The organism is Novosphingobium sp. SG751A, from assembly GCF_013149295.1.
Taxonomy (GTDB): Bacteria; Pseudomonadota; Alphaproteobacteria; order Sphingomonadales; family Sphingomonadaceae; genus Novosphingobium.
Genome location: NZ_JABGCB010000002.1, coordinates 345,150 through 440,350, shown reverse-complemented (window position 1 = coordinate 440,350; position 95,201 = coordinate 345,150). Strand labels below are relative to the sequence as shown.

Annotated in this window: 90 protein-coding genes and 1 tRNA gene (1 of these 91 only partly in view); 39 read left to right on the top strand and 52 right to left on the bottom strand. The window is 63.5% G+C overall.

Translation table 11 applies throughout. The annotated features are described in order from the left end of the window. Window positions 1–127: 127 nt before the first annotated feature. Window positions 128–1,147, bottom strand: a complete 1,020-nt coding sequence (locus FHW96_RS04395; protein ID WP_172339320.1) for a VOC family protein — start codon at window positions 1,145–1,147, stop codon at window positions 128–130. A 236-nt stretch (window positions 1,148–1,383) separates the two neighbouring features. On the opposite strand from FHW96_RS04395, the gene FHW96_RS04390 reads away from it, so the two are divergent. Then, window positions 1,384–2,640, top strand: coding sequence for an MFS transporter (locus FHW96_RS04390; protein WP_172339319.1), 1,257 nt, complete (start codon window positions 1,384–1,386; stop codon window positions 2,638–2,640). A gap of 40 nt (window positions 2,641–2,680) precedes the next feature. Here the strand turns inward: FHW96_RS04390 and FHW96_RS04385 are convergent, their stop codons facing one another. The 7 genes from FHW96_RS04385 to FHW96_RS04355 form a co-directional block, all read right to left on the bottom strand. Further along, the gene (locus tag FHW96_RS04385) at window positions 2,681–3,298 is read right to left on the bottom strand and encodes a nuclear transport factor 2 family protein (protein ID WP_172339318.1); all 618 of its coding nucleotides are present in this window, start codon (window positions 3,296–3,298) and stop codon (window positions 2,681–2,683) included. Beyond that, entirely contained in the window at window positions 3,295–4,302 is a 1,008-nt protein-coding gene (locus tag FHW96_RS04380) for an amidohydrolase family protein (protein ID WP_216650758.1), read from the bottom strand. The genes FHW96_RS04385 and FHW96_RS04380 overlap by 4 nt, the downstream gene beginning before the upstream one ends. Before the next feature lie 85 nt (window positions 4,303–4,387). Continuing rightward, the gene (locus tag FHW96_RS04375; protein WP_172339316.1) at window positions 4,388–5,227 is read right to left on the bottom strand and encodes an acetoacetate decarboxylase family protein; all 840 of its coding nucleotides are present in this window, start codon (window positions 5,225–5,227) and stop codon (window positions 4,388–4,390) included. 20 nt (window positions 5,228–5,247) lie between these two features. Beyond that, a complete protein-coding gene (locus FHW96_RS04370) occupies window positions 5,248–5,802 on the bottom strand; it encodes a cupin domain-containing protein (RefSeq protein WP_172339315.1) in 555 nt (184 codons plus the stop codon). 12 nt (window positions 5,803–5,814) lie between these two features. Beyond that, window positions 5,815–6,666 carry an amidohydrolase gene (locus tag FHW96_RS04365; protein ID WP_172339314.1) on the bottom strand — a complete coding sequence of 284 codons (852 nt, stop codon included), beginning with the start codon at window positions 6,664–6,666 and terminating at the stop codon, window positions 5,815–5,817. After that, complete coding sequence (locus FHW96_RS04360) at window positions 6,666–7,439, bottom strand: SDR family NAD(P)-dependent oxidoreductase (protein ID WP_172339313.1); 774 nt, start codon at window positions 7,437–7,439, stop codon at window positions 6,666–6,668. The genes FHW96_RS04365 and FHW96_RS04360 overlap by 1 nt, the downstream gene beginning before the upstream one ends. 13 nt (window positions 7,440–7,452) lie before the next feature. Further along, window positions 7,453–8,901 carry an NAD-dependent succinate-semialdehyde dehydrogenase gene (locus FHW96_RS04355; protein ID WP_172339312.1) on the bottom strand — a complete coding sequence of 483 codons (1,449 nt, stop codon included), beginning with the start codon at window positions 8,899–8,901 and terminating at the stop codon, window positions 7,453–7,455. A gap of 191 nt (window positions 8,902–9,092) precedes the next feature. Here FHW96_RS04355 and FHW96_RS04350 point away from each other — a divergent pair, with 191 nt between their 5' ends. Both FHW96_RS04350 and FHW96_RS04345 read left to right on the top strand, forming a co-directional pair. After that, entirely contained in the window at window positions 9,093–10,064 is a 972-nt protein-coding gene (locus FHW96_RS04350; protein ID WP_172339311.1) for a fumarylacetoacetate hydrolase family protein, read from the top strand. After that, the gene (locus tag FHW96_RS04345) at window positions 10,061–10,603 is read left to right on the top strand and encodes a DUF4286 family protein (RefSeq protein ID WP_172339310.1); all 543 of its coding nucleotides are present in this window, start codon (window positions 10,061–10,063) and stop codon (window positions 10,601–10,603) included. The genes FHW96_RS04350 and FHW96_RS04345 overlap by 4 nt, the downstream gene beginning before the upstream one ends. Here FHW96_RS04345 and FHW96_RS04340 read toward each other — a convergent pair. Next, complete coding sequence (locus FHW96_RS04340) at window positions 10,600–11,280, bottom strand: hypothetical protein (RefSeq protein ID WP_172339309.1); 681 nt, start codon at window positions 11,278–11,280, stop codon at window positions 10,600–10,602. The two genes, FHW96_RS04345 and FHW96_RS04340, sit on opposite strands and share 4 nt — an antisense overlap. A gap of 82 nt (window positions 11,281–11,362) precedes the next feature. On the opposite strand from FHW96_RS04340, the gene FHW96_RS04335 reads away from it, so the two are divergent. Beyond that, the gene (locus tag FHW96_RS04335; protein WP_216650757.1) at window positions 11,363–11,950 is read left to right on the top strand and encodes a carboxymuconolactone decarboxylase family protein; all 588 of its coding nucleotides are present in this window, start codon (window positions 11,363–11,365) and stop codon (window positions 11,948–11,950) included. A 31-nt stretch (window positions 11,951–11,981) separates the two neighbouring features. Here the strand turns inward: FHW96_RS04335 and FHW96_RS04330 are convergent, their stop codons facing one another. The 3 genes from FHW96_RS04330 to FHW96_RS04320 form a co-directional block, all read right to left on the bottom strand. Beyond that, window positions 11,982–12,419 carry a VOC family protein gene (locus FHW96_RS04330; RefSeq protein ID WP_172339308.1) on the bottom strand — a complete coding sequence of 146 codons (438 nt, stop codon included), beginning with the start codon at window positions 12,417–12,419 and terminating at the stop codon, window positions 11,982–11,984. Beyond that, the gene (locus tag FHW96_RS04325) at window positions 12,419–13,540 is read right to left on the bottom strand and encodes an FAD-dependent monooxygenase (RefSeq protein ID WP_172339307.1); all 1,122 of its coding nucleotides are present in this window, start codon (window positions 13,538–13,540) and stop codon (window positions 12,419–12,421) included. Before FHW96_RS04325 ends, FHW96_RS04330 begins: the two co-directional genes overlap by 1 nt. A 167-nt stretch (window positions 13,541–13,707) precedes the next feature. Beyond that, window positions 13,708–14,646 carry a LysR family transcriptional regulator gene (locus FHW96_RS04320; protein ID WP_172339306.1) on the bottom strand — a complete coding sequence of 313 codons (939 nt, stop codon included), beginning with the start codon at window positions 14,644–14,646 and terminating at the stop codon, window positions 13,708–13,710. 217 nt (window positions 14,647–14,863) lie between these two features. Here FHW96_RS04320 and FHW96_RS04315 point away from each other — a divergent pair, with 217 nt between their 5' ends. The 6 genes from FHW96_RS04315 (at window position 14,864) to FHW96_RS04290 (ending at window position 19,228) form a co-directional block, all read left to right on the top strand. Continuing rightward, complete coding sequence (locus FHW96_RS04315) at window positions 14,864–15,478, top strand: cytochrome b (RefSeq protein WP_172339305.1); 615 nt, start codon at window positions 14,864–14,866, stop codon at window positions 15,476–15,478. 24 nt (window positions 15,479–15,502) lie between these two features. Continuing rightward, on the top strand, window positions 15,503–16,348 hold the full coding sequence (locus tag FHW96_RS04310) for an intradiol ring-cleavage dioxygenase (protein ID WP_172339304.1): 846 nt from the start codon (window positions 15,503–15,505) through the stop codon (window positions 16,346–16,348). An 8-nt stretch (window positions 16,349–16,356) separates the two neighbouring features. Further along, window positions 16,357–17,256, top strand: a complete 900-nt coding sequence (locus FHW96_RS04305) for an MBL fold metallo-hydrolase (protein WP_172339303.1) — start codon at window positions 16,357–16,359, stop codon at window positions 17,254–17,256. Window positions 17,257–17,360: 104 nt separating this feature from the next. After that, window positions 17,361–17,849 (top strand): hypothetical protein, encoded by a 489-nt coding sequence (locus FHW96_RS04300; RefSeq protein ID WP_172339302.1) that lies wholly within the window; start codon window positions 17,361–17,363, stop codon window positions 17,847–17,849. A gap of 9 nt (window positions 17,850–17,858) precedes the next feature. After that, window positions 17,859–18,347, top strand: a complete 489-nt coding sequence (locus FHW96_RS04295; protein WP_172339301.1) for a DUF6644 family protein — start codon at window positions 17,859–17,861, stop codon at window positions 18,345–18,347. Next, window positions 18,344–19,228, top strand: a complete 885-nt coding sequence (locus FHW96_RS04290) for an alpha/beta fold hydrolase (RefSeq protein ID WP_172339300.1) — start codon at window positions 18,344–18,346, stop codon at window positions 19,226–19,228. The genes FHW96_RS04295 and FHW96_RS04290 overlap by 4 nt, the downstream gene beginning before the upstream one ends. A gap of 48 nt (window positions 19,229–19,276) precedes the next feature. Here FHW96_RS04290 and FHW96_RS04285 read toward each other — a convergent pair whose 3' ends face one another. The 4 genes from FHW96_RS04285 to FHW96_RS04270 form a co-directional block, all read right to left on the bottom strand. After that, entirely contained in the window at window positions 19,277–19,969 is a 693-nt protein-coding gene (locus tag FHW96_RS04285; protein ID WP_172339299.1) for a hypothetical protein, read from the bottom strand. Continuing rightward, the gene (locus tag FHW96_RS04280; RefSeq protein ID WP_172339298.1) at window positions 19,966–20,805 is read right to left on the bottom strand and encodes a hypothetical protein; all 840 of its coding nucleotides are present in this window, start codon (window positions 20,803–20,805) and stop codon (window positions 19,966–19,968) included. The genes FHW96_RS04285 and FHW96_RS04280 overlap by 4 nt, the downstream gene beginning before the upstream one ends. A 36-nt stretch (window positions 20,806–20,841) precedes the next feature. Continuing rightward, a complete protein-coding gene (locus tag FHW96_RS04275; RefSeq protein ID WP_172339297.1) occupies window positions 20,842–21,225 on the bottom strand; it encodes a DUF6152 family protein in 384 nt (127 codons plus the stop codon). 93 nt (window positions 21,226–21,318) lie between these two features. Then, entirely contained in the window at window positions 21,319–22,101 is a 783-nt protein-coding gene (locus FHW96_RS04270; protein WP_172339296.1) for a nuclear transport factor 2 family protein, read from the bottom strand. A 262-nt stretch (window positions 22,102–22,363) separates the two neighbouring features. Between FHW96_RS04270 and FHW96_RS04265 the strand changes: the two genes are divergently transcribed. Both FHW96_RS04265 and FHW96_RS04260 read left to right on the top strand, forming a co-directional pair. After that, the gene (locus FHW96_RS04265; RefSeq protein ID WP_172339295.1) at window positions 22,364–23,146 is read left to right on the top strand and encodes a phosphatase PAP2 family protein; all 783 of its coding nucleotides are present in this window, start codon (window positions 22,364–22,366) and stop codon (window positions 23,144–23,146) included. 141 nt (window positions 23,147–23,287) lie between these two features. Beyond that, window positions 23,288–26,158 carry a TonB-dependent siderophore receptor gene (locus FHW96_RS04260; protein ID WP_172339294.1) on the top strand — a complete coding sequence of 957 codons (2,871 nt, stop codon included), beginning with the start codon at window positions 23,288–23,290 and terminating at the stop codon, window positions 26,156–26,158. A gap of 67 nt (window positions 26,159–26,225) precedes the next feature. Here FHW96_RS04260 and FHW96_RS04255 read toward each other — a convergent pair whose 3' ends face one another. Continuing rightward, window positions 26,226–26,585, bottom strand: coding sequence for a c-type cytochrome (locus tag FHW96_RS04255; protein ID WP_172339293.1), 360 nt, complete (start codon window positions 26,583–26,585; stop codon window positions 26,226–26,228). Window positions 26,586–26,727: 142 nt separating this feature from the next. On the opposite strand from FHW96_RS04255, the gene FHW96_RS04250 reads away from it, so the two are divergent. After that, entirely contained in the window at window positions 26,728–28,227 is a 1,500-nt protein-coding gene (locus FHW96_RS04250) for an FAD-binding oxidoreductase (RefSeq protein WP_172339292.1), read from the top strand. A gap of 19 nt (window positions 28,228–28,246) precedes the next feature. On the opposite strand, the gene FHW96_RS04245 is transcribed toward FHW96_RS04250, so the two are convergent. Beyond that, on the bottom strand, window positions 28,247–29,437 hold the full coding sequence (locus FHW96_RS04245) for a multidrug effflux MFS transporter (protein WP_172339291.1): 1,191 nt from the start codon (window positions 29,435–29,437) through the stop codon (window positions 28,247–28,249). Window positions 29,438–29,531: 94 nt separating this feature from the next. Next, on the bottom strand, window positions 29,532–31,928 hold the full coding sequence (locus FHW96_RS04240) for a TonB-dependent receptor (protein ID WP_172339290.1): 2,397 nt from the start codon (window positions 31,926–31,928) through the stop codon (window positions 29,532–29,534). A gap of 295 nt (window positions 31,929–32,223) precedes the next feature. Between FHW96_RS04240 and FHW96_RS04235 the strand changes: the two genes are divergently transcribed. Next, on the top strand, window positions 32,224–34,818 hold the full coding sequence (locus FHW96_RS04235) for a TonB-dependent receptor (protein WP_172339289.1): 2,595 nt from the start codon (window positions 32,224–32,226) through the stop codon (window positions 34,816–34,818). On the opposite strand, the gene FHW96_RS04230 is transcribed toward FHW96_RS04235, so the two are convergent. Further along, entirely contained in the window at window positions 34,819–35,697 is an 879-nt protein-coding gene (locus FHW96_RS04230) for a LysR substrate-binding domain-containing protein (protein WP_172339288.1), read from the bottom strand. It abuts the gene before it with no gap. Window positions 35,698–35,772: 75 nt separating this feature from the next. On the opposite strand from FHW96_RS04230, the gene FHW96_RS04225 reads away from it, so the two are divergent. From FHW96_RS04225 to FHW96_RS04200, 6 genes are all read left to right on the top strand, one after another. Beyond that, the gene (locus FHW96_RS04225; RefSeq protein ID WP_172339287.1) at window positions 35,773–36,753 is read left to right on the top strand and encodes a YeiH family protein; all 981 of its coding nucleotides are present in this window, start codon (window positions 35,773–35,775) and stop codon (window positions 36,751–36,753) included. 48 nt (window positions 36,754–36,801) lie between these two features. Then, entirely contained in the window at window positions 36,802–37,479 is a 678-nt protein-coding gene (locus FHW96_RS04220; RefSeq protein WP_172339286.1) for a response regulator transcription factor, read from the top strand. Window positions 37,480–37,481: 2 nt separating this feature from the next. After that, window positions 37,482–38,858: a HAMP domain-containing sensor histidine kinase gene (locus tag FHW96_RS04215; RefSeq protein WP_172339285.1), complete on the top strand. Its 1,377-nt coding sequence runs from the start codon at window positions 37,482–37,484 to the stop codon at window positions 38,856–38,858. A 102-nt stretch (window positions 38,859–38,960) separates the two neighbouring features. Next, window positions 38,961–42,152, top strand: coding sequence for an efflux RND transporter permease subunit (locus tag FHW96_RS04210; protein WP_172339284.1), 3,192 nt, complete (start codon window positions 38,961–38,963; stop codon window positions 42,150–42,152). Further along, window positions 42,145–43,302 (top strand): efflux RND transporter periplasmic adaptor subunit, encoded by a 1,158-nt coding sequence (locus FHW96_RS04205; protein WP_172339283.1) that lies wholly within the window; start codon window positions 42,145–42,147, stop codon window positions 43,300–43,302. The genes FHW96_RS04210 and FHW96_RS04205 overlap by 8 nt, the downstream gene beginning before the upstream one ends. Continuing rightward, window positions 43,286–44,689: an efflux transporter outer membrane subunit gene (locus FHW96_RS04200; RefSeq protein WP_172339282.1), complete on the top strand. Its 1,404-nt coding sequence runs from the start codon at window positions 43,286–43,288 to the stop codon at window positions 44,687–44,689. The genes FHW96_RS04205 and FHW96_RS04200 overlap by 17 nt, the downstream gene beginning before the upstream one ends. Here the strand turns inward: FHW96_RS04200 and FHW96_RS04195 are convergent. The 14 genes from FHW96_RS04195 to FHW96_RS04130 all read right to left on the bottom strand — a co-directional run bounded on the left by FHW96_RS04195 (window position 44,686) and on the right by FHW96_RS04130 (window position 60,567). After that, the gene (locus FHW96_RS04195; protein ID WP_172339281.1) at window positions 44,686–46,458 is read right to left on the bottom strand and encodes a methyl-accepting chemotaxis protein; all 1,773 of its coding nucleotides are present in this window, start codon (window positions 46,456–46,458) and stop codon (window positions 44,686–44,688) included. The genes FHW96_RS04200 and FHW96_RS04195 overlap by 4 nt on opposite strands. 10 nt (window positions 46,459–46,468) lie before the next feature. Next, window positions 46,469–47,539 carry a chemotaxis response regulator protein-glutamate methylesterase gene (locus FHW96_RS04190; RefSeq protein WP_172339280.1) on the bottom strand — a complete coding sequence of 357 codons (1,071 nt, stop codon included), beginning with the start codon at window positions 47,537–47,539 and terminating at the stop codon, window positions 46,469–46,471. Window positions 47,540–47,542: 3 nt separating this feature from the next. Next, window positions 47,543–48,421, bottom strand: coding sequence for a protein-glutamate O-methyltransferase CheR (locus tag FHW96_RS04185; RefSeq protein WP_256432795.1), 879 nt, complete (start codon window positions 48,419–48,421; stop codon window positions 47,543–47,545). Further along, window positions 48,418–48,903 (bottom strand): chemotaxis protein CheW, encoded by a 486-nt coding sequence (locus FHW96_RS04180; RefSeq protein ID WP_172339279.1) that lies wholly within the window; start codon window positions 48,901–48,903, stop codon window positions 48,418–48,420. The genes FHW96_RS04185 and FHW96_RS04180 overlap by 4 nt, the downstream gene beginning before the upstream one ends. Beyond that, window positions 48,900–49,373 (bottom strand): chemotaxis protein CheW, encoded by a 474-nt coding sequence (locus FHW96_RS04175; RefSeq protein ID WP_172339278.1) that lies wholly within the window; start codon window positions 49,371–49,373, stop codon window positions 48,900–48,902. The genes FHW96_RS04180 and FHW96_RS04175 overlap by 4 nt, the downstream gene beginning before the upstream one ends. After that, window positions 49,370–51,346: a chemotaxis protein CheW gene (locus FHW96_RS04170; RefSeq protein ID WP_172339277.1), complete on the bottom strand. Its 1,977-nt coding sequence runs from the start codon at window positions 51,344–51,346 to the stop codon at window positions 49,370–49,372. The genes FHW96_RS04175 and FHW96_RS04170 overlap by 4 nt, the downstream gene beginning before the upstream one ends. Further along, the gene (locus FHW96_RS04165) at window positions 51,343–51,711 is read right to left on the bottom strand and encodes a response regulator (RefSeq protein ID WP_168602471.1); all 369 of its coding nucleotides are present in this window, start codon (window positions 51,709–51,711) and stop codon (window positions 51,343–51,345) included. Before FHW96_RS04165 ends, FHW96_RS04170 begins: the two co-directional genes overlap by 4 nt. Beyond that, the gene (locus tag FHW96_RS04160) at window positions 51,708–52,016 is read right to left on the bottom strand and encodes an STAS domain-containing protein (protein WP_172339276.1); all 309 of its coding nucleotides are present in this window, start codon (window positions 52,014–52,016) and stop codon (window positions 51,708–51,710) included. Before FHW96_RS04160 ends, FHW96_RS04165 begins: the two co-directional genes overlap by 4 nt. A gap of 143 nt (window positions 52,017–52,159) precedes the next feature. After that, window positions 52,160–54,376 (bottom strand): EAL domain-containing protein, encoded by a 2,217-nt coding sequence (locus tag FHW96_RS04155; RefSeq protein ID WP_253950718.1) that lies wholly within the window; start codon window positions 54,374–54,376, stop codon window positions 52,160–52,162. Further along, the gene (locus tag FHW96_RS04150) at window positions 54,373–56,283 is read right to left on the bottom strand and encodes an ATP-binding protein (protein WP_172339275.1); all 1,911 of its coding nucleotides are present in this window, start codon (window positions 56,281–56,283) and stop codon (window positions 54,373–54,375) included. The genes FHW96_RS04155 and FHW96_RS04150 overlap by 4 nt, the downstream gene beginning before the upstream one ends. 167 nt (window positions 56,284–56,450) lie before the next feature. Then, complete coding sequence (locus FHW96_RS04145; protein ID WP_172339274.1) at window positions 56,451–57,155, bottom strand: phosphatase PAP2 family protein; 705 nt, start codon at window positions 57,153–57,155, stop codon at window positions 56,451–56,453. 14 nt (window positions 57,156–57,169) lie between these two features. Further along, the gene (locus tag FHW96_RS04140; RefSeq protein ID WP_172339273.1) at window positions 57,170–58,195 is read right to left on the bottom strand and encodes a YncE family protein; all 1,026 of its coding nucleotides are present in this window, start codon (window positions 58,193–58,195) and stop codon (window positions 57,170–57,172) included. A gap of 135 nt (window positions 58,196–58,330) precedes the next feature. After that, a complete protein-coding gene (locus FHW96_RS04135; RefSeq protein WP_172339272.1) occupies window positions 58,331–58,972 on the bottom strand; it encodes a response regulator transcription factor in 642 nt (213 codons plus the stop codon). After that, window positions 58,969–60,567, bottom strand: coding sequence for a sensor histidine kinase (locus FHW96_RS04130; RefSeq protein WP_253950717.1), 1,599 nt, complete (start codon window positions 60,565–60,567; stop codon window positions 58,969–58,971). Before FHW96_RS04130 ends, FHW96_RS04135 begins: the two co-directional genes overlap by 4 nt. Window positions 60,568–60,869: 302 nt before the next feature. Between FHW96_RS04130 and FHW96_RS04125 the strand changes: the two genes are divergently transcribed. Both FHW96_RS04125 and FHW96_RS04120 read left to right on the top strand, forming a co-directional pair. After that, window positions 60,870–63,215 carry a TonB-dependent receptor gene (locus tag FHW96_RS04125; RefSeq protein WP_172339351.1) on the top strand — a complete coding sequence of 782 codons (2,346 nt, stop codon included), beginning with the start codon at window positions 60,870–60,872 and terminating at the stop codon, window positions 63,213–63,215. Between the two features lie 214 nt (window positions 63,216–63,429). Further along, window positions 63,430–63,699: a hypothetical protein gene (locus tag FHW96_RS04120; protein WP_172339271.1), complete on the top strand. Its 270-nt coding sequence runs from the start codon at window positions 63,430–63,432 to the stop codon at window positions 63,697–63,699. 15 nt (window positions 63,700–63,714) lie between these two features. On the opposite strand, the gene FHW96_RS04115 is transcribed toward FHW96_RS04120, so the two are convergent. Beyond that, window positions 63,715–65,736, bottom strand: coding sequence for a hypothetical protein (locus FHW96_RS04115; RefSeq protein WP_172339270.1), 2,022 nt, complete (start codon window positions 65,734–65,736; stop codon window positions 63,715–63,717). 48 nt (window positions 65,737–65,784) lie between these two features. Here FHW96_RS04115 and FHW96_RS04110 point away from each other — a divergent pair, with 48 nt between their 5' ends. Then, window positions 65,785–66,189, top strand: a complete 405-nt coding sequence (locus tag FHW96_RS04110; protein ID WP_172339269.1) for a thioredoxin family protein — start codon at window positions 65,785–65,787, stop codon at window positions 66,187–66,189. A gap of 74 nt (window positions 66,190–66,263) precedes the next feature. Here the strand turns inward: FHW96_RS04110 and FHW96_RS04105 are convergent. Then, window positions 66,264–66,353, bottom strand: a tRNA-Ser gene (locus tag FHW96_RS04105). 154 nt (window positions 66,354–66,507) lie between these two features. Here FHW96_RS04105 and hspQ point away from each other — a divergent pair. Then, window positions 66,508–66,888, top strand: coding sequence for a heat shock protein HspQ (gene hspQ / locus FHW96_RS04100; RefSeq protein WP_172339268.1), 381 nt, complete (start codon window positions 66,508–66,510; stop codon window positions 66,886–66,888). A 61-nt stretch (window positions 66,889–66,949) separates the two neighbouring features. Here the strand turns inward: hspQ and FHW96_RS04095 are convergent, their stop codons facing one another. Next, complete coding sequence (locus tag FHW96_RS04095; protein WP_172339267.1) at window positions 66,950–67,843, bottom strand: ABC transporter permease; 894 nt, start codon at window positions 67,841–67,843, stop codon at window positions 66,950–66,952. Between the two features lie 110 nt (window positions 67,844–67,953). Here FHW96_RS04095 and FHW96_RS04090 point away from each other — a divergent pair, with 110 nt between their 5' ends. The 3 genes from FHW96_RS04090 to FHW96_RS04080 all read left to right on the top strand — a co-directional run bounded on the left by FHW96_RS04090 (window position 67,954) and on the right by FHW96_RS04080 (window position 71,773). Next, window positions 67,954–68,655, top strand: coding sequence for a GcrA family cell cycle regulator (locus FHW96_RS04090; RefSeq protein ID WP_168602445.1), 702 nt, complete (start codon window positions 67,954–67,956; stop codon window positions 68,653–68,655). A gap of 128 nt (window positions 68,656–68,783) precedes the next feature. Continuing rightward, a complete protein-coding gene (locus FHW96_RS04085; RefSeq protein ID WP_172339266.1) occupies window positions 68,784–70,514 on the top strand; it encodes a hypothetical protein in 1,731 nt (576 codons plus the stop codon). A gap of 71 nt (window positions 70,515–70,585) precedes the next feature. Further along, window positions 70,586–71,773, top strand: a complete 1,188-nt coding sequence (locus tag FHW96_RS04080; protein WP_172339265.1) for a GGDEF domain-containing protein — start codon at window positions 70,586–70,588, stop codon at window positions 71,771–71,773. A 108-nt stretch (window positions 71,774–71,881) separates the two neighbouring features. On the opposite strand, the gene pnp is transcribed toward FHW96_RS04080, so the two are convergent. The 6 genes from pnp to rbfA all read right to left on the bottom strand — a co-directional run bounded on the left by pnp (window position 71,882) and on the right by rbfA (window position 77,363). After that, window positions 71,882–74,188, bottom strand: a complete 2,307-nt coding sequence (gene pnp / locus FHW96_RS04075) for a polyribonucleotide nucleotidyltransferase (protein ID WP_172339264.1) — start codon at window positions 74,186–74,188, stop codon at window positions 71,882–71,884. 281 nt (window positions 74,189–74,469) lie between these two features. Next, complete coding sequence (gene rpsO, locus FHW96_RS04070; protein ID WP_168602441.1) at window positions 74,470–74,739, bottom strand: 30S ribosomal protein S15; 270 nt, start codon at window positions 74,737–74,739, stop codon at window positions 74,470–74,472. 5 nt (window positions 74,740–74,744) lie between these two features. After that, the gene (truB, locus tag FHW96_RS04065; protein ID WP_172339263.1) at window positions 74,745–75,662 is read right to left on the bottom strand and encodes a tRNA pseudouridine(55) synthase TruB; all 918 of its coding nucleotides are present in this window, start codon (window positions 75,660–75,662) and stop codon (window positions 74,745–74,747) included. A 4-nt stretch (window positions 75,663–75,666) separates the two neighbouring features. Then, the gene (locus tag FHW96_RS04060; RefSeq protein ID WP_172339350.1) at window positions 75,667–76,341 is read right to left on the bottom strand and encodes a site-2 protease family protein; all 675 of its coding nucleotides are present in this window, start codon (window positions 76,339–76,341) and stop codon (window positions 75,667–75,669) included. A 5-nt stretch (window positions 76,342–76,346) separates the two neighbouring features. Next, window positions 76,347–76,928 (bottom strand): thymidine kinase, encoded by a 582-nt coding sequence (locus FHW96_RS04055; RefSeq protein WP_172339262.1) that lies wholly within the window; start codon window positions 76,926–76,928, stop codon window positions 76,347–76,349. Window positions 76,929–76,937: 9 nt separating this feature from the next. After that, complete coding sequence (gene rbfA, locus FHW96_RS04050; RefSeq protein WP_172339261.1) at window positions 76,938–77,363, bottom strand: 30S ribosome-binding factor RbfA; 426 nt, start codon at window positions 77,361–77,363, stop codon at window positions 76,938–76,940. A 152-nt stretch (window positions 77,364–77,515) separates the two neighbouring features. On the opposite strand from rbfA, the gene FHW96_RS04045 reads away from it, so the two are divergent. Together FHW96_RS04045 and FHW96_RS04040 are read left to right on the top strand one after the other, a co-directional pair. After that, a complete protein-coding gene (locus FHW96_RS04045; RefSeq protein WP_172339260.1) occupies window positions 77,516–77,884 on the top strand; it encodes an RcnB family protein in 369 nt (122 codons plus the stop codon). 190 nt (window positions 77,885–78,074) lie between these two features. After that, entirely contained in the window at window positions 78,075–78,515 is a 441-nt protein-coding gene (locus FHW96_RS04040) for an RcnB family protein (protein ID WP_172339259.1), read from the top strand. A gap of 178 nt (window positions 78,516–78,693) precedes the next feature. On the opposite strand, the gene infB is transcribed toward FHW96_RS04040, so the two are convergent. From infB to pspF, 6 genes are all read right to left on the bottom strand, one after another. Continuing rightward, entirely contained in the window at window positions 78,694–81,300 is a 2,607-nt protein-coding gene (gene infB / locus FHW96_RS04035) for a translation initiation factor IF-2 (protein ID WP_172339258.1), read from the bottom strand. 22 nt (window positions 81,301–81,322) lie between these two features. Continuing rightward, entirely contained in the window at window positions 81,323–82,075 is a 753-nt protein-coding gene (locus tag FHW96_RS04030; RefSeq protein ID WP_172339257.1) for a DUF448 domain-containing protein, read from the bottom strand. Continuing rightward, on the bottom strand, window positions 82,056–83,714 hold the full coding sequence (nusA, locus tag FHW96_RS04025; protein ID WP_172339256.1) for a transcription termination factor NusA: 1,659 nt from the start codon (window positions 83,712–83,714) through the stop codon (window positions 82,056–82,058). Before nusA ends, FHW96_RS04030 begins: the two co-directional genes overlap by 20 nt. Before the next feature lie 2 nt (window positions 83,715–83,716). After that, window positions 83,717–84,289 carry a ribosome maturation protein RimP gene (gene rimP / locus FHW96_RS04020; RefSeq protein WP_172339255.1) on the bottom strand — a complete coding sequence of 191 codons (573 nt, stop codon included), beginning with the start codon at window positions 84,287–84,289 and terminating at the stop codon, window positions 83,717–83,719. 155 nt (window positions 84,290–84,444) lie between these two features. Beyond that, on the bottom strand, window positions 84,445–85,215 hold the full coding sequence (locus FHW96_RS04015) for a ParA family protein (protein ID WP_172339254.1): 771 nt from the start codon (window positions 85,213–85,215) through the stop codon (window positions 84,445–84,447). A gap of 51 nt (window positions 85,216–85,266) precedes the next feature. Next, a complete protein-coding gene (pspF, locus tag FHW96_RS04010; RefSeq protein WP_172339253.1) occupies window positions 85,267–86,292 on the bottom strand; it encodes a phage shock protein operon transcriptional activator in 1,026 nt (341 codons plus the stop codon). Between the two features lie 209 nt (window positions 86,293–86,501). Here pspF and pspA point away from each other — a divergent pair, with 209 nt between their 5' ends. The 9 genes from pspA to FHW96_RS03965 are packed head-to-tail and all read left to right on the top strand — an operon-like array spanning window position 86,502 to window position 90,061. Continuing rightward, on the top strand, window positions 86,502–87,380 hold the full coding sequence (gene pspA, locus FHW96_RS04005) for a phage shock protein PspA (protein ID WP_371815627.1): 879 nt from the start codon (window positions 86,502–86,504) through the stop codon (window positions 87,378–87,380). A gap of 4 nt (window positions 87,381–87,384) precedes the next feature. Then, window positions 87,385–87,690, top strand: a complete 306-nt coding sequence (gene pspB, locus FHW96_RS04000; protein ID WP_172339252.1) for an envelope stress response membrane protein PspB — start codon at window positions 87,385–87,387, stop codon at window positions 87,688–87,690. Further along, window positions 87,687–88,064 (top strand): envelope stress response membrane protein PspC, encoded by a 378-nt coding sequence (gene pspC / locus FHW96_RS03995; protein ID WP_168602428.1) that lies wholly within the window; start codon window positions 87,687–87,689, stop codon window positions 88,062–88,064. Before pspB ends, pspC begins: the two co-directional genes overlap by 4 nt. Window positions 88,065–88,089: 25 nt before the next feature. Further along, window positions 88,090–88,392: a hypothetical protein gene (locus tag FHW96_RS03990; protein WP_172339251.1), complete on the top strand. Its 303-nt coding sequence runs from the start codon at window positions 88,090–88,092 to the stop codon at window positions 88,390–88,392. 21 nt (window positions 88,393–88,413) lie between these two features. Then, on the top strand, window positions 88,414–88,704 hold the full coding sequence (locus tag FHW96_RS03985) for a hypothetical protein (RefSeq protein WP_172339250.1): 291 nt from the start codon (window positions 88,414–88,416) through the stop codon (window positions 88,702–88,704). A 27-nt stretch (window positions 88,705–88,731) separates the two neighbouring features. Then, window positions 88,732–88,992 (top strand): hypothetical protein, encoded by a 261-nt coding sequence (locus tag FHW96_RS03980; protein WP_172339249.1) that lies wholly within the window; start codon window positions 88,732–88,734, stop codon window positions 88,990–88,992. Window positions 88,993–89,037: 45 nt separating this feature from the next. Next, window positions 89,038–89,271, top strand: coding sequence for a hypothetical protein (locus tag FHW96_RS03975; protein WP_168602425.1), 234 nt, complete (start codon window positions 89,038–89,040; stop codon window positions 89,269–89,271). 25 nt (window positions 89,272–89,296) lie between these two features. Further along, window positions 89,297–89,704: a SufE family protein gene (locus tag FHW96_RS03970; protein ID WP_172339248.1), complete on the top strand. Its 408-nt coding sequence runs from the start codon at window positions 89,297–89,299 to the stop codon at window positions 89,702–89,704. Between the two features lie 6 nt (window positions 89,705–89,710). Further along, window positions 89,711–90,061, top strand: a complete 351-nt coding sequence (locus FHW96_RS03965; protein WP_172339247.1) for a YbaN family protein — start codon at window positions 89,711–89,713, stop codon at window positions 90,059–90,061. 232 nt (window positions 90,062–90,293) lie between these two features. Here the strand turns inward: FHW96_RS03965 and FHW96_RS03960 are convergent, their stop codons facing one another. The 3 genes from FHW96_RS03960 to tpiA form a co-directional block, all read right to left on the bottom strand. Beyond that, the gene (locus tag FHW96_RS03960) at window positions 90,294–91,925 is read right to left on the bottom strand and encodes a CTP synthase (RefSeq protein ID WP_172339246.1); all 1,632 of its coding nucleotides are present in this window, start codon (window positions 91,923–91,925) and stop codon (window positions 90,294–90,296) included. A gap of 178 nt (window positions 91,926–92,103) precedes the next feature. Then, window positions 92,104–92,445, bottom strand: coding sequence for a preprotein translocase subunit SecG (gene secG, locus FHW96_RS03955; protein ID WP_172339245.1), 342 nt, complete (start codon window positions 92,443–92,445; stop codon window positions 92,104–92,106). Between the two features lie 132 nt (window positions 92,446–92,577). Beyond that, window positions 92,578–93,330: a triose-phosphate isomerase gene (gene tpiA, locus FHW96_RS03950; RefSeq protein WP_172339244.1), complete on the bottom strand. Its 753-nt coding sequence runs from the start codon at window positions 93,328–93,330 to the stop codon at window positions 92,578–92,580. 289 nt (window positions 93,331–93,619) lie between these two features. Here tpiA and FHW96_RS03945 point away from each other — a divergent pair, with 289 nt between their 5' ends. Then, a protein-coding gene (locus FHW96_RS03945) for a peptidyl-prolyl cis-trans isomerase (protein ID WP_172339243.1) crosses the window boundary here: on the top strand, window positions 93,620–95,201 show its 5' portion. The gene runs 344 nt beyond the window's last position; only the first 1,582 of its 1,926 coding nucleotides appear in the window; it begins with the start codon at window positions 93,620–93,622; its stop codon lies beyond the right edge, outside the window.

Genomic DNA, 95,201 nt, shown 5'->3' with positions numbered 1-95,201 from the left:
TATCGCCCAGCGCCGCCTCGACAATATCACGAACCTTGCGATCCGACGCCGCCTTCTCTTCCGCAGCCGCGCCGCGCTTCAGCCATATGGCCATGATCTTTCCCCTAATAATTATTTTATGGACGAATTACTTGCGATCCGCTTTTCCGAAATCGCGCCATGCCTCCAACGAGGCCTCTTCCGGGTCGAGCGCGACATCCCATGTGATGCCCCGGTCCCCGAAAAATCCCGGCGAATCCGTTTGCCAGACCGCCGCGCCAAACATCATTTCCCACACGCGCGGGATCCAGCCATCGTCGAGATAATCGGTGTCGGCATGATATTCCGCGTCCCCGCCCGCCGGGCATGGGAAATAGTAATACATGGCCGAGGAAATCCGGTGACGGTTGAGCGCGGGGGCAAAGGGCCGTTCATGCGCCCAGCCATGGTCCGTCATGTAATTGGCGCCCACCATCACCTCGTCAATATCCTCAAGGCCAAAGGCGATGTGGGCATAGCCGCGCTTGCCCCGCGTGCCGGGATGCTGGGTGGTAAGCCAGAAGATCGTGTGATGTTCATAGGTGCCATCGGCGCGGGCAAAGATGCCATTGGCCTTGGAATGGTCGGTCATGCGGAAACCGAGACGGTCGCGATAAAATTCGTAGGATGATACATAATCATCTGAAAAATATACAATATGATTGATCGTGCGCGGCATGGCACGCGCACGCCACTTGCGATGCTGGTTCAGCCGCAGGATGTTGTCGGGCGCGTTGACGGGATCGGGGCGGCACATCACCGGCCGCTTGTTCCACACGCGCAGGCCCATCGGATTGCCATCGGGATCGAGGAAATGCGCCGTGCCATCACCATCGCGGCGCACCTCGCGATCCACCGCCACCTTGGCCACCAGACGCTCCAGCGCCTCGGCCGTATCGACACCAAGGAAGCATTCGCGCACCCCCGAACCGGGGAAATAGGTCGGGGGCAGCGAGGGATCGTCGATGCCCCGCATAATCATCCGCGAGCCCGAAGGCAGCGTCCATTCGCTGGGCCCGTCATCGGCGCCGTCATCGCTGCGGATCAGGCCATAATCGGCCCAGAAGCGGTTGCACAGCGCCAGATCCTCCACGCCATACACCACACTTTCGATGCCAAGGATCGGCATGTGCTTCATTCTCCCACTTGTCCATCGGCGGCATCGCTGACACGCCGATTTCGTTGGCCATGTCATTGCGGCGGGCGGGCGGCTGCCTCAAGGATTAATTAGCGCTATTAAGAATTAATCAGCTATACGATTTTCGGTGCTTGGCCCGGTGCCCAACCCGTGGCAGCACAGGCAAAGCTGGCGCCGGTTGATAAGCAAAGCCCTGCGCGCAAAACACAATGACTGGGGAAAAGAGAATGTCATCGGCCGATCCGGGCAAATCCGGCGAATTCACAAAGGCGGCAATACTGGCGGCGATGGGGGCATGGTTCGGCTTTCTGACCGGACCCAATGTGATGGTGGCCGCCACCAACAGCAATTTCCTGCGCATTCTGCCCGAGGAACTGCACACAACCCGCACCAATATCTCGCTGGCGCTGGCCATTTCGCTCTGGCTCAACGCGATGCTGGTGCCGATTGGCGGGCGCATGGTGGACCGCTTCGGCCTGCGCAAAGTAGTGCTGCCCGGCATCCTGGTCTTTGCCGCCACCTTTATGGCGATGAGCCGGATGCAGGTCGGCTGGCATTTTCTGGCGTTTCAGATCGTAATGGCGGTGCCGGTTTCGATGCATGCCTCGCCCGCCTATGCCAAGCTTGTCTCGCTGTGGTTTGACCGCAATCGCGGGCTGGTGCTGGGGCTGTGCGTAGCGCTGGGCGCGGGGTTGGGGCAGACGATCATGCCCAAGCTGACGCAATGGATGATCGCCACCTATGGCTGGCGTGGGGCCTATATTGGGGTTGGCACAATCATTTTGGTGATCGGTTTTCCGATGGTGACGCTGCTGGCCCATACGCCCAAAAGTCTGGCGGAAAAGAATAAAAACACCGCCGCGAACCCCTTGGGCCAACAAGGCGTGACGCGGGCCGAGGCCTTGCGCAATCCGGTGTTCTATCTGGTGTTCTTTGCCATCGCCTTTGGCTCGATGTCGCTGCTGGCCACGATGCAGCATGCCGTGCCGCTGCTGACCGAGCGCGGCTTGCCGATCAACACGGCCACCACGGTGATGAGCTGCGCCTTTGCGGGCGTGATCGCCGGACAGCTCAGTTCGGGCGTGATGGCCGACCGGTTCAATTCGCCGCGCGTGGTGCTGCCCTATTTCGTCTGCGCGCTGTTTGGCGTGCTGGTGGTCCATTCACAGAATGATCCGCGCATCCTGATCCCCGGCGCGCTGCTGATGGGTCTGGGGCTTGGCGGAGAGATCAGCCAGAACGCCTATCTCGTCTCGCGCTATTTCGGGCTGAAGGCTTTTGGCGCGATCTATGGCCTGACCTTTGCGGCCAGCGCGCTGGGCAATGGCACGGGGGTGATCCTGCTGGGCCATATTCGCGACCATTTCGGCACCTATGCGCCGGGCATCTGGCTGGTGGGCGGGGCGATGTCGGCCTCAGTGCTGTGCGTCGCGCTGATGCCGCGCTTTGTGTATGAAAGCCCGAATGCGGCCAAGAAGGGCTGATGGGAAAGGGGCACCCCAACCAAACGGGACGCCCCTTTTCTCACACCTTGGGCTTGGGCGTCGTATAGGCGTCCATGCCGATAAACAGGCGGGAAAAGCGCCACATCCCGCCCGCCTTACGCAGATCGGCGGTGTAGATCACCGCCGCGCCCAGAATTAGCCCGCCATGCGCCGCCACCGAAACCAGCGCATAGGCCAGCACCCGCGCCTTATTCGCGCTGGCTTCCTCGACGATGATGTTGGTAAAGCAATGGCGGCGCTGGTCGCCCTGCTGGCGAAAGCTGTTGGCGAAATTGGCCACCACCGCCTCGCGCCCGCGCACCACCTGAAACGGCGCGCCATGGCCATCGGCCACCTCGACCACGACATCCTCGGTAAACAAGGTGGCCAGCACGTCCCCCAGCCCTTCGTCATGGCCCATGCCGTATCGGGCAAAGCATTGCTGGATCATCAGCATATCCAGCGCATCGCAGACCGGCGGCGCATTGGGACCGATGTTGACGGCCTTGTCCTTGCTGGCCCATGCCTGCCTCGGCCCGGCATCGCCTTCCGATGCAGAAACGGGGCCGGCAACCGCCAGCCCCGCCATCCCTGCCCCCATCAGGCCCGCCACCGCGCCCAGAACAGCGCGGCGGCTTTCACTTTCGATCTCTTTCATACAATCTCCTTCATCCCCATCAACCGCATCAGATTGCCCCCCAGCAGCGCCGCGCGATCCGCATCGGACAGGCCCGGAATGGCCGCGATCAGCCCGTGAATATCGTAATGCCCCATATCGAACGGGTAATCGGTGCCGATCACCACATTCCCGACCCCCACCCGCTCGATCAGCAGCGCCACATCGCGCGGGTCGAACACCAGCGAGTCAAAATGCAGCCGCCCCAAATAGCTCGACGGACGGTGGCAACAGGTGCAGGCGTCCGGTCGCTGCGCCCATGCATGATCGGCCCGGCCCAGATGCGCAGGCAGATAGCCCCCGCCATGCGCCGCCACGACTTTCAGGCCGCTATGCCGGTCCAACACCCCGCCAAAGATCAGATGGCTGAGCGCGACCGCATGTTCGACCGGCTGCCCCACGCTGTTCGACAGATAGGCAGGCGCGAGGCGCTCATCGAGCGAGCAGCCCATCGGATGAATGAACACCACCGCGCCCAATGCCTCCGCCGCCGCCCAGACCGGATCGAAGCGCCGGTCCGAGAGTTCGGCCCCGTCGATGGTCGAACTGATCTCCACCCCCTTGAAGCCCAGATCGCGCACGCAATGGCGCATCTGCTCCACCGCCAGCGCGGGATGCTGCATGGCGATGGTGCCAAGGCCGACCAGCCGGTCGGGCGCCTGCGCCACCAATTCAGCCAGCGCCTCATTCTGGATGCCCACGATCTCCTGCGCCAGATCTTCGGGTGCCCAATAGTGATACTGGTTGGGCGAAGGGCTGACGACCTGCATGTCGACGCCCATCACATCCATGTCATGCAGCCGTTGCTCGATCCGGGTCAGGCCCGGCATCGCGGCCGGGATCATCACATCGCGATTATAGGCGATGGTCTGCGCGCCCATCGTGCGGATGCGAAATTCCGCCTCTCCCGCGCGTTCCGGGCGGCCTACGGTCAGGCGTTCCACTTCTGGAAACATCGCATGGGCGTGGATGTCGATGGTGGTCAAGGGTCTCCCATCCCCACCGATCAGGCGAGGATGGGGCGCGGTTTTGGGCACATTGCCGGGACTTGGGCCGGGGCCGGGCATGGGCTCAATCCAGCCGATAGGTGTCGTCGCCCGAAGCGCCGCCCACCATGTCGAACAGATAGGCCCCGCGATTTTCCACGATGGGGAACGAGGCAAAGCCGTTCACGATCGTATATTGCGTAGGCAATTGTTCAAACGTGGGCCGCGCCCATTCCACGCCGCCGCGCCCGGCCAGATAGCGCGTGGTCTTGACCCCGCTCCATGCCGGAGGGGTCAGCGTGGCGTAATTGGCATCGGCCTCCTCGCCCCATTTCTTGCCGGGGCGCGGCGTGGCCGGGATATATTTCCACGACAGCAACCCGCGATTGGCCGGATTACCCGCGGGCGCAGGCTGCTCCACCAGATCCTCTGCCCACAGCTTGGCAAAGGGAAAGCCGCGCCAACTCATGCTGGTGTGATGGCGCCCGTTGAAATCGCTGACCTCGGGAATGTCGCAGAACAGCTTGTTATGGCCCAGTTCCTCGCGCCCCGTGGTGATCGGGTCGGACAGGCTTTCCCAGCGCGCCATCAGCAATGTGCCATGCACATCGCCCTCGGTCTGGCTGGCGTAAATGATCGGCACTTTCACATCGAACATGTTGTAGCCCCCGCCTGCCAGCCAGGAAAAGCCGGTCATGTAGATCGCCTCGACGGTGATGACCGGCTCGCCCCACAGGCGGAAACCTTCAGGCAAAACCGCCTCCAGCGCGTTGGCGTCAGTCAGATAGCGCGCGCCCAGCGTCGAGCGCACCGGCTCGCGGGCGAAGTCTTGCACCACGCCTTCGGGCGTCCAGCGGGGACAGGGATTGGGGCCGAAAAACACCGGCATGCGATAGAATTTGCCGGGCTCGCGATGGAAAGACATGTGGGTAAACCTTTCGTGGATCAGTTGGTGACGGCGCCGGTGCGGATTTCGAGATGCTGGGGCAGCGTCTCACGCAATTCGGGCGCGAAGGTGCCGGAGATGAGGATGAAGGCCATGCGGCAAACCTTGTCGGAACGGTTTTCCCACGCATGGTCGGTGCCGCGCTGGATCACCACGGTGCCCGGCGTCAGCAGAACCTCGCTGTCATCGAGGATCATCCAGATTTCGCCTTCCAGCACGATGCCGTAGTCGATGCTCTTCGTGCGGTGCATCATCTTGTGCCGCCCGTCGGCGCGCGGCGGCAGCCGGTCGATATGGCCGGGAAAGAAGTCGTTGAAGCGGATCTTGGTGCCCCCCGCGGGCGGCGGCGTGATCAGCTCGCCATCGGTGGGTTCAGGCTCAGTCGCGGTGATGATCGCGGGCACGGCAGCCGTGTTCCAGATCTCGATGAAATCCACCAGCGTGCCCTTGTCGCGGATATTGGGCGGGGTGCCATCGGACAGGACGATGGATTTGCCTTGGGCGTCATGGCCCGTCACGACCCGGCGGGCGGGGCGTCTTTGCGTTTCAGACATGCTCTTGCCTCTTCAGGAAAAGGAGTAAAGGCGGGCCGGATTGTCCACGAGGATGGCATGGCGCGCCGTCGCATCGGGCACGGCCAGCGCCAGAAGATCGATCAGATCGCCATCATCGGGCATCCAGCCAATATTGGGATGGGGCCAGTCGGTGCCCCACAGGGTTCGTTCGGGCGCGGCATCGGCCAGCGCCGCCATGAAGGGCAGCGCGCGGGACAGATCGCCATCGGCGCAAATGCGGTCGGCAGCTGAAATCTTGACCCACACATGCGGCAGGCACGCCAGTCCCAGCAGCACCGCAAAAGCATCGCTTCCCGCATCCAGCCGCGCCATGTGATCGATCACCACAGGCACCCCCAGCCCCGCGATCCAATCCGCCTCGGCCCGCAAGGCGGCCTCGTCGAGATGGAACACCAAATGCCAGCCCAGCAAGGCCACCCGCGCGGCGGTGCGCTCGATCATCGCGCGATCCGGGCGGGCGCCCAGATGGCCCACGAAATTGAACCGCGCGCCGCGCAAGCCGCCGATATGCAACGCCGTCAGCGTCGCATCGCCCAGCGTATCATCGAGGATGCCCACACCCGCATAGGCCCCATGGCCCCGCGCAATAGCATCCAGCATCACCGAATGATCCGAACCATAGATCGCGGGCTGAACAAAGACCGCGCGCGCCAGCCCCAGCCGGTCCGCCATCGCGCGATAGTGTTCCAGCGGGGTTTCGGCGGGCCGATAGCTGGCGCCCTCGGGCGTGGGGAAACGGGCAAACGGGCCGAAGATATGGCAATGGGCATCGCATGCCCCCGCCGGCGCCACAAGCCGCCGGGGCGGATGCGGATCGGGGTGCGGAGGGGGCAACTGCGCCATCAGGCCGCCGTCACGCCGCCATCGACCGGGAAATTGGCCCCCGTCACCCATGTCGATTCATCGCTGGCCAGAAACACCGCCGCCCAGGCGATATCGTCGGGCACGCCAAGGCGCTTGATGACCAGACGCTGCAGGATGCGCTCGGCCACCGCGCCGCTGCTGGTGCCCGCCGCCGCCGTGGCGGCGGTCTGCACCATGCCGGGCGCGATCGTGTTGCAGCGGATGCCGTGGGGGCCGCCCTCGATGGCGATCTGGCGGCTCATGGCCATAACGGCGGCCTTGCCCGCACAATGGGCGATCATGCCCGTGTTGGTCGATCCGCGCATGGCGTTGACGCTGGCGAAATTAATGATCGACCCGCCGCCCACTTTGACCATATGCGGCCATGCGGCCTTGACCGCCAGAAACACCAGATCGACCTCGCCCACCATGGTGGGCATCCATTCGCGCTCATAATCCATGGTGGCCACCGGGGCCATATGGGGCGCGATGGCGGCGGCATTCACCAGAATGTCGATATGGCCATATGTCGCGCCCGCATGGTCGATAAAGCGCCCAACGTCATCCGGCCTGGTCAGATCTACCGGATGCACGCTGTCGATGGCCAAGCCCTCATCGGCGGCCTGCTTGACCGTCGCCTCGGCCCATTGGGCCGAGATGTCGCAGCCCACCACAATAGCCCCTTCGCGGGCAAAGCGCAGGGCGATACCTTGCCCGATGCCTGCGCCGATCCCGGTGACAAGGGCGATCTTGCCCTGCAAACGTCCTGCCATGTCGATATCTCCCTTACAGGTCCATCCTGGTGATGAAACGGGTCTGGAGATAGGGCTCAATCGCTTCGCTGCCGCCTTCAAAGCCATAGCCGCTGTCCTTCATGCCGCCAAAGGGCGCTTCGGGATGGCCAAGTCCGAAGTGGTTGAAGGAAATCATCGCGCTTTCCACCCGCTCGGTCACTTCGCGCGCGGTGGCGCTGCTGGTGGTAAAGGCATAGGCGGAAAGGCCATAGGGCAGCCGGTTCGCCTCGGCATAAAGCGCGTCGCGGTCGGACCAGCGGTTGATCATGGCGATGGGGCCAAAGGGTTCCTCGTTCATCAGCGCGGCATCGGTGGGCACATCGGTGAAAACCGTGGGGGCGAAGAAAAAGCCCTGATGGCCCACGCGCGCGCCGCCGCAATGCAGCTTGGCCCCCCTGGCAAGGGCGTCGGCGGTCAGGCGCTCCATGGCCGAAACGCGGCGGATATTAGCCAGCGGCCCGGTGGTGGTGGCCGGGTCAAGCCCGGCGCCGGGCTTCAACGCACTGGCCGCCTCGACAAAGGCCTCGGTGAAGGCGTCGAAAATGCTGTCCTCGACCAGAAAGCGCGTGGGATTGACGCAACTTTGCCCGGCATTGCGGAATTTGTTGCCCACCAAGGCCCGCGCCGTTGCCACCGGATCGGCATCGGCAAAGACCAGCACCGGGGCGTGACCGCCCAGTTCCATCGTGGTCAGCTTCATATGCCGCCCGGCAAGGCCCGCCAGATGCTTGCCCACCGCCGTCGATCCGGTGAAGCTGATCTTGCGCACCAAAGGATGCGGCACGAGATATTCGGAAATTTCCGCAGGCGTACCGTAAACCAGATTGACCACGCCGGCCGGCGCCCCCGCATCGACAAAGGCGCGCACCAGTTCGGCGCAGGAACCGGGCGCTTCCTCCGGCCCTTTGACCACCAGCGCGCAGCCCGCCGCCAGCGCGCCCGCCACCTTGCGCACGATCTGGTTCACCGGGAAATTCCAAGGGGTAAACGCCGCGACAATCCCCACCGGCTCGCGCAGGACATGGTTGGTGATGCCCGGCGCGCGGCCCTCGATGATGCGGCCTGCAATGCGCATCGTCTCGCCCGCCATCCAGTCGCAGGCCTCGGCGGCGCGTTCAACCTCGCCCCGCGCCTCGCCGATCATCTTGCCCTGTTCCAGCACCATTTGCGTGGCAATATCTTCATTGCGTTCGCGCAGCAGGCGGGCCGCCCCGGTCAGCACCCGCGCCCGCGCCATGGCGGGCGTTTTGCGCCACACGGCCAATCCGCGCTCGGCAGCGGCCAGAGCGCGGTCGAGATCCGCGATCCCGGCATGGGCCACCGTGCCGATCTGCTCTTCATTGGCCGGATTGATGACAGGCAAGGTGCGTCCATCGGCCGCAGGCGACCATGCGCCGTCGATAAAAAGCTGGACACTGCGATAAGTTGGCGCATCGGCCATCGTAATTCTCCCGCGTCATTATCAGGGGCATCTGAGGCCCTGTTCGCTTGGCCCTTGGGATATTAGCGCCTTTGCGAATTGTCAAACGCCTCCCCTACCCCTATTTCGGTAATTCTCTTATGCATTCTGCATGAGAAGCGCTGGGGCATCAGGGGGCTTATGGCGGGTGGCAAATCCAAGGGAGAACACCCGTGAAGCTCGTGCTTTTCACCCAGAACAATGGGCCTGCTCATGCGGGCATTCTGACGCCGGCGGGCGTGATCGACGCCAGCCCCGTTGCGCCCGACGGCCATGATCCGCAGGCGACGATGGCCAATCTGATCGCGCGCTATGATGAAATCCGCCCCGCGCTGGAGGCTTTGGCGGCCAATGCGCCTGCCCTGCCCCTGGCCTCGGTGCGCCTGCTCGCGCCGCTGCCGCGTCCAGGCAAGATCGTCAATTGCATCGCCAATTACTGGGAAAACGCCCAGCGCGAGGCGCGGCCGCTCAATATGTTCATCAAGAATGCCGATGCCGTGATCGGGCCGGGCGACACAGTGGTCCTGCCCGAGTTTACCGAACCCTATGCCTTCATGCATGAGGCCGAACTGGCGCTGGTGTTTAAGGGCCCGTCCAAGATGGTGCGCCGCGAGGACTGGCGCAGCGCGATCTTCGGCTATACCTGTCTGATCGACGTGACGGCGCGCGAAAGCGGGCGGCGCACGTGGCGCAACAACAGCTGGATGGGCAAGAGTTTCGACACTTTCGCCCCCATCGGCCCCTGCATCGTCACCGCTGACGAGATCGCGGACCCGAACGATCTGTGGGTGCAATTCTGGAACGATGACCAGTTGCGCCATAATTACAGCACCGACGACATGGAGCATAGCGTGCCCGAAATCGTCGAATTCATCACCACGATCATGACCATGAACAACGGCGATGTCGTGGCCTGCGGCACCAATCACGAAGGGCTGGGCTTCATTCAGGATGGCGAGACGCTGCGGATGAAGATCCACGGCATCGGCGAATTTTCGGTCGGCGTGCGCGATCCGCTGGGGCGCTCGTGGGAGCGCGGGGTCTATATGGGCGAGGGTTCGACCAACCATGAGGCGGTGCGCCGCAACCGCCCCGACGCTGTGCTGCGCGAGGCCACGGCGCCCGGCGTGGAGACGCAAGCGTGAGTCTGGCCAGCTTCATCCGCTGGCCCCTGATCGCCGGAGCCAGCGACGAGGCCGCGCGCGCGCTGATCGGCGCGCACGATGGCTGGGCCTTGCGCTCGATGATCGATGCGGAGGAAGCCTGCCTCTATTGCCCGCCCGAAACCGGCGCGCCGGCGCGGGGCCCGACGGGCGCAGCCCATTACGAGCTTGATCTGGCCAGCGACACCGGCCCGGTGAACAGGCCATGGGGCGTCATCATGCTGGTAGCCTTTGACGTGCCCGACGCGATGACCGCGCAGGTCGAACGGTGGTATGACGACGAGCATATCGAACTGCTGATGCGCGCGCCGGGCTGGCTGCGCGCGCGGCGCTATCGGGTGCGCAGCCATACGGGCGGGCCGCGCTGGACCAGCATGGCCTTTCACGAACTGGCCGATATTTCGGTGATGGATTCGCCCGAGCGCGCCTTTGCCCGGTCCACCCCCTGGCGGGCGGAGCTGGAAAAAGGCGCGTGGTTTCAAGGGGCCGGACGCGGGGTGTTCCGTCCGCTGGGGTGTTAATCGGTCTTTCTAGCCCGCACGCCGTTCAGCACCAGATCGCAGACGAACGCCTTGTAAGCCTCGCGCAGCTCCGCTTCATCGAGGCTTACCCCGGCGGCGACCTCCAATTGACGGCGCGCCGAAACGAAGAACTCGCTCATGCCCACAACGGCAACATAGAGCAGGCTGGGGTCCATGCCCCGAAACGCGCCCTCGCCCAGCCCTGCGCGCAGGATCGAGCCATAGGCCGCCGTGCCGCGATTGGTGAACTGGGTGATCATCGCGCGGGCGGCGGGGTCTTCGCTGTTCGCGATTTCGGTGGCGAACAATTGGTGGAAGAAGGGATAGGTCGCGTTCAGGTCGATCAGAGTCGAGATACGCGCGCAAAGGCGCTCCTCGGCGGTGCCCTCGCTCTGGGCCGATGCCTCGAATTGCGCGGCGAAACGCTGCGCCAGCTTTTCCGCCACCGCCACCAGCAAGGTCGCGCGATTATGGAAATAATAGCGGATCAGCGAGGGATGCACCCCCGTACTGCGCGCCACCACCACCGGGGTGATAGCCGAAGGCGGCATGGTTTTGAGCAGGTCGATGGTCGCATCGATCAACGCATCCTTCCCCACGGATGTATCGATATCCTCGGCGCCGACGCGCGGACGGCCACGGCTCCGCTTGGGTTCCTGATTCACCTGCTCGTTCATCCTATCCACCATATTATCGCCATGTACGCGGGATTGCTCCTGCGCAAGATTAATTCACACGCCAACGAATTGGAAACGCACTTTGGCCAAGCCTGAATTTCCCCCCATCCTCTGGCCGGTCGGGCCGGACCGCCTGCCCAAACAGGATCCGGCCGATTACACCCCGGCACAGGCCGAGGCCGCCGCCGCCCTCATCGCCTCGCCGCGCGGAGAGGTTCGCGGGCCCTTCGTCCCCCTGATGCGCAGCCCCGAGCTGATGGACCTGTCGCAGCAACTGGGCGCGTTTCTGCGCTATCGCTGCAGCATCCCGGTGTCCTTGCGCGAATGGGCGATCTGCATCATCGCCCGCCTCTGGCGCCAGCCTTACGAATGGCACGCCCATGCAAGGCTTGCCCATGAGGCCGGCATTGCGCGCGAGGCGCTGGCCGCGCTGCGCAATGGAGAAAGGCCCCATATGACCGAAGATGAGACGGTGATCTGGGACTTCATCACCCAGCTGCACCACGACCAATTCGTTTCGGACGCAACATGGGCGCGCGCCACCGCGCTGCTGGGAGAAAGCGGGGCGGTCGAACTGACCGGGCTTAGCGGCTATTACACGTTGCTGGCCATGGTGCTGAACACCGCGCGCACCCCGGTGCCGGGCCAGGCTTTCGCCTTTCCCGAATGAAGCCGGGCCGGGCGTTCCCCGGCCCCCTTCCTCAGGCAATTTGCGCGCGCGGATCGGCCACTTTGGGCCATTGCACGAATTCGATCAGATTGCCTTCATTGTCGCGAATGAAGCTGGCCGCGCGGCCATCGGGAAATTCCTTGAGCCACACCACATCGGCCCCGCGCGCGGCAATCGTGGCGATAAACCCACGCACATCCTCCACGCTGAAGGCGACATGCTTGGTGCCATGAGTTTTGAGATCATCGTCGGGGATGCGCCTTTCGGCATCAGCCGCCCGCGCATCGGGGCGACAAAGCAATTCGACATGCAGCGCCCCATTGCCCAACACAGCCACTTCGGCGGGAATGCTTTCAATCACATAGCGCCGCAATTGCACAAAACCCAAACAATCGCGCCACCATGCTATCGATGCGTCCATATCGGCCACGGAAATCCCGACATGGTGAAACCACAATTCCTGCCCCATCAGATCGGCTCCCGAATGGCCGCGCCAAGACTGGCGCTGAGCGCGCGCTGATCGGCAAAGGGCGCGTCATCCATCTCCATCTGACCGATGGCCACCGAACCTTCAAGGATCGTGCGGCAACGCTCAAAGCGCCTCTGCGTGAAATCGGTAAACAAGGCGCCCGTGTCCTCATAGCGCCCGACCATCCGGCCCAGCACCACCGCATCCTCGATGGCCATGCCCGCGCCATAGCCGATATGGGGCGTGGTGGCATGGGCCGCATCGCCCACCATCAGCACGCGCCCCTTGTGCCATGGCCGGGGCATCAGGATCGATTCCAGAGGGCGGTAATTGATCAATGATTCTTCGCTCAATTCCTCGACAATCGCGGGGAAATGGCCGCCAAAACGCGACAGCCGCGCTTTGAGCAAAGGCAGCCAGTCGGCCGCATCGATCCACGGATTGCCCGGCGCCGATTCCAGCAGGTAGAGATACATCAGATCCTGCGAGATCGGGTTGAAGCCCGCCTTGGCATATTGCGCGGAATAGACCCATGTGGCCGTCACATCGGCCGGGCGCGAGACCACCGCGCGCCAGCATCCCTGGCCGGTAAAGGCCGGACCGGGAAGGTCGGGAAAGAGCGCGGACCGCGTGCGCGAAAACAGCCCGTCGGCGGCCACGACGAACCGATGCTCGGCGCTGACCCCATCGCTGGTGGTTACGCGGATATGGTCATCGGCCTCCTCAAAGCTCTGGGCGGAAAGGCCGGTGCGGACCTTGATCCCGGCCTGCTCAATGGCTTGGCGCATCACACCATGCAGACGCGGGCGCAGGATACCGCCCATATTGGGAATGCCTTCGCCAAACATCGGTGTGCTGGCCCCTTGCGAGAGGACATTGCCATCGGCATCGCACGCCCGCACCGGCCCCAGCGAGGCGAAACCGGCCTCCAGCACCGGCCCCAGCATCCCCAGATCAGCAAAGGCCCGCAAGGCCCCGCCATTGAGCGTCAAGCCCGCCCCCAGCGCGTTCCATGTGGAATCGCTCTCGATCAATTCCACGTCCTGACCGGCACGGTGCAGGGCCAGCGCGGCAGCCATGCCGCCGATGCCCCCACCCACCACAAGGATGGACCTCCCCATACATTCTCTTCCCGTCTGCTATGGGGTACGCCATTGGGCGACGCACCCGAACCCGATAAACTCAGGCAAATTCTAGCGGATGGGATGGAGAGGGCCAGTTGCGTTGGGCGTATATCAGCTTTCCACCGGGCCGCCTGAGAGGGACAGGGCGGCCCGGCGCGCGCCCTTTATTGCACCGTCAGCGGGACAAAGGAGGGCGATTCATCATCGCGGTAAACCTCCGGCAAACGGCGCACTTCCTCCGCCAGAAGGCGGGCGATCTTGCGGATGGCAAGGGTTGCGGGGCGCTGGTTTGAACGCACCAGAACCAGCATCAGATCCATGCGCGGGTCGATGATGTCGGCTGCCGAAAGCAGCCCTGCCGCCACATCCTCGCGCACGGCCATGCGGGTGGTGATGGTGTAGCCCATGCCCTTGGCGATCACCTGTTTCTGCGTGGCCAGAGCGTCGATCTGCGGGCCATAGGTAAGGTTGGCCCCGGCGCGGCGGGCGGCCTGTTCGATATGCATGCGCAAAACGTTGGGCGGCTTGGCCTGGATCAGCGGCAGGCCCTGCACCTGTGCCAGGGCGATCTCGCGCTGGCTGGTGATCGGATCGCCCGGAGGGCCCACCACGCAAAGCGGCAGCGTCACCAGCGCCTCATCGCTCGGGCTAAGCGCGCCCGGCTCGCGCAGCACCAGCGCCAGATCGATCCGCCCCGTCGCCACCTGTTCGGCCAGTTGCCCGCCCGCCGCCTCGGTCAGATGCAGCGTGACCTGCGGGAATTTCTCCAAGGCCGCGCCCAGAAATTCCGAGGCGATCCGCACTGAAGGCAAAAGGCCGACAGAAACCGCGCCCACCGGCACACCCGCCTGCCCCTTGATATCCATCATGATCTGTTCGGATTCGCGCACCATCGTCTGCACGCGCGGCAGGATCGCCTCGCCCACCTCGGTCAATGCCACGCCGCGCCCGGTGCGGTAAAACAGCGTGCATCCGCATTCGATCTCCAGCGCGTTGATATGGCGGCTGACCACGGGTTGCCGCCGTTTCATCACCACCGCGACTTTGGACAGGCTGCCCATTTCGGCCACCTTGAGGAACAGTTTCCACCGCTCGAAATCCATGTTCTTTCTCCCATTCCCCGCCCCCGGAATGACCGGGAAGCAGCGGATGCCTGTTTTGAGGCTCCGTTTATTCTTTATGACGCTAATATAATGCACCTGCCGAACCATGGCAAGCTGATATGCGCATAATGATGGGTGCAGCCGGGACCGCCTTTGGCTATCATCGTGCAAGTCATTATCGGCCCGACGCAAGAGAAGGCCTGATGAGAGGACCAAAATGGCGGCATCCTTCAACAAAGCATCAGACCAATGGGCTTATCCGGGCCTCTATTCTTATGGCGCGATTGGCCTGCATTGGTTGATGGCCGTGATCCTGTTGGCTAATATCATCATCGGATGGACCTTTCCCGAGGCCATGCCGGGCCAGAAATATTCGCCAAAGCCGCTACTGCCGCTGCATATCTCGCTGGGGCTGTCGGCGCTGATATTGATCGTTCCGCGCATTATGTGGCGGATCACCCATCGCCCGCCTCCGCACAATCCCGCCATGGCCACGTGGGAGCGAATCGCCGCCTCCCTGGGCCATATGGGGCTTTATGCGCTGATGCTGGCAGTGCCCTTTTCAGGCTGGCTCGTGCTGTCCGCACATAAGGTTCAGAAGAGCAAGCTAATGTTTTTTGGTCTTTTTGAATTCCCCCACTTCCCGGTGTTCCCCTCGCTGCCCCCTGCCGATGTGTTGTGGTGGCATGATACGATGGTGACGGTGCATGGCGTTCTGGCGAGCTGGGTCTTGCCCGTGCTGATCACGCTGCATGTGGGGGCGGTGGTCAAGCATCATCTGGTCGACCGCGATCCGGTGTTGCGCCGCATGTGGCCGGAGCGAAACACCTAACCCTTTCTTTTCAGGAGTTCATTCATGTCGACATCTCTGTCACGCCGGGGCGTAATCGCCACCGGCATCCTTGGCGCGGGCGCCGCATCCATGGCGCGCGCCGCACCGAGGCCCAAAAATACCGCACCCGAGAATATCTGCCTGATCCATCCCGACACGGTCGATGGGCCCTATTACGAAAACAAGCCGATCATCCGCCGCGACATCACCGAGGGCAAAAAGGGCATCCCGCTGGAAGTCCGCGTGCGGGTGGTCGATGCGCAATGCCGCCCGGTGTCGGGCGCGCGGGTCGATACATGGCAGGCCGATGCGCAAGGCATCTATTCCGATTTTCCCAATCAGGGCGACGATCTGGACATTGCCACGCCGGGGCAGACATTCCTGCGCGGAACGCAGATGAGTGATGCGGCCGGATGGGTCACGTTCAACACGATCTATCCAGGATGGTATCGCGGACGCACCGCCCATATCCACTTCAAGATCTATATCGGCGGCCGCACCCGCCTGACCAGCCAGATCTTCTTTCCCGATGCGCTCAACGAATGGATCTATCTGAATGTGCCGGATTATAAGCGCCCCTTGCTGCGCGACACGATCAATGTCACCGACTGGATCATGGCCGAGGCAACGCGCAATGCCGTGGCGCAGGTGAAGGAGGAGGCCGACCGCTATGTGGCGACCATGACCTTCGGCGTGAACCCTCTGGCCACGCCCGCGCCGGGCGAAAAGATGCCCTGTCCGACCGATGGCAGCAAATGCGTGCCCGCCCCCGGCGTGCCACCCAAGGGGGACGATCGGATTGCCGCGCTGGTGCCCTCGGCGGAAAACGGGCGCCGCCCGCGCGCGCAAAAACCCCCGCTTCCGCGTTGAAAGGATGGATGATGAAAGCGATCTACCTGCTGGCAGGCCTTGTGCTCGCCTCACCCGACGCCGCGCAGAACCCCTTTATGGCGCCGATCAAAACCACCCCCATCACCGCTGATCTGGTGATGTTGAGCGCAGGATCGAACGCGGTTCTGGCCGTGGGCGACAAGAGCGCCATTCTGGTCGACGCGCTGTTTTTCAACCCCGACAAGCTGGCCGAAGCGGTCCGCGCCGTGACGCCCAAGCCGGTGGCCTTCGTGGTCAACACCCATGCGCATCGCGACCATACCGGAGCCAATGCGCTGTTTGCCGGAATGGGGGCCAAGGTCGTCTCCACCTCCGCCGCCGCGCGTCGGATTGCCGAGCCATCGACCAACCCACGCGGCGAGACGCAGCCGCCCATCGACAAGGCCGGCTGGCCCACGATCACCTATGACAAGGCGAGCAAGGTTTCGGTTCCGGGAGAAAGTCTGAATTTTCTGCCGGTTGAGCCTTCGCATATGGATGGCGACGCGCTGATCTTCTTTCCGCGCCAGAATGTGCTGGTGATGGGCGATCTGCATCACAGCCACGAATATCCGGTCTATGACGGCGTGAGCGGGTGCAAATGCGGCAGCTATGAGGGCAATCTGCGGGTCTATCGCCGCGCCATCGGCATGATCGACGATGCCACCAAGGTCGTTCCCGGCCATGGTGGATTGACCAACCGGGCCGAGCTGATCGCCTATGTCGCCATGCTGGAAAAGATACGCGATGCGGTGAAGCGCGAAGTGGCCGCGGGCAAGAGCAGGCAGGAGGTGGTGGCGATGCACCTGCTGGCCGATGATCGGTCGGTGCAGCCGGGCGGGCCGGACAATGCCGATGCCTTTGTCGGCGCACTTTATGAGGCAATAAAGACCGGAGTTGGTATCTGAGACGTATTTCTCTTAAACGCTAATTGCGTCTTGTTCTCTCTCCTCTTTCCGGCGATCCCTTGCAACCAAGGCGTGTCAAACGCCGCCATAAAGAGGAGAGGTTCATGGACGCCATGCGCGCCCTTGTCGACATTATCGCCGCCTCGCCAATCAGCATCACGATCCAGAGCATTTCCTGGCTGATCCCGATTGTGCAGAGCATCCACATCATCGCCATCGCCGCCGTCATGGCCAGCGCGGTGCTGCTCAACACGCGCATCGCGGGGCTGGCGGGCAGCAGCGAGGGGTTTGACATCCTGCTCGGGCGCTATCTGCCATGGGTGTGGCGGGCGCTGCCGGTGCTGGCGATCAGCGGGATCATCCTGATCATCGGCGAACCGGAACGCGAATTGATGAGCTATGTATTCTGGATCAAGATGGCGCTGCTGATCGTGGTCCTCTCGCTTTGCGCGATGATTGCGCGGGCCGGTTCGCCCCAGCCTCTGGCCGATTTGTCGCCCGAAACGCGCGGGCGCCTGCGGATGCTGGCGCTGCTCTGTCTGGCGGCTCTGGTGGGCATCATCGCCTGCGGCCGCCTGATCGCCTACGCATAAGAGGACTCTATGGCTTTCCAAGAAATATTCGAGGCCATCGAGGCCCTGCCCTTTGCCACCGCAATTGCCGAATCCACATGGATGTTTCCCGCCATTGAGGTGGTGCATGTGCTGGCGCTGGTGATGGTGCTGGGCACGATTGCGATGGTCGATCTGCGCCTGCTGGGCCTTGCCCGGCGCGACATGGGGGTTTTGCGGCTGACGCGCGAAACGCTGACATGGACATGGGCCTGTTTTGTGCTGGCCGCGATCACGGGCGCTCTGATGTTCGCCTCGGCGGCGGTGCGCTATTCGGGCCTGTTTCCGTTTCAGGCCAAGATGGTGCTGCTGGCGCTGGCGGGGCTGAACATGGCGTGGTTCCATTCGACCGCCTATCGCGGCGTTGACCAATGGGACCGCCAATTGCCCCCGCCCGCCCCGGCGCGGATCGCGGGCGCGCTGTCGCTTACGCTCTGGACCTCGATCATCATCGCCGGTCGCTGGATCGGTTTCCTGTGAGCGCGCTTCATCACGCCAGCCGCCGCTCGGCCCTCATCGGGCTGGGCGGCGCGCTGCTGGCCGCCGCCGCCACCCTCACCGCTCCCGCCATTGCAGCTCCGGCCATCACCGAACACATGACCGAACACATGGTCGATGCCCCCGGCGCACGGCTCTATGTCACCGACACCGGCGGCAAAGGCCCGGTCATCCTGCTGGCCCATCCGGCCACGGGCAGCGCGCTGATCTGGGAGCATCAGCAATCCGCCTTTGCCGCCGCAGGCTATCGCGTGGTGGCATGGTCGCGCCGCGAACATGCGCGCAGCGAAATCACCGGCGCAGACCCCGGCACCAATGAGGACATCCTGACCATTACCAAGGCGCTGAACATCGGACGGTTTCATTTCGTCGGCTCGGCCGCAGGGGGCGGCATCGCCATCCAGTTTGCCGCCGCCCATCCCGAAAGGCTGATCTCGCTGACCATGGCCAACAGCATTTCGGGCATTGCCGAACCGGCGTTCAAGGCTTGGGCCGAAGGGCTGCGCCCGCCTTCCTTCAACGCCATGCCCGCCGAAGTGCGTGAGCTTTCGCCCACCTATCGCGCCGCCAATCCGCAAGGGGCGGCGCGCTGGGTCGATCTGGAGCAGCATTCGCGCATTGCCCCGCTGGGCGCGCCGCCGCGCGCGGGGGTGACGTGGGATGATGTCGCGCGCCTGCCCATGCCGATCCTTTGGCTGACGGGGGATGCGGATCTCTATGTGCCCCCGCCCCTGCAACGCGAGGCCGGACGCCATGCGCGGCGCAGCCGCTATGCCGTGATCCCCGGCACCGGCCATTCGGCCTATTGGGAAGCGCCAGATCTGTTCAACCAGGCGGTTCTGGCCTTTCTAAAACGGCCATAAGAAAGGGGGCGGTGAGAGTTGATCTCACCGCCCCCTTTCCATTGCGCCTTATTGCTTGAGCTTGCCCGCCAGATTTTCGCGGTCGAGGCAGATGTCCTCCTTGACCGTCAAGCCCGGCTGACGATCAAACACCACCTTGGCGGTCCAGGGAGCGCTATAGGTTTCCGGGTCATTGATGGTGATCACGGCCTCCATCTGCTTAGGCCCAAGGCTGCGGAAACGCTCGGTCAACCGCGCCTTTTCGCCATGGGGCAATCCGGTCCGATCCAGCCCGGTGTTGGGGTGCAACGCCTGCACGTCCACCACCAGCGTTTCGTCTTCCCAATGGCCCGCGTTCTGGCCGAAATAGACCGGGCCGATCACCTCGCGCGGCTCCTCCATCTCGATCATGCGGACCAGCCGGTTCCACTGATAGGCAAACATCACGCGCGGCTTGGTGACGATCACCGCAAAGGGCGTTTTGGGGTCGCTCATCAAACGCGGTTCACCCGGAGGCTTGCATCGGCGCGAAAAATCCACCTTGGGATCGCCCGCCATGAACGCCGGTTTTTGCGCATTCCACGCCTTGGCCGCCTCGGGCCGAAACGGGATCGGTTTGCCGTCGGCGGGCTTCAACATGCCGTCGCCGCGCGCCTGCCACACGCCCTCGATCCAGTCCTGCGCCCCCTGAGCCTGAACCAATACGGGCGCACCGCCCCCCAGCAGGGCCAGCGCCATCAACAATTTGCCCTTTGCCATCATTGATATCCAATCCCGAATGCTTCGCCAAAGTCCTCGCAAATGTCCTCGACATAATGGAGGTCGGGCCGCCAGCGCAGCGTGACCTTCTCCACCGGGGTCAGTTGCCCATCGGTGTCGCGGAAACGTTCGATGGCGACATTGCCATCGGCCTGTTTGGTCACGCGCTCGACATAATGATCGGTGCCGGGCTTGCCGCGCGTGGCCACCTGCGTGGTGTCGATCACCAGTGTGTCGCCATCCCAGCGCGCGATGGAATCGCCGGTAAAAGACGGTTTGGCCGCCGGATCATGCTTGTCGGCAAAGGTGGCCCAGCGCAGCAGGTGGTTTTCCTCCATCAGGAACAGCACTTGGCGCGCATTGATGAGGATGGTGGTCGAATAGGAGGTCAGCCCCGCGAAAGTGTTGATGACGCAGGCCCCCGCGCCAACATTGCTGACGCGCGGCGAGGCCAGCCCGCCCGGCGCTGCCCTCGGAGGAGGCCCACCCGGCACGGCGCGGCCCGCCGCATATCCGCCAGAAGGAGCGCCACCCCCCGGAGGCGCTCCCCCCGGCGCGCGCGGTGCGCCCCCGGGCGCGCGCAGGAAATTATACATGCCGTTGAGATCGCGCGGGTCCTTCGAAGGCGGCGCACCCTGAATATTCTGGCGCGTCAGTTCCAATGCCTGCGGCTTGATCTTGCCGCCCGACAGCGCCTCTTTGAACTGGGGCGGCGCATCGACAATATCGTCAAGCGTTGCCGCCCCCACCTGCGCCATCGCGGGCATCGCCCACAATCCCACCGCCACGACGCAGGCGCAAAGCCCCGCCCGGCGATGGCTTCTCCATCGAGCCGACATCCCTGTCTCCTTTATTGTTTTATGCCTTGCGGCGGATCAGACGATGCCGAATTTCAGCACGGTGCCATCGGCCTTCTTCACGGTCAGAAATTCGCCGCCCTTGCTGCCATCGCGATTGGGCGCGACCAGCAGGCGGATCTGCTCGCCCGGCTTGACCGAATCCTTCTTCCACCCGTTGCGGGCCAGGATCGACACCGAAGGCCCTTCAAGGCGCCATTCCTCGCTGCCGCCCTTGCCGTCGGGCACGGTCACGGTCATCCACGTATGCGGATTGGCCCATTCGAACACCTTGAGCGTGCCCGCCACCACCAGCGGCTTGGACCGGTCAAAGGACGCGGCCGAATGATGCGCCATCGCCTCCCCCGGCACGCCCAGCGCCAGAGCCGCAGCAAGGACGCCAACCATGGAACTTTTCATCATCAATCTCCTGTACGCGCACATATCCCGATGCATCCGGCCCCGCCCGCCTACGCGCTAGAGGCCGGATGTGTATTTCAGGTATGCGCTAAATGCTTATTTGGCCGGGGCGGCGATCGTATAGGCCGTGGCCGCGTCGAAATGGCAGTAGGCCACCGGGATGAACGGTCCCTGCGGCGTGGATTTGCCGTCATAGCGCCACAGCTTGGCGGGCATCGCATAGCCGGGGCGGGCCTGCATCGGATTGGCCCCGGCGCGCGCCGAATCGCGGCCAGAAACACCGGCCACTTCGGCTGCGGGCTGGCGGGCGGCCATGTCGCGGGCGGTCTGCGTGATGGGGGTGGAAAACTTGGTGTTGAACACCGGGAAAACCTGAAGATGCCAGATCTTCCACTTGCCCTGTTCCTTGACGAAATCGACCGCATATTTGACCCACAGCCATGCGCCGATATCATCCGGACCGTTGATGCTGGGGCCGAAACTGTCCCACACGCCCTTGGCGGTCTGGCCATCACCCGCCACTTCGATCACCGGCGAGAACATCGAATGCATGTGCAGAATGCCGGGGCGGCGGTCCTCGTCGGGATCGGCAAAGCGGGCGCGCATGGCCTCCAGCCCCACCGGACCGCCCGGCGTCAGCCAACTGACACCCTCGGTGTTGAGCGCGAAGAGATCGGCCAGCGTGCCTTCGCCGCGCAGCGTGCCCTGATGGTCATAGCGGCCCATCAGGTTCTGGATCTCGTTCAGCGCCACCACCTTGTCGGCGGCGGGCATCACGCCGCAGGGGGCGGACACTTTGCCAGCCGCCATTACAGGCGCGCCCGTCAATGCCAAAGCGACCGCCCCCATTGCCGCCATCCGGCCAAACCATGTTTTCATTCACTCTCTCCCTTGATGGGCCGCGGATCGCTGTCCGCGCCCGGCAAAATGTTGAGCCAAAGCATAGCCATAGTTTTGCGCGGTGAAATGGGTGGGGATGCGGGGAGACAGGGGCATATTTCACGTAATCCCTTGTTTTCAATAATGGATTACAATGCCTGTCGATCCCAGGCATAGCTGAAAACCCAATTCAGGATGAAGCGCGCATGGCCTGCTCCTGCCTAAGCATCAGCAAGGAAAATGATCCGCAAAGGGGAGAAACATGCGCCGCCCGATCCACTATGCCGCCCTTCTGGCGTTGCCCGCTCTTGCATGGGGCGGGGTCACGCTGGCCCAACCCGGCCCCGCTCAACCCGGCCCAGCCCTGCCGCCCGAATATCGCGCCTATCTGACGCCTCTGGGGATCAGCCGCGATGCCATCGCCCCGGCCCCCACGCATGGATCGCCACGCGAAGCCTATGACCGCGCCGTCTTTGCCAAAACCCGCGCGCTGGAAGGATCTCCCCGCTGGACGCTGGCCCAAGCGGACGCCGGGCGCGGGGTGATGAAGGCTTTCAGTTGCGCGGCGGGTCTGTCACTGACCGACCGGGTGCCCGCACTGACCAAACTGCTCTCGCGCTATCGCACGGATCTGATCAACGCCACGCGCGCCGCCAGTCCGCGCCCCTATCAGCTGGAAAAAGGCGCAACCTGTCTGAGCGACAAGCCTTTGCAGACCGCCGGCGGCACGCCGATGATTCAGGCAGCATGGGGCTGGACGGTCGCCACCATTCTGGCCGAAGCGCTGCCCGAACGCACCGATGCGCTGATGACGCGCGCCCGAGCCTTTGGCGAAAGCGCGGCGATCTGCGGCTTTGCCGGGGCCAGCGAGGTGCATGGCGGGCGCGATCTTGGCTCGGCCATGCTGGCGCGCGCGCGTGCCCTGCCCGAATTTGCCGCCGATCTGGCGCAGGCGCAGGCCGAACTGCGCGCTCTGGCCAAGGCCGGAACCCCCGCGCCCGAAGGCTGCGCCGCCGAGGGTGCCCTTACCGCCCCCGCCTTTTGACAGCGCGCCGGGGGAGTTCATCGCTTCCCCGGCTAGCTGCTATTCTTCGACGCGCTAATATTTTCACTCTATTGCCAATGCCGAAGTCGCAGCCGGAACGCACCGGCGCCAAGCGACACAATTCAAGGGGAGAGTTCCAAGATGCCCAAGCATCAAAACGCGCTGCTGGTCACCACCGCTCTGGCCGGGATCGGCCTGATGGCCGCGCCCGCCATGGCCCAGCAGGCGTCCGAAAACACCATCAAGCCCGCCGAGATCATCGTCACCGGATCGCGCCTCGCCAATCCCAATTTTTCCTCGCCCACGCCCGTCCAAACCCTGAACGCCGAAGCCATCGCCCAGCGCGCGCCGGTGCAGATTTCCGATGTGGTCAACGAAATCCCAGCCGTGCGCACCAGCCGCTCGGCATCGGGCAGCGGCCGGGTGGCCGATCAGCAGCAGGGCGTGCAATCGCTGACCGACCTGCGCGGCCTTGGCGATGTGCGCACGCTCACGCTGGTCAATGGGCACCGGCATGTCGGCACGGTGGCCTCGGGCTCGTTTGACACCAACATGATTCCCGTCGGCCTGATCGACCGCGTGGATGTGGTCACGGGCGGCGCCTCGGCGGCCTATGGCTCGGACGCGGTGGCGGGCGTGGTCAACTTCGTGCTGAAAAACCAGATGCAAGGCATCACCGCCAGCGCGCAGGGCGGCGTCACCTCACGCGGGGATGGCCGCCAATATGCGATCAATCTGGCGGGCGGCACCAGCTTTGCCGACGGGCGCGGCCATATTATCGCCGGGCTGGACTGGGGCACGACGCTGGGCGCTGGCAATATCTATTCGCGCTACTCCGATGAACAGGGCCTGCTCTCCGTCTCAGCGGCCCAGCGCAGCTCGCTCGGCCTTGCCGCGCAGGTGTTTACCACCGGGGTCGAACTGGCCAATGTCACGCCCTATGGCCTCATCACCACCAAGACCACCGGGGGCCTGCTCAACACCTTCGATGCCTCGGGCAATGCCTCGGTCTTCACGCAGGGCACCGTGTTCGGCTCGGGCACCAGCGCGGTGATGACCGGCACCAATTCCAATTACGGCAACAGCCCCTATCGCTTCTTTCAGCTTCAGAACAAGAACTCGCGCCTTGTCGCCTATGGCCGCGCCGAGTTTGACATCACCGATGCGTGGAAAGTCTATGCCGAGCTGAACTATGCCCATACCAGCATGCCCGCCCAGCTGACCTCCTCCTATCTGGTCAGTTTTCAGGTTCCCGTCTCCAGCCTGCCCACCTCGGTCCAGTCGCAATATACCGGCACCAATGTCTCGGTGGGCCGCATCATGACCGAGAATGGCGGGGGCAATCTGACCTGGCAGAACCTCGACATGCATGACATCGTGGTGGGCACCAAGGCCAGCTTCGGCCAATGGAAGGCCGAGGCCTATTACCAGCATGGTTGGACCCATCAGGATTTCAACACCACCGGGCTTGTGCTCTCGGCGCTGTACAAGGCGGTCTACGGCTGCAACGGCACCGCCAGCAATCCGAACATGACCAGCAACCTGCTGACTCAGCTCAGCCTGTACGAAAGCGTCACGGGCAAATCCTGCGTGGCGATCAATCCGTTTGGCGCGATCACCAATTCCTCCGCGCTCAACTACATTTACAACACCCAGCATCAGAACACCGTGATCCAGAAGGACGTGGTTTCGGCCAGCATTTCGGGCACGCCTTTTGCCTTGTGGGCGGGCGATGTCTCGGTGGCGGCGGGTGCGGAATGGCGTCAGGACAAGCTCTTGGTCACCAGCGATGCGCTGGGCAATGGCAATGTCTATTCGGTGGGCAATTTCACCACCTATGGCGGCAAGAACACGGTGAAGGAGGGCTTCCTCGAAGTCGGCCTGCCCTTGCTCAAGGATCTGCCTTTCGCGCGCTCGCTGGACGTGAACGGCGCGGTGCGGCGCACCGATTACGCCATTTCGGGCGCGGTGACGACGTGGAAGGGCGGCGCCGTGTGGCAGCCGCTCGACGGATTGCGCCTGCGCGCCACATGGTCGCGCGACATTCGCGCGCCCAATCTGAGCGACCTGTTCTTCATCGGCGGCGCCCTGCCCACCAGCACGACCAACAACATCCCCGGCACCTATGGCTATAACGTGACCGGTACCACCAACATCTATGCCAGCGGCAACACCAGCCTGAAGCCGGAAAAGGCCGATACGTTCACCGGCGGCTTCACCTGGGCCGCCAAGGACGGGCCGCTGCGCGGCCTGCGCGTGGCGGTGGATTATTACAACATCCGCATCAATGGCGCGATCACCCGCCCCACCTCGGCGCAAACGCAAAGCATCTGCGCCGGGCTGCTGGCCAGCGGGGCAACGTCATGCCCCGGCATCGTGTTCAGCAACACCGGCAACGGCCTGGTTTCGGCGGGCAATCTCTCGCTCAATCTCAACCAGTTGAAGGCCGAAGGGATCGACATCGAGGTGGGCTATCGCGTGCCGGAACTGGCCCATATTCCCGGCCGGTTCGAACTGCGCGCCATGGCCAATCGGGCGCTGCATCTGCAACAGTTCCTCTCGCTGATCCGCCCCGAGCCGTTTGAAACGGCCGGATCCGCGCAGGGCGTTCCCGAATGGAGCGGCACGCTGACGCTCAGCTATATCCTCGGCAAATCGGGCGTCGATCTGCAACTGCGCGGCTTTACCGGCGTGAAATATGACACGCTCAGCGCCTATACGCTGACCGGCGGGGCCACCAATGGCGCGCAGGTGGTCGATCCCAGTGATGCCGGCTATCTCAACACCAACGCCAACAGCATCAACACCAACCGGCTGCCGGGCATGGTTTACACCAATCTGTCGGCCCATGTGGAGCTGATCAAGGGCGTCCAGCTCTTTGCGGTCATCAACAATCTGTTCGATCGCCAGCCCCCGCAATATGCCGCCATCGCCGTCACGGCGGGCAGCCGCAATCTGAATTACGATCTGCTGGGCCGGTCGTATAAGCTGGGCGTGCGCGCGAACTTCTGATCGCGGCGCAGGCGCAAAAAAAGGGCCGGTGGGAGGATGCTCCCACCGGCCCTTTTGCTTGGCCCGATCAGGATTTTGGCGCCAGCGCGAGGATGGCGGCAATCAGCGCATCGGCTTTTTTCGGCGTCACCTGATGCTGGGCGGGCATCATGGCGGGGCCCCATTTGCCCTTGCTGCCTTTGGCGATGCTTTCTTTTATCGCGGCGGCTCCCTGCGCCCCCTGTCCTGCATAGACCATGGCCACATCCTTCATGGCGGGGCCAACGCGGGCATAATCGGCGCCATGGCAAAAATGGCAGCCATTGCCCACCAATTGCCGGTTCATCGCCAGATAGGGATCGCGGTCCTGACCCTTGGTGCCCTGCGCGGATGCCGCCCCGGCGCCTGCCAATAATATCAGCGCCGCCAGTTTGCGAATATCAGTCATGCCATCTCCCCTATGTCGCAGAAATATGCGAGAATTATGGATCTGACATAGGCGATTTGCCTCTTTTCGTCCACGAAATTATCGCTACAGAGAATATATCGGAAGCGCCGGATCAACCGCGCCCGGATGGGAGATTTGTCGCATGAACACGCCTGTTACAGGCCCCAATGGCATTGGCCGACGCGGCGCGATCAAGGCGCTGGCCGGGGTCCTTTCCACCGGCATGCTGGCCGCCTGCAACGGCATGGGCCGCCCGTTGAGCGATGCGGAAAAGCTGACGCTGAACCAGAGCGTTGAAGGCAAGGTCTATTGGCTGGGCGACGAAGCCTATGAGGTGGCGCGCGGATCGACATGTTATCGGGCCAACAAGCCCAAGCGCTATCCGCAGGTCATCGTCCAGCCTTTGTCCGACAAGGACGTGGTGGCCGCGGTCAAATTCGCCAAGGCGCATGGACTCAAAGTCACCACGCGCTCTGGCGGGCATAGCTGGTCGGCCTCGCATATCCGCGACCATTGCGTGCTGATCGACATGGCGCGCATGCAGGAGATCAGCATTGACCCCGAAGCCCAGACGCTCTGGGTCAATCCCGGCATGATCGGCTCAGTCATCAACCGGCATCTGGAGCCTCACGGGCTGGTCATTCCCACTGCGCATCACCCCTCGCCCGGCATTGGAGGGTTTTGCCTCAATGGCGGGTTCGGCTGGAATTCGCGGCTGTGGGGCAATGGCGCGCATCATGTGCTGGCGGTCGATGTGGTCAATGCCGACGGCGAACTGCTCCGCGCCGATGCCACGCAGAACAGCGATTTCTGGTGGGCGGCGCGCGGCGGCGGGGCGGGCTTTTTCGGCGTGATCGTGCGGATGCATTTGCAGGCCCGCCCGCGCCCCAAATATTGGAAGGCCACGGTCTACAGCTTTGACGATGCCGCCGCCGTATTCGACGATGTGATGACATGGGCCTGCAACATCGTGCCGCATGTGCCGCCCTATCTCGAACTGGTAATGTCCACCACCGCCAACACGCGCGAGACCGGGGCGCCTTGTCCTGCGCGCATTTCCATCGCGGCGCTCGCCATCACCGATGACGAGGCGCAGGCCGATGCGGCGCTGGCGCTGCTCGACAGCGTGCCGCACCGGGAAAAGGCCAATTTCAAGGTCGAGAAGGTCCCCACCACGCTGGAGGAACGCTATCAGAGCGGTTTCAAGGCGGACCCGGCAGGGATGCGTTTTGCCGCCGACAACATGTACACCGACGCGCCCGCCGACGTGCTGGTGCCGCGCCTGCGCAAGGTCTTCCTGGAACTGCCCACGCCCCATACGCATACGTTCTGGTTCGCATGGGGGCCGTGCAAGCCCTTCCCCAAGGATATGGCGCTGTCCATGCAGGGTCCGATCTTCCTTGGCACCTATACGCTGTGGGAGGATGAGGCGCAGGACACGTTGATGGCCGCATGGCCGCCGATGCAGATGAAGGAATTGTCCGACCTGTCGCTTGGCGGGCAGTTGAACGATGAGAATATGCTGCACCACCCCCAGCGCTATTACACCGACGAGGCATGGGCCAAATATGAGGCCCTGCGGCAAAAACACGATCCGCAGGGGCGCTTCGAGGGCTTCCTTGGCAAACCGATGCCGCTGTAATACCGAAAGGCCCGCCCCCTCAGGCGGGCCTTTCTTCATGGGGCAGCGCCGCCCAGCACAGCCGCCCCATCACCGCGCATCCCGCCACGCCCAACGCCATGGGCAAGGCGGTGCCGTTCTGAAACCACGCCACCCCGCTCGACGCAACAAACCCCACTCCGAACTGGATCACCCCCAGCAGCGATGACCCGCTGCCCGCATCGCGGCGCAGGCTGCCGATGGCCAGCGTCGCGCTGTTGGGCAGGATCAGCCCCAGCATCAGCACCGCCGCCCCCAGCGCCAGCGCCACGCTCCACCCCGGTCCCATCATCGCCGCGCCCACCAGCGCCAGCCCCGACACGACATTGGCGCTCAGCGCGAAACGGAGCAGTTCGGGCGAGGAGAAATGCCGCACCAGCCGCCGGTTGGCCTCGCCGCCCGCCATCATCGCCACGGTGATCGCGGTAAACACCAGCGTATATTGCGGCTTGGTATAGGCAAATCCGGTCATGAAGGCCTCGGCCGAACCGGTGATGAAGGAAAACAGCGTGCCCGCCGCCGACCCGGACACCATGGCCAGCAGCGTGAAGCGCAGACGCCTAACGATCCGCGCGAAATTGCCGATCACGCTGCCTATCGTGATCTCGGCATGGCGGCGCTCTGGCGGCAAGGTTTCGGGCAGGCCAAAGGCGATAGCGGCCATGGTGATGATGCCCATGCCCGTCATCACCGCAAAGATCGCTCGCCAACCGCCCAGCATGATGATCCCCACCCCCAGCGTTGGTGCGACCAAGGGCGCGATCATCCCGATCAGCGTGAGCGCGGCGAAGGCACGCGCCAGTTCATCGGCATCATACAAATCGCGCACCACCGCCCGCGCCAGCGTCAGCCCGCAGGCGCCCCCCAGCGATTGCACCAGCCGCAGCGCGACGAACGCCTCGATCCCCCGTGCGAAACAGGCCGCGAAAGCCGCCAGCGTGAACACCGCCGTGCCGATCATCAGCGGGATCTTGCGACCATATCGGTCGCTGATCGGGCCATAGATCAATTGCCCCGCGGCCATGCCGAAAAAGAACACCGACAGGCCGGCCGCCACGCCTGAGGCCGACCCGCCCAGATCAGCGCGCATATCGGGCAGAGCGGGCAGATAGCTGTCGGTGGCCAGCGGGCCAAAGGCGGTGAGCAGCGCCAGAATGGCAATCAGGCGTCGAGGTGGGATAACAGGCGGCATCAGGCTCTCCATCACAAGAGCGCCACCTTTAGGCAAAGGCGCGGGCTGCGATAGCAACCCGCGCCGCATTTCACTTATGCATCAACGTATAAGATCAAAACTTGCCCGTCAGACGCAGGCCAAAGGTGCGCGGCGGGTCCAGCGTGGCCGAACGCGCGCCCGCCACATTACTCGACGGGCGGAAGAAGGTGCCAAGCGCCGTCTGGCCGCCCGAACCCACACCCACCACGGCCTTATCGGTCAGGTTCTGGACATAGAGCTGCACCGTGAAGCGATCCTTGGCGTCATGCCATGTCAGATCCATGTCCAGCTTGGCATAGGCATTGCGGATATCGCCGGGGGTCAGCAGCGCCGGGTCGATGATGCGCAGCACCGCGCTGCTTTCATAATGGACGCGCCCGCCCGCCACCAGCCGCGAACCATTGGCCAGATGAAACGTGTGCTCATAATTGCCCACGATCGTCCATTCGGGCAGATTGTTACGGCCCAGATTATATTGCGACACCAGCGCCGAGGTGTTGAGCGTGGCCACCGGCGGGGTGCTGTCATACTTGCCCTTGGTCCACAGGGCGTCGATGCCGATACGGTCATTGGGCGTGACAAAGGCCTGAAGATCGACCTCTGCGCCATAAAGATTGCCGTTGAAGTTCGAGGGATAGGAGGTTTGCCCGATGGCGATGCCGTTCAGGTAATAGAGCTGAAGCTGGCTGACCTGCTGATCCTTGTACTTCCAGTAAAAAGCCGAGGCATTGAGTTGCAGCTTGCCCCCCATGAAGCGGTTTTTCGAGCCGATTTCATAAGCGGTCAGATGCTCGGGCTTGTAATTGTTCTGCGTTCCCACAGTAAAGCCGCCCGCCCGAAAACCGGTGCGCGCCGTGGCATAGAGCAGCGAACCGGGGCGCGGATCGAATTCCACGCCGACCTTCCAACTGGTGTTGCCATCGCGGTACTGCCCGCCATTGGGCACGACGCAGAAGTTGGTGGGGAAATAGAACTGGCCGTCGAAGAGGGTCGGGGCCGATGGCGTGCCCCCGCTGGTGCAGGTGCCGCCCGCCGCGGCAATCGTGGTCACATCGCTGCTCGAAAGACCGCTGGCAACGGTATAGCCGTTCTGGCTCTTGCCGTCGCGCGTATAGCGAATGCCTGCGTTGAACCGCAGATTGGGCGTCAAAGCATATGTCGTATCGCCAAACACGGCCACGTTATGATTGTTCAGCTTGGGCGTGCGCAGGATGGCATAACCGGTGCTTTGCAGATTGTTGAGCGTGGCGTCCTGATCCTCGTTGAACAGGAACGCGCCCAGCGTCCAGCGCAGCGGGCCATTGCCGGTCGAGGACAGGCGCGCCTCCAGCGAGAGCTGGTCGGCATAGGTCAGGTTCCAGAATTTCAGACCGTTGGAATAGGTCATGAAATCGATCTTGGTATGCACATAGGAAGGCTGAACCGTCAGCGTGGCCCATGGCATGGCATAGGTGATTTCGGTGGACAGGATCAATTGATCGGCATTGTTGCGCCCATCCTGACCATAGACCGAGGTGCTGCCATAGCCGGTCGGGCCGGTGTTGGTAAAACCTTGCGGATTGGAAACCGCATTGACGCCGCCCACGCTGGTCGAGGCGAAGGAGGGGCAGAGCAACTGGTTTGAACAAGTGCCCGCCGCGCCAAGGCCGAACCACGGGTTGGACGGATCGATCCATTCCTGCGATCCGTTCATGTAATAGCGCCACGTGCTGTAGGGCCCGCGCGAACGGTTGAAATAGGCGTCGGCAAACAGCAGCACCGAAAGCTTCTCGCTCGGCTTCCACAGCAGGCTGCCGCGCAAGCCGTAATTGTTCGCATCATCAAGGCCGTTGGTGAAATAGCCATCATGGCGCGTGGTCTGAAACGCCACGCGGCCCGCCAGATTTTCGGTGATCGGCGTGTTGATGTAACCGCTGGTGTTGAGCGTGTTGTAATTGCCCAGCGTGATCGAACCGCCGCCGGCCAGTTCATCCTTCGGTCGCGCGGGGATCAGGTTGATCGCGCCGACCGTTGCATTGCGGCCATAGAGCGTGCCCTGCGGGCCTTTGAGGATTTCGACGCGCTCAAGGTCGTAATAGGCGCTGTTGGCCGAGATCTGACGCGCCAGCGGCACGCCGCCATAGTTGAAGGCCATGATCGTATCGGCATATTGCGTGCCCGCGCCGCTGGCCAGACCGTAAAGGCCGATATAGGCGTTGGGGTTGGCCACGCTCAGCTTCAGCCCCGGCACGCTGTCGAGCATCGTGCGGCTGTCGCGCACGCCGCTTGATGCCAGTTGTTCGGCCCCCAGCGCGGTAATGTTGAGCGCGGTTTTCTGCGTGCTGCTGACGCGGCGTTCGGCGGTGACGACGATGTCCTGAATGGCCGAAACTTCCGGCGCGCTTGCCGGCGGCGCCCCTGCGGCCGTGGCAGGCGTGCCGATCAGGGCAAGCATAGTGGATCCCAGCAGGGCAAAGCGCTGCATACTCATTTTTCTCTCCCCAGTCCTTCACCCCGATACCGGCTGTTTTATTCGCCCTAAGGCATCGGGGCCTCGGCCATGCTTATGGCAGGCGGGTTTGCGCTCCACTACTACCGCCGGGTGAATATCAGGCCTCCGGTAAAACCGAAGCTTCGGGCAATCCCGTTCTGCATGTAACGGCATAGCTGGTATTGAACGCCCGCGCCTATTGTCAAACCCGTCTTGCGCCTAGGTTTCATTCGCCAAGATCAAATGTATCCGCACGTCAGAAATCAGCGGAGCATGATTGGGAGGAGACATAATAATGAAGTCAGCATATCTGGGCTGCGCGATGAGCGCGGTGGCGGCAGCATTGTGCGTGGCGTCCACAGTTCAGGCGCAAACGCAGAACCCGCCTTCCGAAGACAGCGCCCAGAGCGAGGATAATGGTCGTGTCAGCCTGCATGACATCATCGTCACCGCGCAAAAGGCCCGCACCTCGCTGCAGCATACGGTGGGTTCGATCATTGCCGTGGATGGCGACCGCGCGGCCAAGGAAGGCAAGACTACCCTTTCCCAAGTGTTGCGCGACAGCGCGGGCGTACAATTGATGGGCACGGGCGCCTCGGGTCAGGGCTTTTTCGTCTCGATCCGCGGCGTAGGCTTTGCCCCCGTCTTTGGTCAGGATTCCCCCGTCACGGTCAGCCTCAACGGCGTGTTTCAGCAACGCGCCCAATCCACCCGCGCGCTGTTTTACGACATTGCCCGCGTCGAGGTGGTCAAGGGGCCGGATTCCACGCTTAACGGCCGCAACGCGCTGGGCGGGTCGGTGACGATCATCGCCAATGATCCCTCGCACCGGCTGGAGGCATCGGGCACAGCCGAAATCGGCAATTACGGGCTGCTGGCGGGCCAGGCGATGGTCAACATCCCCATCGGCGACAAGCTGGCCCTGCGCGGGGCGATTTCCAGCGAGGGGCGCAACGGATATCTTTCCAATGGCGGCAGCGACAGCCATGTGACCGGCATGCGCCTGCGCGGATTGTGGGAGCCGAACAGCAAGTTCAAGATCATCCTGACCGCCGACCATGCGGTGCAGAACGGTCTGGGCCAGCAGCAGTCCTCAACCGGGCTGATCGACCTGACCCAGCCGATCAAATTTCCCACCGGATACTGGACCTCGAACAACCCTTCCTCGGGCTATCGCCGCTTCATCAATGACAATTACTATGCCGACATCACCGCCGACCTCGGCTTTGCCCAATTGTTCGTCCAGCCGACCTATAACCGCTCGCGCTATCAACTGGAATCGAACACTTTCAGCCTGCTGACCTATCAGACCCGCCTGTCGCAGGCGCTGGCCTCATCCCACCCCGACCCCACGGGCATCGCCGGCGCGCTGGCCGGCACCAATGGCAAGGAAATCTCTCGGCAGGATCAGAAAACGCTGGAGGTGCGCCTGTCGTCCCAGCCGGGCGCGCGGATCAAATGGCTGCTGGGCGGCTATTACCTCAACAACACCGAGGACACCGGCGTCAACCAGCAGGGCGGCACCGGCTATACCACCGCCGCGCGCACGACCACGCTGGCCACCACATCGGTTCCGGCCACCGCCGTGGTCGATCCCGGCATCGCCCCGCCCGCGTTCTACAGCAGCTACAGCCCCCATCGCGAGGTGCGTAATCTGGCGGCTTTTGGCCAGATTACCTATCCCGTCACCGACCGCTTCCGGGTGACGGCGGGCCTGCGTTACACCGCCGAGCGCAAATTGCGCAACGAACAGGTGGGCAATCTGTGCGTGGCCAATTCGATCCAGACCAGCACCTGCGCCACATCGGGCAGCAGCAGTTTGAACGGCACACCGATCAACACCACGCTTTTCTATCTGCTCGACAATGGCGCGGCGGGCACGACCACCAACAATGGGGCGTGGAGCGCATCCAACCCCACCGGCAACCGCGTGTTCTTCTCGGTCCCGGCCGGGCGGCTCGATTCAAACCGGCTGGATTACAAGGTGTCGGCGCAATATGATCTCTCGCCCACCTCGAATGTCTATGCGTTGGTCTCCACCGGTTTCAAGAGCGGCGGCTTCATCAACATCCCCCCGCCCAGCAGCGGCCTGCTCAACCCCGGCTTTACCAGCACTTTCGATCCCGAAACCATGACATCCTATGAAATCGGCACCAAGAACGATCTGCTCAACCACCGCTGGCGCCTGAATTTCAGCGCCTTTATCTATGACTATCGCAATTATCAGTTCAGCTATGCCGCGCAGGTCTTCAGCCCGACCGCCAACCTTGGCTATACCACGCGCACCATCGACCCGGATTACACCACCACCATCACCGCCAATGCCGCCCGCGCGCGCACCTTCGGAATGGAGCTGGAAAGCACGGTGATCCTTTCGCCCCATGATCGCTTCACGCTCAACATCTCCTATCTCGATGCCAAGTTCCGCACCGTCAATCTGGCGGGCGGCACGGCGGCCACGGTGGCTTTCGGCCAATCGCTCAGCGGCTTTGCCCTGCCGCGTTCGCCCAAATTCGCCATTTCGCCGGGCTATTCGCATGTGTTCGACGTGGGCCATGCCGGAACGTTGGTCGCCTCGATGGACGGGCGGTTTGAAACCGAAAGCAATCTGGCCATCCCATCCAACGCGGCAGCCCTTGCGGCGGGCTGGTTCCGCCAGCCTTCCTTCATGAAGCTCAACGCCACGCTGGCCTTCAACCCAGCGCGAGGCAATTGGGGCGTCACCGCCTATATCCGCAACATCGGCAATGTAGGCACGCTGCAGAGCATCAGCCTGCCCACATCCTATACCAATACGGTGCCGGTGTTCGGCGCGCTCAATCAAACCGCGATCGGCTTTGAGGCTGCCGATCCGCGCACCTATGGCGTGACCATCACGGCAAAGTTCTGATCACCGATCGGCCAGCGAGGCGACAAAGGCCTCGCTGGCCGCGCTCAAACGCCGCGCGCGATGGGTCAGCAACGCAAAACGGCGCGGCGCAAAGGGCCAGTCGAGCCGCACCACCCGCCCCGCCGCCACGCGCGAGGCCGCCGCATATTCCGACACCGCCGTGATCAGATCGCCCGCCTCCAAGGCTTCGAGCACCGCGCCATTGGCCGGCAGTTCGAGCCTTATGTCCAGATCGCCCCAATCCAGCCCCGCCTGCGCCAAGGCCAGGCCCAGATGCGCGCGCGTGCCCGAACCCTTCTCGCGCAGAACCCAGACCGCATCGCGCAAGGCCTCGCGCTCCAGCGCCCGCCCTGCCAACGGATGATCGGCCTGCGCATAGAGGCCCAGCCGGTCCTCGCCCACGGTCTGAACCCTCAGCAGATCCTCGCCCGCCTCGCCCTCGACAAAGGCCAAATCGGCATCGCCCGCCAGCACGGCCTCGGCGCTTTCCTGTGTGTTGCCAAGGGCAAGGTCGAGCGCAATGCCCGGATGTCGCGCGGCAAACCGGGCCATGCGCGCGGGCAGCCAATAGGTCGCCACGGTCTGGCTGGCCGCGATGCGCAAGGCTCCCCGGCGCAATCCGGCCAGATCATCGAGCGCCTGCGCCGCCTCGCGCGCCCGCGCCAACACCCCGCGCGCCTCGGGCAGAAAGGCGCGCCCCGCCTCGGACAGTTCAATCGAGCGCCCCACCCGGTCGAACAGCCGCAGCCCATGGCGCCCCTCCAGCGCGGCCATCGCGGCGCTGACCGAGGGCTGGGTGAGGTTCAGTTCCTGCGCGGCGCGGGTCATGTTCAGGCTTTGCGCGACGGCGACAAAGATGCGGAGTTGTTCGAGGGTCATTTAATAGATCTACTCTATCATAAATACAGATTCAATTGATTGGATCATTGGATGGCGCAGGAGCACAAGCCCCCCATGCAAATGCGCTCCCTCCTCCCCGGCCTCACCCTTGCCGCCGCCATCGCCCTTGGCGCCTTTGCTCTGGAGCAGGTCCAGCTCGCGCTGATGGGCAAGGTCTGGCTCGATGCGCTGGTGCTGGCAATCCTGCTCGGCGCCCTTGCGCGCAGCCTCCGCCCCGCCCCGCAAGCCTGCGCGCGCGGCATTGCCTTTGCCGCCAAGCCGGTGATGGAGGCCGCCGTTGCGCTGATGGGCGCCACGGTCGGCCTTGGCGCGCTGGCGGGCATGGGCGTCGGGCTGGTGGGGGCAATTGTCGCGCTGATCGCGCTGACCATCGCGGTCGGCTATGCCCTTGGCCGCTGGCTGGGGCTGAGCGGGCGGATGGCGCTGCTGGTGGCTTGCGGCAATGCAATTTGCGGCAATTCGGCCATCGCCGCCGTCGCCCCGGCCATTGATGCCGATGGCGATGATGTGGCTGCCTCCATCGGCTTTACCGCGGTGCTGGGCATTGCGGTGGTGCTGATCGTGCCGGTGCTGGCGGGGGCCTTGCATCTCGATGCGGTGCGCGGGGGGATGCTGGCGGGGCTGACGGTCTATGCCGTGCCGCAGGTGCTGGCCGCCGCCCATCCGCTGGGGCCGGTTGCGGTGCAGGTGGGCGCGCTGGTGAAACTGGTGCGCGTGCTGATGCTGGGGCCGGTGGTCACGGTGCTTTCACTGGCCCATGGCGGCGGCACGGCCAAGGGGCGCTTCTTTCCGCTTTTCATCCTCGCCTTTCTGGCGCTGGCCATCGCGCATACGGCGGGCCTGATCCCGCCCGCCCTGTCCGATGCCGCCCATCGCGCCAGCCTGCTGCTGACCGTGCTGGCCATGGCAGGGCTTGGCCTCAGCGTCGATCTGGCGCTGGTGGCCCGCGCAGGGCTGCGGGTCAGCGCCAGCGCGGTGCTGTGCCTGATGGTGCTGTTTGGCGTGGCGGTGCTGATCGTGCGCGTGCTGGGCTAAATTGCATTTCACTTGCCCGCCCCCGCGCCAAGGCATTAGGGGACAGGCATGGCCCAGATAATGGTGGTGGAAGACGATGCCGAAGTGGCGCAGGTGATCACTGATCGCCTGCGGGCGCAGGGCTATGATGTCCTCCACACCACCACCGGGCGCGAGGCTCTGGCCCATACGCACACCACCCGCTTTGACGCGATCACGCTGGACCGGATGCTGCCCGACATGGACGGGCTGGCGCTGGTGGCGCGGCTGCGCGCCGAACAGGTGATGACGCCGGTGCTGATGATCTCCTCGCTGGGCGACGTTGATCAGCGCATTGCGGGCCTGCGCGCGGGCGGCGATGATTACATGGTCAAACCCTTTGCCCCCGACGAGGTGGCGATGCGGGTCGAGGTCCTGCTGCGGCGCGGGCGCGATTATCCGGCCGAGGGGCTGATCACGGTCGGCGCGCTGGAAATGGACCTTATCAAGCGCAAGGTCTGGCTGCATGGCGACCCGGTGGCATTGCTGCAAAAGGAGTTCCGCCTGCTCGAACTCCTCGCCCGCCATCCGGGACAGATCCTGAGCCGCCAGATGATCTTTGAACAGGTCTGGGGCTATTTCTTCGATCCGGCGGACAATCTCATCAATGTCCATATCGGCAAATTGCGGCGCAAGCTGGAACAGCCCGGTCATAAGCCCATCATCGAAACGGTGAAGGGCGAGGGCTATCGGCTGGTGGCGCCCTGATCTTGCGCATCCCGCGCCCCTTTGCCTCCCGGCCGCGCACCTCGCTGCGCTGGGCCGAATTGCGGCGCACGTCCACCTTTAGGCTGATGCTGGCGCTGGGCGCGGTGTTTCTGGTGGCGGTGGCCTTGCTGCTGGGCATTACCTATCGGCTGACCCAGCGCGAGCTGATCAACCGTTCGGACCTCATCCTTGCCTCGGAAACCGCACGGCTGGGCAGCGGGACCGCCGATGAGCGCGCGGGCCGCGTCACCGCCGCGATTGCCGCCAGCACCTCGGGCCTCAACTATTTCGTGCTGATCGATGCGCAGGGGCGCGAGATCGCGGGCAATCTGCATTGGCATGGCCCCCCGCCCGCCGAGGTGATGAAGGAATGGCGCGCGGGCACGCTGGCCCCCGGCCCGCTGCTGACCATGACCAGCCGCCTGCCCGATGGGCAAAGCCTGATCGTGGCGCGCGACATCACCCCGGCGGTCGAATTTCGCGCGCGTATCCTTGCGCTTTCGTTGACAACGGGCGCGGTGGTGGTGCTCTCGGCGGTGGTGGCGGCCGTAGCGCTGGGGCTTGGCCCGCTGCGCCGCATCGGGCAATTGCGAGCGGATGCGAAACGGATCTCGGCGGGCGAATTTTCGCACCGCATGCCCGTATCGCCCCGGCGTGACGAACTCGATCTGGTGGCCAACACGATGAACGGCATGGTCGAGGAGATCGAGCGGCTGATGGTGCAGGTCAAAGGCGCGACCGACGCCATCGCCCATGATCTGCGCAGCCCGCTGGCCCGACTGCGAATGCGTCTGGCGATGATCGAGCCGAAGCCGGAAGGAGTCGATCAGGCGGTTGAGGATATTGACGCGCTGCTGGCTCGTTTCGACGCGCTGCTGCGCATTGCCGAGCTTGAGGCAGCCAATCGCCGCGCCGGTTTCGGCCCGCTCGACCCGATGATGCTGATGACCAGCGCCGCCGAACTCTACGAGCCGCTGGCCGAGGAGCGCGAGATCGAAATCGCGCTGAGCGGCAGCTATGGCCATCAGATCATCGGCGACGAGGCGCTCTTGGTCGAAGCGGTGGGCAATCTGCTGGATAATGCCATCAAATTCGCGCCCCATGGCGGCAAGATCCGCCTGTGCCTGATCCGTCGGGGCGAGGAAATGGCGATAGAGCTGGCCGACAATGGCCCCGGCATCGCGCGATCCGAACGCGACGCGGTGCTGCGCCGTTTCTATCGCGGCGCGGCCAGCCGACAGACCCCCGGCTCCGGGCTGGGCCTCAATCTGGTGGCCGCGATTGTCCATCTCCACGGCTTCGGGCTGGAACTGGACGATGCCGCGCCCGGCCTGATCGTGCGGATCCGCGCGCCGGAATTTCGCGTCGGTCCGGCATAAACGCAACCTAAAATCCAATTCATTTGAAACCAGCCCCGCGTGAGACGAAACGCATACTCGCAACCGGCGCATCCCCCACCGCGTCGTCAAGATCGGGTATTCATGCTCCAACTCGTCAAAATCGCCCTAGGCAAGCCATACACTTTCGTGGTCATGGCCATCCTTATCGTGCTGGGCGGCTCCATCGCCTGGCTGCGTTCGCCCACCGATATTTTCCCCGATATCAAGATGCCGGTGATTGCGGCGGTGTGGACCTACAAGGGTCTGCCCCCCGAAGACATGGCCGGGCGCGTGGTCTATTATTACGAACGCCAGCTTTCCACCACCGTCAACGATATCGACCATGTGGAAAGCCAGTCCTATGCGGGCATGGGCGTGGTCAAGATCTTCTTTCACCCCGGCGTCGACATCCGCACCGCCACCGCGCAGGTGACCGCGATTTCGCAGACCGTGCTGAAACAGATGCCGCCGGGCATGACCCCGCCGTTGGTGATGAATTACAACGCCTCGACCGTGCCGATCCTGCAACTGGCGCTGTCCTCGCCCACGCTGGGCGAACAGAAGGTGTTCGACTATGGCATCAACGCCATCCGGCCGGGCCTTGCGCAGGTGGAAGGCGCCGCTGTCCCCACACCCTATGGCGGGCGCGAGCGTCAGATCCAGATCGACATCGACCCCGCCGCGCTTCAGGCGCACCACCTCTCGGCCACCGATGTGGGCACCGCGCTTGCCGCGCAGAACCAGATCGTGCCGCCCGGCAGCGCGCGCATCGGCACCTATGAATATAACGTCCATCTGAACAACAGCCCCAGCGCCATCGACGATCTCAACAAGCTGCCGATCCGCACTGTGGGTGGCACGACGATCACGATTGGCGACGTGGCCCATGTGCATGACGGCTCGCCCCCGCAACAGAATGTCGTGCGCGTTGATGGCACCCGCGCGGTGCTGATGACGATCCTGAAGGCCGGTTCGGCATCGACCGTGGCGATTGTCGACGGGGTCAAGAACATCGTGCCGCAACTGGCCGTGACGCTGCCTTCCGATCTCAAGATCTCCTACCTTTCCGACCAGTCGATCTTTGTAAAAGGTGCGGTGTCGGGCGTGATCCGCGAAGGCGTGATTGCCGCCGTGCTGACCAGCCTGATGATCCTGCTGTTCCTCGGCTCATGGCGCTCGACGGTCATCATTGCCGCCTCAATCCCCTTGGCCGTGCTGGCCGCTGTCATGGGCCTTGCCGTCACGGGCGAAACGCTCAACATCATGACGCTGGGCGGATTGTCGCTGGCCGTGGGCATTCTGGTGGACGACGCCACCGTCACCATCGAAAACATCAACTGGCACCTTGAACAGGGCAAGGGCGTACAGGAGGCCATCCTCGACGGGGCGCAACAGATCGTCCAGCCCGCGCTGGTCAGCCTGCTTTGCATCTGCATCGCCTTTGTGCCGATGTTCTTTCTGCCGGGCGTGGCGGGCTTCCTCTTTGCGCCCATGGCCAAGGCGGTGGTCTTCGCCATGATCGCTTCCTTCATCCTCAGCCGCACGCTGGTGCCCACCATGGGCAATTACCTGCTGCGCGCCCATGCCCCCGAACATATCGGCGAGCAGATGCGCGAGCATGACGCCACCGTGGGCCATGCCAACACGCATAACCCTCTGCGCCGTTTCCAGCATGGTTTCGAGGTCCGCTTCGAAAAGGCGCGAAGCTGGTATGTCGGCGTGCTCTCGCTGGCACTCAATCGGCGCAAGCAGGTAGTGGTCGGCTTTGCCGTGATCGTCGCGCTTTCGTTGGTGCTGGTGCCTTTCCTTGGGCGCAATTTCTTCCCCTCGGTCGACACCGGCCAGATCGGCATCCACGTGCGCGCGCCGGTCGGCACCCGCATCGAGGAAACCGCCGCCCAGTTCGACCGCATCGAGGCCCGTGTGCGCGCCACCCTGCCCAAGGGCGAGATCGCCAGCGTGACCGACAACATCGGTCCGCCGGTTTCGGGCATCAACCGCGCCTATTCGAACACCGGCGGCATCGGCCCTCAGGATGGCGACATCCTGATCTCGCTGAAAGAAGATCACGCCCCCACCGACGAGCACTTACGCAAATTGCGCGCCGATCTGCCCCGCGCGTTTCCGGGCACGGTCTTTTCGTTCCTGCCGGTCGATATCGTCAGCCAGATCCTGAACTTTGGCGCCCCGGCCCCCATCGACGTGATGATCACCGGCCCCGATGCCGTCGCCAATGAGGCCTATGCCCATAATATTGCCGCCAGGATAGAGCGGCTGGGCGGGGTGGTGGACGTGCGCCTGCAACAGGCATCCAACTATCCCCAGATCGGCGTCAACATCGACCGTGCGCAGGCCGACCGTCTGGGCATTACTGAGAACGATGTGACGCGCTCGCTTTCCGTCGGCCTGTCCGGGTCCAGTCAGGTCGCACCCACCTTCTGGCTCAACCCCAAGAACGGCGTGTCCTACCCTATCGTGGTTCAGGCCCCCCTGTGGCACACGGACAGCATCGCCGCGCTGCAAAACACCCCCGTCAGCGGCAGCACCGGTGCGTTCCAGACGCTTTCAGCGCTGGGCACCTTGAAGCGCGGCCCCAGCCCGGCGGTCATCACCCATTATGCGGTGCAGCCCGCCTTTGACATCTATGCCGCCACGCAAGGGCGCGATCTGGGCGCGGTTTCGGCCGATATCCAGAAGATCCTCGACGCCACCAAGGGCGATCTGCCCAAGGGCGCGAAGGTCAATCTGCGCGGCCAGACCCAGACGATGAACACCGCCTTTGTCGGCCTGCTGGCAGGGCTCGCGGGCGCCATCGTGCTGATCTACCTGCTGATCGTGGTCAATTTCCAGAGCTGGGCCGATCCGGCCGCCATCGTCTCGGCGCTGCCCGCGGCGCTGGCGGGGATTGCCTGGATCCTGTTTGCCACGGGCACCACGCTGTCGGTGCCCGCGCTTACGGGTGCGATCCTGTGCATGGGCGTGGCCACGGCCAACTCGGTGCTGGTGGTCAGCTTTGCCCGCGAAAGGCTGGCAGCCTGCGGCGATGCGCTTCAGGCCGCGCTGGAGGCCGGGTCCACTCGTTTCCGCCCCGTGCTGATGACGGCTCTGGCGATGATCATCGGCATGGGTCCGATGGCGCTGGGCATGGGCGAAGGGGGCGAACAGAACGCTCCGCTTGGCCGCGCCGTCATCGGCGGTCTTATCTTTGCCACCATGGCCACGCTGGTTTTCGTGCCTGTGGTGTTCAGCCTGATCCATCGCGGCGATCAGAAGGAGCTTTCCCACAATGACTGATTTTTCCTCAACGCAGGCCACCCCTCCCCCCCCCCGGGGCCTGCGGTCGGCGGGCATCACGGCTGGCATCGTCGCGATCGCCGTGGTGCTCGCCGGCACCTATTGGCGGATGCACGAAAGTGCCGAGGCGCATGAATGGGCCGAAACGCAAAGCACGCCCACGGTCCGCCTGATCACCCCCAAGCCCAGCGGGGCCAGCGACGAGCTGGTCCAGCCCGGCACGATCGAGGCATGGACATCCGCGCGCCTGTTTGCCCGCGTGCCCGGCTATGTGCGCGCATGGTATGCCGACATCGGCGCGCATGTGGCGGCGGGTGCTCCTTTGGGCGCCATCGACACGCCCGAACTGGACCAGCAGATCATTCAGGCCCGCGCCACCCTTGTCCGCGTCAAGGCCGAGGCCACGCTGGCCCGCACCACGGCGGCGCGCTGGACCGATCTGCTGAAATCCCATTCGGTTTCGCAGCAGGAAACCGATGAAAAGAACGCCAATGCCGCCACCCATGTCGCCGCCGTGGCCGAGGCGCAGGCCAATCTGGGGCGTTTGCTGGCGATGAAGGCCTATGCCACGATCCGCGCGCCCTTTACGGGCACGGTCACGCTGCGTAATGCCGACATCGGCGATCTGGTCGGGCCGGGTTCCACCAACCCGAACCCGATGTTCGCCATGGCCGATGGCCACCGGCTGCGCGTTTACGTAAGCGTGCCCCAGCAATATGCGCCGCTGATGCATGCGGGCCTTTCGGCGCGACTGACCGCGCCTGCATGGCCGGGGCGCAATTTTGAGGCAAAGCTGGTCGATCAATCGGGCGCGATCAATCCGCAGACCGGCGCGCTTCAGGTACAATTGGTGATGGACAACAGCGACGGCGCGCTGCGCCCCGGCGGATTTGCGCAGGTCCATTTCGACGTACCGGTCCCGGCCGGTCGCCTCAATGTGCCGTCGAGCGCGCTGATCCTGCGCGGCGGCGGGGTCAAAGTGGCCACCGTGGACGCCTCGGGCAAGGTCCATTTCGCCAATGTCACCATTGCGCAGGATCAGGGCAATTCGGTCGAGATCAGCTCGGGCCTGAAGCCCGGCGAGAAGGTGATCGACAGCCCGCCCGATTCGCTGCTGGAAGGGGAAACGGTGCATGTTGCGCATGGATAAACGCTGGGTCGGACTTCTGCCCCTGCTGGCGGCGGCATGCAGTCAGGCCCCGGCCTATCGCCCGCCCGCGGCCCCCCTGCCCGCCAAATTTGCCGATGCCGACAAGGTCTGGGGCGAGGCCCAGCCCGCTGCGCCCGCCGCAGACAAGGCATGGTGGCGCGCGCTGAACGATCCGGCGCTCGATGCGATGGAGGACCGGCTGGAGAAGGACAATCCCAGCCTTGCCGCCATCCTTGCCAAGCACCGTCTGGCCATGGCTGCGCTGCGCCAGAGCAAGGCGGCAACGATGCCCGATGTGGAATCGGGCGGCACCTTGACGCGTAACCGGCAATCGGACGACCGCCCCTTGCGCGGCGGAACCCAGCCCACTTACTACGAGGCCGATACCGTAAGCGCCACGGTCAGCTATGAGCTGGACCTGTGGGGCCGGGTGCGCGACAGCGTGAAGGCTGCGCGTGCCAATGCGCAGGCCAGCGCCGACGATGCCGCCGCTTTGAAATTGGCGCTGCAGGCCGATCTGGCCAGCACATGGGCGGCGATGCGCGGGGCGGATCTGGAAATCGCGATCCTGTCGGACGCGGTCGGCGCCTATCAGCGCGCCGATGATGTGACCCACCATCGCTATGACGGCGGCATTGCCACCGGCATTGATGTGGGCCGCGCCGATGCGCAATTGGCCGATGCTCAGGCGCAATTGGCGCAGGTGCGCGCCCAGCGCGCCGTGTTGGCCCATGCGGTGGCCACGCTGGCCGGCATTCCGGCGGGCGAGGCCAAGATCGACACGCTCGACCATCCGCTCTCGGTGATCGGCGCGCCTGCCGCTTTGCCCTCGGCTTTGCTGCAACGCAGGCCCGATATTGCCGCAGCCGAAAGGCGGATGTATGCCGCCAACCGCGCCATTGGCGTGGCCCGCGCGGCGCGTTTTCCGCAGATCTCGTTGGGCGGCACGGGCGGTTTTCAGAGCATGGCGGTGTCCAGCCTGATTTCCGCGCCCAATGCTTTCTGGGCGCTGGGGCCGCAATTCTCGCTGTCGATCTTTGATGGCGGGCGGATCAAGGCGCGCATCGAATCCGCGCGCGCCGATTGGGACGCAGCGGCCGCCAATTATCGCGGCGGCGTGCTTCAGGCCATGCGCGAGGTCGAGGATGGGCTGACATCCATGGACCAGTTGCAGCAGGAAGGCGCGGCCCAAACCCGCGCAGCCGCCGCCGCCGGGCAGGCCGCAAAACTGTCCTATGAACTCTACATCAAGGGCGCGAACACGCTGCTTGATGTGGTGACGGCAGAGACCGCCGAACTGGCCGCCCGCCGCCGCGCCGCGCAAGTGGCCACCCAGCGGGTACAGACCAGCATCGCCCTTGTCCGCGCACTGGGGGGAGCGGCTTAAAACAGCGCATCATCGAACAGGGCGTCATCATCATCCGGCGGCGGATTGTTGGCGCCCGAAACCCCGGCATGGCCCGTTGATATGCCCATCAACGGCGTCATGCCGGGCAACAGATGACGGTCATGCACGCGGCGCTCGCTGCTCATCGTATAGCGGCGGGCCAGATCCTCCATCAGCGCGGCGGCCGGATGCGGAACGGCGGCATTCGTGTCGGCCCGGTCGCCACTGGCCAGCACAGCGAAACTGTCGGTCATTGCGCGCAGGCTTTCGGACAAGGTGCCGCAGATGGACAATTCATCGCAGGCCACATCGATCATGCCCGCGATGCCCTGCGCGCGCTGGTTCACCTCGCCCATGGCCTCCTCGCTCTGGCCTGCGCCCTGCTGGATGATCGCCAGAGCATTGGTCAGCATCGTATCCACACCCGCCTGCGCGCCCGCCTCATGGCCGATTTCAAAGGCTTCGCTCTGAATGCCCAGATCATCGGCCACTTTGGCAATGCCCAGGATCAGTTCGGCCAGTTGCTGAGAGCAAATGCGGATTTCATCGGCGATCACCGCGACGGGCCGCCCGATCTGGGCATCACGGCGGGCGCGGATGTTCACATTGATCGCCATATAATCAACGTCAAAGCGCAGGCTTTCGATGGTCTGCACGCGCTGGCGCAGGGCATGAACCACCTGCACCACGACATCGGCAATCTCGACGGCCTTTTCATTGGCGCGCTGCAACTGGCTGGTCATACCATTGGCGCCCGCGATGCAGTCGCCCAGATCGCGCAGGAAATGGCCGCTTTGCTGCATCATATCGTCGCGGTGGCCATGGCTGAGCAATGCCGTGCAATCAGGCCCCAGCGCCCCAAGCGCATCAAGCAGATCGCCGGTCTGGGCGATGAAATCCCCGGTCAGATCGCCCAGTTGGTCGCCAAAAAGGCGCAGCATATGGCCGCGCGTTCCGGCCTTGTCCGCGCCCTCCGGCTGGGCCAGCGCGCTTTCGAGCATCCGGCAACCGTCCAGCACATGCTCCAGCCTTTGGCGGGTGATATCGCCGATCTGCATCGCCCCCAGCGCATGACCCACCCGGCCTTGCAGCCGCAGGATGATGTCGCGCGAATGGGCCGCCACCTGCGCCAACCACATCTGACGCGAGCGCAATTGATCGACCTCCTGCACCAGCCGGTCCGGCACCTGCGGGATCACGCGGGCGCATTCGCGCGCCAGCACATCATCCACCCGCCGCATATCGGTCAGGCTGGATTGCATCAGCTTGATCTGATTGTTGAAGGCCTCGACCTCACGGCTGCCTGATTTCAGCTTCACGCTCATATCATTGGCGAATTCGACGAATTCATCGGCGCCCGCCGCCGCGATCTTTAAATTGACCGTATAGAATTCCAGCACCGTCAATATGCGCGCGATCTCGGCCGAATGGGTGCCCAATTGCTGCATCACCTTGGCCAGAGCCGTCACCTGCCGCGACCTTTCGGCCTGCCGCGCGGGGGCCTCGCGCAATTGGCGAGCGGCCGAAAGCAACGCTTCGGCCGCCTCGCTGTCCTCGCCCGAATCCTCGCCCAGCACTCGGCTCATGGCATCGAGCCCCGAAAGCACCGCCCCCATCGCATCGACCAGCCGGGCCAGCGTCTCGCCCGCCGGGATGAAGCGGGAATCGAGGCTGGCGACAATATCGGCCATGCCCGCCTGCGCATCGGCGGTCTGGCCGGAGCCGGCGGGCGTGCTGTTCTCAACCAGCGTAAAGCGGGCATGTTTCATCGAAATACCTTCACTTGGCCGCCGCATGCAGCAATTCACGCGCAACATTGCCCAACGGCACGATGCGATCGACCGCGCCGCGCGCGATGGCTTCCTTGGGCATGCCAAAGACCACGCTTGTCGCCTCGTCCTGCGCAATGGTGCGCGCACCGGCCTGCTTCATTTCCAGCATGCCCTGCGCCCCATCGTCGCCCATTCCGGTCAGGATCACCCCCACCGCATTGCTGCCCGCCGATTGCGCGGCCGAACGGAACAGCACATCGACCGATGGCCGATGGCGTGAAACCAGCGGGCCGTCGCGCACGCTGACCGTATAACGCGCGCCCTGCCGCGTCAGCAGCGTGTGGCGCCCGCCCGGCGCGATCAGCACATGGCCGCGCATCACCGTGTCGCCATCCTCGGCCTCTTTAACATCAACTTCGCAAAGCGCGTTGAGCCGCTGGGCAAAGGAGCGGGTGAAATGTTCGGGCATATGCTGGACGATGACGATGCCGGGCGCATTGGCGGGCAAGGCCTCCAGCACCTCGCGCAGCGCTTCTGTGCCCCCGGTCGAAGCGCCGATGCAGACGATCTGCTCGGTGGTCCGGCTCATCGCGCGCGATCCGGGCGGGGGCAGCACGGCGTCGGCCGTCAGCTTTTGCTGAGGCACGACCGGCTTGCGTTCGGTGCGGGCGCGCACGCGGGCGCGGGCCGCGCCTTTGACCACGTCGCAGATCCGCTGATGCTGCTCGGCCAGAAAATCGGCCACGCCCGCCTGAGGCTTAAGGATCACATCCACCGCGCCCGCCTCCAGCGCCTGAAGCAGCGTATCGGACCCGCTCTCGGTCAGCGAGGAACACATGACCACCGGCAAAGGGCACTGGCTCATCAGCTTGCGCAGGAAGGTGATGCCGTCCATGCGCGGCATTTCCACATCCAGCGTCACCACATCGGGCAACTCATCCTTGATATAGCGCGCCGCCGCAAAGGGGTCGCTGGCCGCGGCAATCACCTCGATCTGGGGATCGGCCGACAGGATGCGCGTCATCATCTGGCGCACGCTGGCCGAATCGTCCACGATCAGCACACGGATCTTGGTCATCGCCTATCCCTTCTTTCTGAACACCGTGTTGGCCACGGTGATGAGCGGCAGATCGAGCCCATGAGTCGATTCCGAATGGCCAAGGATCAGATGGCCTCCGGGGCGCAGATTGTCGCAAAGCCGCGCGATCACCTTGGCCTGAATGTCGCGCTCGAAATAGATGAGGACGTTGCGGCAAAAGATCACATCCATCGGCTCGCCAACCGGATAATGACCATCCATCAGGTTCAGCCGGGCAAAGCCGACCTTGCGGCGCAATTCCGGAATGATGCGCCCCTCCTTGCGCTGGGGGTCGCGGGCATTGACGACATAGCGCGCGCGCATGGCCGCCGGCACGGGGGCCAGCGCGACTTGCGGATAAATCCCGCGCCGCGCCTCGGCCAGAACGCTGGTGTCAATGTCGGTGGCCAGAATGAAATAATCCATATCGCGTTGTTCGGCCACGAAATCATCCAGCATCATGGCCAGCGTATAGGCCTCCATGCCGCTCGATGCCGCCGCGCTCCAGCAACGGATGCGGCGGCAGCGCTGGGCGCGCAATTCGGGCAGGATCGTCTGGACCAGATAGTCGAAATGGCCCGGTTCGCGGAAGAAATCGGTCTTGTTGGTGGTGATGGCATTGATGAAATCATCGACCGCCTCGTCGCTGGCATAGCCTGAGAGGATATGCTCGCAATAGGCGTCCATGCTCTCGAATCCGCCCTCGCGCACACGCTTGACCAGACGACCTTCGATCATCTGGGCCTTGGTAGAGGGCATCTTGATGCCGGTTTCGGCCTGAATATAGGCGGCCACGCGCCGAAACTGGCGGTCGCCGATGGCCGTCTTGGCCGGTTCGACGCCAAAGCCTTTGCCCGCCGTCCTGTCGGACTGGCCGCTCAAGGCACCCGTTCCCACGGTTCATTCGAGGACAGGCCGATCATCGCGGCATCCTGACTGGTCAACACGCGGGCAATATCAATCAGCACGACAAAGCCACCATCCTGCCGGATCACCCCGGTGATATAGTCCGAGCGCCAGCGGATGCCGATATCGGGTGCCTTTTCAATGCTTTCCCGCGCAAAGGCGCTGACCACCAGCGCGCGGTCGATCACCAGACCCAGCAGGATCACCTCGCCATCACGCGGCACCTCAAGGATGAGAATGCGCGTCAGCGGCGTCGGCTCGGCGCGTGGCAGGCCAAGGCGCAGCCGCAGGTCGATGGTCGGCACGCCAACCCCGCGCACATCGATCAACCCCAGAAAATGATCCGGCGCGCCCGGCAGGCGAAAGGTCTCCTGATAATCGAGGATCTCGCGCACCTGCTCGACCGGCACGGCAAAGACCTCGGCGCCAATGTTGAAGGTTACAGCCTGAACGGTCATGCCGCGCGCTCCTGACGGGTGGCCATGCCCAGACTTTCGGCAAAGATCAGTTCCAGATCGGGCAGGATCACGAATTGCCCCTGAGGCCGGGCGATCGCGCGGATGAAATCGGCCCGCCAGCGCATGCCGACCGGCGGCGCTTCCTCCACGGGCACGCCTTCCATCGCGGCCACATCCAGCACCTTGTCGGCCACAAGGCCGATGGTTGTGGGCTCGCCTTCCACCTCGGCCTCAATGACGATGACGCGCGTGTCCTCGCCATGATCGGCATGCACCATGCCAAAGGCCACGGCCAGATCGGTCAAAGGCACAATCGCGCCGCGCACATTGATCAGCCCGCTGGCGAAATCGGGCGCGCCGGGCACGCGGGTGATGGCCGGAACCTCAAGGATTTCGCGCACCGCCTGCGCGTCGATGGCAAAGATTTCGCCATCCAACGCAAATGTCAAAACGCGTTCGGGAACGATCATGCCACTTCCCCCGCTCTTTCGCCCAGCAGGCGCTGGTTCTTTTGCGCCGCCACGATCAGATTGCCCACGTCAAGGATCAGCGCGACATTGCCGTCGCCAAGGATCGTCGCGCCCGAAAAGCTGCCTTGCCCTGCGTGGAAGCGGGACAGGGATTTGATGACGGTCTGGGTGTTGCCGATGATCTGATCGACCACCAGGCCGACCCGGCCCCGGCCCTGCCCCACGATCACTACCTTTTGGAACAGATCCGCCGGATAATCGGTGCCGAATGTGTCGCGCAGGCGCAGATAAGGCACCAATTCGCCGCGCACATCGAGGAAATTGCGCCGCGCGGTCGAGGTCACCTCGGCGGCGGGCAATTCGATGCATTCCTCCACCACGGACAGGGGAATCGCGTAACGCCCCTCGCCCACGCGGACCAACATGCATTCGATGATCGCCAGCGTGAGCGGCAGATGCAGCGTCATGGTAGTGCCGACGCCCTGCGTGCTGGTGATGTCGATGGTGCCGCGCAAGGATTCGATGCTGCGCTTGACCACATCCATGCCCACGCCCCGACCCGACAGGCTGGTGATCGCCGCCGCCGTCGAAAATCCCGGGTGAAAGATCATCTGAAACAATTCGCCATCGCCCAGCACAGCGCCCGGCTGGATCAGCCCCTGCGCCTCGGCCTTGGCGCGCACGCGTTCGCGGTCGATGCCCCGGCCATCGTCGGTGATGGCAATCAGCACCTCGCCGCCTGCCTGCCGCGCCGAAAGGGTCAGACTGCCCGAAACCGGTTTGCCCGCCGCAATACGGTCATCGGCGGTTTCCAGCCCATGGTCGCAGGAATTGCGGATCAGGTGGATCATCGGATCGGCCAGCCGCTCGATCACGGTCTTGTCCACCTCGGTCGCCTCGCCATGGGTGACCAGTTCGATGGTCTTGCCCGTTTCGCGCGCCAGATCATGGACAAGACGACGGAAGCGGCCAAACAGATTGCCCACCGGCATCATCCGCATCGCCATCGTGGTGTCGCGCAATTCGGCCGACAGGCGCTCGATATCCTCCGACACCGCGCGCAGCGTCAGTTCATTGACCGGACCGCTGCTGGTCGCCAATTGCGCCAGACGGCTCTGGGCGATCACCAACTCGCCCACACGGTTCATCAATTCATCCAGACGCTCGGCGGCCACGCGCACGCTTTCCTGCGCGGGCGGCGCGGCTTTGGCCACCGGCTGGGGCGCGGCCAGCACCGTGGCGACGGGCAGCACCTCGACCGGCTCGTCGCTTTCGGGTTCTTCGATCAGGGGGGTGATCGCCAGATCCATATCGTCGATGACAAAGATGAAGACATCCTCGATGTCCTCACACGTCACATCGCCCTCAATCACGATGTCCCAGTAGATATAGCATTCGGTAGGCACCAGAGAGGCCAGAGGCGGCACTTCATCGAGGCGGGGCGTGATCCGGCAATCGCCAAGCCCGCGCAATTCATCGAGCAAGGGCAAGGGATTGGTGCCGTTGGCCATCGAGCCGGGGGGCAGCTTGAACGAAATATGCCAGCCCTTGCGCTCGGTCTGAATGGCTCGGGGGACCGCCATCCCCTCGCTGTTGGCCACCGCCTTTTCCAGCGAGGAGAGGATCGCCTCGCCCGCCATCTCCAGCATCGGGTCGCCCTGCGTGCCCACATCGATCAGCGCCTGCATGTGATCGCGCGCCGAAAGGACAACGCCGATCAGGGCCTGCGAGGCCTCGGCCTGTCCCTTGCGCACGCGGTCAAAGGCGGTTTCGCAATGATGGGTGAAACGTGCCAGCGCCTCGAACCCGAACATCGCGCCCGAGCCTTTGAGCGTGTGCAGCCCGCGAAAGACCTCATCCACCAGCCCGGTGTTGGTTGAATCCCCGGCCAGATCGAGCAGCGCCGCCTCGATCGAATCGAGCAGCTCGCCCGCCTCCACCCGAAAGGCGGCGACCGGATCGTCCTCGCTCACCGCCCCAGAACCTTGCGCGCGATCTTGACCAGTTGGTCGGCGTTAAACGGTTTGACCAGCCAGCCGGTCGCGCCCGCAGCCTTGGCCTGGCCCTTGACGCCATCGTCGCTCTCCGTGGTCAGAAAGATGATGGGCACGCCGGTCTGCTTGCCGCTCTTGCGGATTTCGCGGATCATGGTCAGCCCGTCCATGCGCGGCATGTTCAAGTCGGTGATGATCATGTCAAAGCGCTGGGCTCCCGCCTTGGTCAGCCCTTCCATGCCATCGCCCGCCTCGGTGACGGTATAGCCCGCCCCGGTCAGCGCAATGCGCACCGCCATGCGCAGGCTGGAGGAATCATCGACGGTAAGAATGGACGCGCTCATGCAGGGATAACTCCGTGGAACCAGAAATCGATATCGGCATGGGTCTGGGGATAGAGGCCCGCGCGGGCGAGCAGCGAGATCAGCACCGGATTGGCAGGCGCGGTCAGGCGTAACTGGTGATGGTGGGCCTCGGCCTCGGCCCGCGCGGCCAGAATAAGCTGCACCACGCCCAGATCGCCTTCCTCCAGCCGGTCGACGTCCAGATCGACATCCTGCCCGGCCAGAAAGGCCTCGCACAGCGCCTCATGGGCCGCGCAAACCGTTTGCAATGTGACCTGCGGTGCCAGTCGTACCAATATCGCCATCGTCAAGCCCAGCCCTGCCAAGGGTCAACCAGAATGCCCTTGCGTCAGGCGGGTTTAGCAAAAGCGTGTAGATGGTTGCTTTGGGGGGGACTGCGTAAAGTCACGCAGTCGGGGGGAAATCATAAGGCGCGCCAAAGGCAAACTCAGTCCTGACCGGGCCAGCCTTCCTCAATGAAGCGCGGCCCCATCGCATGGGTCAGCACCTGCGCGACATCATCGGGCGCCAGCGGGCGGCTGAAGAGGAAACCCTGCATCTCCGAACAGATCTGACGCTTGAGATAATCGAGTTGCTCGCGACTCTCGACCCCTTCAGCCACACAGCCAAGGCCCAGATTTTGCGCCAGCGAGAGGATACCCTGCACCACGGCGGCGGCATTGGGCTCGGTGGCCACCTCGCTCATAAAGGTGCGGTCGATCTTGATCCGATCCAGCGGAAATCGGCGCAGATAAGACAGCGAGGACCAGCCCGTGCCGAAATCATCGAGCGAGAGCGTGACGCCCAGCGCCTTGAGATCGTTCATGATCTGGATCGTCACCTCGGTATCGTCCAGCGTCAGGCTCTCGGTCAACTCCAGTTCGAGCCATTGCGGGTCCATGCCCGAAACCTCCAGCGCGCGCTTGACGCTTTTGACGATATCGCCGCGATAAAATTGCTGGGCCGACAGGTTGACCGCCATGCGGATCGGCGGATGCCCCGCCTGCTGCCACGCCGCATTCTGCCGGCACGCCTGCACCAGGGCCCATTCGCCCACCTCGACAATCAACCCCAGTTCTTCGAGCAGCGGCACGAAAACATTGGGCAATACCAGCCCCTGAACCGGGTGGTTCCAGCGCAGCAAAGCCTCGACCCCGGTGATATGATAGCCGTCCAGCGCGATCTGGGGCTGATAATAGAGCGTGAACTCTTCGTTGACGCAGGCCTGATGAATATCATTGGCCAGTTCCTGCCACCGCATCGTGGCTTCGTTCATCGCGGGGGTGAAATGGCGGTGGATGCCCCGCCCGTTGCCCTTGGCGTCATACATGGCCGTGTCGGCCGCGCGCAGCAGCTTGCCCGGATCCTCGCCATCCTGCGGAAAGGTGCTGACGCCGATGCTGCCGCCGATGTGCAACTGATGCTGCTCGATCAGGAAGGCGCTCTTGAGCGCGTGCAGCACCTTGGCCGCGACCACATCGACATCACTCGAATTATCCACATCGCCCAGCAGGATGACGAATTCATCGCCCCCCAGCCGCGCCGCCGTATCGCATTCGCGCAGGCATGCCCGCAACCGGTCGGCCACGGTCTGTAACAGCATGTCGCCCACATGATGGCCCAGCGAATCGTTGATATGCTTGAAATGGTCCAGATCGAGCATCATCACCGCCACCTTCTGGCCGCAGCGGCGGGCCTGCGCCACGGCATGGCCCAGCCGGTCAGTCAACAGCGTCCGGTTTGGCAGCCCCGTCAGCGCATCGTGCAGCGCCATATAGCGGATGCGGGCTTCGGCCTCCTTGCGGTCGCTGGTGTCGCGGATATTGTACTGGATCACCGTCTGATGCTCGTTGCGGTAACGCCGCCCGATCACCTCGACATGGATCGGGGCGCCCGCGGCGCTTTTCAATTCCCAATCGTCATATTTGACCGTTTCGCACCGGGCAATGTCCTCCACCGCCGCGCGGCAGGCCGGGATATGTTCAAAGCACGGCAATTCCCAGAAGAGCCGCCCCAGAATGGCGGGCCGATCATGGCCCAGCATCGCCGCCAGCGCCGGATTGGCATCGATCACCCGCCCGCTGGCCGCATCCAGCAGCAGCAAGCCGTCATGGGCGGTTTCGAACAGGCGACGATAGCTCTGCTCGGATTGCTGGCGGCTGATTTCGGCCTCATGGCGGGCGCGAATTTCGCTTTGCAACAGCGCGTTCTTGCGCGCCATCTGCCGTTGCGCCTCGCGCAGGGCCAGATGGGTGCGCACACGGGCCAGCAGTTCCTCGGTCTGAAACGGCTTGCTGATATAGTCGACCCCGCCCGCCTGAAAGGCCGACATCTTGTCGCTCACATCAGTGAGCGCGGTCATGAAGATGACGGGAATGTCGCAGGTGGCCGGATTGGCCTTCAGCCGGCGACAGGTCTCAAACCCGTCAATGCCCGGCATCATCACGTCCAGCAGGATCAGATCGGGCTGGCCCAGTTCGGCGCGCTTGAGGCCCTCCATCCCGTCCTGCGCCACGGTGACGTTATAATTGTTATCCTCCAGATGCTCGCCCACCACGCCCAGATTGACCGGATTGTCATCGACCACCAAAATGGTCTGAACCATCGCATCGGCATCGGCGGCGGTATTGGCATCGGCGACAAAGGCGCCCGACATATCGCTCATGCCTGCTCCTCCATGCTGGTTTCGATCAGGGCCAACAGGGCCTGCGACTGAAACGCGCGCGCCATGCGGGTGATCGTTTCGGCAAAGGCGCGATAGGCGGTATCGAGAGCGGCAATCCTCTCGGCCTCGCCGCGCACCGCGCGCATATTGCCCGCCGCCGCCGCCGCGTGCAGCGCGCCCAGCACATCGGCAGGGGGTATGGTCATCGCCTCCTCCTTCGCCTCGGCCTGTTCGATGGTCCATTCCACCCCGATCGCCTCGCCCACCAGCCGGATCATCTCGGCCCGGTCCAGCGGTTTGGGCAGGAAGGAGCGGGCGCCTGCGGCCAGCGCGGCGCTCTGATGCTGGGGCGAAATGCCCGAGGAAACCGCAATGACCGGCACATGGCGCAAGCCCTTATGCTCGCCCAGCGCCTGAATGGCCTCAAGCCCGTCCATGCCAGGCATGCGAATGTCCATCATGATGAGATCGGGCAACGATGCGATGGCCTGCGCGATCCCCTCCTGTGCATTGGGCGACTGTTCGACCGCAAAGCCCAGATCGACCAGCAGCGCGGCCAGCACTTCGCGGTTGGCGGTGATATCATCGACGATCAGAATCCGGCGCCGATCCCCGCGATAGCCGGTGCATTCGGCCGGGTTGACATCGCCCCCCGATTGCCGGTGCGAGATGGCAAGATCGAGGTCGAACCAGAACAGGCTGCCCTCGCCCACCACGCTTTCCACCTTGAGCGCGCTGTCCATCAATTCGATCAACTGGCGGCTGATCGACAGGCCAAGGCCCGTGCCGCCCGAGCGCTTGTCATTGGCGCCCACCTGTTCAAAAGGCTTGAAGATGGCGGGCAATTCCTCCTGCGCAATGCCCACCCCGGTGTCGCGCACCGAGAAGCTGAGCCGCACGCTCTGGCCGCTGATCATCAGCACGCTGGCGCCCAGCGTCACCCGGCCGCGGTCTGTGAATTTGACCGCATTGCCCAGCAGGTTGAGCAGAACCTGTCGCAGCCGTTTTTCATCGGCCAGAACGAAATCGGGCAGATCGGGGGCCAGATCGCAGACAAAATCCAGCGCCTTTTCCTCGGTCCGCACGCGCATGATCGCCGCGATACCTTTCAAAAAACCGCGCAGGTCGGTGCTGGTGGGATAAAGCTCCAGCTTGCCCGCCTCGATCTTGGACAGGTCGAGAATGTCATTGATCAGCGTAAGCAGGTGCTGGCCGCTGTCATGGATGGTGCGGGCGGCGTGCTGGTGGCGCTCCTCGATGCCCTTTTCGCGCATCATCAATTGGGCATAGCCCATCACGGCATTGAGCGGCGTGCGCAATTCATGGCTCATATTGGCCAGAAAGTTCGACTTGGCCTGACTGGCGCTTTCGGCCACGGACCGGGCAATGTCCAGTTCGCGGCTGCGCTCGGCCAACTGGGCCTGAATGCTTTTGCGCTCGGCTATTTCGGCCTGCAATTGCTCGATGGCCGCATCGCGCTCCAGCACGCGCGTGGCCAAGGCCTCATTGGCCAACCGCAATTGCGTGGGCGATGGAATGGCCAGCAGCTTGGGCATCAGCGGCCAGAACGCGGCCGCCGTCGCCACCGAGACCACCGCAGTCAGCGCCTTGACCAGCGCCTGAATGCCGTAAATCGGATACCACAGCGTGATGATCGAAATGATATGCGTTGCCCCGCAGGCCAGAATGAACACCGCAAAACAGATGAACACCCAGCTGAAGGCAATGTCGCCGCGCCTGCGCACCAGCATGACCAGCGCGATCGGTATGGTGAAATAGGCCAGCGCGGTGATCGCATCCGCCGTCACATGGGTCCAGATCAGTTCCGGTTGCCAAAGCAGGCAAAAGCCATGCGGGGCATAACCCTGACTATTCAGAATATTATGAAGATACCGCAGCAAGGCCATGCCTTTCATCCACCCAAACATGGACGATTTAACACAGCACCTTTTGATATATTGCAGATCGGCAATCGAACAAAATAGAGAAAACCACCTATGCTTTCGTATTAGGCAGATTTACACATACCGAGCCTGCCGCTCACCTTTGGCAAACAGCAGGCCCGAATGCCTCCTCAGATCTTGCTCAATTCGACCCGCGCCGCCGCCACCTTGTCGGCCAGACGCGGATCGTTCAGCAACAGCGTGGCTGCCAGCGTGCCGATCACCTCGCTGGCCTGAATGTCGCTGGCATAATGCGCGCCGCAATATTCGCGGCTCATCGCATAATCCTGCGCGCGGTCCATGATCTTGCCCGCCCGGGCCGGCACCAGCCGCGCCAGCGCCACGCCCACCGAATAGCCCAGCGTCGAATGGCCCGAGGGATAGGAACGATAGGCAGGCTTGGCCGGATCGGCCTTGCCCTCGCAGAAGGGCAGCGTGGCATCGGCGCTGTAGGGGCGCATGCGATGAAAATGCTCCTTGGCAAGGCTGGCCACGATGGCGGATTCATGATCGACGATTTCCAGCAATTCCCACGTCGCGGGCAGCTTTTTCAGATCGACCCCCAGCGTTTCATTAAAGATCGCCGGGTCTTCGTGGATCGCATCCTCATAGGCCTGCTTCAACCGCTGCGGGCTGGCGCTGGCGATCAACTGGTGCAAAGCGGCCAGTTCGCGCGCGTTGGCGGACATATCGCGGGCCACCGGCGCGGGCAGGATCAGGACCGGCTGAAACAGCGCGCCGTCCAGATATTGCAGCGTCTTGGGCGCGGTTTGCGCCATACCCGCATCAGGAATGGCCAGCATCAGCAAGGCAGCGCTCAGGGTGGTTTTCATCATCGCAAATTCCCTCTTCAGGCTTTGGGCGAAACGACCAGAATGACAAAGCTGCCCGGCACCGGCTTGCCGCGCTTGGCTCCGGCCTCGGGCGCGGCCAGCGTGGCGGCGGGCAGATAGACCCGGCCATCGCGCGGGTCCACAGCGCCGGTCTTGGCGCCGATCTGGGTGGGGATGACCTGCGCCACGGTGACATGATCAGGGCGGCGAATGTCGAGCGCGACCAGCGTGCCGCTTCCGCCGCAGGGGACGAAGGCCAGCCCGCGCGCCTCGTCGGCGATCACCGCATCGGCGTCCTTGCCGATGGGCAGCTTGGCCACCGCCTTGCCGCTGGCCACATCGGCCACCACCGCCACGCCATTGGCGCAGGCCGAGATCAGGCGCTTGCCCCCGGCCACCATCGCCAGGCCCGTGGGGCCAACGCAACCGGGCATGGCGATCTTGCGCAGCAAGCGGCCGGCTTTCAGATCGACTTCGGCAATCTTGTTCTCATCCTCAAGATTGACAAAGGCCCCGCCGCGCCCGTTGCTGACCGCAAATTCCAGCCCGCCCGCCAGCTTCATCGTGCCGGTCACCGCATGGGTCTTGGCGTCGATGCTGGTGATCGTGTCGTTGCCGGGGCTGAACACCGCGATCTGGCCGGTTGCGGCATCATAGAAAGCCGCATCGGGCTTCTTGCCGCTGGGCACCTGCGCGATCACTTTGCCGGTCGCCACTTCGACAAAGCGGGTCAGGCCGCTCTTGCCGTCGGTTTCCACAAGGGTCGCGCCATCGTCAATCAGGATCACCTGATGCCCACCCTCGGCACTGGCCACCGCATCGGTCACCTTGCGCGTGGCCAGATCGACCGCCATCACCGCATTGCTTCGCGCGACATAAAGCACCCCGCGCGGAGCATCGACCCGCGCATAATCCCAGCCGCCGTCGGCACCGGCGATCTTGTCAGTCACGCTGTAATGCGCGCGGGTTTGGGCCAGGCCGGAGGTTGCCGCCATCGCTGCGATCAGCGCCATGCCCGCGCCCGCCCATTTCGTCATGGTCATAATGTGATGTCCTGTCTGGCGGTCAGTACGATCCTGCCGCTCGTGATAGTCGGCGGGTAGGAAGCGCGCATGACAGTTGGATGACGGTCCCCGGCGACGCCCCCTCAAACCGCCGCAAATGACAAATTTAGAATGTCAGGATGCAGCCCCATGCTGCCCCTGTCCCGCGCGTACCAGCAGCGCCAGTTCGGTGCGGTTGCCCACATTCAGCCGGTCGAAGATGCGATGGAGATAGACCTTTACCGACCCTTCGGAAATGGCCAGATTCTCGGCAATTTCACGGTTGCGCAGTCCTGCGGCCACGCCTTCGACGATCCTCCGGTCCCGCTCGGACAAAGCATCGAGCGGGCTTGTTTCAGACGGCTTTGAGGCCAGCATGAAGGCCCGCTCCATCATCGGCATGGAGATCGCCCGCGCGCCTGACATCACCGTGTCGATGGCCTGTTTCAACGCCGCAGCATCGCTGTCCTTCATCAGGATGCCATTGACCCCCAGCCGGATCGCGGCCACCAGACTGGCATCGTCGATCTCGGCCGCCAGCATCAGCACCGGCCGCGCATCGCCCCGCGCGCGCAAAGCCTCGATCACCGCCACGCCATTGCGCCCCGGCATCCGCAGATCAACGATCAGCAGATCAGGATCAACATCGCCCACCGCCGCCAGCGCCGCATCGCCATCGCCCACCGAGCCGACAATCGTAAAACCCAGACTGCCCAGAACCTGCTCCAGCCCGGCGCGCAAAAAGGCGTGATCATCGGCAATGACGATCCGGGTCATCCGGCAGGCTCCATCGGCAGGTTTACAAGCACGCGCGTTTGACCGTGGATGGTCCCCACGGTCAAGCCCCCTCCCAGGCGTGCCACGCGCGCGGCGATGGATTGCGGCGGAATGCCCTGCGCATCGGGAGCAAAACCGCTGCCGTCATCGAGAATGGCCATGGTCAACCGCCCCTCGGCGATGCCCAGTTCGACGCGGACATGGCCCGCGCCGCCATGGCGAGCGGCATTGGCGGTAGCCTCGCGCAGGATCTGCTGGATCTCGAAATTGAGCGCGGTGGGCACGATGACCGGACTATCCCCCACCACTGATACGGGCACCAGCCATTGCGCGCAAAGCTGATCGGCCAGCGGAGGCAATTCCTGCATCAGGTCGCGCCGGCCCGGCTGGATCTGGCCCTGATGCAGGCGCTCGATGATGGCGCGCACATGGCTCTGTTCGTCCGCCAGCCCGGCGCAGAGCAGGTCGATGTCATCAGGCGCGGCCAAGCCCTTCGCCAGTTTATAGCGCAAGGCCTCCAGCCGGAATTTGGCCCCGGCCAGCGTTTGCACCACACTATCATGCAGATCAGCGGCAATCTGGGTGCGCAGACGCGACATGGCCAGTTCGCGCGCCATAGCCTCGGTTTCCTCTTCATCCATCGCGGCGGCAATCTCGCGCACCACGCTTTTTGCGGCGAACAGATCGTCACAATTAAGGCCCGCTATGCCCGTCAGCACCAATTGCCCGCGCCCGGTGCGCCCGACAATCGGCAATGACAGGCCCTGCGCCCCGGCAAAACCCGCGATCAGCCCGTCCACCGGCGCGGGCGCCATAGCCACCATGCGATCCTGTTCATTCAGCCCCAGCGCCCGGCGGCGCGGATAGTCGAACACCATGCCCCCTGCCGGCAAAGGCGCATCCAGAGCGGCCAGTTCAAACCCATCCGCCACCGTCCCGGCCATGCGGATCACAGGCCGCGTTTCGCCCTGCGCCGCCCATGCGATAGCGCCCCCGGCCGCACCATAGGCCCCCATCGCATAATCCAGCACCCCAGCCAGCGGCTCCTGCGCCAGATCGGGCTTTATATAACGGGCAACCGGCACACTCTGCCGGTTAAACGCAAACCAGCCCAGCATCAGCGAGAGCAGCGCCAGCGTGCTGAAGCGGCGGATGAATTTGGTCGTGTCGAAATGAAACTCGCCCCATTCGACCAGCAGCCCCGCCAGCAGAAAACACGCCGCCAGCCCCGCCGCGATCAGCAGGATGGAGCGCCTGCTCCACCGCGTGGCCGAATTAAGCATCAGAAAGGCGAAGAATGCCATGAAGGAGCTGAAGAAATCCAGCGTCACCGCCTCGGTCAGATAGAGGCCGACAAGGAAGGTGGCGACATCGACCGCAAAGGCCGCCCGCGCCAGCCGGAAATCATACCACCAGCTTTGCGCCGCCACCGCCAGCATCGCCAGCGCAAAGACCAGATAGGCGCCAAACAGCCAGACCGTTTCCAGCCCGCCCTGCGCATGATGATGCGGCGCCATCCAGAGCCAGACCGCAAACAGGGCCGCCATCAGACTGCGCATCACGGCCAGAACCAGACCGGAACGCGAACGGGTCAAACCCGGCTCCTTTCAGATGTTGCGGGACAGGCCCTCTTCCTTGGCACGAATTTCGGTCCAGTCAATCCAGGGCGTCAATCCGGGGCCCCCAGATGCAACACCGGGAACGCGCCCGCGAAGAATGCATCCGAATCGTCACAAAAGTGCAAACATCGATGGATAGAGGGCGCTGTAACTTATTAATTAACTAAAGTTACTACCAACAGCGGCCACCCTCTCCAACCTGGCCGCACCCCTCGGAGGAATATCAGGTGAAACATTCCAAGGCCCTTCTCGCCCTGCCGCTTTGCGCGCTTGTGCTGATGAATGCGGGCGTTGCTCATGCCGCAGACGCCGCACCCGCCGACGGCAACAGCACCGGCCTGACCGACATTGTCGTGACCGCCACCAAGCGCGAGACGAACCTGCAAAAGACCCCGGTGGCCATCTCGGTGGTCAGCGAGCAGGTCATCAAGGACCGCCATGTTCAGAGCCTGATCGACCTTGCCGATGGCGGCGTGCCCTCGCTGCGCGTGGCCACGTTTGAGGCGCGCCAGTCGGCCCTCACGGTCGGCATCCGCGGCATCGTGCCCTTTGACCAGAACCAGACCGCCCGCGACACCGGCGTCGGCGTTTATATCGACGGCGTCTATCTCGCCCGCTCGCAGGGCCTGAACGCCGCGCTGTTCGACGTTTCGCGCATCGAAGTGCTCAAGGGTCCGCAGGGCACCCTGTTTGGCCGCAACACCGAAGGCGGCGCCGTCAGCATCGTGACGCGCGACCCCAGCGGCCAGTTCGGCGGCCGCTTCTCGGCAGGCGTGGGCAATTACGGCAGCCACACCGCCGAGGGCCATCTCGACCTGCCCGAATTCAACAATATCGCGGTCAAGATCGACGCGGTGGAGCAGCATCAGGACGCCACCGTCAAGAACCCGCTGGCGGGCCAAGCCGGGTGGAACCAGTATGAGCGCGTGGGCGGGCGCATCAGCGCCAAGTGGACCCCGGTTCAGGGCTTCTCGGCCTTGCTGTCCTATGACAAGGGGCGCGACGAAAACACGCCCAATTTCAGCCAGCTGATCAACTATAACCCGCAGGGGCGCACGGTTGGCCAGTATGTTCTGAACAGCACCACCAACAAATACTACCTGGCCTCGCCGGGCACCGCCACGGCCTGCTCGTCCTGCATCGCGCCGCTCTCCTCGCTGGTCACGCCCACGGGCGGCAGCCGCCTTTCGGTCGCCCCGATCAGCCTGCCGCAACAGCCCAGCGTGGACCGCACCGAGGGCACCTCGCTGCATCTCAACTATAAGCTGATGCCCAGCATGGAACTGCGCTCGATCACGGCATGGCGTCGCGTTTCGACCGAGCAGTGGGACAATTCGGGCGGCGCCGCACGCACGATCTTTGCCCCCAACACCGCTTTCAGCCGCTACAGCCTGTCCTATCTCAATCAGCGCCAGTTCAGCCAGGAACTGCAACTGGTGGGCAGCATCCCGCAGGTCGAATATGTGCTGGGCGCCTATTACTTCAACGAACGCGCACAGGAACAGGCCTCGACCCCTTCGTCGAACACCTGGAACGTCGATGGCACCGGCTATACGATCAACAGCGAAACGGTGTCGGGCGCGGTCACCTCGGCCAATCAGGGCTGGGCCATCGGTCAGCAGTTCCTGCAGCGCGCCAGCCAGGCCTATGCCAAGAGCTATGCCGCATTTGGCCAGATGACCTATACGCCCGAATGGCTGGACGGCAAATTCCACCTGACGCTGGGCGGGCGCTATACCAACGAAAAGCGCAACGGCACGCTCTATATGGTGCAGGGCGTATCGACCAACTTCCTGTTCAACGAAAGCGTCAGCCGCTTCGACCCGCTGGCCGTGGCCGCCTATGAGCTGACGCGCAACGTCAACCTCTATGCCAAGTATTCGACCGGCTATCGCGCGGGCGGCGCCAATGACCGTTCGCAGACGTTCAACTCGTTTGGCCCCGAGGTCGTGCGCTCGTATGAAATCGGCACCAAGATGGACCTGATGGACCATCATGTGCGCCTGAATCTGGCCGGTTACATGATGGACCGCACCGGCACCCAGACCGACTTTGACAATGTCGACACCAACCCCAACAGCCCGACCTTCAACCTGCACACCGAGGAAACCCGCAACGCACCGGGCACCTCCAAGATCCGCGGGATCGAGGCCGATCTGACGGTCAAGCCGGTCGAGGGCGTCACGCTGGGCGCGTCTTATGCCTATACCTACACCTTCGTTCCGCCCACGGCCAATCCGTTCCTGAACAATGCGCTGTATCAGGTCTATGTGGTCTATACGCCGCGCAACGCCGCCTCGGCCTATGCCGATTACGTCATGCCGGTGAACGCCAACGGCAGCGAAGTGCGCGTGCATCTGGACGCCAATTACGCCCAGTCGCAATACAGCTTCCAGAACGAGGCGGTGAAAACCGACGCCAGCTTTGTGGTCAATGGCCGCATCGCCCTGGCCTCGGTGCCGATGAGCGGCGCGACCAAGGCGACCTTCTCGGCGTGGAGCCGCAACTTGTTCAACACCACCTACATCTATCGCCGCTCGGGCGCGAATGATGCGGTGCTGGGCGATTATGGCAATTTCAACCCGCCCCGCACCTTCGGCGGCGAGGTGCAGATCACCTTCTAAAAGGCATTACCCCACACGAGGTGCAGACTCCCTCGTGCTATAAAGAGAACAGACCCCCATCCTGGACGGGCGGCCCGCAAGGTCGCCCGTCTTTTTGCGCATCGGCCACACAGGCGGCTTTTACGCAAACTTCACGCGATCGCCCCCAGCTTCGCGTGGAGGCTTAACGCGCATGGGGCGTAGGACGGGATCGTGCTCAAGGCAGGAACGTTCCATGTCGCCCATCTATCGTCTCTTGAAACCCGCCCCCGGCCCGCGCGCCGATCGCGCCCTGCGGTTGACCGGGCTTGCCTTGCTGGCCTTGGCGGCAGGGTTGGTGCGACTGCTCTTTATCGGGCGCCATGCCTTGCCTACCCATCCCGGCTCTCCCTGGGAAATGGTCGTTACGATGGGGGCCGTGCTGCTGTTCTGGTGCGGCAATGTGCTGGCGATGGCGGGCGACGCCCTGCTGCGCCCGATGGCGCGCCCCCCTCGCCCGCTTTAGACTGCTAACCGATGCTCAACTCTTAGGTTTGATCAGCTTGACCGTGTTCGTATTGCCCGGAATGACAAAGCGCACAGCATCGCTGCTGGCGCTGCATGCCGCGCCGCGTTCGGGGCGATAGCTTGACTGATAGCGCACCCCGGTAAACATCTCGCGCGCCGCTTCGGTAAAGATGAAGGGCGGATAGGCGATCACGGTGCGGACCTGTGCGGTATTGCCATCGGCAAGAATGTCGAATTCGGTGCGCGCCCAGCCCTCGAAACCATAGCGCAGCGCGTCTTGCGGGAAACGGGACGGCCAACTGTTGGTGTTGGTCACGGCGGGACGCGGACCTATCATCGCGCATTGCTCCTGCGTCAGGCCGGTGGCGGAAAACCACTGCGCCGCCTTGTCCAGATCCCCGCTGCGGGCCGCTTCATTGGCCAGCCGCAACTGAGCGAACTGGCGCAGGGGGTGATGTTCGGCCAGTCGCTGATCCTCGGCCACGCGCAGCAGCGCGGCGTGGCCTCGCCCGCCCTGACCGACACGGGGACGGCGGGGCGCGCCCAGCAGCAGCGCGGTATCCTGCGCCAGTGCATCCTGAGCCAGCGCTGGGTCCTCGGCCAGCTTCAGCATACGATCCACGGCCGCCTGCTCATCATCCATCCCTCTGAGGCTCTTGTTGGGCCGCGAGGATTCCAGCAGAACCATAGCGGCGCGGCCAGCCTCAGCCGGGATGCCCGGAAAGCCTCCCCGCGCCAGCACCAGCCCCCGCTCGATAGAGGCATCCCGGTCCTGCGCCCCGCGCAGATCGACCAAAGCCAGCCCCACGCGGGCGGCCAGTTCAGTATCGGCCTTACCTGCCTTCTGTGCCGCCTCGGCCCCCGCCAGCCATTGCGGCCATGACCCAAGGTTGCTTTCAACCGCCTGCGCCCATTGGGCAAACCGGGCCATCAGCGGGTTGCGCGGCGAAACCCCGCCCATACCTTCAGCGCGGGTGCAGACGATCTCGACTCGCGTGGCGGCACGAAAGAAATCGGGGATGAGCGCGGCCTCTTCGCGCGGCCATGCCCATTGCCGAACCGCGCGGGCAAAAGCCGCTGCCTTGGCATAGGAACCATTGGCATAGACGGTGCGAGCACTGTCCACCTGCCCGGAATCGTCAATGCTGAATTCAACCACGGCGCGGTCCTCCGGCTCCAGCCCGGTGTCGGGGCCGCACATCGGGGGCTCCATCTGCGCTGCCTTGGCAAAGGGGGATTTTGCCAGCCGCCCCGCGCCGGATTCGGCCATATAGCGATAGGCCGACTCACGGTCCCGCGTCAGCATGGCCGCCTGCGCGAGATCGGCGCGCAGCAGGGTTTCCTCGACCGACAGGCGATCATGGCGGGTCTCGGTCAGCTTGAGCGCCAATTCGAGCGCCGCGCGCCCGTCCTTTGCCCGGCCGCGATTGAGCAGAATGCGGCCCTTCATCATCTGCCACATCGCCTGCGCATGTTTGTCCGGCTTGGCCCCGGCCGAGGCCAGCCCATAGCCTTCCTCCACCGCATCGAGCGCCTGATTGTCGCCGTCAAAGCTGGTCAGTTGCGCCAGCCACATCAACGTCTGCGAGCGATCCTCGCCTTTCAGCAGCGCCAGCGCGGCGCGGTAATGACCCAGCGCCGTATCATGATCCCATCGCGCCGCGGCCAGATTGCCCAACCGTTGTTCGACGCGCACCACTTCATTGGCAAAATCATCACCTGCCTTGGTCAGTTGGGGCAAGCCCTGCTGCACTAAGACCTCGCCCTGCGCGGTTTCGCCCGTGGCAATCAGGCAATCACCGCGCCGCACGGCAATCGCCGCATAGGGCAAGCTGCCGGGTTTGATCTGCGGATTATCGGCCAGTTGCGCAAAGATCGGCAGAGCCTTGACGCAATCATTGGCCACCCATGCATCGGTGGCGGCATTGAACAGCGATTGAAGGTCGGGCTTTGCATCGGGCGCGGTTTGCGCGCAAAGCGGCGCGGCCATTTGCACAGCCAACACCGCAACCAGAGTAATGCGCGAGATCTGCAAGACACTCTCCCGATTTACATAGTTTGTTCATGGTCATAGTAAGTAGCGATGCGCGCACTGTCTATCGCCCTTTGCGGAGCTTTTCTGGCCGCATCCCCGTTGCATGCCCAGCCGCCGGCCGGTGGGGGGCAGGTCATCCTGCTGGGCGCGCGGTGGTGTGCTCCCTGCATGGCCGAGTGGCGCGACCTGCCCGCTCTGGTGGCGGCGGCAAAGCCCGATCAGGTGGTGCTGGCATGGGTAGACCGACCCATTCCGCCGCCGCCCGCACTGGCCGGACAGGTGGCCGTCATGCCATCGGATCAGGCGCGGGAACTGGCGTTGCGATTGGGCGGCGAAGGCTTTGGCCTGCCCATGGCCACCTATGCCCCGGCGGGGCGGCGAGCCTGCGCCCCATGGCGCCGGCCCTTGCGCCCAAAGGATCTGGAACCCTTGCGCCAATTGTGCGGCCAGTAATATTCGGCGGATAATTTTAGGACGAATAATCAAAAAGCCTCGCAAGTCGAAGACCTGCGAGGCTTTTGAAATCCTGGCGGAGAGGCAGGGATTCGAACCCTGGATACCCTCACGAGTATGCCGCATTTCGAGTGCGGTGCATTCGACCACTCTGCCACCTCTCCGCAGAGGTTTTGGATGAAACCGCAAGGGCTTCGTCCCGGTCGGGAGCCGCCCTCTAGCCAACGAATCATACCTTGCCAAGCCCTAATTTCACATGATTGTGGATTTTCTGAAGCGTGCCTTGTTTTGCGCTGCAACAAGCCTATATTTCCCATCATGGACAGAACGAGCTTCTTCTCTCCCCAGGCCGGACGTCGGATCGACGTACCTCGCGCCGCACGAGCCCGCTTTGCCATTGGCGATGTTGTACGCCACCGCGACCATGATTTTCGCGGTGTGGTGTTCGATGTCGATCCTGTGTTCGCCAACAGCGAAGAATGGTACGAATCCATTCCGCAAGAAGCCCGTCCCGACCGCGATCAGCCCTATTACCACCTCTTTGCCGAAAGCGAGGAGGACAGCTATATCGCCTATGTCAGCCAGCAGAACCTGATCCGCGACACCGAGGGCGACCCGGTCGAACACCCTGCCCTGCCGCAGGTGTTCGAACCCTTCGATGGCGGACGGTACAGGTTGCGGGCCGGATTGAGCCACTGAAACAAAAACCCGCCGAGGGTCGCCCCGGCGGGTTTTTTGATGTCCTGCTTAACGGGATGGATCAGCCCTTCAGCTTCCATCCCGATTTCAGCACCTGATAGGTCACCAAGCCAATCACCGCATTCAGCGCAGCCAGCCCCAGCGCACCATGCAGCACCGCCTGATTGGTCGCGCCAATGTCGCTTTGCCCCAGAAAACCGAAGCGGAAACCGGAAATCACATAGAAGAACGGGTTGACCCGGCTGACCGACTGAAACGCCGGGGCCAGATTGTCGATGACATAAAACGTGCCCGAAAGCAGCGCCAGAGGCTGGACCACGAAATTGGTGACGGCAGCATTATGATCGAACTTTTCCGCCCAGACCGAAGAGAGCAGCCCGATCAGCGAGAGCAGCATCGTGCCCATCAGCCCGAACCACACCACCGCCCAAGGGTGCGCCACCGAAAGCGTCACCCCCGGCCACAGCAGCATCGCGCCTGCCAGCGCCAGCCCGACCAGAATGCCGCGCGTCATCGCCCCGGCAATCATCCCGGCCATCAATTCGGCCGCCGTCAAAGGCGGGGTCAGGAAATCGACAATCGTGCCCTGAATCTTGCCGGCAAGGAAGCTGAACGAGGCATTCTGGAACGCATTGTTCATCATGCCCATCATGATCAGCCCCGGCGCCACGAATGTCGCAAAGTTCACCCCCAGCACAATTCGCCCGCCGCGCCCCATAGCAACCGTGAATATCACCAGAAACAGCAGAGTCGTCACCGCCGGCGCCCAGATCGTCTGGGTCTGCACCTTGATGAAACGGCGAACCTCTTTCATATAGAGAGTCCACAAGCCCAGGCGGTTGATGCCATGGATCAGCGGCTCTCCCTGCACAGGAAATTGCCTTAAACGGGGGCGAACCGGCGAATCATGGGTGATAGCGGCGGTCTGGGCGGCATTGCGGGGTTGATCGGCCATGCTTGCCCGACTATCGGGTAGCGCGCGGGCTGGCAAGACTTGCACCGCGCTTTCAATCACCCCACATAGGGCGAGCGGAAGATTTCAAGACAAAAGGCAGCAAGGCACGCATGAGCTGGACCGAAGAACGCATCGACAAACTGACCCGCATGTGGGAAGGCGGCGCCACCGCCAGCCAGATCGCTGAGGAATTGGGCGGCGTGTCGCGCAATGCCGTGATCGGCAAGGCGCATCGCCTCGGGCTCAAGGCCCGACCCAGCCCGGTCAAGTCGAATGATCGCCACGAGGAAGCCGCGCCTGCCCCGGTTCAGGCCGCGCCGCCCCCACCGCGCCCCGCCCCGGTCGAAGCGCCCGCGCCCCGCGCCGCCGCGCCCGCGCCGCGCCCGGCGCCTGCCGCGCCCGTGGCTCCGCCGCCTGCGCCTGTTGCCGCTGCGCCCGCCGCGCCTTCGGGCGATGCGCCTGCGGCCCCGCCTGCCCCGCGCATCGTTTCGGTCGGCCCCGGCGGCTTTCTGCGTCAGGGTCCCGGCGAACAGCAGGCCCCGATTCCCCCCGCGCCGCCGCGCCGCCTTGTGCCGGCCAAGCCCAGCGCCGATATTGCCGACAAGACCAGCCTGCTGGATCTGAACGACCGTATCTGCCGCTGGCCGATGGGCCATCCGGGCGAACCGGACTTCCATTTCTGCGGCGAGAAGGTGAACCCCGGTTTCCCTTATTGTGTCGAACATTGCGGCCGCGCCTATCAGGCGCAATTGCCGCGTGGCCATCGCCGCCCCCCGCCGCCGCTGCCCTTCGGCAATCCGCGCGTGCGATAAACTTTTGCTAAGCAGCCAGGGCGCGCAAGTGGCATGACCGGCCACTTGCGCGCCCTGTTGCATATGGCCACATCAAATCCGCTATTTTCGGGGCAAGCGCTGAATTCATGACCCTTGATCACACCAGAATGTTTCCCAATCTGCGCCGCGCGGTGGTGGCCGGATTGCTGATCGCGCTGGTCGCGGGGATGCTGCTGCCGGTCTATTCCGATGAAATTGGCTGGCGGCTTCAGGAACGGGCGTGGCTCGATGGGCTGGACAAGCTCTATTCGGAAAATTGCGGGCCTAATACGCTGGCCGTACCGCCCTTTTTCATGTGGCCGGTGCGGTGGTATTCGGCCTTTTTCAACACACGCTTTCCCGATCCGCTGTTCGTGCGCGTTTCGGGCGTGGGCTATGCAATTGTGTTCATCGTCATGGTGCTGCGTCTGGTCAAACAGATCGGGCGGACACTGGATGAGCGTCAGATACTGGCCATCATCGCCTCCGCGCTGATGGGCCTTGGCGTGATGCCGCTGCTCTTGGTGTGGAGCCGCCCGGAACAGCCTATCTATCTCGCCGCTACGGCCGCCGTGCTGATTGCCAGCGCGGGCTGGCGATCACCGGGCAATATGTTCGCGCCGTTCAACGGCATCGCCTATACCAATGCCACGGCCAGCCCCGGCACCGCATGGCGCCGCTCGCTGACCATTCTGGCGCTGGCGCTCATCGCCATGTCCTATCATTTCAAGGCCGTGCTGGTGGTGCCTGCCTTTGCCGCCTGCATCATCTTTGCCAGTCGCGGGCGACGCGCCCTGTTCGCGCGAGGTGTGGCCATCGTGCTGCTGCTGCTGGCCACAGGCAGCGCGGCGAAATATTGGGTCAACCGCGTGCAATGCCCCGCCGACCCGATCATCGCGGCCCAACATGCGCGCAACAATCTTGCCGGACAACTCGATCTGGGCACAATCAGCAAGACGGATCTGGTGCTCAAGGTTCTGCAAAACTACAAATTGCACAATTACGTCGAGCGCGCCGCCCCGGCCATCGATCCGATGTCCTCATGGCTGCCGCTCAATATGGTCAGCCGCGACGAGATGAATGGCTGGCGCGGGGGCATGACGATCATCTGGGCCGCCGCTTTGCTGGCCGCGATCATCAGCTTTATCGGCGGTGTGCGCAACATGTGGCGCGAAAAGGTGATCCCGCCAGAGCCGGTGATCGCGCTGATGCTGCTGGGCGCGGTGTCGATCTGGTGCGTCAGCCAGTATGACCGCAATGTCTATGAGGCCAGTTTTGTCCTGCCGCTGCTGATGCTGGCGATCATTCTGGCCATGGCCAGCCCGCACCGCTGGGAGGGCCTGCGCCGCTGGATCAGCACATTGGCGCTGGCCATCGGGCCGCTGATGCTGCTCTCGATCGTGCTGGTCTCGGGGCTTTACGGTCCGCGCCTGATTGACGATGCCCAGCGCCGCGACTGGTTGCCTTGGCATCCATGGTCGGTGCCGGTGTTTGGTTACCACGCCTCGTACAAGGACATCATGGGCGCAGCGCGTCAGTGCAACCTGCCCATGCCGCGTGAGGCGCGCCATCTGCTGCTCGATGATGTGACCTATTTCGCCTATATGCAGAGCCGGATGCCCGATCACGAACTGGCCGTGCTGCCGCCCCATTTCCGCGGCTCGATCAATGATCCGGTCGCCTATCTGGCTGCGCAGAACAGCGATGGCATCCTGATGCGCTGCAAGCGGCTGCCGCCCTTTTTGCAAGGCATCGCCCATCGCAGCGGCAATTATTGCTGTGTAACTCCCGCTGACTGGTCGAAATTGCCCCCCGGCGCTACAGTGTTTCACGACGCGTCTGGGCCGGCCAAGCATTAAGCCGCGATCTGCGTAGAAATCCGGTCCGAAGTGGCAACAGGCTTTCCATAGGCCTGCGCTAAAAGGCCGGGATGACTTCGCACGATCCGAATCTTTCAAAGCGCCCGTCACGGGGTCTGCTTGGCTGGCTGACCGGGGCCGGGCGCGAAGAGGATGTGCCGCAAGGGGGTCAGGCCGCCGATACTTCGGGCGTTCTTGATCCGCTACGTCTGGCGCGCACGCAATTACTTGCCGATATCGCAGACTTTCTTCTGGCCCATGATCTGGAAATCAATCCGATCACGCTGGGCGTGGCGCATAATTACCTGAACGGCGGCGATGGTTCGATGACGCGCAGCATCGACCAGCGCATCCAGTCGCGCCAGCCCCTGACGCTGGAATGGATCGAGTTGATCCTGCGCGAAAATGGCGGCGATCAGAGCGAGTTTCTTAACCGGCTGATGAACCGCCTCGAATCCAATATCGAGGCCTTTGACCGCACCAGCACCGCCGCCAAGACGGCGGCCAGCGAATATGGCGACGCGCTTTCGGCCCATGTCGATGGGCTGGAGGAGATGAAGCCCGCCAATGCCCCGGTCGAGACGGGCGAACTGGTGCAGGAACTGGTTTCGATCGCGCGCACCATGCTGGAGCGCACCGCCAGTCTTGAAAAGGATATGGCGCGCTCGATGCTGGAAACCCGCGCTCTGCGCCGCAGCCTTGAACAGGCCCGCCGCAGCGCAGAAGAGGACCACCTGACCGGCCTGCCCAACCGGCGCGCGTTTGAACACCGATTTACCAGCGAATTTGCCGCCGCGCGCGATGCGGGTGATCAACTGGCGGTGGCCTTTTGCGATATCGACAATTTCAAGCGCATCAATGACGAACATGGCCATGAAGCAGGCGACCGGGTTTTGCGCAATGTCGCCTCGGCGCTGACCCGGATTTCCGATGATCGCTGTCATGTGGCCCGCCACGGCGGCGAGGAATTTGTCGTGCTGCTGCGCGGACGTTCGCTGCATCAGGCATGGGAACTGCTCGACGATGCGCGCGCAGCTCTGGCCGAGCGGCGGATGGTCAACCGCGCCACGGATATGCCCATCGGCAAGGTGACCTTTTCGGCCGGGATTGCCGATGTATTTTCCTTTGCCGATTCGCGCGCCGCGCTGCGCGCTGCCGACCGCGCGCTTTATCGCGCCAAGGCCGAGGGTCGAAACCGCGTGATGGTGGCCGAACCCACGCCCGAGGAACGCGCCCGCAGCAAGCCCATCACCCAATAGACCGGCTTCTTGGTTGCCCCACCAAGAAGAAGGCCCGCCCCCACTGCTGGAGGCGGGCCTTTTCTTTGATCCCAAGGGAGAGCGAGGACGCCCTCCCCCACTATGGGATCAGTCTTCCGACTTCAGGAAAGCAGGCATGTGATCGGGGTTGCCACCCTCTTCACGGTCACGACGGGGACCGCGGTCACGGCCACCATCGCGGCCGCCTTCACGACGGGGACCACGGTCGCGGTCGCCACCACGCGGACGGCGGTCGCCGCCACGGTCGCCACGATCAGCGCGCGGTTCGCGCGGCTCGCGGGGCGGACGGGTGTCTTCCAGCTCGGCGCCGGTTTCCTGATCGACAACGCGCATCGACAGGCGCACCTTGCCGCGCGGATCGATCTCGAGGACCTTGACGAAGACCTCCTGACCTTCCTTGACCACGTCGGTGGGCTTTTCCACGCGCTCGTTCTTCATTTCCGACACGTGGACCAGACCGTCCTTGCCGCCCATGAAGTTCACAAACGCGCCGAAATCGACGATGTTGACGACCTTGCCCTTGTAGATCTTGCCGACTTCGGCCTCTTCCACAATGCCCAGAATCCAGGCCTTGGCGGCCTCGATCTGCGCCACGTCGCTCGACGAGATCTTGACGATGCCTTCATCGTCAATGTCGACCTTGGCGCCGGTGGTGGCAACGATCTCGCGGATCACCTTGCCGCCCGTGCCGATGATATCGCGGATCTTCGACTTGTCGATGCTGATGGTTTCGATGCGCGGAGCGTGAGCCGACAGTTCGGTACGCGCTTCGCCCAGAGCCTTGAGCATTTCACCCAGGATATGCGCGCGGCCTTCCTTGGCCTGAGCCAGAGCCTGACCCATGATTTCCTGCGTGATGCCGGCAACCTTGATGTCCATCTGCATCGTGGTGATGCCTTCAGACGTACCGGCCACCTTGAAGTCCATGTCGCCCAGATGATCTTCATCACCCAGAATGTCGGACAGCACGGTGAAATCGTCGCCTTCAAGGATCAGGCCCATCGCGATGCCCGAAACCGGCCGCGCCAGCGGCACACCGGCGTCCATCATCGAGAGCGAACCGCCGCAGACGGTGGCCATCGAGGACGAACCGTTCGACTCGGTAATATCCGAGAGAACGCGGATCGTGTAAGGGAAGTCTTCCTTCGACGGCAGCACCGGGTGCAGCGCGCGCCATGCCAGCTTGCCATGGCCCACTTCGCGGCGACCGGGGGCGCCGAAGCGGCCCACTTCACCCACCGAATAGGGGGGGAAGTTATAGTGCAGCATGAAGTTCTGATACGACAGGCCATCAAGACCGTCGATCATCTGCTCGGCGTCCTTGGTGCCCAGCGTGGTGGTGCAGATCGACTGCGTTTCACCGCGCGTGAACAGCGCCGAACCATGAGTGCGGGGCAGGAAGCCGACCATCGATTCGATCGGCCGGATCTGCGTGGTGGTGCGCCCGTCGATACGCTTGCCGTCCTTGAGGATGGCGGTGCGCACGATTTCAGCTTCCAGCTTCTTGGTCACCTTGATGGCAACCATCTGGGTCTGGGGCGTTTCGTCGGCGAAAGCGGCCTTGGCCTTGGCGCGAACTTCATTCAGCGCGTTCGAGCGGGCCGACTTGTCGGTCAGCTTGTAGGCGGCGGCGATGTCCTTGCCCACCAGCTTCTTGAGCTTGGCCTTCATGTCGGCGGTGTTGTCCGACAGATCGACTTCCCACGGATCCTTGGCCGCCTTTTCGGCCAGATCGATGATCGCGTTGACGACCTTGCGGCTTTCGGCATGGGCAAACATCACGGCGCCCAGCATCTCTTCCTCGGACAGCTCCTTGGCTTCCGATTCAACCATCATCACAGCGTTGCCGGTGGCCGCCACAACGAGGTCGAGACGGCCTTCGGCCACCTGCGCCATCGACGGGTTGAGCTGATATTCGCCATCCTTGAAGCCCACGCGGGCCGCACCGATGGGACCCATGAAAGGCACGCCCGAAATGGTCAGCGCGGCCGAGGCGGCGATCATCGCAACGATATCGGGCTCGGTTTCGCCGTCATAGCTCAGGACCTGAGCAATAACGTTGATTTCGTTATAGAAACCTTCGGGGAACAGCGGGCGGACCGGACGGTCGATCAGGCGGGAAACCAGCGTTTCCTTTTCCGTCGCGCCGCGCTCGCGCTTAAAGAAGCCACCGGGAATGCGACCGGCAGCCGAAAACTTTTCCTGATAGTGGACGGTCAGCGGGAAGAAGTCCTGGCCTTCCTTCACCGACTTGGCGGCGGTCACGGCGCAAAGCACCACGGTTTCGCCATAGGTGGCCAGAACAGCGCCGTCAGCCTGACGGGCGATACGGCCGGTTTCGAGGGTGAGGGTCTTTCCGCCCCACTCCAGCGATACGGTTTTCACGTCGAACATTGTGTATCCTTCAGCCCGCATGGCCCTATTGCCACACAGGATTTGCTGCCGGGATAGCCGCCCGGTGCGGTGCGGGGCTGTTTGTTCATGCCCCAAAGGCCTCTGCCGAATTGCAGAAAAAGCCCCAAAATCAATCATGCGCCTGATATGCAAACCGCCCCAAAGCGGGGCGTGTTCGACAAATCGGGCGCTGTATAGCGGAAAAGGCGGCGCCGATCCATCGACAACCGCCTTTTCCCATAAACGAAGCGCCCCGGTTGGGGCGCTTCGAAAAACCTGGCTTACTTACGCAGGCCCAGCTTGGCGATGAGAGCGTTGTAACGCGCCACATCCTTCTTCTTCAGATAGGCCAGCAGCGTGCGACGCTTGTTGACCAGCTGAAGCAGACCGCGACGCGAGTGGTTGTCCTTCGCGTGGGTCTTGAAGTGTTCGGTGAGGTTGACAATGCGCGTGGTCAGGATCGCAACCTGCACTTCGGGCGAACCGGTGTCGCCTGCGTGCTGGGCGTTGTCAGCGATCAGTTCCTGCTTCTTTTCAGCGGTAATCGTCATAGTCTCTACTCCGCGACATCCGAAAGGTTGAACCCCCGCTCGACCTTGGCCGAACCTCCCTCGATCTTCATCAACGCCACGGGCACATCGCCCAGCCGCGCCAAATAAAGCCCATCGGGATAGGGCTGCCCGAAAAGAACGCGGCCCTGACGGACCGCCCCTGCCTGTTCGGACGTGAGGGATAGAGCCGGGATGTCGACCAGCCCTGCCTCAAGCGGCAGAAGTTTAGTTCCAAGCGGCGCCCCCTGACCGATTTCGTTCAAGGAGTCCAGCGAAATCGCGTGCTCCAGCGTAAAGGGCCCTGCCGACAGCCGCCGCAGCATCGTTACCGATCCGCGCGTGCCCAGCGCCAACGCTATGTCGCGCGCAAGACTGCGGATATAGGTGCCCTTTGAGACATGCGCGCGCAAGGTCGCCCAATCCTCGCCCGCATTGATCAGGTCGAGCGTATGGATCGTAACCGCGCGCGTGGGCATATCCACCGCTTCGCCCCGGCGCGCGCGGTCATAGGCGCGCACCCCGTCGATCATCAGCGCCGAATAGGCGGGCGGCACCTGCTCGATAGGCCCGGTAAAGGATGGCAGCACCGCCGCAATCTCCGCCGCAATCGGGCGCACATCGCTGCTCGCCACCACCTCGCCCTCAAGGTCGAGCGTTTCCGTTTCCTCACCAAAGCGGACCGTGAAATCATAGGTCTTGGACGCATCGAGCATCCGCCCGGTCAATTTCGTTGCCTCGCCCAGCGCAATCGGCAAAATCCCGCTGGCCAGCGGGTCCAGCGTGCCGCCATGGCCCACCTTGATCCCGCCTTTCAGCTTCATATTATAGCCTGCCGCGCGCAGGTTGCGCTTGACCGCGCTGACGGCCTGCGTGCTGCCCAGTTCCAGCGGCTTGTCCAGAATGATCCAGCCATGGACGCTCATCGCCCTATTCTCCCATCACCAGACGCGCCAGATCGAGCATCCGCCGATAGGACCAGTCGAACGGCGGCCCAACCCAGCGGTCCACCAGATCGAAACCCGGCACCAGTTGCGGCAAGACCACCAGCAGAACCAGCACCAGCGCAAAACCCAAACGGCGAAACCGCGCATAAACCGCCGCCGCCCGCTGGGGCAAAAGTCCCTCCACAATATGCGAACCGTCAAACGGCGGGATCGGCAGCAGGTTGAACAGCGCCAGAAACAGATTGATCTGAATAAAGGTCAGCAGCATCTCGGCCGCCACCTGCACGCCAATCGCCTGCGACATATGGGCCATCGCGCCCAGCAGCAATGCGCCCAGAACGGCCATGACAATATTGGACAAAGGTCCTGCCGCCGCCACGATCATCATGCCCACGCGCGGATTGCGCAGCCGCCATTTGTTGACCGGCACCGGTCGCGCCCAGCCGAACACCGGCAATTTCGCCAGCGCCAGCATCCCCGGCAACAGCAAGGTGCCCACCAGATCGACATGGCGCAGCGGATTGAGGCTCAACCGCTTCGCCTCGCTGGCCGTGGGGTCGCCCAGCGCCCGCGCCGCCAACCCATGCGCCACCTCGTGAAACACGATGGCCACCACCAGCGGCACGATCAGCCCGGCAAAGCGAAAGACCGGCGTCATATCCATCACTGCGCGCCCCGCGCCTGCGAGAAATGCCGGCGGCACAGGGCGACATAGCGATCATTGCCGCCTATCTCGGTCTGCGCGCCCTCGATCACCGCTTGGCCCGCCGCATCCACGCGCAGGTTCATCGTCGCCTTGCGCCCGCAATGACACACCGCCTTCAATTCCACCAACGCATCGGCAATGCCCAGCAAAGCCGCCGATCCGGGGAACAATTCGCCCTGAAAATCGGTGCGCAGGCCATAGCACAGGACCGGGATCCCGCCCTCATCTGCAACGCGCGCGGCCTGCCACACCTGCTCGGCGGAGAGGAACTGCGCCTCGTCGATCAGCACGCAGGACAGAGGCGCGGCCTCGTGCGCGGCCATCACCGCGCCGTGAATATCGGTATCCGCGCCAAAACGATGCGCATCCGCCGCCAGCCCGATCCGGCTCTCGATCGCATGATCGCCCCCGCGATGGTCCAGCGCCGCCGTCCACAGCATCGTGGCCATGCCCCGCTCGCGATAGTTGAAATCGGCCTGAAGCAGCGTGGTCGATTTGCCCGCGTTCATGCTGGCATAGTAGAAATAGAGCTTGGCCATCAGACTGGCTTACTCGCCGCCCTTTTGTTCGCCATCCTCATGCTCGCCAATATCGCGCAGCACGCGCGGATCGGCCAGCAACGCGTCGATCCGGCTTGCCTCGTCAAAGCTCTCATCGGGCAGGAACTTGATCTTGGCCGCATATTTCAGCTTCAGCTTGCCCGCGACTTCCTTCTGGAAAAAGGCGGTATGCGTGCGCAAAGCCTTGAGCACGATCTCCTCGTCCACCCCCAGCAGGGGTTTCACAAAAACCGTGGCGTGGCGCAGATCCGGGCTCATGCGGACCTCAGTCACGCTGACCGAATGGGCGGTCAGGGTGTCGTCATGCACCATCTGGCGCGACAACATATCGGAAATCACGTGCCGCACCTGCTCGCCCACCTTGAGCAGGCGGACCGAGCGGTTTTCGGGAGTGGAAGTTTGGTGGCGTGCCATAATGTCTCATCAATTCTGTCGCCGGATCGCACCGGCCTGTCGTAAATTCGCTTTGCCCATGGAACGCATCGCTTGGCAATGACTTCTTATACCATGAGCGGTGTTGAAATCGGGTCTCGCCCCGACAATTCAACGCCTCCAAGGAGGAATGCATGCGTAAAATTATCAGTCTGGCCCTTTGCGCGCTGATTCTTGCCCCGACGGCGGCCTCGGCCGATCCCGATCATGGCCGCGGCGGGCGCGGCCACTGGGACCATGGCCGCCATGGCGGTCGCGGGCCCGAATGGCACGGCGGCGGCCCCGGTTGGGCGCCCCAGCCCGGTTGGCGCCAGTTCCGTCGCGGCGAGCGCTTTTATGCCGAACGCGCGCCCAATTATGTCGTCATCAACGATTACCGCCGCTGGCACCGCCTGCGTCCGCCGCCGCGCGGCTATCGCTGGGTCCGCAGCGGCAATGATGCGCTGCTTATCGGCATCACCAGCGGCATCGTCGCCAGCGTGATCGTCGGCGCGATCCGCTAAAATCTCCCCTGTACGTCACCAACTGCGGCTCGCCTTGATCGATCAAGGCGAGCCGTTTCGTTTGCGGCGCCGTTTGGGGCGATGCGACAATTTAACACAAGAATGAGCGCCGCCGTTCATGTTCGAGCCCATCAGGTAATTGTAAGAACAGCATATTGAAGAATTCATCTCTTCCTACAGGAGAATTACCATGAAGAAACCCCTCGCGCTGCTGCTGGCCGCCGCTCTGCTGGCCCCTGCCGCCCCTGCTCTGGCGCAGCCGGGCGGCCATGATGGCCCAGGCGATCATCGTGGCGCCGATCATCGTGGTCCCGATAACCGTGGCGGTCAGGACAATCGTGGCGGCCCCGGCAACCACGACTATCGCGGCCCGCAGAACCATGGTCCCGATCGCGGTTTTGCCCAAGGCCCGCAAGGTCGCGGCCCCGGCGGCCAATTCGTCCAGTTCCGCAAGGGCGAGCGTTTCGACCGTGGCCGCGCGCCCAATTACGCTGTGGTCGATTATCACCGTTACCGCCGCCTCGGTCCGCCCCCGCGCGGCTATCACTGGGTGCGCAGCGGCAATGACGCCGTGCTGGTCGCCATCACCACCGGCATCGTGGCGAGCGTGATTGCGGGCGCCATTCGTTAAATCTTTTGGGCGGTGCATCGCGCCGCCCTCACCTGAGGCCCCGTTTCGGCCAAATGATGGAAACATGACAGGGCTCTCCCCTGCCCCCTTTCCCACCGGCCGAACGGACCTTCAGACGCAAAAAAGGGCGGCTCCCCGATCCGGGAAGCCGCCCTTTTTACGTCGATCCGTTAAAGGATCAGAGCGTGCGCTCGCGCATTTCGACTTCGAAGACTTCGAGCATATCGCCCGCCTTCACATCGTTGGTCGCCTCGAGCACCACGCCGCATTCGAGACCTGCGCGAACCTCGGCCACATCGTCCTTGAACCGGCGCAGCGAGGCCACAGTGGTCTTGGAAACGATGACGTCGTTGCGGGTAAGACGGGTGTGGAGGCCCTTCTTGATGTAGCCCTCGACGACCAGCAGACCGGCGGCCTTGTTGTGCTTGCCCGCGGGGAACACTTCCTTGACCTCGGCGCGGCCCACCACGGTTTCGATCCGCTCCGGTCCCCAGACGCCCGCCATTTCCTTGGCGACATCGTCGGTCAGGTGATAGATCACGTCGAAATACTTCATCCGCACCTTGAAGCGTTCGATGATCTCGCGCGCCTTGGCATTGGGACGGACGTTGAAGCCTACGATCGGGGCGCCCGAAGCCGCCGCAAGATTGACGTCGCTTTCTGTGATCGCACCCACGCCCGAAGCCAGAACCTTCAGCTTGATCTCGTCATTCGACAGGCGGTTGAGCGCATTGACGATAGCTTCGACCGAACCCTGCACGTCAGCCTTCACCAGAATCGGATATTCGATCACCGACTGCTTGGCGGCCAAAGCCGAGAACATGTTTTCCAGACTTGCCGGAGCGGAAGTCGTGCGCTTGGTTGTGGCCTGCTCCTGACGGAAGGCCGCCACTTCGCGGGCACGCGCTTCGCTTTCCACCACGGTCAGCGTATCACCGGCCATCGGCACGCCGCCAAGGCCCAGAACCTCAACCGGCAGCGAGGGCGGAGCCTGCTTCACCTGACGCCCCTTGTCGTCGAGCATGGCGCGCACGCGGCCCGACTGGGTGCCGACCACGAAGATGTCGCCAACCTTGAGCGTACCGCGATTGATGAGGACGGTGGCCAGAGGCCCCTTGCCCTTGTCGAGCTTGGCTTCGATCACGGTGGCCTCGGCGGCGCGATCCGGGTTCGACTTCAGCTCCATCAGTTCGGCCTGCAGCAGGATCTTGTCGATCAGGTCCTGAAGGCCCGCGCCGGTCTTGGCCGAGACTTCCACGTCCTGAACTTCACCCGACATCTGCTCGACGATGATTTCATGTTCAAGCAGGCGTTCGCGGATCTTCTGCGGGTTGAATTCGGGCTTGTCGCTCTTGGTGATCGCCACGATCATCGGCACGCCGGCCGCCTTGGTGTGGTTGATCGCCTCGATCGTCTGCGGCATCAGCCCGTCATCACCGGCCACCACCAGAATAACGATATCGGTGACATTGGCACCGCGCATACGCATTTCGGTGAAAGCCTCGTGGCCCGGCGTATCGAGGAACGTCACCAGATCGCCGCCCTTGGTCTTGATCTGATAGGCGCCGATGTGCTGCGTAATACCGCCCGCTTCGCCGCGCACCACGTCCGTGCCGCGCAGCGCGTCGAGCAGCGAGGTCTTGCCATGGTCAACGTGGCCCATGATCGCAACGACCGGCGGACGGGTCTTGAGCGTCTCATCGGCGTCCACGTCAACGGTCGTGTCGATATCGACATCGCTTTCCGACACGCGCTGGATGTTGTGGCCGAATTCCTCGACCAGCAGTTCGGCCGTATCCTGATCGATGGTGTGATTGAGCGTCACCACCATGCCCATCTTGAACAGCGACTTGACCAGATCGGCGGCCTTTTCAGCCATACGGTTGGCCAGTTCCTGCACCGTGATCGCCTCGGGCACGATCACATCGCGCACCTGCTTTTCACGCTGCTGATATTGACCGCCGAAGTGAGCGCGGCGTTCCTTCTCGCGGGCGCGCTTGAGAGCGGCCAGCGAACGGGCGCGGGCGCCTTCGTCCTCGTTCAGAGCGCGATTGACGGTCAGCTTGCCGCCACGGCGTTCGTCGGCAGCCTTCCCGCGGCTGGGCGCAGGCTTCTTGCTGGGCGCAGGAGCCGCCGCCTCGGGGCGACGCGGCGCAGGCGCGGGCGACTGCACAGGCGTGAAGCGGCGCGGCGCAGGCGCAGCGGGCTTTTCCTCGACCGGAACGGCCTTGGGAGCCTCGACCTGAACCGGAGCTGCAGGAGCGGGCGCAGGAGCAGCCTCAACCACCGGCGCAGGAGCAGGCGCTTCCTCCACCTTGGGCGCTTCCTCTACCACCGGCGCAGGCGCAGCGGCGGCCTCCGCTGCGCGGCGATTTTCCTCGGCGCGGCGGCGCTCTTCCTCGAGCTGACGAGCCTTTTCTTCCTGCTCGCGGCGGGTTGCGGCTTCACTGGCGGCCAGACGGGCCTCTTCGGCCTCACGCAGCAGGCGGGCCTGCATTTCCTGACGCGTTTCGCGGCTTGCGGCCACGGGCGCGGGGCGCACGGGCGGCAGCGGCGGGCGCACCGGCTGAGCCGCGGGCGCAGGGGCAGGCGCGGCAGCAGGCGCTTCGACGCCCTGACCACCCTCGCCCGGCTTGCCCGGGATCACCTTACGGCGCTTCACTTCAACCACCACCTTGTTGGTGCGGCCGTGGCTGAAGGTCTGCTTGACTTCGCCCGCTTCCACCGAGCGCTTCAGCCCCAGCGGCTTGCGGCCCAGTGTCGGTTTGTCATTGCTATCGGTCATCGGTTCAAACAGCCCTTCAGTCTCAATTCGTCTCAGCCGGCGACTCGCAGTCGTCAGCGTCATCATGATGTGCGTCCGGTTCGGCGGCATCGCCACCAAAGCCTTGATTATCTTTGGCAAGATAGTGATTCAGGCGCGCGAGCAAGGGGGCCAGCCTTTCGGCCGATGCCCGGTCGGTCAACGCCAGATGCACGACATTGTCGCGGCCCAATGCCACAGACAGGGTCGCCCGGTCCAGTGGCAAGGTATCACCCTTTTCACCGCTACCCTCAGTTTCCCTGCCCACGCGCCAGGCCTGGTCCAGCTTGCGATTGCCATCATCGCCCGCATCCGCTGCATGGGCCAGCCATACGACCCGCCCCATGCGCGCGTTTTCAGCGATGCGGTCGGAACCGACCAGCAGGCGCCCGCTGCGCATTTCCAGACCCAGCCGGTCGGTAAAGGCCCGTGTCAGCGCAGCCTCGATCTTTTCCGGCAAATCATCAGGAATGGCAATCTTGGCGCCCTTGTAGGCCCGCGCCAGAGCGCCCTTCAGACGCCCCTTGGCCATGGCCTGCGCCAGTTCATCCTTGCTCACGCCAATCCACGCCCCGCGCCCCGGCGCCTTGGCCAGAGCATCAGGCGCAACAAAGGCGACCCCATCAGGCCCGTCCGGCGAAATCGCCAGACGGATCAGCGCATCGCGCGGGGCCACCTCGCCGGAAAGGATGCATTTCCTTTCCGGCCCGGCATCAGCAATGTCGGAGCTTACGCGCTCATTGCGAGGAATCCGCATCGGCGGCTCCCCCGTCAACTTCCGGCGCACCGGCTTCGGGTTCATCGGTGAACCAGTGGGCGCGGGCGGCCATGATGATCTCATTGCCCTGTTCTTCGCTCAGGCCATATTCGCCCAGAACGCCGCCACGGCTGACTTCTTCACGCTTTTCGTCGCGCTTGTCATCGCGGTCGCGCTTTTCATTGCGGCGGCGCTGGTCATTGGTGCGCTTCTTGGCGATCAGCTCGTCGGTGGCCAGATCGGCCAGATCGTCGAGCGTCTTGATCCCCGCCTTACCCAGCGTCACCAGCATGGTTTCGTTGAGATGCGGCAGTTCGGCCAGCGCATCCTCGACGCCCAGTGCGCGGCGTTCCTGACGGGCGGCCTCCTCGCGGCGGTCGAGCGCTTCCTGAGCGCGGTTCTGAAGTTCTTCGGCCAGCTCTTCATCGAAACCTTCGATCTGCGCCAGTTCGGCGATCTCGATATAGGCGACTTCTTCCAGCTCGCTGAAGCCTTCGGCCACCAGCAGCTGCGAGAGGGTTTCATCGACATCCAGCTCTTCTTCGAACAGCTTGGACTTTTCGGCGAATTCCTTCTGGCGCTTTTCGCTCGCCTCGGCCTCGGTCATGATGTCGATCTGGCGACCGGTCAACTGGCTGGCCAGACGCACGTTCTGACCACGGCGACCGATGGCCAGCGAGAGCTGATCGTCGGGAACCACGACCTCGATACGGCCTTCTTCCTCGTCGATCACCACGCGCGATACAGTCGCGGGCTGGAGAGCGTTGACCACGAAAGTCGCGGTGTCTTCGCTCCAGGGGATGATGTCGATCTTTTCGCCCTGCATTTCCTGCACGACGGCCTGCACGCGGCTACCCTTCATGCCGACGCAGGCGCCGACCGGGTCGATGCTGCTGTCACGGCTGATCACGCCGATCTTGGCGCGCGATCCCGGATCGCGGGCGGCGGCCTTGATCTCGATAATGTTGTCGTAGATTTCAGGCACTTCCTGCGCGAACAGACGCTTCATGAAATCAGGATGCGCGCGGCTCAGGAAGATCTGCGGGCCACGGTTCTGACGCTCGACCTTGAGAATCAGCGCACGCACGCGCTCGCCCACGCGGGCGGTTTCGCGCGGGATCTGCTGATCGCGGCGGATCACACCTTCGGCGCGGCCAAGGTTGACGATCACATGGCCGAATTCGACCGACTTGATCACGCCCGTGACGATTTCGCCGGCGCGGTCCTTGAACTCGGCATACTGGCGGTCGCGCTCGGCATCGCGCACCTTCTGAAAGATGACCTGCTTGGCACTCTGCGCGTCAATGCGCCCCAGATCCACCGGGGGCAGCGGATCGACGATAAAGTCACCGATCTTAGCGTCCTTCTGCAGCTTTTCCGCCGCCTTCAGGTCCACCTGCTTGAAGTAGTCATCGACATGCTCGACCACTTCGACCACGCGCCACAGGCGCAGATCGCCGGTGCGCGGGTCCAGCTTGGCGCGAATGTCGTTTTCGGCGCCATAGCGGTTGCGGGCCGACTTCTGGATCGCCTCTTCCATTGCCTCGATGACGATCGCCTTATCGATCATCTTCTCGGTGGCAACAGCTGTCGCAATCGCGAGCAGTTCGGCGCGGTTGGCGGAAATCGCACTGGCCATAATCAGTCTTCCTGCGTTTCGGTTTCTTCGTCGATCTCGTCGAAATCTTCACCGAGATCAATGGGTTTGGTTGCGGCCAGCAAGCGATCAGTCAACACCAGCTTGGCGGAATGAATATCGGCAAAGGGGAAAGTCACGCGGCCCGACTTCTTGTCCTCCAGCGCGATCACCTCACCCTCGACCGAGACAAGATTGCCCACCACGCTCTTGCGGTTGCCATCGACGGGGATAGTCAGATTGACCTTGGCCTCATGGCCGATCCACGTCGTGAAATCCTTGAGCCGGGTCAGCGGACGGTCGATACCGGGTGAGCTGACCTCAAGGCGATAGGCCTCCTCGATCAGCGTCTCACCCGCTTCTTCCAGCGCGTCGATTTTGTCCGAAATGCGGTGCGAGAGCGCGACGCAATCACCGATCACCAATTGCCCGGTTTCGGGACGCTCGGCCATGATCTGCAACGTGTGCTCTTCATCGCCCACATCGGATTTGCCAAACAGAATCACGCGCACAAGATCCAAGCCCAAGGCCTTCACCTCTGGTTCGACAATCTCGGTAATACGCGCGATATTGGCCATGTAAGTTCCTGTAATGGGCGCCAAAATAAGCAACAAGCCAGCAAAGCAGTTTCGCGCCGGCCCCTTCCGGCGCCAGCCCCGCTTTGCTTCACAATGTCGGGATTGATCGCGCCATTACGCCTGTTTCGCATGGAATGCAAGAGGGTGGTCGGCAATTACCCCTTCACCCATCCCTCATCCGTCGCCTGCGTCAGCCAAACCCCGCTGCCCAGCATCAACTCCACCCGCGCCAACACATTGTCCACCGCCAGCATGGCCGCGCTCTTGCCCGCAAATTCGGCCAGAGGCGCCTGCTTCAACCCCATCTGCTCGATCACGCTGGCATGGGGAATAGCGGGCCAGTCGGGGTGAGCCTCGACGATCTCGCGGTGCATCGCCTTACGCCGGTCCACCATGGACAGCACCGGCAGAATCCCCGGCGCCTTGCCGCCGCGCTCAGCCTCCAGATGCTCCCTCACCTGCTCTAAAGTCCGCATCGCCAAGGGCGCGGGCAGCAAAGGCACCACCAGCAGATCGGCGGCGCGGAAAATCTGATCCGAAATCCCGCCCAGCCCCGGCGGGCAATCCACCACGATCCGGTCATAATCGGGCGACAGGCTCTCCAGCAGCTTCTTGAGCCGCTTGGGTTTATCATCGGCCAGATCGCTTTCCAGATGGCGCAGCGACAGATCCGCCGCGATCAGATCCAGTTCGGGCCAGTTGGTCGGCACAATCGCATCGGCAGGATCGGCATCGCGGGCGAATATCTTCTTCGCCTTGGCCGCTGCGCCCGATTGCCCCAGCAGGAAAGCCACCGCCCCCTGGGCGTCAATATCCCAGATCAGCGTCCTTTTGCCCGACACCGCAAAGCCATGCGCCAGATTGACCGCGAGCGAGGATTTTCCCACCCCGCCCTTCATGCTGTAAACCGCGATCACCTTGCCCATGCGCGCGCCTTTCTCAAATTTGCGCGCAACTTAGCCCCCGATACAACCAAGTCAAAGCAGATGATGTTTCCGCATTGTGTGGCGCAACTGGTCATAGGTCAGGCCCAGCGCCTTGGCGGTCTGGCGCTGGTTATAGCGGTGGCGGGCAAGGGCCGCCTCGACAATCGCCTTTTCATGGGCATCGACAGCCCCGCGCAGATCCGACACCCCAGCCAGATCGCCGGCCATCACCGGCGCGGGCGCAGCCTCATTATCGGCGGCGCGCAGCGATTGCGTCGGCTTCCACGGCGAATCAAAGGGGTCGAAGGTGATCTCGCCAATCGGCATTTCCGGGTTGTCGCTGCGATAAACGGCCCGTTCGATCACATTGCGCAGCTCGCGCACATTGCCCGGCCAGTGATATTTTTCCAGCGCCGCCGCCGCCGCCCCGCTGACCCCCGGCCAGCGCTCCCACCCCATCTCGCTGGCCATGCGCCGCCCGAAATATTCGGCCAGCACCGCAATGTCACCCTCCCGCGCGCGCAGGGGCGGCAGGGTGATGACCTCGAAGCTTAAACGGTCGAGCAGGTCGGCGCGAAACCGCCCCTCGCGCGCCATGCGGGGCAAATCCTCATTCGTGGCCGCCACGATCCGCACATCCACCCGCAGCGGGCGAGAGGCGCCGATCCGCGTCACCTCGCCATATTCCACCGCGCGCAGCAGGCGCTCCTGTGCGCCCATGCTCAAGGTACCCAGTTCATCAAGGAACAGCGTTCCGCGATCCGCCTCTTCAAATCGCCCCGCCCGCGCCCGCGTAGCTCCGGTAAAGGCCCCGGCCTCATGCCCGAACAATTCCGCCTCGATCAACGTTTCTGGCATGGCCGCGCAGTTCAGCGTCACCAAAGGCTCGTCCCAGCGCGAGGACAGGCGGTGCAGGCGCTCGGCGATCAGTTCCTTGCCCGTCCCCCGCTCGCCGATCACCAGCACCGGGCGGCGCAGGGGCGCGGCGCGACTGGCGCGCTCGACCGCATCGAGGAAAGCGCCCGACTGGCCGATGAATTGCGTGTCGCGCGGGGCATGGTGGGGAGACAAGGCCATGAATTGCCTATCCTTGGTGAAATTTCCCGAAGTTTGGCAAAACCTGCAAATTCCGTCAAGCGTAACCCGCCGAAAAACCGCCAATTTCCGCCACTCACGCAAATTGGCACGGGCTTTGCGATACAACCGCCATGAACAAACTTTCGCCTCTCGACCCCATCCTTCATGCCGACACCCCCGGCATGGCGGGCGCATCGCCGACACACTCGATGCGCATTTCCATGGGTTTGGCGAAAGACGGGCCGGAGGGTCAGTTCGCCCGTCCGTCGGGTGATGATCGCGCAACGCCCCTGCATGATCCCAAACCCATCCCTCCGGCCCGGTTTTTTTCGCTTCAGGATTTCTCGCGAGGTCACAACAGGCTAGAACGTGAAATCGAGAAACTGCAATCCAATCCATCTTCGGGAGCAAGCCGCATGGGCATTTTTAGCCGCACCCGCGACATTATCGCCGCCAATTTCTCCGATCTTCTGGAAAAGGCCGAGGATCCTTCCAAGATGATCCGCATGATCATCCTCGAAATGGAGGAAACGCTGGTCGAAGTGCGCGCATCGGCCGCCCGCACCATTGCCGACCAGAAGGAGATGCGCCGCCATATCGCCAAGCTCGACCGGCTTCAGGCCGACTGGGGCGACAAGGCGCAGCTCGCCCTGTCCAAGGACCGCGAGGATTTGGCCCGCGCCGCGCTGGTGGAAAAGCGCAAGGCGTCTGACATGGCCGATCAGTTGATGTCCGAGGTCGCCGTGCTGGACGATTCCTTGCGCGCCTTTGAAGCCGATATTGAAAAGCTGCAAACCCGTCTGCGCGAGGCCCGCAGCCGCCAGACCGCAATTGCCGCCCGTCTGGAAAGCGCGGAAAACCGTGTGAAGCTGCGCACGCTGCTGGCCAGCGAGCGGGTGGATGAGGCGATGGCGCGCTTCGACGCGCTGGAGCGCCGCGTCGATTATGCCGAAGGCCGCGCCGATGCGCTGGGCCTTGCCGAAGCCGCCAAGCCGACGCTGGCCGACGAAATCGCCGCCCTCGCCTCCGGCGACAAGGTGGACGAGGAATTGGAAGCGATGAAGCGCGCACTCAAGAAGGAAGGCTAAGGTCATGGATATCGTGCCTGTGGTGGCCATTTGCGCGCTCTTCATTGGCCTGCCTTGGGTCATCCTGCATTATGTCACCAAATGGAAAACCTCCGCCACGCTGACATCGGATGACGAGGCGCTGCTGGAGGAACTCTATCAACTGGCCCGGCGGCTGGATGAAAGGATGGATACGGTCGAGCGCCTCGTCGCTTCCGAACACCCCGAATTCCACCCCGCCGCCCCGCTGCCCAACCGCGAAATCGACAACCAGCCGCTGCGCGAAATAGAACGTATGCGCGCCCGCTCTTCCGACAGGAGCTTTCGATGAACCCGATCCACACCCGTTTTTACCGTGACAAGGCCAATGGCAAGTTCATGGGCGTTTGCGCCGGGATTGCCGATTACACCGGAATTGATGTCCTTTGGGTGCGGATCGCCACGCTGGTCCTGCTCTCGATGAGCGGGGGCACCGCCTGGGTGATCTATTTCGGCATCGGTTTTCTGGCGCCCGACAAGCCGCGTGCGCTTTATACCGACCGCGAGGAGCAGCGTTTCTGGCAAGGCGTGCGCCAGTCGCCGGGCCGCACCACTCGCGAGGTCCGCGCCAAATTTCGCGATCTGGACCGCCGCCTGGCCGCCGTGGAGGACTACTATGTCTCCTCCAACCCGCGCCTGTCCGAAGAAATCGAAAAGCTGCGCTAAACTCGCAGTATAAGGGGGAAATTTCATGTCCGCTGGCACTATTGGCGCCCTGATCCCGATTGTCGCGCTGTCGATCCCGATCGTGGCGATCTGGACCAAGCACAAAACGCGCATCGCCGAAATGCAGATCCGCGCCACCGCCGACGATACCGCCGAACGCGCCGCCCAATATGTCACCAAAACGCGCGAGTTGGAGGAAAGGGTCCGCGTGCTGGAACGCATCGTCACCGACAAGGGCTATGACATTGCGGCGCAAATCGAAGCATTACGCGATACGCGCAGCGTTGAAGACCACGCCAAAGACTATCGCCGCGATCCGCTCAACTGATCTCTCTTCGGAGCGACTGCCATGAACTTCTGGGAAGCCATTGTTCTTATTGTCATCGTCACCTCGGTCGCCAAGGTTTTTCAGGCGGGCCTTTACAGCCGGTCTGGCCGCGCGCGCCGCGTGACCATCGATGACAAGGGCAAGCAGACCATCATCGAACACGCCGACAATGCCGAAACCGAGATCCAGAACCAGCGCCTGAACCGCGAGGTCGAGGAACTGCGCGAACGCATCAAGGTGCTCGAACGCATCGCCACCGAGGACCGCAAGGCCCGCGATCTGGCCGATGAAATCGAATCGCTCCGTCGATAAGAGGGGCCGTTAAAAGGGTTTGAAGCCATGTTGCATGATTTCATTCACAACCTCGCCCCCCTGATGTGGACCGGCATCATCCTGACCGCCATCGTCCTGCGCCATCGCCGCAAAATGGCCGCGATTTCCTGTAGCGAAACGCGCCCCACCGCCCGTGCCCAAGATGCCGAGGTCGAGGCCCTGCGCGAACGCATCCGCGTGCTGGAGCGCATCGCCACCTCCTCCTCGCTTGAAGGGCGCAGCGCCGAGCGCCTCTCGGCCGAAATCGAAGCCCTACGCGATCGTTAAACTCGCGACCGTTAAACCCGCGACCGATCAATCGGAGCATTCCCCATGGACAGCCTGACCCTGCCCGAACTGGTTTCCGCCCTCACCGCCATCGCCATGCTCAGCATAGCTCTGCTGCGCGGATGGTCGGGATGGCTGACGCTCAAGCACCGCGAACTTGACCTGGTGAGCAAGGCCGATCAGCCCGCCCAGCCCTCGGCCACGCATCGCATCGAGATCGCCGACCTGAAAGAACGTATCCGCAAGCTGGAAGCGATTGCCGCCGGGGTTGATTTGTAAGCCCCTTGGGCGCTATCGCATCCCCATGCGCAGCCTTTCCGATATTGCCGAGGAATATGAATTCCTCGAAGCCGACGAACGTTACCGCCTGTTGATCGAACTGGGCCGCGAACTGGACCCCATGCCCGACGCGCTGAAAACCGACGCCACACTGGTGCGCGGATGTTCGGCCAGCGTCTGGGTCTATCCGGTGGAACAGGGCGACCGGCTGCAATTCCTGGCCGATTCGAACGCGGCAATCACCAAGGGCATCATCGCGCTGGTTCTGTCGGCAGTCCAAGGCAAGCCTGCCGATGAAGTGGCCGCGATGGACATTGCCGAGGCTCTCGCGCCCTTTGATCTGAAAAACCAGCTTTCCAGCAATCGCACCCAAGGCGTACCCAACATGATCGCACTGATCAAGGATCACGCGTCGCGGCTCGCGGCGGGCTGATCGGGAATGCGCCGCCACCTTTATCAAGCGGGCGGCCTGTTCTTTGTCGGTCTTGGCATTGTGGGGGCGTTTCTGCCGCTGTTGCCCACAGTGCCCTTCCTGCTGCTGGCGCTGTTCTGCTTTGCCCGCTCCAATCCGGCGTGGGAGCAGCGCTTGCTCGATCACCCCACCTATGGCCCGCCTTTGCGCCAGTGGCGTGAACGGCGGGCGATCCCGCGCCGGGCCAAAAAAGCCGCATTGATAGCGATGGCGGTGTCGGTGGGGATTACGGCGTTTACGGCGGGGTGGCCTTGGGTGTTGATCCCCTTTGGCGTGATGGTTCTGTCGGGGACGTGGATCTGGACAAGGGCGGAATAGAAGGATGAATGCGAGGGTCTAGACCCTCGTGCTCCCGTTACTGTCTTCGTGGCGCGAAGGGTTCAGCGTAGTTTGTGGACGCACCGATTCAAAATTAAAGCCTGCGGCGCCAATGATATGCGCCGCAGGCTTTAATAATAATTACGCAAGGCTTCCAACCGCCCCCAATTAACGGGATTGCAAAGGGCCTTCGCCCTTTGCCCGCCGGAGGCTCCTTTTAAACCTTAAACCCTCAAACCAACCGTGCCTGACGCACCGCCGCGCCGATGAACCCGGCAAACAGCGGGTGCGGCTCAAACGGGCGGCTCTTCAACTCAGGGTGGAACTGCACGCCGACAAACCACGGATGATCCGGCCGCTCGACGATTTCGGGCAGCAGCCCGTCGGGCGACATGCCGGAGAACACCAGTCCGCCCTGCTCCAACGCTTCGCGATAGTGCGAGTTCACTTCATATCGGTGACGGTGGCGTTCGCTGATCGTCTCGCTGCCATAGATCGCTGCGACATGGCTGTTGCCCGCCAGCTTGGCCTCATAGGCGCCGAGGCGCATTGTCCCGCCAAGATCGGTTTCGGCGGTGCGCTGTTGCAGGCCCTCTTCGCTCATCCATTCGGTGATGATGCCCACGACCGGCTCGCTGGTCTCGCCAAATTCGGTCGAGGAAGCGTCTGCAATCCCCGCCGTATTGCGGGCGCCCTCGATACAGGCCATCTGCATGCCAAGACAAATGCCCAAGAAGGGCACCTTGCGTTCGCGGGCAAAGCGGACGGCCGAGATCTTGCCCTCGGTGCCGCGCTCACCAAAGCCGCCGGGCACGAGGATGCCGTGGAGAGGTTCGAGCGTCGAGACGATCTCTTCCTCATCCTTTTCAAAGATTTCGGCGTCGATCCACTTGATGTTGACCTTGACCTTGTTGGCAATGCCGCCATGCACCAGCGCTTCGTTCAGCGACTTATACGCGTCCTGAAGCACGACATATTTGCCGACCACGCCGATCGTGACTTCACCCTCGGGGCTGCCATAGGTCTTGGTCAGCGCTTGCCAGCGATCCAGCACGGGCTCGGGCGCGGTCAGGCCAAAGTGGTGCAGCACCGCATTGTCCAGCCCTTCGGCGTGATATTGCAACGGTACGGCATAGATATTGGGTGCGTCCAGCGCCGGGATCACCGCTTCCATCCGCACGTTGCAGAAGAGCGCGATCTTGCGGCGCTCGTTCTCGGGCAATTCCTGCTCGCAACGGCACAGCAGCACGTCGGGCTGGATGCCATAGGAGGTCAGTTCGCGCACCGAGTGCTGAGTCGGCTTGGTCTTCAGCTCGCCGGCGGCGGCGATATAAGGCACCAGCGTGACATGGGCAAAGCAGGTCTGTTCGCGGCCCAGTTCGTTGCGGAGCTGACGGATCGCCTCAATGAAAGGCAGGCCTTCGATGTCGCCCACCGTGCCGCCGATTTCGCACAGCACGAAATCCAGATCCTCGGTGTCGGCCTGCGCGAAATCCTTGATCGCATCGGTCACATGCGGGATCACCTGCACCGTCGCGCCCAGATAGTCGCCGCGGCGCTCCTTGGCGATGATCGTCTGATAGATGCGGCCCGAGGTGATATTATCGCTCTTGCGCGCCGAAACGCCGGTGAAGCGCTCGTAATGCCCCAGATCGAGGTCGGTCTCTGCGCCATCGTCGGTCACATAGACTTCGCCATGCTGATACGGGCTCATGGTGCCGGGGTCGACGTTGAGATAGGGGTCGAATTTGCGGATGCGGACCTTGAAGCCACGCGCCTGCAACAGAGCGGCCAGTGAAGCCGCCATAAGACCCTTGCCCAGCGAGGAGACCACGCCGCCGGTGATGAAAATATACCGCGCCATGGGGATTGCGCCTTACCTTTTTTGAACCATCAATCCAAGCGCGCAATGCGCGCCAGCGAGCAAGCAATCCACAGCCTTGTGCATGGACGCGCAAAAAACGCGCCGCAGACCGCGGAATACCCAAACGTCAGCCACCCCGCCGCGCGTGCGGCAGGGTGGCTGACACAAAAACACCAGATTACTTCTTGGCCGCGCCGGCCAGCGGATCGGCGGGAAGCGGCGCCACGGGTGCGGCAGGCGCCGCAGCGGGGACCGAAACGCTGCGATCAAGCGAGGTATCGACCTTCTGGCTCGTCGCGCTGGCCACGGCCAGAGCCGCGAGCACAATCGAGAGGCCGACAAAGATCGCGGCCAGAACGCCCGTGCTGCGCGTCAGAAAGTCCGCCGCGCCGCGCGCCGACATAAAGCCCGAGGGGCTGCCGCCAACGCCCAGCCCGCCGCCTTCCGACTTCTGAATCAGGATCACCACGACCAGCATGGCCGCGACAATGGCCTGAAGCACAATAAGGAAGATGAACATGAAGCGCGACTCTCGACATGGTAACCGCCCCAAGAGAGGTCACCGCATGAATGGAATGGCGCGCATCTAAGCGCGCGAGCGCGTAGTTGCAAGGGGGTGCTTCCCCCTTGCTTCAAACTGGGCGCCGAACCTTTAGCCTTCGATCAGCATCGCGGCCGCATTGATGATCGCGGCAAAGCTCTCCGCCGTCAGACTGGCCCCGCCGACCAGCGCGCCGCCGACATCGGCCACGCCCAGCAATTCCGAGGCGTTGCCCGCATTGACCGAGCCGCCGTAAAGGATACGCACGCCCTTGCCCGCATCGCCATAGATGGCGACCAGATCGGCACGGATAGCGCGGTGCATCGCGGCCACATCCTCAACCGATGGCACGCGGCCCGTGCCGATGGCCCAGACCGGCTCATAGGCCACAGCCAGCCCTTCTGCGCCTTCCTTGGGCAGCGAGCCGTGCAGTTGGCCCGAAACCACCGCTTCGGCCTGCCCGGCGTCGCGCTCGGCCTCGGTTTCGCCCACGCACAGGATCACGCCAAGCCCCGCCGCGCGCGCGGCAACCGCCTTGGCCTGCACATCGCCATCGCTCTCGCCATGCAGGCTGCGACGCTCGCTATGACCCACGATGGTGAAACGCGCGCCCGCGTCTTCGAGCATCGGGGCCGAAATATCGCCGGTAAAGGCACCGCTGGGCTTGGCATGGACGTCCTGCCCGCCCACAGCCATCGCCTGGGCTTCCTCGGCCATCGCATGGACCAGCGTGAAAGGCGGGGCGATGCCCACATCCACCGCCGGATAGCGGGCCGCCACGCGGTCGATCGCGCGCGCCTCGGACAGCGTGGCGCGCAGGCCGTTCATCTTCCAGTTGCCGACGATATAGGGCCGCAAAGCCATGATCCCTTTGTCCTTCCTAAATCGCGGGGAGCCAGAGCGCGGCCCGCAACAGGCCGCGCCGCATCACGCCTCCCCAGCATGCGTATGCGCGCCTAGGGCAAGGAGGCGCCGCTTGTCAAAAGGCGCGTGGCCAACAACCCACCAAAAAGACGCAAACGCAGCATATAAGGCACCACAAATTTGCGCGATGGCGCCGCTTGCGGGATCGAAGCAAGCCGCCTAAAGCCGCCAACTGATGGTTTTGACGGCGCGCGCCTTTTTGGCGGGGCCGCGGTGACGGGTTGGTTTGATGCTGCAAGTGTTCCGCAAGTTCTTCCACTCCTCGGTGGGCGTATTCGCCGCGCTGGGGCTGATCGTGATGCTGGCCTTGGCGTTTGCCGCGGGCGATGTGTCGAACATGATCTCTTCCGGCAGCATCACCGGGGGCGACCGCGTGGCCAAGGTGGGAGGCAACACCATCGGCACTGCGCAATTGACCAAGCAGATGCAGCAGGCGGTAGAAATCACCCGCCAGCAGCAGCCCGGCGTGACGATGAAGAGCTTTCTGGCCGAAGGCGGTCTCGATCTGGTGCTGGACCAGATGATCGACGGCGAGGCGCAGATGGCGTTTGGCCGCAAGGTCGGCATCGTTGCGGGTAAGCGCCTGATCGACAGCGAACTGGCCAAGATTCCTGCGTTTCAGGGCGCGGGCGGCAAGTTCGACCAGAACGCCTATCTCTCGGTTCTGGCCCAGCGCCAGATGAACGATGCCGATGTGCGCGACAGTTTCGCGCGCGATCTGGTTTCGCGCCAGTTGCTGGCCCCTGCACAGTTCGGCGCGGCCCTGCCGCAGAGCGCGGTGATGCAATATGCCGCCCTGCTGAAAGAACATCGCGCCGGTTCGGCGGCCATGCTGCCCTCCTCCGCCTTTGCGCCCAAGGGCCTGCCCACGCAGGCCGAGGTGAGCGCGTGGTATAACAACCACAAGGCCGCCTACACCGTGCCGGAACGCCGCGTGATTCGTTACGCCCGCTTCGACGAATCGGTCATCAAGCAGCCCTCCGCCCCCACCGATGCCGAGGTGGCCGCCCGTTTCAAGGCCAATGCCGCTCAGTATGGCGCCAGCGAAACCCGCAAGGTCTCGCAGGTCATCGTCATCAGCGAGAGCATGGCCAAGGACATTGCCGCAGCCGTGGCCAAGGGCGAAAGCCTTGAAGCCGCCGCAAAGGCCAAGGGCCTTTCGGTCGCCTCGCTGGGCGCGGTCAGCAAGGCTGATCTGACCATCAAGAGCAGCGCCGCTGTGGCCGAGGCGGCCTATGCCGCCAAGGCCGGCGCCACCGCCGGGCCGGTCAAGGGCGCGCTGGGCTGGGCGCTGGTGCGCGTCGATGCCATTGACGCCAAGCCTGCGCGCACGCTCGAACAGGTGAAGGGCGAGATCACCGCCGCCCTGACCGAGGAAAAGCGCAAGCAGGCGCTGGCCGCTCTCACCGAAAAGGTGAATGACGATTTCGGCAAGGGCGGCGCCCTGTCCGACACCGCCAAGGAACTGGGCCTGACCATGGCCGAAACCCCGCTGCTGGTGGCCAAGACGCCTGCCGGTATGGGCCTGCCTGCCGAACTCGCCTCGATCCTGCCCGCCGCCTTTGGCATGGACCACGAAGGCCAGCCCCAGATCAGCGAACTGGTCGCAGGCAAGAGCTTCGTGATCTTTGACGTGACCAAGATCATCCCCGCCGCCCCTGCCCCGCTCGATCAGATCAGCGCGCAGGTGATGGCCGATATCCAGCTTGAGAAGGGCTCGGTCGCCGCGCGCGCCGCCGCGATGAAGCTGCTGGCCGCGGGCAAGAAGGGTGGCGATCTGGCCGCCGAAGTCGCCAAGCTGGGCGTGGCCC

Coding starts and splice junctions, on each gene's coding strand:
- FHW96_RS04395 (WP_172339320.1), bottom strand. CDS start 1,147: ATGCCGATCCTTGGCATCGAAAGTGTGGTGTATGGCGTGGAGGATCTG.
- FHW96_RS04390 (WP_172339319.1), top strand. CDS start 1,384: ATGTCATCGGCCGATCCGGGCAAATCCGGCGAATTCACAAAGGCGGCA.
- FHW96_RS04385 (WP_172339318.1), bottom strand. CDS start 3,298: ATGAAAGAGATCGAAAGTGAAAGCCGCCGCGCTGTTCTGGGCGCGGTG.
- FHW96_RS04375 (WP_172339316.1), bottom strand. CDS start 5,227: ATGTCTTTCCATCGCGAGCCCGGCAAATTCTATCGCATGCCGGTGTTT.
- FHW96_RS04370 (WP_172339315.1), bottom strand. CDS start 5,802: ATGTCTGAAACGCAAAGACGCCCCGCCCGCCGGGTCGTGACGGGCCAT.
- FHW96_RS04365 (WP_172339314.1), bottom strand. CDS start 6,666: ATGGCGCAGTTGCCCCCTCCGCACCCCGATCCGCATCCGCCCCGGCGG.
- FHW96_RS04360 (WP_172339313.1), bottom strand. CDS start 7,439: ATGGCAGGACGTTTGCAGGGCAAGATCGCCCTTGTCACCGGGATCGGC.
- FHW96_RS04355 (WP_172339312.1), bottom strand. CDS start 8,901: ATGGCCGATGCGCCAACTTATCGCAGTGTCCAGCTTTTTATCGACGGC.
- FHW96_RS04340 (WP_172339309.1), bottom strand. CDS start 11,280: ATGAACGAGCAGGTGAATCAGGAACCCAAGCGGAGCCGTGGCCGTCCG.
- FHW96_RS04330 (WP_172339308.1), bottom strand. CDS start 12,419: ATGGGGCAGGAATTGTGGTTTCACCATGTCGGGATTTCCGTGGCCGAT.
- FHW96_RS04325 (WP_172339307.1), bottom strand. CDS start 13,540: ATGGGGAGGTCCATCCTTGTGGTGGGTGGGGGCATCGGCGGCATGGCT.
- FHW96_RS04320 (WP_172339306.1), bottom strand. CDS start 14,646: ATGGATTTCGAGCGGTGGAAACTGTTCCTCAAGGTGGCCGAAATGGGC.
- FHW96_RS04315 (WP_172339305.1), top strand. CDS start 14,864: ATGGCGGCATCCTTCAACAAAGCATCAGACCAATGGGCTTATCCGGGC.
- FHW96_RS04310 (WP_172339304.1), top strand. CDS start 15,503: ATGTCGACATCTCTGTCACGCCGGGGCGTAATCGCCACCGGCATCCTT.
- FHW96_RS04305 (WP_172339303.1), top strand. CDS start 16,357: ATGATGAAAGCGATCTACCTGCTGGCAGGCCTTGTGCTCGCCTCACCC.
- FHW96_RS04300 (WP_172339302.1), top strand. CDS start 17,361: ATGGACGCCATGCGCGCCCTTGTCGACATTATCGCCGCCTCGCCAATC.
- FHW96_RS04295 (WP_172339301.1), top strand. CDS start 17,859: ATGGCTTTCCAAGAAATATTCGAGGCCATCGAGGCCCTGCCCTTTGCC.
- FHW96_RS04285 (WP_172339299.1), bottom strand. CDS start 19,969: ATGATGGCAAAGGGCAAATTGTTGATGGCGCTGGCCCTGCTGGGGGGC.
- FHW96_RS04280 (WP_172339298.1), bottom strand. CDS start 20,805: ATGTCGGCTCGATGGAGAAGCCATCGCCGGGCGGGGCTTTGCGCCTGC.
- FHW96_RS04275 (WP_172339297.1), bottom strand. CDS start 21,225: ATGATGAAAAGTTCCATGGTTGGCGTCCTTGCTGCGGCTCTGGCGCTG.
- FHW96_RS04270 (WP_172339296.1), bottom strand. CDS start 22,101: ATGAAAACATGGTTTGGCCGGATGGCGGCAATGGGGGCGGTCGCTTTG.
- FHW96_RS04265 (WP_172339295.1), top strand. CDS start 22,364: ATGCGCCGCCCGATCCACTATGCCGCCCTTCTGGCGTTGCCCGCTCTT.
- FHW96_RS04260 (WP_172339294.1), top strand. CDS start 23,288: ATGCCCAAGCATCAAAACGCGCTGCTGGTCACCACCGCTCTGGCCGGG.
- FHW96_RS04255 (WP_172339293.1), bottom strand. CDS start 26,585: ATGACTGATATTCGCAAACTGGCGGCGCTGATATTATTGGCAGGCGCC.
- FHW96_RS04250 (WP_172339292.1), top strand. CDS start 26,728: ATGAACACGCCTGTTACAGGCCCCAATGGCATTGGCCGACGCGGCGCG.
- FHW96_RS04245 (WP_172339291.1), bottom strand. CDS start 29,437: ATGCCGCCTGTTATCCCACCTCGACGCCTGATTGCCATTCTGGCGCTG.
- FHW96_RS04240 (WP_172339290.1), bottom strand. CDS start 31,928: ATGAGTATGCAGCGCTTTGCCCTGCTGGGATCCACTATGCTTGCCCTG.
- FHW96_RS04235 (WP_172339289.1), top strand. CDS start 32,224: ATGAAGTCAGCATATCTGGGCTGCGCGATGAGCGCGGTGGCGGCAGCA.
- FHW96_RS04230 (WP_172339288.1), bottom strand. CDS start 35,697: ATGACCCTCGAACAACTCCGCATCTTTGTCGCCGTCGCGCAAAGCCTG.
- FHW96_RS04225 (WP_172339287.1), top strand. CDS start 35,773: ATGCAAATGCGCTCCCTCCTCCCCGGCCTCACCCTTGCCGCCGCCATC.
- FHW96_RS04220 (WP_172339286.1), top strand. CDS start 36,802: ATGGCCCAGATAATGGTGGTGGAAGACGATGCCGAAGTGGCGCAGGTG.
- FHW96_RS04210 (WP_172339284.1), top strand. CDS start 38,961: ATGCTCCAACTCGTCAAAATCGCCCTAGGCAAGCCATACACTTTCGTG.
- FHW96_RS04205 (WP_172339283.1), top strand. CDS start 42,145: ATGACTGATTTTTCCTCAACGCAGGCCACCCCTCCCCCCCCCCGGGGC.
- FHW96_RS04200 (WP_172339282.1), top strand. CDS start 43,286: ATGTTGCGCATGGATAAACGCTGGGTCGGACTTCTGCCCCTGCTGGCG.
- FHW96_RS04195 (WP_172339281.1), bottom strand. CDS start 46,458: ATGAAACATGCCCGCTTTACGCTGGTTGAGAACAGCACGCCCGCCGGC.
- FHW96_RS04190 (WP_172339280.1), bottom strand. CDS start 47,539: ATGACCAAGATCCGTGTGCTGATCGTGGACGATTCGGCCAGCGTGCGC.
- FHW96_RS04180 (WP_172339279.1), bottom strand. CDS start 48,903: ATGACCGTTCAGGCTGTAACCTTCAACATTGGCGCCGAGGTCTTTGCC.
- FHW96_RS04175 (WP_172339278.1), bottom strand. CDS start 49,373: ATGATCGTTCCCGAACGCGTTTTGACATTTGCGTTGGATGGCGAAATC.
- FHW96_RS04165 (WP_168602471.1), bottom strand. CDS start 51,711: ATGAGCGCGTCCATTCTTACCGTCGATGATTCCTCCAGCCTGCGCATG.
- FHW96_RS04160 (WP_172339276.1), bottom strand. CDS start 52,016: ATGGCGATATTGGTACGACTGGCACCGCAGGTCACATTGCAAACGGTT.
- FHW96_RS04155 (WP_253950718.1), bottom strand. CDS start 54,376: ATGAGCGATATGTCGGGCGCCTTTGTCGCCGATGCCAATACCGCCGCC.
- FHW96_RS04150 (WP_172339275.1), bottom strand. CDS start 56,283: ATGGCCTTGCTGCGGTATCTTCATAATATTCTGAATAGTCAGGGTTAT.
- FHW96_RS04145 (WP_172339274.1), bottom strand. CDS start 57,155: ATGATGAAAACCACCCTGAGCGCTGCCTTGCTGATGCTGGCCATTCCT.
- FHW96_RS04140 (WP_172339273.1), bottom strand. CDS start 58,195: ATGACCATGACGAAATGGGCGGGCGCGGGCATGGCGCTGATCGCAGCG.
- FHW96_RS04135 (WP_172339272.1), bottom strand. CDS start 58,972: ATGACCCGGATCGTCATTGCCGATGATCACGCCTTTTTGCGCGCCGGG.
- FHW96_RS04125 (WP_172339351.1), top strand. CDS start 60,870: ATGAATGCGGGCGTTGCTCATGCCGCAGACGCCGCACCCGCCGACGGC.
- FHW96_RS04120 (WP_172339271.1), top strand. CDS start 63,430: ATGTCGCCCATCTATCGTCTCTTGAAACCCGCCCCCGGCCCGCGCGCC.
- FHW96_RS04110 (WP_172339269.1), top strand. CDS start 65,785: ATGCGCGCACTGTCTATCGCCCTTTGCGGAGCTTTTCTGGCCGCATCC.
- hspQ (WP_172339268.1), top strand. CDS start 66,508: ATGGACAGAACGAGCTTCTTCTCTCCCCAGGCCGGACGTCGGATCGAC.
- FHW96_RS04095 (WP_172339267.1), bottom strand. CDS start 67,843: ATGGCCGATCAACCCCGCAATGCCGCCCAGACCGCCGCTATCACCCAT.
- FHW96_RS04090 (WP_168602445.1), top strand. CDS start 67,954: ATGAGCTGGACCGAAGAACGCATCGACAAACTGACCCGCATGTGGGAA.
- FHW96_RS04085 (WP_172339266.1), top strand. CDS start 68,784: ATGTTTCCCAATCTGCGCCGCGCGGTGGTGGCCGGATTGCTGATCGCG.
- FHW96_RS04080 (WP_172339265.1), top strand. CDS start 70,586: ATGACTTCGCACGATCCGAATCTTTCAAAGCGCCCGTCACGGGGTCTG.
- pnp (WP_172339264.1), bottom strand. CDS start 74,188: ATGTTCGACGTGAAAACCGTATCGCTGGAGTGGGGCGGAAAGACCCTC.
- rpsO (WP_168602441.1), bottom strand. CDS start 74,739: ATGACGATTACCGCTGAAAAGAAGCAGGAACTGATCGCTGACAACGCC.
- truB (WP_172339263.1), bottom strand. CDS start 75,662: ATGAGCGTCCATGGCTGGATCATTCTGGACAAGCCGCTGGAACTGGGC.
- FHW96_RS04060 (WP_172339350.1), bottom strand. CDS start 76,341: ATGACGCCGGTCTTTCGCTTTGCCGGGCTGATCGTGCCGCTGGTGGTG.
- FHW96_RS04055 (WP_172339262.1), bottom strand. CDS start 76,928: ATGGCCAAGCTCTATTTCTACTATGCCAGCATGAACGCGGGCAAATCG.
- rbfA (WP_172339261.1), bottom strand. CDS start 77,363: ATGGCACGCCACCAAACTTCCACTCCCGAAAACCGCTCGGTCCGCCTG.
- FHW96_RS04045 (WP_172339260.1), top strand. CDS start 77,516: ATGCGTAAAATTATCAGTCTGGCCCTTTGCGCGCTGATTCTTGCCCCG.
- FHW96_RS04040 (WP_172339259.1), top strand. CDS start 78,075: ATGAAGAAACCCCTCGCGCTGCTGCTGGCCGCCGCTCTGCTGGCCCCT.
- infB (WP_172339258.1), bottom strand. CDS start 81,300: ATGACCGATAGCAATGACAAACCGACACTGGGCCGCAAGCCGCTGGGG.
- FHW96_RS04030 (WP_172339257.1), bottom strand. CDS start 82,075: ATGCGGATTCCTCGCAATGAGCGCGTAAGCTCCGACATTGCTGATGCC.
- nusA (WP_172339256.1), bottom strand. CDS start 83,714: ATGGCCAGTGCGATTTCCGCCAACCGCGCCGAACTGCTCGCGATTGCG.
- rimP (WP_172339255.1), bottom strand. CDS start 84,289: ATGGCCAATATCGCGCGTATTACCGAGATTGTCGAACCAGAGGTGAAG.
- FHW96_RS04015 (WP_172339254.1), bottom strand. CDS start 85,215: ATGGGCAAGGTGATCGCGGTTTACAGCATGAAGGGCGGGGTGGGAAAA.
- pspF (WP_172339253.1), bottom strand. CDS start 86,292: ATGGCCTTGTCTCCCCACCATGCCCCGCGCGACACGCAATTCATCGGC.
- pspA (WP_371815627.1), top strand. CDS start 86,502: ATGCGCATTTCCATGGGTTTGGCGAAAGACGGGCCGGAGGGTCAGTTC.
- pspB (WP_172339252.1), top strand. CDS start 87,385: ATGGATATCGTGCCTGTGGTGGCCATTTGCGCGCTCTTCATTGGCCTG.
- pspC (WP_168602428.1), top strand. CDS start 87,687: ATGAACCCGATCCACACCCGTTTTTACCGTGACAAGGCCAATGGCAAG.
- FHW96_RS03990 (WP_172339251.1), top strand. CDS start 88,090: ATGTCCGCTGGCACTATTGGCGCCCTGATCCCGATTGTCGCGCTGTCG.
- FHW96_RS03985 (WP_172339250.1), top strand. CDS start 88,414: ATGAACTTCTGGGAAGCCATTGTTCTTATTGTCATCGTCACCTCGGTC.
- FHW96_RS03980 (WP_172339249.1), top strand. CDS start 88,732: ATGTTGCATGATTTCATTCACAACCTCGCCCCCCTGATGTGGACCGGC.
- FHW96_RS03975 (WP_168602425.1), top strand. CDS start 89,038: ATGGACAGCCTGACCCTGCCCGAACTGGTTTCCGCCCTCACCGCCATC.
- FHW96_RS03970 (WP_172339248.1), top strand. CDS start 89,297: ATGCGCAGCCTTTCCGATATTGCCGAGGAATATGAATTCCTCGAAGCC.
- FHW96_RS03965 (WP_172339247.1), top strand. CDS start 89,711: ATGCGCCGCCACCTTTATCAAGCGGGCGGCCTGTTCTTTGTCGGTCTT.
- FHW96_RS03960 (WP_172339246.1), bottom strand. CDS start 91,925: ATGGCGCGGTATATTTTCATCACCGGCGGCGTGGTCTCCTCGCTGGGC.
- secG (WP_172339245.1), bottom strand. CDS start 92,445: ATGTTCATCTTCCTTATTGTGCTTCAGGCCATTGTCGCGGCCATGCTG.
- tpiA (WP_172339244.1), bottom strand. CDS start 93,330: ATGGCTTTGCGGCCCTATATCGTCGGCAACTGGAAGATGAACGGCCTG.